The organism is Agromyces salentinus (assembly GCF_009749395.1).
In the GTDB taxonomy this organism is placed as follows: domain Bacteria; phylum Actinomycetota; class Actinomycetes; order Actinomycetales; family Microbacteriaceae; genus Agromyces; species Agromyces salentinus.
The window spans coordinates 171,260-284,412 of the sequence record NZ_WBIR01000006.1; the positions used below are offsets into that span (position 1 = coordinate 171,260).

Genomic DNA, 113,153 nt, shown 5'->3' on the forward strand with positions numbered 1-113,153 from the left:
GGCCTACTACGAGGCCGCGCGCATGCGGGCCGGCGATTCCGAGGCCGAGGCGCAGGACGGCAAGCGGGCCTCGCTCGCACGCTTCTTCCCCGACGGTCGCCACCTCGTCGAGGGCCAGCACCTGTTCGCGATCCTCGCCGACGGCGAGGACGTCGGGTGGCTGTGGCTCGGCCCCTGGAAGGAGGGCGGCGACCAGTGGTGGGTGTGGGACATCCACATCCGGGCACCGCATCGCAGGCACGGGTACGCCCGCGCGGCGATGGAGTACGCGGCCGCCTTCGCGAAGGAGCACGGCGCCCCGATGCTCGGCCTGAACGTCTTCGCGTACAACGTGCCCGCGATCGAGCTCTACGAGAGCCTCGGCTTCGAGGCGGCCTCGCTGCACATGGTCAAGTCGCTCTAGCCCGCACGGAGGGCGTTCGCGGGGCGCTGGAAGGGGCGCGCACGCTTCTCACGCGCGGTGGCAGATCGTGTCGCGTTCCGCCGCCTCGACGCAGGATTCACGCGTCGGTTCTCAATCAATCGCAGGCGGATGCCTCGTAGCCTTGACGTGCGCGACGATTCCCGTCGCGCCTCAGTGCCGATCGGCACGCGTCCAGGGGAACGGAGGTTCACATGTCGAGCACCACTGCCGACGCCATCATCGGCGAACCCGAGGTCCTCGAAGACGTGGTCACCACCGCCGACCTCGCGCTCGCCGACGGCGTCGAGACGGATGCCGCGTGGCTCGCGCTCAAGGCCTCGGCGACCGAGCTGCAGGGGCTCCAGGCGAAGGACGGGTCCGTGCCCGAGGCATCCGACCACGGCCGGGCCGGTGAACTCGTCGACGCGATCGTCGCGTCGATCGACGCGCTCGCGCCGCGGTTCCCGCACGAGGGCGACTACCTCGCGGCATCCGTCGTCGACTTCCGCCGCTGGCAGGCCGAGGGGTTCGGCATCCCCGACTTCCTCGACTCGCTCGTGGCGTTCCAGCCGCAGCGGCATCGCATCGACGGCATCCGGCACCTCGTGGTCTTCCCGATGGTCACGCAGAACGGCTCCCCCGACCGGCACGTCGAGGCGCTCGTCGTCGAGACCATCTGGCCCGAGTTCATCGCCGCCCTCGAGGCCGGCGACTACTCGAACAAGCTGTTCGTGTCACTGCGTCTCGTCGACTTCACGCCCGGCTACGACACGAACTCGGCGGTGCTGTTCCCCGAGACGGTCGCGATGCGCGAGATCCCGCCGTTCACGTGGGGCGCGATCTTCCAGGACCGCGAGGCGGCCCGCTACCGCAGGGTCGTGCGCGCGGCATCCGAGATCACGAAGCTCGAGCTGCCCGCCGATGCGGCCGCACTGCTCGAGGACCAGGAGCTCGCCGAGCGCACGTTCGTGATGTGGGACATCATCCACGACCGCACGCACATGCGCGGCGACCTGCCGTTCGACCCTTTCATGATCAAGCAGCGCATGCCGTTCTTCCTCTACTCGCTCGAGGAGCTGCGGTGCGACCTGACCGCATTCCGCGAGTCGGTGAAGATCGAGCGACGCCTTCGCGCGCGCGTCGACGCCGGCGAGGCGCTGACCGCGGTCGAGGCGCAGCTCCTCGAGCACGGCAAGCTCGTGCAGTACGCGGTGATCTTCGATCGCATCTTCCGATTCGCGATCACGGGGTCGCGCGTGCGCAACTACGACGGGCTCGGCGGCCAGCTGCTGTTCGCGTGGCTGCACCGCAAGCACGTGCTCGAGTGGACGGATGTCTCGCTGAGCTTCGACTGGGACGCCGTGCCCGACGCCGTGGTGGAGCTCGGCGACGCGATCGACGAGCTGTACTGGAAGTCGATCGATCGTCCGAAGACCGTGCACTGGCTCGCCGCCTACGAACTCGTGACGAGTGTCGTGACGCCGAACCCGGCGTCGGTGTGGGCCGAGGGCCTGCCGCGCGAGGTGCTCGCCGGCCCGCCCAAGGGGTACACCGACCTCGTGATGGACGACGAGTTCCCGCTCTCGATGTTCTACGAGGCGCTCGACAAGAAGATGAAGCCCGTGATCGAGTCGACGGTCGGCATCACGGCGGCCGACGCCGCCTGACCGACACCGCAGGATCAGGACGACGTACGCTGCTCAGGACTGGATCGCGGATTCCAGCCTGAGCAGCGTGCGTTCGCCTGAGGAACGGCGAACACGGCGAACGCCGCGGGCAGAGGGACGACCCAGGAGTCCCTCGTCCGCCGACGGAACACCCGAGGAGCCGACATGACCGACCAGCCCACCGGCGCGAACGGCGCCACCGAGGGCGTCGCCGACGCCGCCCGCGACACCGACGCCGCCCGCGACAGCCGCGACTCCCTCGGCACCGGCATCGCCGGGCGCACCGTCGTCATCGCGGGCGCGACGAGCGCCTCGGGGCGGGCCGTGGCCACGGCACTGCTCGAGGCCGGCGCCCGGGTCGTCGCCGTCGGCAGCGACCAGGGTCGCCTCGACGCACTCGAGGCCGACCTGCCCGGCATCGCCTGCGAACTCGCCGACCTCACCGACGGCGACGAGGTGCTCGAGCTCGCGATGCGCGTGCACGCCCGCGACGGCGACGTCGACGGCGTGATCCACCTCGTCGGCGGCTGGCGCGGCGGCGGCGGCATCGCCGGACAGACCGAGGAGGACTACCGGGTGCTCGAGCGCTCCTTCACCGCGCTCCGTTACGTCAGCCGGGTCTTCTGGGACGACCTGCTCTCCTCCCCCTCCGGTCGCATCGCGATCGTGTCGTCGACGACCGTCGAACGCCCGACGACCGGCGGCGCCAACTACACCGCGGTCAAGGCCGCATCCGAGTCGTGGATGCGCTCGCTCGCCCAAGGCTTCGCGAAGGCCGAGGCCCCGGCCGCGGCGGTCACCTTCCGCGTGCAGTCCCTCGCGGGTCTCGAGGAGGCGCTCGCGGAATCCGTCGTCGGGCTCTGGCGAGCGGATGCCGCGAGCACGGCCGAGCTCAACGGAACGGTCGTCACCCTCTCGGAGTGACGAGCGAGCCGACCGTACGCGCCCTCAGCCCGGGACGACCGGCGAGGTCGTCATCGTCGAGGTCCGCCCGTCGCAGACCGTGATCGCGTACGGCGCGTCGATGCCGCCCCCGGCACCGTCGGACGTGATGCGCGCCCGCAGGCCTGCGGCGTCGATGGGAGCGCAGTCGTAGGCTCCCGCCTGGGTGGCGCGGACGTGCGAGGTGGCGATGCCGCCGCTCGCCGCGAGCACGACCAGGGATGAGCTGCTCGTGTCCGCGTACGCGGGCCACCCGACCTCGGCACCGTCGGCGTCGATGGCGATGAGTCCGGGCCAGCCGTCGATGGTGCAGTCTCGGTCGGAGACGTTGGTGAAGACGAGCTGGAACCCGAACGACCCGGCGCCCGACTCGTCGGGGAGGGACTCCACCGCGAGTCGCAGCTGGTCGTCGAGGCATCTCGTCGCCACCGCGACGTCGTCGCCGAACTGCTCCTCGTCGCGCGCCGCGACCTTCGCCCCGGCATCGCCCTCGGCGTCCCCGCCGGCCGGGTCCGTCGTGGCGGTTGCGGTGGGGGTTGCGGTGGCGGTCGGCGGTGGGGTCGGGGTCGGCGAGGGCGCGATCGTCGCCCCGACGCCGGAGCTCACCGAACCGGAGCTCACCGCGCCGGCACATCCCGTCAACGCCACGGTGCCGGCCAGCAGCAGGCCGATCGTGGCGGCCGTCGTCTTCGCCGTCATCGAGACCTCCTCGTCGTGTGCCGCCCGTTCGGCGGGCGCCGCCCGACCCCCTAGGCTATCGTCGCCGAGGGCCGCGGGAACAGGGGTATCCCTGATCTGGAGTCAGTCGAAGGTGCGGTAGCCGCTCGCGCCCAATCCCGTCGCCCAGCAGCCGCCGCTGTCGTTCGGCGCGCCACCGCCCGACTGCGCGTCCGCCGAGCCGAACGCCGCGAGGCTCCACGTGGCGCGGGCTGCATCGTCGAGCCCCGGCGGCATCGCGGCGGAGCCCTCCGCACTGTCGTAGGCCGGGTTCCAGTACTCCCAGTAGCGGTACTCGAGGCCCTGTTCGTTCATGCAGGAGCGCACCGCTGCCTGGAAGGCCAGCCAGCTCTCGCGCTCCGTCGGGACCTCCGGGCCGGGCGGCGGTGGGAGTTCGGCGCTCAGCGGGGCACCGGCCGCGGCAGCGTCGTCTGCGGCGCGCTGCGCCTCGGCGCGACATCCGTCGTCGATCTCGCCTTCGCCCCGGAGCGCGGCGGACCAGGCGGCGGCATCCTCGGGCGATTGACCGGGCGGCTGCGGGCTGCCGCCCAGCCACCACTGCCAGTCGAGGTACTCGAAGCCGGCCGCGGCCATGCACGAGCGCACGATCGCCTCGCGGCCGAGCCACGCGGACTTCTCGGCGTCCGTGACGTAGGCGGGGTCGCCCTCCGTCGTGTAGGGGTTGTACTCGGGCGACAGCGGGTCGGCGGGATCGACCGGCGCCGGTGCCGGTGCGTCCGGGGTGGGCGTCGGGGTCGCCGTGGCGTCCGGCGGGGCATCGACCGCATCGTCGGGGGCGGGCTCGGGCGTCGATGGGGCGTCGGGGGCGGGCGCTCGCCCGGGGTCGGGGGCGCTGCCGTCGCCCGGCTGGTGGCCTTCGCCTGCGGCGAGGCGCTCGGGATCGGTGGCATCCGTGCCGATGGCGGCCTCGGTGGTCTCGTAGGTGCCGATGATCTTCGCGATCATGGCCGCGGGTGCGGCATCGTCGCCGCCCGCCGCGTGCACCCCGACGGCCGCGCCGAGCGAGCAGAGCGCCAGGACGCCGACCGCGCCGAGGCTCATCGCCAGCTTTCCGGGGCCGCGGGCGGATGCGCGTTCATCGGCGTGATGCGAGGCGCCGGTCCGGCGGATGGACGGCCTCGACGAGGTCGAACGGGACGAGGGGGAGGAGCCGTTCGGCGGTCGGGCGCGGGTCGATCCACGGCGCAGTGACATCAACCGAGCCTACCAAGACCCCCCGTTCGGGGCACAATGGCACCCAGAGGATACTCAGGGCCGGCCCGACCGCCACGCGCCGGAGCGTGCACGCCACCGAACGCCCGGCCGAGCGCTACGCTCACGGCATGGTGCGCACCCTCCTGAACCTGGCGATCTTCCTCGCGACGGCAGCGATCGCGCTGCTCGTCACCTCCCTCCTCGTACCCGGGTTCCACGTGCACCCGGGCGGGTTCCTCGTGGCGATCATCGTGTTCGCGATCGTGCAGGCCTTCGTCGAGTGGCTCGTGCGCAGCATCTTCCACCGCGCGGCACCGACCGTCGCGGGCATCGCGGGCCTCATCTCGACCTTCCTCGCACTGTGGGTCGCGTCGCTCTTCGGCGGCGTGAGCTTCGACGGCGTCGGCGGCTGGATCCTCGCCACGGTCATCGTGTGGGTCATCACCGCGATCCTCGGCTGGGTGGCCGGCCGGTTCATCACGCCCCGGTTCGACCGGCAGGGCTCCGCGAGGCGGTAGGCCGCGGCGCGGCGGACCGCTCGGCGGCCGGACGCCTACTCGATCCGCGGGTCGTCGGTCGGGGCGACGTCGGGCGCGGCATCCGCCGTCGTCGCGACATCCGCCGCCTCTCCGCTGCGGCGACTCAGCCACACGAACGGCACGGCGAACGCCTGCAGGACGCCGCTCAGGGCGAGCGAGAACGGGTAGCCCCAGACGTCCGCCGACCGGCCGAGCACCGGCTGGATCACGGCGGCACCCGAACTGCCGATGAGCGAGTCGAACGAGAGCACCGTCGCGCGCTGGCTGGACGGGATCATGTCGTTGATGTACGCCTGGCGCACGGGCCCGGCCGCGGCATCGATGAGCGCCCACAGCACCAGCAGGAGGAGGGCCACCCAGAAGCTGCGGTTCACGCCGAGCACGACGAGGATGCCGGCACTCACCGCGATCGAGAGGGTGATCGACGTGGTGCGCCGGCGGAACCGGCTGCGCAGCCATGGCGCGACGAGCCCGCCGATGATCTGCGACCCGGCGACGATGCCCGCAGCCAGTCCGGCGATCGAGTACGCGCCCTCGTCGCCCCAGAGCTCGAGCAGGTAGGGCTGCAGCGCGTAGAACACGTAGAACCCGACGCCCGCCGTGAACATCGACGAGAGCATGAGGTAGCGCACGCCCGGGCGGCCCAGGCCGTACTTCAGGGAGGCCACGAAGACCTGCTTCGTCGCGGCGATCGGGTTCGAGCGACCTGCGGGGGTGAATCCGAGGTCGCGCATCAGCACCGCCGCGAGCACGAACATCAGCACGAGCACGCCCGCGCGCATCAGGAACGGGACGCCGAGATCGGTCGCCTGCGCGACGACGCCACCGAGCGTGGAGCCGCCGAGCATCGCGATGCCCGCGACGGACACGCCCCGGCCGAAGACCCGCTCGAGGCTGCCGGTGTACCCCGTGGCCGTAAGGGCGTCGACCAGCCAGGCCTCGACCGCCCCGGAGAAGAACGTGAAGCCGAGCCCGAGCAGCACCGAGACCAGCGCCCAGGCCCAGAACGGGGATTCCCACACCCAGAGCAGGTAGTAGAGCACCGTCGTGACGGCGAGCGTGACGGTGCCGAGCAGGTACGACACGCGGCGCCCCAACGTGTCGGCGACGACCCCCGTCGGCACCTCGAACACGACCATGCCGATCGAGAAGAACGAGTTGGCCGCGAACGCCTCGAGGTTGGTCAGCCCCGCGTCGAGCAGGAACAGCGTGTTGATGCCCCAGATGAAGGATGCCGCGAGCGTGTTGCCGACGAGCAGCGTGAAGTAGACCGCCTGCACACGCCCCGGCGTGGAGGTCGGCGTCGCCTCTGGCGGCGTCTCGGCCGTCGAGCTCACGACCGTGCCGCGTTCGCACTCACCCGCCCATCATGCGCCCGCGGCGCGATCCGCGCCACTGTCGACGCCCGCGGCGCACATCCCGCCGACGTGGCCCATCCCCCGGCGCTGGGACCACGAGTTCGCCCACGTGCGCGATCTCACCGCCGCGCCCCTCGACCGATCCGCGCCGCCCGGGGCAGAATCAGCAGATGACCGAGTCGACCAGCGCAGCGCACGACGAGCCGGCATCCGCCCGGAAGGCACGATCGGGCACCGACGGCGGTGCCGCAGGGACGGAGAACCCGACGAGTGCGGCGGCCACGGCGGAACGACGCGACGTCATCAAGAAGCGCGTGGTCGACGCGGTCGCCGTGTTCCTGCTCTCCACGGTCGCCGTGCTCACGGCCTGGTGCGGCTTCCAGGCGTCGAAGTGGGGCGGCGAGATGTCGATCGCCTTCAGCCAGGCATCGAGCGCCCGGGTGCAGGCCACCGACTTCTCCAGCCAGGCGCGGGACGCCAGGGCCAGCGACCAGTCGATCTGGGTGCAGTGGGTGCTCGCCACCGCACAGGACGACACGCAGCTCGCGACGTACATCGAGGAGCGCTTCTCCCCCGAGTTCCGGGTCGCGTTCGACGCATGGGAGGCCGGCGGCCGTGAGGCGCAGGGCCCGTTCGTCCTCGACGCGTACGTGCCGCCGGGCACGCAGGAGGCGGCCGAGTCCAACGAGCGCGCCGATGAACGCTTCGCCACGGCGCTCCAGAACAACCAGCGCGGCGACAACTACTCGATCCTGACCGTCCTGTTCGCGCTCGTGCTGTTCCTGACGGCCATGTCGCAACGCGAACTCCAGCCCTGGGTCGTGCGCACGCTCCTCGGACTCGCGATCGTGGTCGCCGTCGCCGGCCTCGTCATCCTGCTGACCTACCCCGTGAGGATCTGACCGTGCCCGACATCACCGCCGATGACGGCACCCGCCTGCACTACGTCGACTCGGGCGATCCGTCGGCCAGGCCCGTGGTGCTCGTGGCGGGATTCAAGGCGGCGGCCACCAGCTGGCGCTACCAGGTCAAGCCCCTGATGCGCGCCGGATACCGCGTCATCGCGTTCGATCGCCGGGGTCACGGCCTGTCTGAGGTGGGCCCCGACGACCCCGCCGCCCACACGATGGAACGGCATGGCGCCGACATCGGCGAGCTCGTCGAGCAGCTCGGGCTCGAGCAGGCGACGATCGTCGGGCAGTCGATGGGCGGCAACGCCATCTGGGCGCATCTCACCTCCGGCGCCCGGGCAGGCGAGGGTCGGCCGGCGGGCCGGCCGGCGGGCGGTGCAGGGGCCATCCGCGATGTCGTGATCGTCGACCAGACGCCGAAGATGCTGAACTCCGACGACTGGCCCTTCGGGTTCTACGACTACGACGCGTCGAACGTCGACACGACCTTCGCCACCGGCATTCCCGACCCCGGCCGCTTCCCCGCGAAGTCGAAGGGGCTCGTGCGCATCGCGCGGGTCCTGAGCGCGATGGAGCTCCCCAAGGGAGGCAAGCCCACCTTCAGCCCGGCCCAGCTCGCCCTCCTGAACGACCACGCGAAGCGCGACTGGCGGCCGGCGATCGCCGCAGCCGAGGTCCCGGCGTTCTTCATCGCCGGCGCCGAGAGCGAGTTCTGGCCTTCGGCGCATGCCGCGGCATCCGCTGACCTCAACCCGCTCGCGAGCTCGACCGTGATCGAGCGCGACGGCCACGCGACGAACATCGAGCAGCCGGCGCGCTTCAACGAGGAGCTGCTGGCGTTCCTCGCGCGCTGACGGCGAACGCGCCCGGCGATCGGCTCAGGCCGGGAACGCCTTGCCGGGGTTCAGCGTGCCCGCGGGGTCGAGCGCCTGCTTGATCGACGCGTGCAGCGCGACCACGCGCTCCCCGAGCTCGGCCCGCGCGCCCGGGAGCTTCAACAGGCCCACCCCGTGCTCGCCCGTGACCGTCCCGCCGAGCCGGCGGCACTCGTCGACGATGCGGTCGAACGCGAGCTTCGCCCTGGCCTTGGCGGCGTCGTCACCTTCCGGCGCGATGATGAGCGGGTGCAGGTTGCCGTCGCCCGCGTGGGCTATGTTCGCGATCACGACGTCGTGCTCGCGGGCCACGACCTGGATGCGCGTGAGCATCTCGGGCACCGCCCCGCGCGGCACGCAGATGTCCTCGGTCAGCACGGGCCCGAGGCGCTCGAGCGCCGGATACGCCAGCCGGCGCGCGAGGAAGAGGCGGTCGACCTCCTCGGCATCCGCAGCCCGCTCGACGGCGAGCGCCCCCGCATCGACCATGAGCCCGGCGACGGATGCCGCGTGGCGCTCTCCGAGCGCACCCACCTCGTCGACCTTCGCGGGCAGCATCGTGTCCACGCCGTGCGGCAGGCCGAGGGCCTGCCACGCGTCAACTGCCTCGATGCAGGTGCGGTCGATGATCTCGAGCGCCGCGGGGACGATGCCCGAGGCGCTGATCGCGGCCACGGCGTCGCCGGCGGCGCGCAAGGACCCGAACGCCCCCACGATCGCCCGCTCCTCGCGCCCGGCGAGCGGCAGCAGCTTCACCGTGACCCGCGTGATGATGCCGAGCGTGCCCTCCGAGCCGACGAGGAGCGCGGTGAGGTCGTACCCCGTGACGCCCTTGGCGGTTCGACGGCCGAGGTCGACGACCTCGCCGTCGGCGAGCACGACCCGGAGTCCGAGCACGTAGTCGCGGGTCACGCCGTACTTCACGCAGCAGATGCCGCCCGCGTTCGTCGCCGCGTTGCCGCCGATCGTCGAGATCCGGTAGCTGGCCGGGTCCGGCGGGTACCAGAGACCGTGCTCGGCGACCGCCAGGCGCAGGGTGTCGTTGATGACGCCGGCCTCGGCCACCGCGAACCGCTCGGCCGCATCGATCTCGACGATGCGCGTCATGCGCTCGAGCGAGAGCACGATGCTGCGCGCGACCGCGTTCGCCCCGCCCGAGAGACCGGTGCCGGCTCCGCGGGCGACGACATGGACCCCGGATGCCGCGGCGAGCCGAACGACGGCCACCACGTCGCCCTCGTCCTCGGCGAGCACGACGGCCATCGGCGTCTCGAACGGCGCCCACTCGGCGTCGTCGTGCGCGTAGGCGGCGAGCGCCGCGGCATCCGTCAGCACCTGGTCGGGGCGGAGCGCCGCCCGCAGCCCGGCGACGACCCGCCGATGGACCGTCTCCTGCTCGTCGACGCTCGGATCCTCGGTCGGCACGGGGTGACTCATGCGAGCGAGCCTAACCCCGGCCGGGGCGGCGGGCCGGCGGGGGGGCCGGGCGCACGGTGCTCCGGCCGTGCGCCGGCCGTGCTGAACTCCGCCGCACGACGGATCCGCCCGGCGCTGCCGCTCGCTAGCGTTGGGGGATGAGCGCCACCACCGCACCACCCGTCGTCGACGGCGTCGAGTGGGTCCGTCCGCGCCCAGGACGCCGCGCGTACCGCGACGATCTCGTGCTCGCGGCCGTCCTCGCGGCCGCGACCGCCGGGAGCGTGGTGCTCTACCGCATCGCCGGCATCGGCGACGAGGCGCCGTGGTGGGGCTCGGCGCTCTGGGTGCTCGGCATGACGGGGCCGCTCGCCGTGCGACGCCGCTGGCCCGAGATCGTGGCGGTCGCGGCATCCGCTGCCTTCATCATCGGCGCGACGACCGAGACCATGGAGATCCTCTTCTCGAACATCGCGCTCTTCATCTCGATCTACACGGTCGGCGCCTGGGGCCGCAGTCGCCGCCGCGCCAACCTCGTGCGCACGGTCATCGTGGTCGGGATGTTCGCCTGGCTGTTCTGGGGCCTCATCACGTACTCCGCGATGCAGGACTACCTGCCCGACCTCGGCCGCGAGGGCCTGCTCTCGCCGTACGTCGCGTACGGCCTCATCAACGTGCTGACGAACCTGCTCTACTTCGGCGGCGCCTGGTTCTTCGGCGACACCGCCTATCGCTCGGCTCGGGCGCGGGCCGAGCTCGAGCAGCGCACCGCCGAGCTCGCGGCCGAGCGCGAGCGCACGCGGGTGCAGGCCGTCGCCCTCGAACGGCTGCGCATCGCGCGCGAGCTGCACGACGTGGTCGCGCACCACGTGTCGGTCATCGGCGTGCAGGCGGGTGCCGCTCGCCGGGTCCTGGCGAAGGATCCGGATGCCGCGGCCGACGCGCTCTCGTCCATCGAGTCGAGTGCACGCGATGCCGTCGACGAACTGCACGGCCTGCTCGGCACGCTCCGCGGGGACGCCGACACCGGCTCGATCGACCTCGCCACCGGACGGACCGTCGGCGACGGCCCGGCGACCTCGAGCACGTCGACCCGCTGCATCGAGCGACTCGACGAGCTCGTGGCCGACAGCGCGGACGGCGGGCTCCCGGTGAGCCTCGCGATCATCGGCGAGCCCCGGCCGGTGTCGGCCGTCGTGGATCTCGGCGCTTATCGCATCGTGCAGGAGGCGCTGACGAACGTGCGGAAGCACGCCGGCTCCTCGGCCACGGCCGAGGTGCGGGTGCGCTGGGAGGAGGACGCGGTCGAGGTCGAGGTGACGAACACCGGGACGGCGACGAGGTCGGCGATGGGGTCGGCTGCCGGGGCTGCTGCTGCGACGTCGGTGTCCGCGGCAGGGTCCATGGCGGGGTCGGTGTCGGGCTCGACGATGGCCTCGACGATGGGCTCGGCGACCGGCTCGATCGCCGGCGCGGCGGCCCCTGTATCGACCGGCGGCGCCCACGTGCGCGAGGGACTGGGCCAGCTCGGCATGCGCGAACGGGTCGGCGCGGCCGGCGGCACGCTCGAGGTCGGCCCCCGCGCGCGCGGCGGCTACCTCGTGCGCGCCAGGTTCCCGCTGCGGCGCGAGACGGCCCGCTCGTGAGCATCCGCGTGCTCGTGGTCGACGACCAGGGCCTCGTCCGCGCGGGCTTCCGCACGATCCTCGATTCCGAGGACGGCATCGAGGTCGTCGGCGAGGCGGCCGACGGCCTCGCCGCGCTCGCCCAGGTCGCCGCGCTCGCACCCGACGTCGTCTGCATGGACGTGCAGATGCCCGGCATGGACGGCCTCGAGGCGACGCGGCGCATCACCGCGGACCCCTCCTCCACGACGGCCGTGCTCGTGCTCACCACGTTCAACCGCGAGGACTACCTCTTCGAGGCGCTCGAGGCCGGCGCGAGCGGGTTCCTCTTGAAGAACTCCAGCCCCGAGCAGCTGATCGAGGCCGTGCAGGTCGTCGCCCGCGGCGATGCGCTGCTCTCCCCCGACGTGACCCGGCGGGTCATCGAGGCGGTCGCCAGACGGGGGACGCCGAGGGCGCAGGCGGGTTCGCCCGGGTTCCCGGCGTCCCCGGGGCTGCCGAATCCGATCGAGGCCAGCGCCGGAACAGGCGCCGGCGGCGCGGCGCCCACCGGAACAGGCGCCAGCGGCGCGGCGGGCGGGGCGATGCCTGCTTCCGGTCCGCCCGAACTCGCCACCCTCACCGACCGGGAGCGTGAGGTGCTGGAGTTCCTGGCCGAGGGCATCTCGAACGCCGAGATCGCGCAGCGGATGTGGGTCGGCGAGGCGACCGTGAAGACCCACGTGTCGAAGGTGCTCATGAAGCTCGGCCTCCGCGACCGCGTGCACGCCGTGGTCTACGCGTACGAGCACGGGGTCGTCCGGCCCGCGCGATAGTCAGCCGAGCCAACGCACGCCGAGGCCCCCGCCGGTCGGCGACGAGGCTGCCGGATTCGGAGTATTGGCCGACACGCCGCGGAAACAGCGCCAGCGGTCGGCGCGTCGCCCGAATCTCCGAATCGGGCAGCATCGTCCGGACCGGAGGGGGACCGAGCGGCCAGACGGGATCGCTGGCGAATACGTCGAACGCAGGCCCTTGACGTCGTCGAACAGGCGTCGTAGTTTAAGCAAACAATTAATTAAGGAGTTGCTTACATGCAGAACGGGCCCGACGAGCTCAGCCTCGTGTTCCAGGCGCTCGCCGATCCGACGCGGCGCGAGATCCTCTCGCGACTCCGCGGCGGGCCGACGACCGTCGGGGAACTGGCCGAGCCCTTCGCGATGAGCCGCCCCGCGATCTCCCAGCACCTCAAGGTGCTGGAGCGCGCCGGACTCATCGAACGCACCGCGACGGCCCAGTGGCGCACCTGCACCCTCCGCACCGAGCCGCTCGACGAGGCATCCGCCTGGGTCGAGCGTCACCGCGGCGAGTGGAACGCGCGCTTCGACCTGCTCGACGAGCGCCTCCGTGAACTGAAGGGACAGACGGATGCCTGAGCAGACCGCCTCCGCAACGAAGCACTTCACCATCACGCGCGTCTTCGACGCACCCCGGGAGCTCGTCTGGCGGGCTTGGACCGATCCCGACGAGGCCGCGGCCTGGTGGCACCCGCGCGGCATCATCACGCCCCGCGAGAGCGTCGACCTCGACGTCCGCCCCGGCGGCCGGTACCGGTACACGATGATCGCGCCCGACGGAACCGAGTACCCGACGGCCGGCGTCTTCCGGGAGGTCGCCCCGCCCGAGCGACTCGTGATGACGTGGGGCTCACCCGGCGACGCCGATGATGCGGCGCCCGTGCTCACGATCGAGCTCGCCGAGCACGGCGAGGGCCGAGACCAGACGCACATGACCTTCCACGTCCTGGGCATCGAGGGGGCACCGGGCGACGAGAACGTCTACGACGGCTGGGACTCCGCGTTCGACGTCCTCGTCGAGCATCTCGCGGATTCGCGGGCGAACTGATGGGTCGCCTCATCGCGGAGCAGGTCGTCACCGCCGACGGATACGCCGCCGACCCGGCCGGCGGCATCGACTTCTTCGAGTCGCTCATCCAACCGGGAGAGGACGGCGACGTCGGCCTCAACGATGCGGAGCAGCTCGCGTACGTCGCACAGGTCGATGCGATCCTGTTCGGCGCCACGACCTACCGCATGTTCGCCGACTACTGGCCGAAGGTCGACCCGGAGGTCGAGCACATCGCCGAGCTCATCAACCGCGTGCCGAAGTTCGTGGTCTCGAACACGCTCGCGAGCGCGCCCTGGGGCGACGGCGAGATCGAGATCCTGCGCGGCGACGGCGTCGCCGCCGCCGCGCAACTGAAGCAGCGCTTCGCCACCATCATCGTCTGGGGGAGCCTGACGCTGACCGATGCGCTGTTCCGCTCCGGGCTGGTCGATGAGCTGCATCTGCGCGTCGTGCCGGTGCTGCTCGGATCGGGACGCTCATTCAGCCCGGCCGAGGTGGGCGAGGGTGCGGGCGCGGGTGGGCTCGAGCTCGATCACGTCGAAACCAAGCCGGGAGGCGTGCTCAGCGTTCGTTACCTCGTGCGCTGATGCCCGCCTGGGACTCGGTGTCAGGGCCGGCACCCGCATCGGCATCCGCATCGGCATCGGCATCGGCATCGGCATCCGCACCGGCGCCTGCATCGGTTCCGGCACCGGCATCGGCAGCCGCAGCCGCATCGGTCTCGGTCACCGCGTCGGGGTTCCCCTCGGCCCCGCGGTACTCCTCGGAGAGCCGTCGGTAGGAGCGGGTCGTGAAGGCGACGAGGGCGAGCGCGACCATGAGCAGGCCCGACACGAGGAACACGAGCGCGATGCCGCGCGCCTCGCCCTCGCCGAGCAGCCAGCCCCAGGCCTGCTGACCGGCGTCGGAGTTCATGTACGGGATGATCATGAACTCCGCGATGGGCGCGATGAGGAACGCCGTGATCGGGGCGGCCGCAGACTCCACCGCGGCGGCGAAGCCGAAGACGCGACCCTGGCGCCGGAAGGTGACGACCTTCTGGATGACGGTCTGCTCGGCCGCCTCGACCGCGGGGATGAGCGCCATGTACGCCCAGATGCCGAGGCCGTAGAGCCACCACCACTCGCGAATGGTGAAGAGCGCGCCGAGCACCCCCATCGCGACGACGACGAGCAGCATCGTGCGGATCGGGTTCGTGCCGAGGCCGAATTTCGCGATGACCAACCCGCCGATGACGAACCCCGTCGCCGTGACGCCGAGCACGATACCCCACAGCTCGACCGGGAAGAGCGTCAGGCCGTACGGGTCCATGAGCGCCATGTAGACGCCGCCGATGAGGTTGTTGAACGTCGAGAAGATGATGAGGGCGAAGAGGCCGGGCGCCGAGCGGATGGCCGCGACGCTGCCCCTGATGTCGATCGTGGACGCCCGCTCGCCCTCGGCAGGCACCGGGCGCTCCTCGGGCACCTTCAGGAAGAACAGGTGCACCAGCGCGACGAGCGTCAGCCCGATCGCGATGACGAGGGTCCAGCCCATGCCGAGCAACCCGATCGCGAGCCCGCTGAACACGCTCGTGACGATGAACGCGAGGCCCTGGACGGTCCCGACGAGGCCGTTGGCGTTGGCGTGCCGTTCGACCGGCACGAGCAGCGTGACCGTGGTGGACAGGGCGATGTTGCGCATGTGCTCGATGACCGAGCCGAAGAGGATGATGCCCGAGAAGGCCCAGAACCACGGGCCGCCGAGGTCGACGAGGGCGGATTCGGGTTGCAGCAGGTACAGCACGCCGGCGATCGCGAAGGCCACGAGCGTGACCATGCTCGAGAAGATCATGACCTGGAGCTTGCGATGCCGGTCGACGATCGAGCCGAACAGCATCGCGAAGAAGGCGATGAGCAGCATGTAGGCACCGCCGATGATGCCCGTCGCCAGCACCGACCGCGTCTCGAGGTAGACCCAGAACGTGAGGGCGAACCAGAGGAAGCTCGTCGTCACGTTGGCGACGGCGGTGTTGGCGAGCACCTGCATGAACGTGCGCATGCCGCCTGGCGGCGGCACCACACCCACCTCGGCGCTCGCCGTCGCCTGCGCCTCGACCTGCTCCCGATCGCTCACCCTGCGAGGGTAACGAGCGCCTCCGACATCCGGAACCCCTCCGCCGCGAGGCGGAGTCCGCGGTCGGCGAACGGCCCCACGACCCTCCGCACGGGGGATGCCGCGTGCACGCGGCATCCGTAGCGTGAGGGCATGCTCGAACTCTCCGATGTCACCAAACGCTATGGCGAGCGCCTGGCCCTCGACCACGTCAGCTTCACCGTCGGCGACGGTCGCCTCACGGGCTTCGTCGGCGGCAACGGCGCCGGCAAGACCACGACCATGCGCATCGTCCTCGGCGTGCTCTCCTCCGACGGGGGCACGGTCGCCATCGACGGCGCCCCCCTCACCTCCGTCGACCGGCGCCGCTTCGGCTACATGCCGGAGGAGCGCGGGCTCTACCCGAAGATGAAGGTGCTCGAGCAGACCGTCTACCTCGCCCGCCTGCACGGCTGGTCTGCCGAGGCGGCCAGGCGCAACGCGCTCGACCTGCTCGAGCGGCTCGGACTCGGCGAGCGGCTCGACGACACGATCGAGTCGCTCTCGCTCGGCAACCAGCAGCGCGCGCAGATCGCCGCCGCGCTCGTGCACCGGCCCGAGCTGCTCGTGCTCGACGAGCCGTTCTCCGGCCTGGACCCCATGGCGGTGGAGACGGTGCAGGCCGTGCTCGCGGATGCCGCGGCATCCGGGACGCCCGTGCTCTTCTCCTCGCACCAGCTCGACATCGTCGAGCGCCTCTGCGACGACCTCGTCATCATCGCGGGCGGGCGCATCGTCGCGTCGGGAACGCGCGACAGCCTGCGCGCCCAGCACGCCACCGACCGGTGGGAGCTGCTCGCGAACGGCGACGCCGGCTGGCTGCGGCAGCAGCCCGGCATCCGCGTCGTCGAGTTCGACGGCGGCTGGGCCGTGTTCGAGGCCGAGTCGGATGCCGCGCGCGAGGCGGTCCTCGCCGAGGCCGTCGCCCGCGGCGGCCTCACCAGCTTCGCTCGCGAGCGCACCTCGCTCGCCCAGATCTTCAAAGAGGTCGTGCGATGAGCACGCAGGACACCGGAACCCGCACCCCGAGCGGGGCCGCGGCGCGGCCGGGCACGCCCAGGTTCATCGACAGCGTGAGCCTCATCGCCGGCCGTGAGGTCTCGATGCGCCTGCGCAGCAAGGCGTTCCTCATCTCGACGGGCATCCTCATGCTCGCGGTGCTCGCCTCCGTCGTGCTCGGCTCGCTCTTCGGCGGCCAGTCGGAGGCCGCGAAGGTCGCCGTGGTCGGCGGCGCGGCATCCGTCGTCGACGGCAACGACGCACTCGAGGCGGTTCCGGTCGACGACCAGGCCGCGGGCGAGCAGCTGCTGCGCGACGGCGAGGTCGACGCGATCATCGTGCCCGCGGCATCCGACCCGCTCGGCGTCGTCGTCGTGGGGCTCGACGAGACGCCGTCCAACGTGATGCAGGCACTCGCGGTCTACCCGACCGTGGAGCTGCTGGAGCCGGCCGCGGTGGACCCCGGCCTGGCGTACCTCGTCGCCTTCGGCTTCGGCATCGTGTTCTTCATGTCGGCGATCACGTTCGGGTCGACGATCTCGCAGTCGGTCGTCGAGGAGAAGCAGACCCGCGTGGTCGAGATCCTCCTCTCCACGGTCTCGGCCCGCGCGCTGCTGACCGGCAAGGTGGTCGGCAACAGCGTGCTCGCCTTCGGGCAGATCCTGGCGATCGCGGTCCTCGCCCTCCTCGGGCTCATGCTCACGGGCCAGCGGGTGCTGCTCGGCGGCGTCGGCCCGTCGGTGATCTGGTTCGTGGTGTTCTTCGCGGTCGGGTTCGTGATGCTCGCGGCGCTGTTCGCGGCATCCTCCGCGCTCGTGTCGCGGGCCGAGGACGTCGGCTCGGTGACCACGCCCGTCACGATGCTCGTGATGATCCCGTACATCCTCATCATCTTCTTCAACGACAACCCGACCGTGCTGGCGATCATGAGCTACGTGCCGTTCTCGTCCCCGGTCGGCATGCCGATGCGGGTCTTCCTCGGCACGGCCGAGTGGTGGGAGCCGATCCTCTCGCTGCTGATCTTGGTCGCGACGACCGCGGCCGCCGTCCTCGTCGGCGAGCGCATGTACCGCAACTCGCTCCTGAAGACGGGCCCGCGCGTGAAGCTCGGCGACGCGCTGCGCGGCTGAGACGCGACGAGCAGGGCGGATGCCCCGGGGCCGGCGCCCCGGGGCATCCCTGCGTCCGCCGGCCTTGTGCGGACAACTCGGGCATTTGGCCGCCCCGAGTTCACCGGGCGCCCATCCGGAGCGAACCCGGCCGGCACGGTGCGGCCGTGAGACTGGCTGGGTCCGTGCGACCGCGCGGACGAACGCCAAGCTCTGGAGCCCATCCATGCCCTCGACGAAACGCGGCGTCCTCGCCGCCTCCACCGTCGCGCTGAGCGCCCTGCTCGTCTCCGCGCCCGTCACCGCGAATGCGGCGGCGCCCGCGGCATCCGCCGTGCCCGCGGCATCCGCCGCGCAAGCGGCATCCGTCACCGACGACCGCGCCGCGAAGACGCTCGTGATCGGCATCGACGGCGCCTCGTTCGACTTCCTCGCGCCGGCCGACATGCCGAACCTCGATGCGCTCCGCGCCGCGGGGGTCACCTCGGCGAGCAACCTGTACGGCTCGCCGATGGCCGGCACGGTCTCGGGCCCGGGATGGTCCACGATCGCGACCGGCGTCTGGCCCGACAAGCATCGGGTGACCGACAACTCCTTCAGCAGCCCGGCGTATGCCGAGTACCCCGACTACCTCAGCCGCATCGAGGCGGCCAGCCCCGAACGCGACACGTACGTCGTCGGCACCTGGTCGCCCATCCCCCAGACGATCTTCGGTGCCGGCGTCGACCTGCGCGTCGCCGGCGGCAACGACGAGGGAACCACCGCGCGAGCGGTCGAGGCCATCTCGACCGGCGACCCCGACGACGTCTTCGTGCACCTCGACGAGGTCGACGGGGCCGGTCACTCGGTCGGGACGAACGGCGCCGCCTACGGCCAGGCGCTCGCCCGAGCCGACCAGCAGGTCGGGCGCATCCTGGCCGCCGTGGAGTCCAGGGCCACGCGCGCCCAGGAGGACTGGCTCGTCGTCGTCACCGCCGACCACGGCCACACGCCGACCGGCGGCCACGGCGGCAGCACGCCCGCCGAGCGGAAGACGTTCGTGATCGCCTCGGGAGCGGGCATCCCCGCCGGATCCGTGCGGCACGACGTGAAGCTCGTCGACATCGCGCCCACCGTGATCGCCGCAGCCGGCGTGACGATCGACCCGGCCTGGGACCTCGACGGCAGCCCGGTCGGCGACCTGCGGCCCGACGACTTCGACGCGCTACGGCCGTTGCTCCAGACGCGCGTCGACGAGACCCGGCCGGCCGCCGACGTCCTCGGCTGGACCCGTACGACCCCCGAGGGCTGGAGCATCGACAACTCGCGGATGCCCACCGGCGGCGTGACGGAGTGGCAGGGATGGTCGTTCGCGACCGACGAGTTCTGGACCAACGTCGAGCTCGGCCAGCGCCGCGAGACGAGCGTCCGCAACCGTGACGTCTTCGCCGTCGCCGACTCCGACGAGTGGGACGACAAGGCGCACGCCGCCGGCCAGTTCGACTCGACGCTCGTGAGCCCCGAGTACCCGCTGACGGGCGCCGCCACGGCCACCCTCGTCTACGCGACGAACTACTTCATCGACGGCCCGCAGACGGCCGAGGTCTCGGTGAGCTTCGACGGCGCCGCCGCGGTGCCGGTGAAGGCCTACACGGCCAACGCGAACCGGAACGAACGACTCGTGCTGGACGTGCCGGCGGGCGCGACGACCGCGCAGTTCCGCTTCCGCTACACCGGCCAGAACAGCGCGTTCTGGACCATCGACCGCGTCGCGCTCGAGCAGGCCGACGCCCCCGCGCCGACCCTCGACGTCGCGGTCGTCGCCGGCACGCGCGTGCTCGGCGGCAAGGTGACCGTCACCGTGAAGGCGACGAACGAGTCGGCCGTGCCCGTGACGCTCGCGTTCAGCACGGCCTACGGCACGAAGACGTTCACGGATGTCGCGCCGGGCAGGAACGCCGTGCACTCGTTCGTCACTCGTGCCGCGAGCGTGCCGGCCGGCACGGTCGCCGTGCAGGCGACCGGCGTCGTCGAGGGCACGGCCGTGACCCGGTCCTTCGAGGCCGTCTACGCGGCGGCATCCGCCCGCTGACGATCGCGTCGGCGCAGAGCCGAGCGGATGCCCCGGGGCCGGCGCCCCGGGGCATCCGTGCGCGTCGCGTGTGCGAACCGGCGGCGGTCGCGGCATCCGTGCGTCCGCCGCTCGCCGGCGCCGGTTCGGTGCGCCCCCGTCATGATGCGATCAGGCGCCGGGTGGCAGGATGGTTCGGTGACCCACGAGCCCTCCCCCCTCCACGACACCACCATCCGTGGTTTCGCCTCCGACAACTACTCCGGCGTGCACCCCGAGGTGCTCGCCGCGATCGCCGCGGCCAACGGCGGACACCAGGTCGCCTACGGTGAGGACGCCTACACCGATCGCCTGCAGCAGGTCTTCGCGCAGCACTTCGGCGAGGGCGTCGAGGCGTTCCCGGTCTTCAACGGCACCGGCGCGAACGTCACCGCCCTCCAGTCGATGCTGCCGCGCTGGGGTGCCGTCATCTCGGCGAAGACCGCGCACATCAACTCCGACGAGGGCGGTGCGCCCGAGCGCGTCGGCGGCATGAAGCTGCTCACCGTCGTCGCACCCGACGGCAAGCTCACCCCCGAGCTCATCGACGAGGAGGCGTGGGGCTGGGGCGACGAGCATCGCGCGCAGCCGCTCGTCGTGTCCATCACGCAGACGAGCGAGCTCGGCACGCTGTACACGCCCGACGAGGTGCGCGCGATCGCCGACCACGCGCACGACCACGGCATGCTGCTGCACATGGACGGCGCGCGCCTCGCCAACGCCGCCGCATCGCTCGACCTGCCGCTTCGGGCGTTCACGCGCGACGCCGGCGTCGACGTGCTGAGCTTCGGCGGCACCAAGAACGGCGCGATCGGCGCCGAGGCGATCGTCGTGCTGAACCCCTCGGCATCCGACGGCCTGAAGTACCTCCGCAAGCTGAACATGCAGCTGTCCTCGAAGATGCGCTTCGTCTCGGCCCAGCTCCTCGCCCTCCTCGACGGCGACCTCTGGCTCCGGAGCGCGTCGCACGCGAACGCCATGGCCACGCGCCTCCGCGAGTCGCTCGACGCCGGCATCGCCGCGGGCGAGCTGCCCGGCCTCGGCTTCAGCCAGCCCACGCAGTCCAACGGCGTCTTCGCCGTACTGCCCGCCGGCGTCGCCGACCGCCTCCGCGAGCGCGGCTTCAAGTTCTACGACTGGGATGCCGCGAAGGGCGAGGTGCGCTGGATGTGCTCGTTCGACACGAGCGAGGCCGACATCGACGCCTTCGTCGCCGGTATCCGCGAGGAACTCGCCCGGGACTGAGCTGCGCCCGAACGCGCCGCGCCGTCGGACGTCGGGCGCTCAGGCCTCAGGCCTCAGGCCTCAGGCCTCAGGCCGCCTACTCGGGCGCGAGCACCTCGGTGTCGCGGTTGAGCGAGCGCTTCTCGAAGTAGTCTCGCGAGGCCGGGAACAGGGCCCAGACGAACATCAGCACGACGCCGAGCACGAGCGAGCCCACGCCGATGAGGAACGCGCTGCCGACGCCCGCGAGCTGCGAGTACCCGTAGTCGGGGTTCGCCATGTCGATCGCCGACTGCACGAACGCCCAGGCCATGAAGATGCCGCCGAGGAGCGGGAAGACGAAGCGGTAGAACGCGTTGCGCCAGTTGTCGAAGAGGGTGCGGCGGAAGTACCAGATGCACGCGAAGCTCGCGATGCCGTAGAAGAACGCGATCGCGAGGCCGATCGAGAGCACCGAGTCGGCGAGCACGCTCGTCGAGACGAAGTTCATGCCCGCGTAGTAGGCGATCGCGACGACGCCGATGAGCAGGGTCGAGAAGGTCGGCGTCTTCGAGACGGCGTGCACGTTGGCGAAGCGGGCCGGCAGCGCCTTGTAGACGCCCATGGCGAACGTGCCGCGGGCGGTCGGCAGGATCGTCGTCTGCGACGAGGAGAGCGCCGAGATCGCGACGGCGATCACGAGGAACCATCCGAGCGGCCCCATCGCCATGCCGGCCAGGCCGGAGAAGACGTCGTCGGCATGCGCCTCGTTCGCGAGTCCCGTGCCGGTGTCGCCGAGGCCCGCGTACATCATCGCCACGACGGTCACGCCGACGTAGGTGACGAGCAGGATGAGCGTGCTGAGGGTCGCCGCACGTCCGGGCGTACGGCGCGGGTCCTTCGTCTCCTCGGTCAGGGCCAGGCACGTGTCCCAGCCCCAATAGATGAAGAGCGCGAGCAGGATGGCCTGCACCATGCCGGTGCCGTCGGCGAGGAACGGGTTGAACCAGTCGAGCGAGACGGCGGTCGGGTCGGGGGCGTTGCCGCTGAAGTAGCCGATGAGGCATCCGACGACGAAGGCGGCCATGGCGAGGTACTGGATCGCGAGCAGCACCTGCTGCATGCGCTCGCCGATCTCGACGCCGCGCAGCGACACCCAGGTCATTGCGGCGATGATGAGGCATCCGAACACGGTGACGATGGCCCGATTTTCGGCGAGCGAGCCGTCGCCGATCAGGCTCAGCAGGTAGATCGAGGCGATCTCCGCGAGGTTCGCCATGACGAGGACACCGGCGACCGCGATGCTCCAGCCCGCCATCCATCCGGTGCGGGGCCCGAAGGCCTTCGCCGCCCAGGTGAAGACGGTGCCGCAGTCGGGCACGTCGTTGTTGAGCTCGCGGTAGGCGAAGGCCGTGAACAGCATCGGGACGAACGCGAGGATGAACGCGACCGGGGCCTGCGCACCGACCGCGATGATCACGTAGCCGAGGGTCGCGGCCAGGGAGAACAGCGGCGCGGTCGAGGCGACGCCGATGACCGTCGAACCCCACAGGGTGAGCTTCCCGATGGCGAGGCCCTTGGTCGGCGTCGGGTCGGTCACGGGCGCGCCGGTGGTCGGAGTGGTCATGGGTTCCTTCTCGCCGTCGAGTGCTGGGCATCGCCCGTCGACGGGCCGACGGTGGCGATGCATCCACCGTACGGCGCAGCATCGCCGGCCGGTCGCGGCGACGACCATCCGATCCGTACGGAATCGCCGTCATGAGGAGACACTCTGGGAATGCCACACAGGCCCATGCGTTGTAATGGAACGGGACGACGGCGCCCCGGCCCTCATCCGCTCCATCCGAAAGCTGTCGCACCATGACGCTCGTCACCGATCTCACCTCCCGCAAGGCCGACACCACCGCCCGGCTCATCGACCCCCTGGTCGATCGCTGGAGCCCCCGCGCGTTCGACCCGAACGCCGTCGTCGACGAGGAGGCCCTGCGCACCGTCCTCGAGGCGGCCCGTTGGGCCCCGTCGGCCAACAACTCGCAGCCGTGGCGCTTCATCGTCGCGCGCCGCGGCACGGCCGCCTTCACGACCGCGCACGACGCGATGGCCGGCTTCAACCAGGTCTGGGCGGACTCCGCCGCCGCGCTCGTCATCAACATCGCCGAGATCGCGGATGCCGCGGGCGCGCCTCGTCCGTGGGCGCGCTACGACCTCGGCCAGGCCGTCGCCCACCTCACGGTGCAGGCGCAGCACGAGGGCCTGCACACCCACCAGATGGGCGGCTTCGACGCCGCGAGGCTCCACGACGCGTTCGGCCTCGCCGACAACCTCGAGATCGTCTCGATCACGACGATCGGCGTGCTCGGCGACGTCGACGCGCTGCCCGACGTGCTCCGCGAGCGCGAGGTCGCACCCCGCGAGCGCAAGTCGCTCGACGAGCTCGTGCTGGTGCCCGCCGGCGAGTGACCCTCGGGTCCGCCGGCGCGCGACCCTCCGACTGAACGCGAGCGGATGCCGCGGCCTCGGCCTGCGGCATCCGCTCGCGTTCGTCGTGGCGCCGGCTACGGCCGCAGCATGACCTTCACGGCGCGGCGCTCGTCCATGGCGGCGTAGGCCTCGGCCGCCTCGGCGAGCGGCAGCGTCAGGTCGAAGACCCGGCCGGGCTCGATCGCCCCCGAGAGCACGTCGGGCAGCAGCTCCTCGATGTAGCCGCGCACGGGAGCGACGCCGCCGTTGACGCCGACGTTGCGGTTGAAGAGCGGGCGCACGGGGAGCTCGGGCCCGCCGTTCGGCACGCCGACGTAGCCCACCATGCCGCCGGGGCGCGTCGAGCGGATGGCCTGGTCCATCGACTCCTTCGTGCCGACGCACTCGAGCACGCGGTCGGCGCCGATGCCGCCCGTGAGCTGCTTCACGGCGAGCACGCCCTCGTCGCCGCGGTCGGCGACGATGTGGGTCGCACCGAATGCGCGGGCGAGCTCCTGCCGGTCGCGGTGCCGCGACATCGCGATGATCGTCGTGGCCCCGAGCCGCTTCGCCGCGATGACCGCGCAGAGGCCGACCGCGCCGTCGCCCACGACGACGACCGACTCGCCCGCTTGCACGCCGGCCGACACGGCCGCGTGGTGTCCGGTGCCCATGACGTCGCTCAGCGTGAGCAGACCGGGCACCATCTCGTCGGTGACCTCCTGGCGCACCGGCACGAGCGTGCCGTCGGCGAGCGGCACGCGCACGCGCTCGCCCTGCCCGGCATCCGCGAATCCGCCGAGGCGGTCGTCGCTGCCCCACCAACCGCCGTTCAGGCACGAGGTGCTGACGCCGTTGCGGCAGTTCACGCACGTGTTGTCGCACACGTAGAACGGGGCGATCACGAAGTCGCCGACCTCGATGAGCGACACGTCGTCGCCGACGGCCTCGACGACGCCGACGAACTCGTGGCCGATGCGGTGCGGCTCCTCGGTGGGGGTCACCCCGCGGTACGGCCAGAGGTCGGAGCCGCAGACGCAGGCCGCGACCACGCGGACGATGGCGTCGCCTCCGGTCGACAGCTCGGGGTCGGGCACGGTCTCGACACGGATGTCGCGGGCAGCGTGGATCACGGTGGCAAGCATGTGCACGAGCCTACGCCGGGCCCTCCGCCGAGCGAAGGCCCGGTTCGGCAGGACCGCGCGGCCGGGTTCGGCGGCACCACGCGGCCGGGTTCGGGGACGCGCAGCCCCGCCAGCGCCTCAGCGCCGCAGGACCGGTTGCGCCTTGCCGAGCGCCGGCACCATGATGCGGATCGCCCAGCCGAACAGGATGAAGATCACGCCGACGCCCGCGGCGAACAGCGCGACGCCGAACGACACGACCGACGTGAACAGCGACGCGCGCAGGAACGACGCGTCCATGACGGTCGCGCGCACCGGGTCGTCCATGTCGAGCTCGGCGTACGTCTTGCCGTCGGCCATCTCGAGCGCATGCGTGTTGATGACGCTCGCCTGGACGAAGGCGTCGATCGGACCGTCGACCTGCTCTCCGGCCAGGATCGGCGCATCGTCGGAGATGGTGATGTTCTCGGCGCGCAACTGCGACGAGACCGCCATCCACGCGATGACCGCGACGATCATGAGCAGCGCGCCGCCGACGATGCCCGCGAGCCCGATGAGGCGCAGCCCTCGATCCTGTCCGCGGGTCAGCACGACCGCCCCAGGCTCGACCAGTGAATCCGACATGACGTCCCCCTCGCCCTCGTACCCCGAGCGTAGCGACCGGTGGCGCCGGGGCACCATGCTTTCCCGCAAGACCGATTCGGCTGCGCCCTCACACGTGCGGCACGAACTCCTGCCACGCGAGCCGCTTCTCGCGGCGCGGGTCCACCTCGACCCGGTCCTCGGCGTCGAAGATCAGCGTGCGCCGCATCCGCTCGTCATACCCCGGCCAGCTCTCAAGAGGGGCGCCGGATGCCGCGAGCGCGACCCAGTGCGCCTGCATCCGCCGCCCGACGGAGCGGAACATGCGCCGCCCGCCGAGCATGGTGAGCGCCGTGCCGACCGGCGTGCCGAACTTCTCGAAGAGGGCGAACAGCTCGAGCCCGTGCGTCGCGTCGAGGCCGAGGAGCCTGGCCGTGCGCGGCGCCGCGTCGAAGCGGTACGACCACGTGGGCGCGTACCGGGAGTGCCGCTCGGCCGCCTTGACGCTCGGGTACCAGAACGTGAAGTCGCCGCCGAAGTCGGCCGCGGGCCGCCGCTCGGGCAGGCCGGGGTACTGCCGCTTGATCGCCTTGCGCGACTTCTTGCGCGTGTTGGCGAAGATCGCCCTGATGCGCGGCTTCGTCGTCGGCAGGATGTCGATGCGCCCCTCGAACAGCGACCCCTCGCGGTCGTTCGTGCCGACGATGAGCGGCACGCGGTGCGCCGTGCCGTCGCGGAAGGCATCGAGGGGGCGCCACGGCAGGAACTCGCCGTCGATCACCGGCGCGAGGCTGATCGTGCCCGGGTTCTCGTCGGGCGTGCGCACGGTCAGCTCGGTCGTCGCCCTGGCGAGCACGGCCGGGTCCGCGGCGCGCAGCATCGCGGCGGCATCCTCGGGGCTCTCGCTCTCGAGGTCGTCGTCGTCGACCAGGCGGCTGAGGATCGAGACGTACTCGCCCGCCCAGGTCGCGGCGACCTCGGGCAGGTAGACGGCGTTCGCGGGCGAGCTCTGCGCGATCGCCCGCGCGAACAGCCCCTCGGCGCTCGGGACGGCCATCAGCGTGGTCACCGAGTTGGCGCCGGCCGATTCCCCGAAGAGCGTGACCCGATCGGGGTCGCCGCCGAACGCCGCGATGTTGCGCCGCACCCACTCGAGTGCGGCGACCTGGTCGCGGAGCGCGACATTCACGTCGAACGGATGCCCCGGCCCGGCGTACGCCCGGAAGTCGAGCCACCCGAGCGCCCCGAGGCGGTAGTTCAGGCTCACGTAGAGCACGCCGTGCCGTCGCACGAGGCGCTCGCCCTGCCGCGGGAACTCGCGCGAGGAGCCGACGCTGTAGGCCCCGCCGTGGATGAAGACCATGACGGGAAGCCCTCCGGGTGCCGGGGAGTGGCCGGGCGCGGCATCCGCTCGATCGGGGGCGACGACATTGACGCTCAGGCAGTCCTCGCTGCGGGGCAGGTGCGATGCGGCGCCGATGAACTGGCCGTGGCGGTTCTGCGGCGCGACGGGTCCGAAGCGCCCGGCGTCGCGGACCTCGCTCCAGCCGGCGACCGGCCTGGGCGCGAGGAACCGGAGCGGTCCGGTGGGCGCCGCCGCGTACGGGATGCCCCGCCAGGCCCGGATGCCGCGCTCGCGCACGCCGCGGACGGGGCCGGCGTCGGTCTCGACGACCAGCCCGTCGGCGCGGACCCCACCCCCCACGAGCATGCGGGGAGCCTACCCGGCGAGGGTGAACGCCCGGTGCCCACTCGAGCGCCGCGGATGTCGGCGGCATGCGGAAGGATGCTCTGGTGAGTGGAATGCGAGACTTCTGGCGCGCCCTGCCGACCGAGGGCCGGTGGCTGCTGTCGACGGTCGCCATCCAGACGCTCGGCCGCGGCCTGACGCTGCCCTTCACGATCATCTACCTGCACGAGGTGCGCGGGTTCGACCTGGCGCTGTCCGGCACGCTCATGGGTCTCATCGCGGTCGTCGGGCTCATCGTCACGGGGCCCGGCGGCAGCCTCATCGACCGCTTCGGAGCGCGGCAGGTGCTGATCGTCGGTCTCGTGTGCATGATCCTCGGCTGCACGCTGCTCGCGTTCGCGACGCATCCTGCGGTCGCCGCAGCCGGGCTCATCCTCATGGGCGTCAACTTCGGCGTCTCCTGGCCCGGCTTCAACGCGCTCATCGCGAGCGTGGTCACGGGCGACCTGCGCCAGCAGTACTTCGGCATCAACTTCGCCCTGCTGAACCTCGGCATCGGCGTGGGCGGCATCATCGGCGGCTTCTACGTCGACGTCGCGGAGCCGCAGACCTTCACGGTGATCTTCCTCGTCGACGCGGCGAGCAGCCTGATCCCGATGGCACTGCTCCTCGGGCCGCTCCGCCGCGTGCGCACGCAGTCGGAGCCGTCGGCCGCCGATGCGGAACACGGCGGCTACCGCCAGATCCTCCGTCGCCCGGCCGTCATCTGGGTGAGCCTGCTCACGTTCGTCGCGATGTTCGTCGGCTACGGCCAGATGGAAGCCGGCTTCCCGGCGTTCGCGCGGCAGATCTCCGAGGTCTCCACGCGCACGGTCGGCTTCGCCTTCGCGGCGAACACGCTCGTGATCGTGCTGTTCCAGTTCGCGGTCCTCAAGTGGATCGCGGGGCGGCGTCGCACCCGCGTGATGTGGGTGATGACGCTCATCTGGGCGGTGTCGTGGCTGCTGCTCGGCGCCACCGGGCTCGTGCCCGACACCCTCGCGGCCGCGATCGGCGTGATCGCGTTCATGGGCGTCTTCGCCTTCGGCGAGACCCTGCTGCAGCCCACGGTTCCGGCCGTCTACAACGACCTCGCCTCCGACCACACGCGCGGCCGCTACAACGCGATCAACTCGGCCGCATTCCAGGGCGGTGCGATCGCCGGCCCGATCGCGGCCGGCATCCTGCTCGACAACGACCTGCCTGCCGTGTTCATCGGCCTCATGGTCGTCTGCTGCCTCGGCATCGGCGTCATGGCGCTCGCACTCGAGCGCCGCATCACGCCGGCGGTGAACGGCGTCGTCGAGGCGCAACCCGCCGTCGACTGACGCTGGCGGCGCGAGCGCGGCGCCCTGCGCGAGCAACGGAACGCCCGCCCCGCGAACCGCGGGGCGGGCGTTCCCGTGCTCAGTCCGCGCGCTGCATGGTCAGTCCGTCGCGGTCGGGATCGAGGCCGACCACCACGGCGTCGCCGTCGCGGATGTCGCCAGCGAGCAGCGCCCGCGCGAGGCGGTCGTCGATCTCGCGCTGCATGAGCCGGCGCAGCGGCCGGGCACCGTACAGCGGGTCGTAGCCCCGCTCGGCGAGCCAGGCCCGGGCGTCGGGCGTGACGCCGAGCTCGAGCCGGCGCTCGTGGAGCCGGGCCGAGAGCCGATCCACGTAGAGGTTCACGATCTCGGCCAGCTCGCTCTCGGACAGCGCCGAGAACACGACGAGGTCGTCGAGCCGGTTCACGAACTCGGGCTTGAACGACTGCCGCACGGTCTGCATGACCGCCTGCTCCTTGTCCTCCCACGAGAGCGTCGGGTCGATGAGGTACTGCGACCCGAGGTTCGAGGTGAGGATCAGGATGGTGTTGCGGAAGTCGACCGTGCGGCCCTGGCCGTCGGTCAGGCGCCCGTCGTCGAGCACCTGCAGCAGCACGTCGAAGACCTCGGGGTGCGCCTTCTCGACCTCGTCGAACAGCACGACCGAGTACGGACGGCGCCGCACGGCCTCGGTGAGCTGGCCGCCCTGGTCGTAGCCGACGTAGCCCGGAGGGGCGCCGACGAGCCGTGAGACCGAGAATTTCTCGCCGTACTCCGACATGTCGATGCGCACCATGGCGCGCTCGTCGTCGAAGAGGAACTCGGCGAGCGCGCGCGCGAGCTCGGTCTTGCCGACGCCGGTGGGGCCGAGGAACAGGAACGAGCCCGTCGGCCGGTTGGGGTCGCTGATGCCGGCGCGCGAGCGGCGCACGGCGTCGGCGACGGAGGCGACGGCTCGCTTCTGGCCGATGAGGCGCTTGCCGAGCTCCGCCTCGAGGTGGAGCAGCTTCTCGGTCTCGCCCTGCAGCAGGCGCCCGACCGGGATGCCGGTCCACGCGGCGATCACGGCGGCGATGTCCTCGTCGGTGACCTGCTCGTTCACCATGCGCGGCTCATCGGCGGCGTTGCCGGCGGCATCCGCCCGCTCCGCCTCGACGAGGTCGCGCTGCAGTCGCGCGATGGTCTCGTACTCGAGCCGCGACGCGGTGGCGTAGTCGGCCTCGCGCATCGCGCGGTCGCGCGCCGTGATGGCCTCGTCGAGCTGCTTCTTGAGGTCGCCGACGCGGTTCAGCGACATCCGCTCGCGCGACCAGCGTTCCTCGAGCACGACGAGTTCGCGCTCCTTGTCGACGAGGGTCTCGCGCAGCTTCGCGAGCCGCTCCTTCGACGCGTCGTCCTTCTCGCGCTTGAGCGCGAGCTCCTCGAGCTTCATGCGGTCGACCTCGCGCTTGAGCTGGTCGATCTCGACGGGGCTGGAGTCGATCTCCATCTTGAGGCGCGACATGGCCTCGTCGATGAGGTCGATCGCCTTGTCGGGCAGCTGGCGCGACGTGATGTACCGGTTCGAGAGGGATGCCGCGGCGACGAGCGCGGCGTCGGTGATCGTGACGCCGTGATGGGCCTCGTACCGGCCCTTGAGTCCGCGGAGGATCGCGACGGTGTCCTCGACGGAGGGCTCGCCGACGTAGACCTGCTGGAAGCGCCGCTCGAGCGCGGCGTCCTTCTCGATGTACTCGCGGTACTCGTCGAGCGTCGTCGCGCCGATCAGGCGCAGTTCGCCGCGCGCGAGCATGGGCTTCAGCATGTTGGATGCGGCGACGGAGCCCTCGCCACCGCCGGCGCCCATGAGCAGGTGGAGCTCGTCGACGAAGGTGATGATCTCCCCCTCGGCGTCGTTGACCTCCTTGAGGACGGCCTTCAGGCGCTCCTCGAACTGTCCCCGGTACATGGCGCCGGCGACGAGCGCGGAGATGTCGAGCGAGATGAGCTGCTTGTTCTTCAGCGACTCGGCGACGTCACCGGCGACGATGCGCTGCGCGAGCCCCTCCACGACCGCGGTCTTTCCGACGCCGGGCTCGCCGATGAGCACGGGGTTGTTCTTGGTGCGTCGCGTGAGCACCTGGCTGACGCGACGGATCTCGGCGTCCCGGCCGATGACGGGGTCGAGCTTGCCCGCCTTCGCGATCTCGGTGAGGTTGACGCCGTACTGTTCGAGTGCCGACTTCTGCTCGTCCTGCGAGCTCGGCGCGCCCTGCATGTTGGCCACAGGCTCTCCCTTCGTTCAAGTTGAGTGTACTTGACTCAACTTTGCGAATGGCGGCGGTATTCCCCGGACCCTCCGATCGGCCGACCCCCGATTCACGCTAGCCCCGTGCCGTCCCGACCGCCAGTGATCCGGGGCCGGGCGGATGCGGCATCGAGCCGATACCGCATCCGCATCCGCTCGGGAAGCACACGGGGGAACTTCGGGTGGATTCCATGCCTGCTCATACGTTTCTGCGTGAGGATCGAAGCACGACCACGACGCTCCCGGGGGACACCATGCAGAAGCGCACGAAGATCATCACCGCCTCGATCGTGGGCGCCGTCCTCGTGCTCGGCGCCACGGCCGCGATCGCCGGGCCGATCATCTACCGCGACGTCATCGTCGGCGAAGCGGATGCCGCGCCGAGCGTCACCGCGGTCCCGAGCCCGAGCACGCCCGCGACCGCGGAGGCGGGCGCCGGCTCCGACGTGGCATCCGACCTCAGCGGAGCGTGGGCCGTCGCCGACGGATCGTACGCGGGTTACCGCGTCGACGAGGTGCTGAACGGCACCGACGTGACGGTCGTCGGCCGCACCGACGAGGTCACCGGCACCCTGTCGGTCGACGGACTGACCCTCGACGCGGCCGAGATCACGGTCGACGTGGCCTCGATCGCGACCGACAACGGCAGTCGAGACGACTACTTCCGCGACTCCGCGATGCGCGTCGACGAGAACCCGACGGCGACGTTCGTGCTCACCGAGGCCGTCGTGAGCGGCGAGGAGCCGGCGGTCGGCGAGGTGCAGACCATCCAGGCGACGGGCGACCTGACGCTCGCCGGAGTCACGCGCAGCGTCACGGTCGAACTCGAGGCCGTGCTGAACGGCGAGACCGGCCAGGTGGCCGGGAGCATCCCGATCACGTTCGCCGACTTCGGCGTCGAGGCCCCGAACCTCGGCTTCGTCTCGGTCGAGCCCGAGGGGTTCGTCGAGTTCTCGCTCGAGCTCGAGCGCGCATAGCGACCGGGGTGCGACGGGGCGCGACGCGGGCGCAGGAATAGCCCCGGTCCGCGAGCGGTTCCACCTCACGTGCAACGCTTCGGAACGCTCTCCTTCGGACACTACGGCCCACTCGGCCGCGGACGGGAGCTCTCGGCCGGTGACTCGATGCTCCAGGCGATCGACCTCGCCCAGGGGATGGACGACCTCGGGGTCAACGGGGCGTACTTCCGCGTGCACCACTTCGCGAAGCAGCAGGCGTCGCCGATGCCGCTGCTCGCCGCGATCGCGGCCCGCACGACGGGCATCGAGGTGGGCACCGGCGTCGTCGACATGCGCTACGAGAACCCGCTGCACCTCGCAGAGGAGGCGGCGGCCGTCGACCTGATCTCGGGCGGGCGGCTGGCGCTCGGGGTGAGCCGCGGTTCACCCGAGACCGTCGTCCGGGGCTACGAGGCCTTCGGCTACACCGGTTCGCAGGATCCACGCGGTGCCGACATCGCGCGCGACCACTTCGAGCGGTTCCTGTCGGCCGTCGAGGGCGAGGGCATCGCCGAACCGGATGCCTCGTCGCCGTTCGGCGGCGGCGCAGCGGGCCTGCAGCGCATCGAGCCGCACTCGCCCGGCCTGCGATCGCGGATCTGGTGGGGTGCCGGCAACAGCGACTCGGCGGAATGGGCCGGGCGTCGCGGCGTGAACCTCATGTCGTCGACGCTGCTCACCGAGGACCGCGGCATGCCGTTCGACGAGCTCCAGGCGCAGCAGATCGAGACGTTCCGCACGGCGTGGCGCGAGGCCGGTCACTCGGGCGAGCCCCGGGTCTCCGTGAGCCGCTCGATCTTCCCGATCACGACGGCCGAGGACGAGCTGTACTTCGGCGACCGCCAGGACGGCGACGGCGTCGGGTTCATCGACGGCATGCGCTCGACCTTCGGCAAGACCTACGCGGACACGCCCGACCGGCTCGTCGAGCAACTGCAGCGCGATGCCGCCATCCGCTCCGCGGACACCCTGATGCTGACGATCCCGAGCCAGCTCGGCGTCGAGTTCAACCTGCGGCTCGTGCGGGCCTTCGCCGAGCACGTCGCACCGAGCCTCGGCTGGGTGCCCACGCGCTGACGCACCGACGTCCCGCCCGGGTTACCGTTGACGGAGTCGACGAACACGAGGAGACACGGATGCCACTCGAAGGCGAATACGCACCGAGCACCGCCGACTGGGCTCGCAAGCAGGCCGAGGCGTACGAGGCGAGCGACGGCGCGGCGGCGAACACGCTGCGCGGCCGCCCGGTGATCGTGCTGACGACCGTGGGCGCCAAGTCCGGCAAGCTCCGCAAGACGGCGCTCATGCGGGTCGAGCACGACGGGGAGTACGCCGTCGTCGCCTCGCTCGGCGGCGCCCCGAAGCATCCGGTCTGGTACTGGAACCTGCTCGCCCACCCGAACGTCGAGCTGCAGGACGGCGCCGAGAAGCACGACTACGTCGCCCGCGAGCTCGAGGGCGAGGAGCGCGAGGCCTGGTGGGCGCGCGCGGTCGAGGCCTGGCCCGACTACGCGAACTACCAGGAGAAGACCGATCGGGTGATCCCGGTGTTCCTGCTCACGCGCGTCGTGCTCTGACCGGCGGCGTCGCCCGATCAGCCTCGTCCGCAGCGCGCGGCCTCACAGTCCGCGCATCGTGAACGCGCGGGCCAGCACCGCCCGCAACGGCGGCACGTCGAGTACCCGCACGCCCGCATTGCGGACGCGGAGTCGGATGCCGGAGGCGGGCGCACCCACCGCCATGTTGAACGCCGCGCGGCGCACGGCCCGCCGCGCAGCGGCACGACGAACCCGGTCGTAGACCTCGAACGCCTCGAACGGGGCGCCGACGGCGAGCGCCGCAGCCAGCTCGTGATCGAGGTGCAGGGCGTCGAGCCAGCCGAGGTTCATGCCCTGCCCGCCGATCGGGCTGATCTCGTGGGCGGCATCGCCGACGAGCGCGAGGCGCCCGACGGCCATCCGCTCGGCGAGGTGCTGCCTCGCCTCGAACGCGCTCGGCTCCCAGGCCGCATCGACGTCGAACTCGGCTCCGGTGCGCGAGCGGATGAGGGCCGCGAGCGTCTCGGCGGTGAGCTTCGCCGGCGGGCGGCGCACCCGCACGACCCACCGGCGCAGGCCACCGGGAAGCGGGAACGACTCGACCACGCCGGCCGGCTCGAAGTGCAGCAGCGCCGAGGAGGGCTCGCCCGTGTCATCGCGCGTGTCGCCCATGACGTAGTGCGCCCGGCCCCGCCTTGGCCGCCAGCCGATCTCGAGCCTCGTGCGGATGCCGCTGCGGACGCCGTCGGCTGCGATCGCGTACCTCGCGGTGAGCGGGGCGCCGCGCCCCTCGTCGATGCCGACCTCGTCGCCGCCCTCGTCGGCCAGGTCGACCTCGACGTCCACGCCCCGATCCTGGACGGCCTGCACGCGGATGCCGCGGCGCACGCTTCCCGGGCGCAACCCCTCGAGTCGGCGCTCGAGGATCTCCTCGACCTCGAGCTGCGGCAGGGAGAGCACGGTGCCTGCGCGCGAGAACGACATGGTGCCGAGGGTGCGACCCTCGCAGGTCGCCCGCCCATCGTGGATCGGCACGGCCCGGGCCTGGACCTCCGCGTCGACGCCCGCACGGGCGAGCGCACGCAGCCCAGGCGGGTGGATGCCGATCGCGCGCGAGCGTCCCGTGCGCGCCGCGCGCCGTTCGAGCACCACGACGTCGATGCCGCGCTGCGCGAGCAGGCACCCGAGCAGGAGTCCGACGGCTCCGGCGCCGACGATGACCACGTCGTGCCGTGGTTCCGCACGCGATCCTGGCTCAGCCATCGCCGCCCCAGACGACCTCGAGCCGCGAGGGGATGCCGCGACGAACACGCCATCCCGCCGGCAGCATCGACGCGAGCTCCGCGGCCGTGTGGCTGCGCCGGATCGATGTGAGCCCGTCGGCGCGGATGTACGACCCGGCGAGCAGGTTCGGGGTGAAGGGCAGGGTGCCGAGGGCGAACCCGAGGTACCCGAGCCGACTGCGCTCGATGTCGCCGTGCACGGCGACGCCACCGCCTCGCGCGAGCCGCTCGGAGTCGGCGAGCAGGGCCCCGAGCTGCCGCCCGTCGAGGTGGTGCAGCACGTGGTTGGAGACGACAGCCGTGAACCGCTCGCCGGCGTCGGCGAGTTCCGAGCTCATCGCCCGCCGCAGCACGAGGCCGGGCACGGGCGGCTGCCGCGACGCCCAGTCGAAGGCCCGCGGGTCGGGGTCGATGGCGACCACCTCGAGTCGCAGTCCGTCGGCGCGCGCCCAGCGCAGCAGCGCCCGGGGCACGTCGGCGCCGCCGGCGCCGACATCCAGCACGCGTCGGGTCGCCGTGGCGGAGAGCCGGGGCCTGATCCAGCGCCGGTAGACCGCCCGCTGGTTGGAGACGACCGCGTTCACCCGCCCGAACTGCGCGTACGTGCGGTCGAGCATGGCCGGGTCGCATCGCGGGTCGTCCATGAGCTCGACGAGGGTGTCGTCGCGATGCCGCAGCGACCTCACCTCCGCCACCTCCGCCGTCTCAGGCGCGGACCGTCATGAGCGCCGACTCGACGGTCAGGCCCGGACCGAAGGCCATGGCCGCGACCCGGTCACCGTCGGCGGCATCCGAGTCGAGGATGTTGCGCAGCACGAACAGCACCGTCGCGCTCGACATGTTGCCGTAGTCGCGGAGCGTCTCGCGCGCCGGCACGAGCTGCGCCTCGGTGAGCGCGAGCCGGGCCTCGACCTTGTCGAGGATGCTCCGCCCGCCGGGGTGGATCGCCCAGTGCTCGATGGCCTCGCTCGACGTGTCCTCGGCGAGCGCCTTCGTCAATGCCTCGTCGCCGTCGAAGAGCGGCTCGAGCGCGCCGGTGATGTGCTCGCCGATGATCGCGGGGACGGCGTTCGAGAGCACCATCTCGAACCCGTGGTCGCCGATCTTCCACGCCATGTCGCTCTCGCCGACGGGCGTGATGCGCGTCGCGAACCGGTCGAGGTCGAAGGCCCGCTCGCCCGGCTCGAGTTCGCGTGCGGTGACGATGCCCGCGCCCGCCCCGTCGGAGAAGAGCGACGACGCCACGATCGTGTCCGGGTCGTTCGAGGAGCGCAGGTGCAGCGTGCAGAGCTCGACGCTCACGACGAGCACGACCGCCGCGGCATCCGCGAGGCAGAGCTGGCGCGCCATCCGCAGTGCGGGGATCGACGCGTAGCAGCCCATGAAGCCCAGGTGGTAGCGCTCGACGCCGGGGTTCAGCCCCAGGTCGCGGGCGACCATGAAGTCGGGTCCGGGCGCATAGAACCCGGTGCACGAGACGGTGATGACGTGCGTGACATCGGATGCCTCGACGCCCGGCGTCGCCTCGATCGCCGCCCGCCCGGCCTCGACGTAGAGCCGCGTGGCGTCCTGCGCATAGATCTCGTTGCGGGCCTTGGTGCCCGGCAGGAGCAGCTCACCGCTCGCCTGGTCGAAGAACACCGCGGGCTCCTCGCGCGGTTCGAGCGTGAGCTCTTCGAGCACCGTGTGCCGGCGCTCGATGCCCGACACGTTGAACGAGGTCGTGACGATGCGCTGGGCGAGCCGGTTCAAGCCGGGTTGCGCCGCGAACACGTCGCGTACCGATTCCTGCACGAGCACCGTGGACGGAACCACGGTCGAGACACCCCTCAACGTCACGGCCATGCCTCACCCTAGACGCGCGAGCGGATGCAGCGACAGGGCTTGCGCCATCCGCTCGGCGGACTCACACCTTCGGGGGACGCACGGAACGCCGGCCGCCCGCGGGCGACCGGCGTTCGCGGTGGAGCCGAGTCAGCTGAGGAGCTTGGCCTTCGCGGCCGCGAACTCCTCGTCGCTGAGGATGCCCTGCTCCTTGAGCGCGCCGAGCTTCTGCAGTTCGGCGACGATGTCGACGCCGGCGGCCGGTGCGGCGGGAGCCGGCGGCGGCGGGGTCTGCTGGAGGTACTGCTGCTGCGCGTAGGCCTGCTGCTGCGCGGCCTGCTGGGCCGCAGCGTCGATCTGCGCCTGCTGCTGTTGCTGCTGGTAGGCCTGCGCGTCGGCCTGCTGGTCGTACCTGGCCTGCTGGCGACGCTGCACGCCGCCGCTCACGGCCGTGGCCGTGCCCGCGACGACCGCGGTGCGCGCTGCCATCCCGATCAGGCCGGGACGCCCCATCCGTCTTCCCATCATGATTCCGCTCCTTCGACCTCGGCGAGGATCTCGTTCACGACCGGCGCGGGAATGCGCTCGACCTGCAGCAGCTCGGCGCCCGATTCCGCGAAGCGCGACGCGAGCTTCTTCGCCCAGACCAGCTCGATCGCGATGAGCGCCGCGGAGCTGCCGACGGGGATGCGCTCGGCGAGCTCATCGACGTCCTCGTCGCCCACCAGGCCGGCCTCGAGGACCTCGACGTCGAACTCGATCTGGCCACCGAAGTCCTCGAACTCGATGATGGTCACCTCGTCCTCGCTGCGCGAGACCAGCAGGAAGTCCAGCAGCCGGATCTCGCCGCTCTCCACGAGATCCGCGATCGCCTCGAGCGTCCGGCCGTCGGGCCGGTCGCCTTCGAACCCGATCAGGTACAGATCGACCGGTCCGTACTCGAAATCCGCCATCGGTTCCCCCCTCAGTCAGTGTTTCTGCAGACTATCCCTGCCCGCCGGGCGGCGCCACAGGTTCGGGCGGTGAATCCCCCGAGAGACGTCGAAGCGTCGCCATGCGTTCATCCGGCTCGAGGAACAGCGCCCGCACGAGCAGCGTGAGGGGGATCGAGAGGATCGCCCCGATCGGTCCGATCACGAGGGTCCAGAAGACCACCGAGACGAACGAGAGGGTGAGGCTCAGCGACACGGCGTCGCTGACGAACTTGGGCTGCACGAGCACCTGGAGCGTCACGTTGACCACGCAGTACGCGAGCACCACCACGAGCGCGAGCGGCCAGCCGCCCACCACGAGGGCGAGCACCGCGGGCGGGATGAGTCCGATGACGAAGCCGATGTTCGGGATGAAGTTGGTGACGAACGCGAGGATCGCCCAGACCAGGGGGATCGGGATGCCGAGACCCCAGAGGATGAGCCCGTCGATCACCGCGACGACGAGGCCGAAGCTGGCGTTCACCACGTAGTACCGGCGCACGCCCGAGAAGTAGCGCCCACCGATCTCGTCGCCCGCCGCGGATCCGAACACGGGGTGCGCCCTGGCGAAGCGCGCGGCATCCGCCGCCATGAAGATGACGTACGCGAGCACGAAGAAGAAGGACGTCGCGAGCCCGAGCACCGCGCTCGCGATGTCTCCCGCGATCGCCACGAGCTGCTCAGGATCGAGCACGCCGGCGACGCTCGCCGTGGCATCCGTCGTCACGCCGGTCGACTCCGCCCAGGCGATGAGGTTCGCCGCCGTCTGCTCGAGTTCGTCGGCGTAGTCGGGCACCATCGAGACGAACTGGGCGGATGCCACGACGAGGAGCACCGCGAGCCCGGCGAGGATCGCCCAGGCCAGCGCCACGACGGCCGACGTCGCGAGCCACTTGGGCCATCCGCGCCGTTCGAGCGGGAACCGCACCGGGTGGGCGATGGTGACGACGACCGCGGCGACCGCGATCGGGCCGAGCACGTCGCGTGCCAGCCAGACTCCCCCGAGCGCGATGACGGCGGCGGCGATGGCGATCAGCCGGCGGGTGCCGATCGACAGTCCTGCCCCGTTCACGATCTGCGACATGCGATGCCTCCCCGGGAGTCACCCTAGCGAGCGCGATGCCCGGAACGGCGCGGCCCCACGCCTCGGAATGTTGGACGATTGGCGCGCGCGACCACTAGATTCGGCTGAAGGCGCTCGATTTGGGGGGCGCGAAACTCGAGAACGGAAAAACACGGACATGGACTTCTGGTCAAACTTCTGGGACATCATCTGGTGGTTCCTCTGGATCTTCGTCTTCATCGCCTACCTGATGATCCTCTTCTCGATCGTCGGCGACCTGTTCCGCGACCAGAAGCTGAACGGGTGGTGGAAGGCCGTCTGGATCATCTTCCTGATCTTCGTGCCCTTCCTGACCGCACTGGTCTACCTGATCGCCCGTGGACGCGGCATGGCCGAGCGCTCGCAGCGCGAGGCCCAGCAGGTGCAGGCCGCGACGGATGACTACATCCGCCAGACGGCCGGCAGCGCGCCGAGCGCCGCCGACGAGATCGCCAAGGCCAAGGGCCTGCTCGACTCGGGTGCCATCTCGCAGGCCGAGTACGAGCACCTCAAGGCGCACGCGCTGAAGCACACCGCGTAGTCGCTGCGCGAAGCACGAGAGGGCCGGATGCCACGCATCCGGCCCTCTCGTCGTCTCCGGGGTCAGGCGGTCGGCGCCTCGGGGGCACCCGAGGCACCCGCGGTGCGCAGGAACACGATGATCCAGCTGAAGATCAGGACGGCCGCCACGAGTTCGACCGCCGTCAGGTTGTAGTACCCGGTCGCGAAGAAGACGGCGACCACCACGATGGCGACGACGTAGACGTAGCCGAGCACGACGAAGACGCGGGGCACCGTGCGGATGAACCAGGGCAGTCCGATCACGATCACCGCGAAGCAGATGGTCATGCCCGTCGCGACCGTGTTGTGCACGAGGAAGAACTCGTCGACGGGGAAGATGCCGACGCACGCCAGGAAGATGCCGATCAGGATCAGGCCCACGCGCACGATGGACCGACCCCGGCGGTCGGGCGGCGTGGATGCGGGCAGGGTCGCGGTCGCGTACCTGGCGACGATCGTGACGATCGCACCGGCGATGATCAGGGTGAGGTTGAAGGCTCGCGCCGAGATGTCGTTGGTCATGCCGAGGGCCGAGAGGTTCTCCTTCCACCAGTGCGGGTCGCTGGCCGAGAGCATGCTCGCGAACGCGCCGACCACGAGGAACACGGCGAGCACGAGCGAGAGCAGCATCGGCGTCATCCGGGCCGACGAGAGGAAGCTGATGTAGGCGCTGAGGGCCACGGCGACGCCGCCCAGCACGGCCGCGGGGACGGCGAAGACGACCGCATCGCGGAAGCTCAGCTCGAGCACGGCGGAGATCGCGGTCCAGCCGAGCAGCGCGATGACGCCGTGGGCGATCGAGAGGGCCGCCAGGTCGAACCAGTGCAGGCGAGCGCCGGGAACCGACAGCCCCTGCCCGATCTCGCGGCGGAGCTCGGGGTTCGGCGTGCGCTCGGCGAGATACCGACCGAGCAGGAACGCGACGAGCGCGGCGACCCCGCCGCCGAGCGCGGCGAACTCGCCGACCGACCCCATGCCGGAGATCGGCAGGTCGGCACCCCAGAACACGATCAACCCGATCAGGCCGCCGACCACGAAGAAGACGCCTCCGACGAGGAGCGCCGCGGACTCGAGCGATGAGACGTTCGCCGCCGGGCTGCGCACGACCCGTCCGATCGACGCCGTCGGTCCTGCTGTCGCCGTGGTTCGTGTCACGTCTGCTCCCCGAGCTCGGGCCACGGCGGCAGGGCCGGACGCGGCGATTCGGGATCAGCATGGCACCGTGGGCGCCGCCGGCCCCAGAGGCGCGTCGGACGGCCGGCGACGGCCGGCATCGAACGACGTCGGCGGCCCTCCCTAGACTCGACGACGTGAGCGGCACGGTCGGCAGCGCGTACTCCCGCAGGGCGGCGGAGTACACCGATCTCTTCGGGTCGGTGAGCGCCGCGCATCCCTCCGACCGGCAGCTCGTCACGACCTGGGCGGGCGGCATCGACGGATCGGTGATCGATGCCGGCTGCGGTCCGGGCCACTGGACGCAGTTCCTCGCCGACCTCGGGCTCAGCGCGCGCGGCGTGGACCTGGTGCCCGAGTTCATCGAGCGCGCCCGCGCCGAGTACCCGGGCATACCGTTCGAGGTGGGCGACCTCGAAGAGCTCGGGTGCGAGCCGGGCGCCGCCGGCGGCATCCTCTCCTGGTACTCGCTCATCCACCATGAGCCCGGCTCGATCCGCGGCCCGCTGGCGGAGTTCCATCGCGCGCTCCGTCCGGGCGGCACGCTGCTCGTCGGGTTCTTCGAGGGTCCCGTGGTCGAGCGGTTCGACCACGCGGTCATCCCGGCCCAGCGCTGGCCCGTGGCCGGTCTCAGCGCGGAACTCGTCGCCGCCGGCTTCGAGGTCATCGAATCGCACGTCAGGAAGACCGTCGGCGAGCGCCCGCAGGCGGCGATCATCGCCCGGCGGGCGGACGCCGCGTAGCCGGAGGTCGTCGGCGACTGGCCGACCACTCGGTCGACGTCGGCTCGCGGCATCCGCTGGTCGACACAGGTGGGAAGGTTTCCGGACGCACCTGCGTTGTCGCCTGCATGGGTTGGAATGAAGACGTCATCGAAACGTTCCGCAGCAGCAAGGGCACCGAGAACTACTGGGGCCCGAAGCTCGTCATCTTGCACTCGATCGGTGCGAAGTCGGGCGCGACGCACCTGAATCCGGTCGTCGGCTTCCGCAACGACGACGGATGGCGCGTCGTGGCGTCGAAGGGCGGCACCCCGGAGAACCCGGCCTGGTACCACAACCTGCGGGCGAACCCCTCGTTCGAGCTCGAGGCGCTCGTCGACGGCGAGGTCGTGACGGTACCGGTGACGGCCACCGAGATCGGGCCGGAGGAGTGGCACGAGGCGTACGACGCGATCGTGGCCGAGGAGCCGCAGTTCGGGGAGTACCTCCAGAAGACCGATCGCCGGATCCCGGTCCTCCAGCTCACTCCTCGCGAAGGCTGAGCCGCCGACCGCTGCCCGGCAGCACTTCGACCCTCAGGAACTGATCGGGTCGAGCACCTCGAGCATCGAGCCCTGGACGAACCCGGCCCACTCGTACGCCGCGCGGAGGTAGTCGTCGCGCGTCTCGTCGGCGTCGGCCTCGCCCTCCTCGACGACGCCCACGCGCTCGGCGAGGATCAGCCGGAGGTCGGTGAGGAAGGTCAGCCAGCCCCAGGCCTCCGCCTCGTCGAGCTCGATCTGGACGACGCCGCCCTCCACGTCGTCGACGGAGGTCGCATCGCGCACCCGCTGCGCCGCCTGCCGCTTGCCGTCGACGAGGCTGTCGCGCGTGTACCGCTCGAACTCCTGCGACGCAGCGTGGTCGTCGGGGTAGGCGCTCGGGAGCAGGCGCCCGAGCGCGGGATCGTCGACCTCCCCGAGCAACAGCACCGAATCGACCTGGTCGGCGAGCTCCGAGAGCAGCATCGCCTCCTCGGACTCGAGCACGAGCCGAACGCCCTCGCCGCCGCTGCGGCCCGCGACGATCACGTCGTCGCCTTCGAGACCGTCGCCTGCAGGCCGTATGCGTGCATGGCCTCGACGTGGCGTTCCATCGCCTCCCGGTTGCCGCTCGCGACGACCGCCCGGCCCTCGGTGTGCACGCAGAGCATGAGTCGCTCGGCCTCGGCCCTCGGGAACCCGAAGTAACTGCGGAACACGTAGCTCACGTACGTCATGAGATTGACCGGGTCGTCCCAGACGACGGTCTGCCACGGCACGTCGGCGGCGACACGGGTGGTCGTGTCGAGGTCGAGCTCTTCGAGCGTGGAGGTGGTCACCCTTCAAGACTGACACGGCCGCCGACCGGACGGAACCCCGGGGGGACCGGCCCGGTCGGCGGACACGTCGTCGAGTGTCAGGGTGCGGCTCGATACGCCGCCGACAGCTCCTGCGTGACCACCCCTGCGCCGGCGTCGCCGGTCACCCTGACCGACACGGAACCGGCGGGGATGGCGCCCGCGCGCGTCGTGAACGTGTGCACCGCATCGCCGCCGGGCGACACCGACGGAAACGACTTCGTGCCGAAGGCCGACGTGAGCGCGACCGCGACGGGGGTGCTCTCCCGGTTGGTCACGCGGACGGCGACGTGGGCCCGGCCGCCGAGCATCCTCGACTCGGCCACCGCGTCGACCGCGAGGGCCCGGGCCGTGACCCGCCGTCCGTGCACCGTGATCTCGGCGGCACCGCCGAACTGGAGCCCGTTCTGCGCGTTGACGCCGACCAGCCTGAGGTAGCGCGCCTTCGCGGCGGCGAAGTCCACCCGCGTGGCCGCGGTGCCGACCGTGAACGAACCGGCTGCGACGGGATCACCCCAGGCGGCTCCGTCCTGCGAGAGGAACACCTGGTAGTCCTTGATCCGGCCGTTCGTGCCGGACTGACGCGGCAGGTACGTGAGGCCGTCGACGGAGTGCTCCCCGCCGAGGTCGAGCGCGACCCAGTGGGGGTAGCTCGCCGCGTTCGTCGACCAGCGGGTGTGCCAGAAGCTGGCGGCGCTGCCGTCGATGGCCTTCGCGGCCGTCTCTGCCGGCGCCTCCTCGCTGCTGACCCCGGCGATCGAGAGGCGCGTCTGGGGCAGGGTTCCCTCCGGCAGGAGGGCGAGCGTGGTCTCGAAGTCGACCTCGCCCGGCCCCTGCGCCGACGAGAACGCGCCGGTCGCGGTGAAGGCGTACGCCTCGAGCGCCGCGCCCGCGGCGGGGGTCACGGACCACTTCGTGGTCACGCGCTCGCCGGCGAGCACCCGCTCGAAGGCGTCGTCGGTGGCCGCCGTCGCAGCCCATCCCTCGGGCACGGCGAGCGACATGGAGACGGCCGTCATGTCGCCGGTCGAGTTGTTCGTGAACGAGGTCGTGACGACCCCGACCTCCCCCGACACGAGTTCGGCGCCCGGCTCGAACGCGACCCAGGCATCCTGCGGGGCGAGCCGGTCGGTATCGGTCTCCACCTCGAAGATCCGGCGGCCGTCACGGTTGATCCAGGTGGCCTTCAGGGTGGCCGGCTGCACCGTGGTGTCGGCCTCGAGCCGCAGGAACACGTGCGGTTCGACCGCGCTGTGCACGAGCGACGGATGCGGCACGTTCAGGCTCGGGATGACGGAACTGTGCATCGGGCTGACGATGAACTGCCAGAGGTCGTAGCCGACGCGCCTGCCGTAGTTCAGCGCGCGCGACACGTGGATGTCGCCACCGACCAGGAAGACGCCGGAGATGCGGTTGCGGGCGACGAAGTCGAGGATCGCGTCGCGCTCGTACGAGTACGTGCCCCAGTCGTCGCTCTCGCCGTTCTGCTTGTCGTCCCAGATCATGCCGGTCGCGAGCGCCTTGAACGGCGCGGTGCTGGCGAGCAGCTTCTCCTGGAGCCACTCCCACTGCACTCCGCCGATGGCGGTCTGCTGCGCCGGGTCGGCCCAGCTCGGCCCGGTGCGGCTGAACCAGCGCGGGTCCAGGAGGAACACCTCGATCGGCCCTCGGCGGAATGAGGTGTAGATCCCCTCGCCCGCCTCGGTGCGCTCGGTCAGCTGCACCCCCTCCGCGCTGTGGCCGAAGGTCGCGTTCGCGCGGTAGTCGACGAGGGCGGTGCGGTTGTTGCGCTTGCCGGGCAGGTCGCCGTGCACGTCGTTGCCGCCGAAGTCGTGGTCGTCCCACGTCGCCCAGATCGGCATCGTGCTGGTCACGGCCGTCAGCTGCGGCTGCTCGAGGAACGCGCGCTGCTTGGTCCGCGCGACGACGAGGTTCGTGCTATCGATGTAGGGGGTGTCGCCGAGCATGACGAACCCGTCGCAGCCCTCGGAGCGGATGCGGTCCCAGATGTGGTTCGCCTCCGTCCAGACGCAGGACCCCATGCCCATCACGAGCTTCGTCGGCTCCTCGTGGGGCACCGAGGTCGAGAAGGAACCGCCGATGGCGAGGCCGGCGATCGGCGCACCGGCGGGGGCGATCGAGTACGTGTAGGCCGTTCCGGCGGTCAGTCCGGCGAGCTCGAAGAGCACGGTGGAGTCGTTGGCCGGCGACAGCTCCGCCTGCACGGTCTGCGCGGTTCCCCCATCGCTCGAGTAGGTCAGGTTCCACGTCGTGCGGTCATGGAGGTCGCTGCCCGGGCGGATGAGGATGCGAGCGTGCTCCGTGCCCGTGTCGCCCACCAGCGGCCCGGCGATCGCCTGCAGCGTCGGCGGCACCGCGGGTGCGGTGCCCGAGCGCACGCGCTGCACGTAGGCGGCGAGCGCGGTGAAGAACATCTCGCTGTCGGCGATGGCCGCGGCCGGCTGCACCGCCGCTCCGGCCGCGTTGTAGCACTTGTCGATCGTGAGGCTCGTGATGACGAAGCGACCGGCGCCGTGCGCGGCCTCGAGCATGGCGGGCGGCCGTCCGGCCGCCTGGCAGGCCAGGAGCACGCGCATCTGCCGCCAATCCAGCAGGGACTCCCAGCTCACCCTGATCTGCGTGGAGCGGCCCGTGAAGACCTTGCCGTCGACCACGCGCAGGTGGGAGACGAGCGGGTGATCGGTCGCGACCGGGAAGATCGTGTCGTAGTCGGAGTCGTTGCGGCTCGCCATGAGCGGCGAGGGCAGGTAGTTGACCGTCGGGTCGAATTGGTCGGACTGGGCCATGTCCAGCAGCACGCCGCCCGCCGCGACGAACGCCTGGATGGAGGCCGCCTGCGCGGCGATGTACTGCGTGTAGGCGGGCGCGTTGTTGGTGAAGCTGCCGAAGGCGATGAGGTCGACGCCCTGGTCGGTGGCCGGCTTCGCCGGGTCGAGCGGCACGACCGTGCAACCGGCCTTCGTCAGCAGCGGCACGAGGCCGGTCGCCGACGTCCACGGGTCGCGGAACTCGAGCACGGCCACGCGCACCGGGTTCTCCGCGGCCGCGGCGGGCCCGCCCTGGGCGACGAGCGCCGCCGCCGCACCCACGGCCGCCCCGCCGAGGAACCCCCGGCGACTCGTCAGCGGTCCACCGCCGCGTCTGCTGCTTCGGTCATCGGATGTCGCGTGCACAGGGTCTCCTCAGCCTCGTCATCGACGCGCGCGAACACCGCAGTCGCGTCGCAGACGATCCGACCGGCGGGGCGTGACGCGGAGCCGAAGATCCGGTGAACACCCCGGGTCGCGAGGCGGGCGATCCCGGCGAGTTGTTCGAAGAGGTGGGCGCGGGCGGATCCGACGCCCCACTTCAGCGAGAGCGGCGCGACGCCGTGACCGTGAACTTCGGGTCGCGGGCGACCTGCCGCGTCGGACCGACGATCCGCTCGAGCGCGGACCGGTAGCGCAGGTGCGAGTTCCAGACGCACCACAGCTCGCCGCCCGGGGCGAGCACGCGCGCGGCATCGGCGAACAGGTGCTCGGCGATGCCGGTGTGCAGCGCGGCATCCGAGTGGAACGGCGGGTTCAGCACGACGAGCGGCTCGCTCGCGTCGGCGAGCAGCTCGAGCCCGTCGGCCTGGGTGACCCGCACGCGATCGCCGACGCCGTTGCGCTCCGCGGTCACGCGGGCGGATGCCGCGGCCGCCGCCGAGCGGTCGGTCGCCGTCACCACGAGCCCCGGCCGCGCTCGCGCCAGCCAGGAGGCGATGACACCCGTGCCGCACGCGAGGTCGACGGCGGTCGCGGCATCCGCCATCGCATCGTCGAGATGCGCGAGCAGTAGGCGCGTGCCGATGTCCACCGAGGTCGCCGCGAACACGCCGCCGTGGGCGGCCACGTCGAGGTCGAGGGCGGCATCATGCTGGACGCGCGGCCACGCCGGGGCCACGAGCTCGCGCGCCGGGCGGGGCAGGGTCGCCGTGAGCACCCGGGACTTCTGGCGGGCGTGCGACACGTCGACCCGCTCGAACCACGCACCGAGCACCTCGTTCATGCTCGTCGACATGTGCTTCTGGCGCCCGCCGGCGAAGACCGCGACTCCGGATGCCGTGTGGCCGGCGATGAGCGCCGCGAGCTCGTCGAGCCGGTCGAGGGAGCGCGGCAGCCGCAGCAGCACGACGCTCGCGCCGTCGAGGAGCTCGGGCGACAGCGGCATCGACCGGGGCGCGCGCTCGGCCGCGAATCCGAGGCGCGCGGCGTTGCGTGCGAGCGCCCGCTCGCCCGTCACGAGGTCCTGGTGCACGCGCACGCCCGTCGCGCCGAGCGCCGTGGCGCCGAGGGCGAGTGCGCCGTACGAGTCGTCGAGCACGACCACCGTGTCGGGGGTTGCGGCCGCGATCGCCGCGGAGGCCTCGTCGAGGATGAGCCGGTCGGCGGCATCGGACGCCTCGAGTCCGCGGCCCTCGACGTCGGGCTCGCGGCGCAGCCGCTCGAAGTCCAAGGTCACCCGGCAAGGCTACGCGGGCGGACGGCGCCGCACCGCTTCCTGAGTGCGGATCGCAGGCTCGTTTGCTACTCTCGGGCCCGCATGGGGAACGCACAGACCACCGGGGAACGAACGGCGGCTCGGCACAACGCCGAGCCGCGAGTCGTGCGCCCGCGCCGCGGCATCCGGCCTCTCGCCCTGCTCGCGACCCTCGCCGTGGGCGGCCTGCTCGCGACGATGGCGCTCGTGCCGGCCGCACCCGCCCCGTCGGTGTTCGCCGCGGGCGCCGACACCGTCCGGCCCGCCGTCGCGGGCCAGACCGTCGAGGTCGCCGAGGGCGTCGCGGCGCCCCAGGTCTCGCAGGAGTCCTACACCGCGGCGACCGGAGCGCAGACCCTCGTCGCCGGCGGTACGAACCTCGACTGGGCCAAGCTCGTGCTCGTCGAGGGCGACTGGCCCGTCACGGAGGAGAACGTCACCTTCATGATGCGGTGGATGCGTCAGGAGAACGGCGCCGACAACTGGTGGAACCGCAACAACCCGCTCAACAACGGGCAGGGCTCTGGCGGCGGTTCCGGCCTCGGCAGCTACGTCACGCTCGTCGAGGCGGCCTACTACGCGGCCGAGAATCTCAAGTCGGGGCGCTACCCCGCGGTCGACGCGGCGCTCGTCGACGGCACCTCCGCGGATGCCACGGCGCAGGCCATCTGGGCGTCGCCGTGGGCCTCGAGCCACTACGGGTACGGCACGCACTGGAGCTCGCGCCCCTACGACGTCATCGAGGCCCCGGCCTCCGCCTGGGGCCGCTGAGCCGATCACGCGACCCGACGGCCACCACTGCGCCGATCAGCGCCGGTGTCAGCCTCGGTCGAGCGGGCGCCAGACGACCATCGCCGTCTCGCGGCGCACGCGAGTACCCGACCGGAGCGTGACGACCTCGCCCTCGGCGCCGGCGGCGAAGACACGGCGGCCCGGGCGGTTCAGCATCTCGTCGGCGAGCATCGCCTCGAGTTCGCGCACGCGGGCCTTCAGCGTCGCGACCTCGTCCTCGAGCCCGAGCACGCGGCGGATGCCCTCGAGGCTCACGCCCTCGCTCGAGAGCTGCGCGATCTCGCGGAGCTGCACGACGTCGCGCATCGAGTAGCGCCGGGACTTGCCCGCGGTGCGCGTCGGCGAGACGAGCCCGAGGCGGTCGTACTGCCGCAGGGTCTGCGGGTGCATGCCGGCCAGCTCCGCCGCCACCGAGATGACGAACAGCGGGCTGGTCTCGTCCATGCTCACCCCCGGGCCCTCGCGATGAGGTCGTCACGGGGGTTCTCGTCGGGCAGCTCCGCCGCGAACTCGCGCAGCTTGTGCTCGGCCTCCTTCGACAGGTGCGCCGGTACGGCGACCTGCACGACGGCGAGGAGGTCGCCCGTGGCCTTCTTCGTCTCGACGCCGCGCCCCTTGACGCGGAGGACCCGGCCGCTGGGCGTGCCGGGCGCCACGCGGAGCTTGACGGGGTCGCCGCCGAGCGTGGGCACCTGGATGGTCGCGCCGAGCGCGGCCTCCACGAACGTGACGGGCACGTTCACGCGGAGGTTCAGCCCGTCGCGCTCGAACACCGGGTGCTTGCGCACCGTCACCGTGAGCACGAGGTCGCCCGGGGCGCCGCCGTCGGGTGAGGGCTGGCCCTTGCCCGCGACCTTGATCTTCTGCCCGTCGGCGACGCCGGCCGGGATGCGCACCGTGATGTTGCGGCCCTCGCCGGTCTGCAGGGTGAGCTGGTCGCCCTTGGTGGCCGTGATGAAGTCGAGCGTGGTGGTCGCGGTGACGTCGCGCCCCTTGGTGGGGCCGCCGGCTCCGCGGTATCCGCCGGTCGGCTGGCCGAACCGGCCGTTGCCGAACAGTCCGCCGAGCAGGTCGTCGTAGTTGCCGCCCTGCTGGTACGTGTACTGCTGGCGGCCGCCGCCGCCCTGGCCGAACATGCCGCCGAAGACGTCCTCGAAGCCGCCGTTGGCTCCGCCGCCGCCTGGCGCGGTGAAGCGCGCGCCGGAGCCCATGGCCCGGACGGCGTCGTACTCCTTGCGCTGCTCGGGGTCGGAGAGCACCGAGTTCGCCTCGCTGATCTCCTTGAACTTCGCCTCGGCCGCGGCATCCCCGGGGTTCGAATCGGGGTGGTACTTGCGCGCGAGCTTGCGATACGTCTTCTTGAGCTCGGCGTCGCTCACGTCCTTCGAGACGCCGAGCACCTTGTAGAAGTCCTTGTCGAACCAGTCCTGGCTGGCCATCGACACCTCGTCTCTCGGAAGTCTGGTGGAAAGGGTACGCCGGTCGGGAAGCGCGAAGGGCGTATCGAGACCGAGATGTGGTCTCGATACGCTCCTTCGTCGCTACTCGACCGCCGTGGCGGTGCGACTGGCTACGCGGGCGTCTTCACGACGACCTTGGCCACGCGGAGCAGCGTGCCTCCGAGCGTGTAGCCCGTCTCGACGACGTCGGCGACCGTGTCGGCCTCGACGTCGGGCGAGGGCTGTTGGAAGATCGCCTCGTGCTTCTGCGGGTCGAACGCCTCGCCGACCTCGCCGAACTTGGCCAGTCCGAGCCGTTCGACCGAGGCGCGGAGCTTGGCCGCGATCGTCGCGAAGGCCGACTCGCCCTCGAGGTCGCCGTGCTTCTCGGCCCGGTCGAGGTCGTCCAGCACGGGCAGCAGCACGGCCACCGTCGCGCCGATCGCGCGTTCCCGCTCGACCTCGCGGTTGGCCTCGGTGCGCCGACGGTAGTTGGCGTACTCGGCGGTGACCCGCTTGAGGTCGGCCAGGTGCTCGTCGGTCGGATCCTCGACCTCGGCGTTCGCGGCGTTCAGGATGTCCTCGACCGTGAGCTCGCGCTCGTCGGCCTCGACCTCGGCCTGCAACTCCTCGGGGGTGACGGACGCCTCGGCGCCCGCCACCTCCTCGGTGGCCTCGGGGTCGGGAACCTCGGGGTTCTCCTTCTCGTCTGCCATGCTCGGGCCTACTTCTTCTCGTCTTCGTCGTCGATGACCTCGGCGTCGACCACGTCCTCGTCGGACCCGGCCTGCTCGCCCGTGGCCGTCGCGTCCTCGCCTGCTGCGGCATCCGGTGCCTGCGCCTGCGCGTAGATGGCCTCGCCGAGCTTGCCCTGCGACTGCGACAGCTTCTCGAAGGCCGACTTCACGGCCTCGTCGTCGTCGCCCGCGAGGGCCGACTTCAGCGCGTCGACGTCGCCCTGGACCTCGGACTTGACGTCCGCGGGGAGCTTGTCCTCGTTCTCCTTGATGAGCTTGTCGGTCGAGTAGGCGAGCTGCTCGGCCGAGTTGCGCGTCTCGGCGAACTCACGGCGCTTCTTGTCTTCGGCGGCGTGCTCCTCGGCCTCGCGCACCATGCGCTCGATGTCGTCCTTCGGGAGGCTCGAGCCGCCCGAGATCGTCATCGACTGCTCCTTGCCGGTGCCCTTGTCCTTCGCGGACACGTGCACGATGCCGTTGGCGTCGATGTCGAAGGTGACCTCGACCTGCGGCACGCCGCGGGGCGCCGGGGCGATGCCGGTCAGCTCGAAGGTGCCGAGCGGCTTGTTGTCGCGCGTGAACTCGCGCTCGCCCTGGAACACCTGGATCGCGACCGACGGCTGGTTGTCGTCGGCGGTCGTGAAGGTCTCGCTGCGCTTGGTCGGGATGGCCGTGTTGCGCTCGATGAGCTTGGTCATGATGCCGCCCTTGGTCTCGATGCCGAGGCTCAGGGGGGTGACGTCGATGAGCAGGACGTCCTTGCGCTCGCCCTTCAGCACGCCGGCCTGGAGCGCGGCGCCGACGGCGACGACCTCATCGGGGTTGACGCCCTTGTTGGCCTCCTTGCCGGTCTCCTTCTTGACCAGCTCGGCAACGGCGGGCATGCGGGTCGAGCCACCGACGAGCACGACGTGCGCGATGTCGGAGAGCTTGATGCCGGCCTCGCGGATGACGTCCTCGAAGGGCTTCTTCGTGCGGTCGAGCAGGTCGCTCGTCATGTTCTCGAACTGCGCCCGGGTGAGGGTCTCGTCGAGGTTGGCGGGGCCGTTCTCGGTGAGCGAGAGGTACGGGAGCTGGATGCTCGTCGACATCGAGGAGCTGAGCTCCTTCTTCGCCTGCTCGGCGGCCTCCTTGAGGCGCTGCTTGGCGATCTTGTCGTTCGAGACGTCGACGCCGGTCGACTCCTTGAAGCGCTTGATGAGGTGGTCGACGATGCGCTGGTCCCAGTCGTCGCCGCCGAGGCGGTTGTCACCGGCCGTCGAGCGCACCTGGATGGTCGAGAAGTCGTCGTCCTTGCCCACTTCGAGCAGCGAGACGTCGAACGTGCCGCCACCGAGGTCGAAGACGAGGATGAGCTCGTCCTCCTTGCCCTTGTCGAGGCCGTACGCGAGCGCGGCGGCGGTGGGCTCGTTGATGATGCGGAGCACGTTGAGGCCCGCGATCTCGCCGGCCTCCTTGGTGGCCTGGCGCTCGGCGTCGTTGAAGTACGCGGGAACGGTGATGACGGCGTCGGTCACCGTGTCGCCGAGGTACTGCTCGGCGTCGCGCTTGAGCTTCTGGAGGATGCGCGCCGAGATCTCCTGCGGCGTGTAGCGCTTGCCGTCGATCTCGTCGGTCTTCCAGTCGGTGCCGACGTGGCGCTTGACCGACGCGATGGTGCGGTCGACGTTGGTGACGGCCTGGCGCTTCGCGGTCTCGCCGACGAGCACCTCGCCGTCCTTCGTGAATGCGACCACCGACGGGGTGGTGCGAAGGCCCTCGGCGTTCGCGATGACGGTGGGCTCGCCACCCTCGAGAACGGCGACGACCGAGTTGGTGGTTCCGAGGTCGATTCCTACTGCACGTGACATGTTGTCTCTCCTTCTGCCGGGGCCTCGCGAGCGGATGTCGCGGAATGCCCCCTGCGGTCGGCCCGGCCTTGCTGGCCCGCAACCGAAGTCGTCCTGATCGGAACTTGAGTCCCGATGACTCAAGCCTTCCAGCGCCGTCCCGACGTGTCAAGTCGAGTGCCGGAAAGTTGAGTACACATGACTCAACTCACAGCGGGCACGCAGTATTCCGCCGTCGGGCATCCGCATCCTGCAGCGGCGGGGCCCTGCATCGGCGCATCCGTGCGGCCGCGGCCACCGTGCTATCGGCCGAAACATGCGCGTCCTAGAGTTTCGCCGAAACGGGAAAACGGAACGGCGAGAAGGAGCACACGTGCGCGCAAGACGGATGAAGCTGGTCGGCGGCCTGGCGGTCGCGGTGGCCGTGGTCGGAGGGCTCGGTGCGACCGGCGCGGCCGCAGCACCCGGCGGCGGGGAGGGGCCGCGCTACACGGCCGGCGCCCCGGGCGCGGGCGACGCCTACTTCCCCTACGCGGGCAACGGCGGGTACGACGTCCAGCACTACGACCTCGACCTCACGTACGCCCCGCCCGCCCCCGAGCCGGCACCCCTCGAGGGCCGACTCGACGGCATCGCGACGATCGACCTCGTCGCCACGCAGGACCTCAACCGGTTCAACCTCGACCTGCGCGGCATGGACGTCCGGTCGCTGACCGTGAACGGCAAGGCGGCGACGGCGATCGCGCCGCCCGCGATCGGGGCGACGGTCGACGGCGCGGCGTACTGGCACGTCCAGGACGACGACCGCCGCGTCTGGGAACTCACCGTCCAGCCGCGCCCGAAGCTGAAGGCCGGGCAGCACGCCCAGGTCGTCGTCGAGTACGGCGGGACGACCACCGTGCCGCTCGACATCGAGGAGGCGGAGTACGGATGGGTCACCACCCGCGACGGCGCCATCGTCGCGAGCGAGCCCGACGGATCGATGACCTGGTACCCCGTCAGCGACCACCAGACCGACAAGGCGAGCTACGGCTTCGAGATCACCGTGCCCGAGGGCAAGGTCGTCGTGGCCAACGGCGTGCAGTCCAAGCCCGAGGAGACCTCCGGCGGGTGGACCACCTGGTTCTGGGACGCGCCCGACCAGCAGGCGAGCTACCTCACCACCGCCTCGGTCGGCGACTTCGACCTCCGCGAGACGACGTACTCCTCGAGCGGAGTGCCGATCATCGACGCGGTCGACACGAAGCTGAGCCCGGCCCGGCTCGCGACGACGAACGCGAGCCTCGCCCGGCAGGCCGACATGATCGACTTCTTCGAGAGCCGCTTCGGCGCCTACCCGTTCAACTCGTTCGGCTCGATCGTCGACAACGACTCGGTGGGATACGCCCTCGAGACCCAGACCCGCCCGGTCTACTCGAGCCAGGCGAGCCAGGGCACGGTCGCGCATGAGCTCGCGCACCAGTGGTTCGGCAACGCCGTGAGCCCCGAGCGCTGGCAGGACATCTGGCTCAACGAGGGCTGGGCGACCTACGCGACCTGGCTCTGGACGGAGCAGAACGGCGGGACCACGGCGCAGCAGGCGTACAACGCCTGGTACGCGCCGGCGCGCACCACCGCCTACTGGTCGCTGCAGATCGGCGATCCCGGGCCGCTCGGCCTGTTCGCGAGCCAGGTCTACAACCGCGGCGCCGCGACGCTCCACGCGCTCCGGGTCGAGGTCGGCGACGAGGCGTTCTTCGCCGCCACGCAGCTCTGGCTCGAGCGCTACGACGACTCGGCCGGCACGGCCGAGGACTTCCAGGCGGTCTTCGAGGAGGTGTCGGGCGAGGACCTCGACGGGTTCTTCCAGACCTGGCTGTACGGCCAGGCCAAGCCGCCGGCCACCTGGACGCTGCCGTAACCGCAGCCCTCGGGCGATCGGCCCCGCGAGCCATCCGGCGCGCGGGGCCGATCCTGCGCACACGCACCGGTGACGACGCACTACCCTGCCGGTGTGGACGCACCCGACCAGGACGAGCAGTTCGTCGCCGCGGAGCTCGCTCGGTACGACCGTGAGCTGCGACAGTACCGACGGCTGCGAAGCCGCATCCAAGCCGACTTCGTACGGCGACTCGAAGGCGCCGGATTCCGCTACTTCCACGTGTCGGCGCGCGTGAAGTCCCGCGAATCGTTCGAGCGCAAGGTGCGCCGCGCCCCCGACCGCGAGGTCGGCGACATCCTGGGCGTCCGGGTGGTCGCGCACTTCGAGGGCGACCTGCCCGCCATGGAGCGGGTCGTGCGCGAGGCGCTCATCGTCGACGACGACTCCTGGGTCGACAAGTCCGAGCTCCTGCCGATCGACGCGTTCGGCTACCGGTCGGTGCAGTTCGTGGGGCGCATCCCCGAGACCGCCGACCCGGCGGGCGCCAGTGCGGAACCGACAGGTGGACCCGAGGCATCCGGCGCGCCGCAGGTCGAGGTGCAGCTGCGAACCGCGCTGTCCGACACGTGGTCCGAGCTCGAGCACGACTTCCGCTACAAGTCGGCCCGACAGTTGCCCCGCGAGGTCGACCGGCTCTTCGCCCTCTCGGCGGCCCTCCTCGAACAGGCCGACGAGAACCTCGATCGCATCCGCCGGCAGGTCGACGACGCGCGTACCGCCGGACCCGCCACCCGCGGCGACGGCGGAGGGGAGCGCGGCTACATCGGCCGCTTCATCCAGTACGACGGGGACTCGCGAAGCCTCGACCAGATCGTCACGGCCGCACTCGACGTGCCGTTCGGCGTCGTGACCGGCTCGGGCCGCGAACTGCGCAGCGTCGTCCGCGCCGCCGGCTGGCACCGGTACGACGCGCTCGTCGACGGATTCGCCGAGTTCTCGGAGCTCGGGCGTCGCCTCGCGATCGCCTGCGCGAGCACGACGCACGACCTCCTGCTCTCCGATGCGGAGCCCACGCGCCCCGCCCGCGCGTTCCGGGGCATCGGCACCTACTGGACGGCGCTCGCCGCGGCGCTGATCGGCGGCGAACCGATCCGCGAGAGCCGCGTGCCCGATGGTCGCCTCTCCGAGTTCCGGGTCGTCGCGACCTACCTCTACGAGCATCCGGATGTCTCGGCGCTCGGCGTGCGCCGCCGCTACGGTGCGATCGCGGCACCGGTCGGCACGCTCGACGACGCGGCCTTCCCCCGGATCACGCTGGACTGACGGCGCTCGGGGAGGTGTCCAGGAGAACGCGGGATCCAACCCCCACGGATCAGGCGACGTCGGATGTCGCTCGCTCGGCGCCCTGACCGTTCACGTCGTTGCGCGGCCGTCAGAACGCGGCGCCCGCGAGCGACCCGACGACCGTGTCCGCTGGGTACCAGACGAGGCAGGTGACGCCGCGGTCCCCCTCCGCCCATGTCTCGGCGGTCGGGAAGACGGCGTACACGTCGAGCGCCGAGTCCTCGAAAGGCGATCCCGACGAAGTCGGCGAATCGGGCACGGCACCCCTCGGTCGCCAGGGACTCGATGTCAGGGCCCGGATACGACGAGCCGTCGAGCGCGTAGGCGGCGTACGCCTCGTCATCGTGGGCCTCCTCGCACGGGACGATCGAGTCGGGTCCGCTCCGCGCCTCCTTGCGGACGTCGAGGCACTGGCCGACCTCCGGATGGAACGGCGCGGGCGGCCCGGTCGGACGGGGTGCCGTCGTCGGCGCGGGGCTGGTGTCTCCTGACGGCGTCGCGACCGGCGAGGGCGAGGGCGTCGGCAACGAGGCTGCTGATCCGGATGCCGCGGACGGCACGGGATCCGTGCCCGAGCACGCGCTCGCGCCGAGCACGAACGCGAGCCCGATCATCGACGCGATGGCGCTGCGCGCCCTGCGGCGAGATTGCGTGGAGCCAGTGGTCACGTTGCGGGACTCCGATCGAAGGCGTCGCGGGTGCCGGTACCGCGGGTACCGACCCGATCCACACTATGCCGGTCGCTCTGGACAGGCACCGCGATCTGGGCGTATCGTGTCGCGAGCCGCAGTCGCGGCATCCGCCCACCGAGTTGAAGGGAGCGCATCATGACCGACGCCTTCGTCGCGCGTTTCGCAGACCCCCTTCCTTGCGAGGCCTCCAGCCTGTAGCCGTCACCCGGCCGGGCGCACCGGTGGCCTCCCTCTCACTCGGAGAACACCGTGACCTTCCTCTCGTCTCTCGACGACACCTCCCCCGCGCGTCTCGACGCGGCATCCGATTCGAACCACCTCGCCTTCCAGACCGCGGAACCGGGCGAGGGCCAACGCTGGTCGACCTGGCCGGCGACCACTCCAAGCGAGCGGGGCCCCGAACCCCGACCCGACTGGCTCGTCACCTCCGCAGCGGCGATCGACACCGAGCTCGGCGTCGTGAAGACGGGCAAGGAGGGCGACGTGTTCCTCATCGAGCGCGCGATCCCGGATGTCCCGACCGACGTCGCCGGCAACGCGGTCGTGCTCGCCGCCAAGCGCTACCGCGGGAGCGAGCACTCCGACTTCCACCGCTCGACGATCTACACCGAGGGTCGTGGACTGCGCCGCACGCGCGACGTGCGCGCCGTCGCGAAGGGCACCTCGTTCGGGCGCGCGGTCGCGCGCGTGCAGTGGGCGAACGCCGAGTTCGATGCCCTGTGCCGCCTCACGGAGCTCGGCGCGGCCGTGCCGTACCCCGTACAGGTCGGGGAGACCGAGGTGCTCATGGAGTTCATCGGCGACGGACGGGTCGCCGCACCGCGGCTCGCCCAGGCGCGGGCGTCGCAGCCGGAGCTCCGCGACCTCTTCGGGCAGGTCGTCGAGTTCATGCACGTGCTCGCCGCCAACGGGCTCGCGCACGGGGACCTCTCGCCCTACAACCTGCTCGTGCACCACGGCCGGGTCGTCGCCATCGACCTGCCGCAGGTCGTCGACCTCGTCTCGAACCCGCAGGGCCTCGACCTGCTGCATCGCGACTGCGTCAACGTGTGCGACTGGTTCACGAGGCAGCGGCTCGAGTGCGACGCCGAGCAGCTCTTCGGGGAGCTCGTGGCCGTGATCTGGTGACTGGCGCGTCGGCGCTGCGACTCGCGCGCAACCGGCGGCCGGGCGCGCCGGCGCATCAGGGACAACCCCGATGCGCCGGCTCCGAGGCGACCCCTAGAATCTCGGCCATGACTCGTGGCCGCCACCGTTCGCTCCTCATCGCAGTGCTGCTCGCGGGAGGTGCGACGCTCGCCGGATGCAGCGCCGCGGCGCCCGGCGACGGTGAGCCCTCGACGGCCTCGACCTCCCCTTCCTCGTCCGCCTCGGCCACCGCCACGGCCACGCCCGCGGCGAGCGAGGAGCCGACGACCGAGCCGGCTGCCGCGACCTGCGAGACGGTGCTCACCGAGGAGGCGTACGCCTCGTTGGCCGCCGACGGGCTCGACCCGGTCGAACTCGGCGAATCGACCTTCTACCCGATCGCCGATGACCTGGTCGCGGCCGGCGCCCTCGCCTGCAAGTGGGGCAAGCCGTCGTCGGACATCACCATGACCGTGGTCCAGCTCTCGGGGATCGACGTCGCCGCATCCGAATGGCCGGCCGCGCTCGCGGCGGAGGGGTACGTGGAGACCGGCGACCCGGTTCCGGGCGCCTACACCGGCCCGCCGGAACCCGGCACGGGCATGCCCTCCGCGGTGATCGTGACGCCCGACCGGCTCACGTTCATCAGCGCTCCGTCGCACGCGACGGACATCGCGCCGGCGTCCTGATCGCTCAGCGCCGAACGATCCGGCGCACCCTCGGCAGGGCGAGCAGCATCGCCGCGGCCGCGAGGAGCCCCGCGCCGAGCCAACCGGCGGATGCCGGGTCGACACCGGTCGCGGGCAGGCACGGCTCGGTCGCCTGAGCCGGGCACGGCACCGCATCCCCGGCCGGCTGCGTCGTCGGCGTCGGCGTCGGCGTCGGGCCGGGTGACGGATCTGGCGTGGGCGTCGGGTCCGGAGTCGGTGTCGGATCAGGGGTCGGCGTCGGCGTCGGCGGGGCGACCACAGCCAATGCCGCGACCGCACTGGCGACGGGGTCGAAGAGGTCGCTGTCGACCACCGCGCGGAAGAGGGCACCGTCATCGGCGAGCGCCGCGGTGACCGAGACCGTTTCGCCGGTCTCGCCGGCCAGGTCGGTCCACGTCGTGCCGCCGTCGTCACTGCGCTGCCACTGCAGGCGCTGCCAGTAGTCGGTCACCGTCACGGTGAACGTCGCCGTCTCGCCGGGCTCGACCGTTTGGTCGGGCGCGGCCTGCGCCGTCGGCTTGGTGAAGACGAGGAGTTCGTCGCTGCCACCGCTGGTCGCGTAGACCCGCTGCGCGTCGCCGGACGGCTCCCCCCAGACCCGCACCGACTCGACGTTGTCGCCGATGGCCGTGGTCGCGAGCACGCCCGTGTCGTAGTCGTAGCTGACGATGCCTCCCGTGAGGCAGGCGATGTAGGCCCGGCTGCCCGACGGGTTCACGTCGAGGAGGCGGGGCCCGCAGGTGAGGCTCGCGGTCACCAGCGTCGTCGGATCGTCGGGGTCGTAGCCGCTTACCGAGACCGGGGTGCCGGAGTTCGTGCTGATCACGCGCTGCTGCGCGGGGTTGTACTCGACGCCCCACGGGACGTCGCCGGTCTGCACGTAGGTGCCGAGCGACAGCGTGCCGTCGCCCGCGACGTCGACCTGCTGGACCCCACCCGGTGAGGTGGGCCTCGTGAAGAAGACCCGATCGCCGTCACCCTCGCCGACGCCACGGGCACCGCCGGGCACGTCGATGGTCCGCGGTGCGGCCGTCGGATCGACGGTCGAGAACTGGTACTGCGGGTTGAAGAGCGTCGCCGCGTAGACGTACTCGCCGCCCGGATCAGCGGCGAGCGCGACGAATCCACCACCGCCGGTGATCACGGCCGGCGCGGGGTCGGACCCCGCGACGACCTCGGCGTACGGATAGACCCGGACTTCACCCGGCTGGTAGAACGACACCCAGATCTGCGAGCCGTCGGGCGTGATGACCACGGATGTCGGGTTGACGTCGGTCGCCGGACCGAAGTCGATCGAGGCGACCTCCGAGAGCGTCGCGACGTCGAAGACCTGCAGGCTCGCATTGCCCCCGTCGCCTCGATTGATGACCACGGCGTTCACGCCGTCGGGACTCAGTGCGACGTCGATCGGGTAGCGGCCGGTCGCGACGGCCGCATAGGTCTCGGCCGGATCGGCGATCGCGGGGCCGGGCGGCGACCAGCAGCGCGAGTGCCGCGACGCTCGCCGCGACCAGCGCGGATGCGAACCGTGACCGTCGCCGACTGAGTGCCGCCATCATCCCCCCTCGGACTGCTGACATCCCAGCGTGTCACACCCGCGCCGCCAGCGGTACCGGGAGCGTCGAAAGAGTAGTGTTCCTGCAGATCACCGACGATCGACCGCGCGGCAGCGCGGCACCGGCGGGCGGCGGCTGCTCGCGGCATCCGTCACCGGCCGTTCACCCGAGCGAATGAGACTGCTGGCATGACCGACCCGACCGACGCGCCCCGCAACTTCCCGCCGTCGCACCTGACGCCGCCCGACGGAGCCGCGGCCACGATCGGCGTGCCGACCGAGCAGGTCGAGGCCGTGACCGAGGCTGGCGCGCGCAAGGGCCGCATCCTCGCCTGGGGCCTGTGGGACTGGGGTTCCGCCGCCTTCAATGCGGTCGTCACCACGTTCGTCTTCACGGTCTACCTCACGAGCGAGTCGTTCGGGCCGACCGGCACCGTCGAGGCGCAGCTCGGCTGGGCGCTCGCCATCGCGGGCCTGTTCATCGCGGTGCTCGCGCCGATCACGGGCCAGCGCTCGGACACGAGCGGGCGCCGCAAGTTCTGGCTGGCCGTGAACACGTACATCGTCGTCGCGATCACCCTCGCGATGTTCTTCGTGCTGCCGGAGCCCGAGCACCTGCTGCTGGGGCTCTTCCTCGTCGCCGCGGGCAACGTCTTCTTCGAGTTCGCCGGCGTGAACTACAACGCCATGCTCGTGCAGGTCTCCACCCCGCGGTCGATCGGCAAGGTCTCGGGCTTCGGATGGGGCATGGGCTACATCGGCGGCATCGTGCTGCTGCTGGTCGTGTACTTCGGCTTCATCCAGCCCGAGGTCGGCCTGTTCGGGGTCACCTCCGAGAATGGGCTCGACATTCGCGTGACCGTGCTCGTCTCGGCACTGTGGTTCGGGCTGTTCGCGCTCCCCGTGCTGTTCGCGGTGCCCGAGTACCGCAGCCCCGCCGCCGTCGACCGCGGCAAGGTCGGGTTCTTCGCCTCGTACGCCCGGCTCGGTCGCGACATCAAGCGGCTCTGGAGAGAACAGCGCAACACGGTCTGGTTCCTGCTCTCGAGCGCGGTGTTCCGCGACGGCCTGGCCGGCGTCTTCACGTTCGGCGGCGTGCTCGCGGCATCCGTCTTCGGATTCTCGCCCGGCGAGGTCATCATCTTCGCCATCGCCGCGAACGTCGTCGCCGGCATCTCGACCATCGCGGTCGGCACGCTGGACGACCGGCTCGGCGCCAAGCCCGTGATCATGACCGCGCTCATCGGGCTCATCATCAGCGGCATGCTCGTCTTCCTCCTGCACGACGGCGGGCAGATCGTGTTCTGGACGGCGGGCCTCGCGCTCTGCCTGTTCGTGGGCCCGGCGCAGTCGGCGAGTCGCACGTTCCTCGCGCGGCTCATCCCGGCGGGTCGCGAGGGCGAGGTGTTCGGCCTCTACGCGACGACCGGGCGCGCGGTGAGCTTCCTCGCCCCCACGGCGTTCGCGCTGTTCGTGACGATCGGCGGGGCGCCGTACTTCGGCATCCTCGGGATCGTGCTCGTGCTCGCCGTCGGCTTCGTCCTCATGTTGTTCGTGAAGGCGCCCCGGGCCTGAGCCGATCGGCGGTCAGGTCTGGGACAGCTCCGCGGGGACGGGCAGCGGCTCCTCGCCGACGGCGCGCACGGCGGCCGGATCGTGGCGCAGGCACGCGACCGAGCGACGCGGATCGTCGCCGGGCACGTTCGGGTAGACGAGTTCGGGGTTGACCTTCGAGCAGGCGTCGAACGCGAACTCGCACCGGTCGCGGAAGGGGCATCCGCCGCCCAGCTTCGAGAGGTCGGGCGGAGAGCCCGGGATGCCGATGAGCTCGCGGCGCGGCCCGCGCAGCGGGGGGAACGAGTGCAGGAGCGCGGAGGAGTACGGATGCCGCGGCCGGTGGTAGACGTCGAGCGCGGCGGCATCCTCGACGATCTCGCCCGCATACATGATCGCGATGCGGTCGGCGATCTCGATGAGCAGCGACACGTCGTGCGTGATGAAGATGACCGAGAAGCCGAGGCGATCACGGAGCTCGGCGATCTGCTCGACGATCTGGCGCTGCATGACGACGTCGAGCGCGGTGGTGGGCTCATCCATGATGAGCACCTGCGGGTCGAGGGCGAGCGCCATCGCGATCATCACGCGCTGGCGCATGCCCCCCGAGAGCTCGTGGGGGTACGAGCGCAGCCGGTCGGGTGCGATGCCGACGAGGTCGAGCATCTCGGCGGCGCGCTCGAGCGCCTCCTTCTGCGTCGTCTTCGGCTCGTGCGCGCGGATGCCGTCGGCGATCTGCCGGCCGATGCGGTACACCGGGTTCAGCGAGTTCATGGCGCCCTGGAACACGATCGCCATGTCCTGCCAGCGCGAGGCGCGCAACTGTGTCTCGTTCAGGCGCAGCAGGTCGGTCTTCACGCCCGATCGGTCGGTGAACAGCACCTCCCCGCCCGTGATGAGTCCGGGCGGTGGCAGCAGGCGCGTTGCCGCGTAGGCGAGCGTCGACTTGCCGCATCCGGACTCGCCCGCGAGTCCGAGGACCTCGCCCCGGCCGAGCGTGAGCGAGACCTGACGCAGCACGTGCACCGGGTCGTCGTCGTAGCCGTAGTCGACCGAGAGGTTCCTGATCTCGAGCACCGGGTCCGCCGAGGGCGTGAGCCGCTGGAGATGGCCGGGCGAGGCGAGCGACGTGGCGCCCGCACCGTCGAGGGGGTCGGTGAGGGTCATGCGCGGTCCTCCTTGGCTTCGCGCACCACGGGGGTGAAGCCGATACGGGGGCGGATGCCGCGCTTGCGCAGTGACCTGGCGTTCTGTGCGGTCGAACGCAAGCGCGGGTTGACGAACTCGTCGATGCCGAAGTTGATGAGCGTGAGGGACATGCCGAGCAGGGCGATGCAGAGGCCCGCCGGGACGAACCACCACCAGGCCCCGCGCTGCAGGGCGAGCTGGGACTGCGCCTGGTAGAGCACCGTGCCCCAGTTCCACTCGCCCGTGTCGCCGATGCCGATGAACGACAGCGTGATGAGGGAGAGGACGGCGAAGGCGACCGTGCCCACGAACCCTGACGCGATGATCGCGGTCAGGTTCGGCAGGATCTCCGCCGTGATGATGCGCCAGGTGCTCTCGCCGTTGGAGCGGGCGGCCTCGACGAAGTCGCGGCGCCGCAACGACAGCGTCTGCGCGCGCAGCACGCGCGCTCCCCAGGCCCAGCCCGTGATGGCGATGACCACGGCCACCGTGACACCGCCGACCGACGGCAGCTGGCCGGCGATGATGATGATCAGCGGCAACTGCGGGATCACGAGGAACACGTTGGCGAGCACCGAGAGGCTCTCGTCGCCGAGACCGCCGACGTACCCCGCCGTGACGCCGATCACGACGCCGATGGCGGTCGCGAGGATGCCGGCGACGAAGCCGACGACGATGACGCCGCGGGTGCCGACGAGGATCTGCGAGAAGACGTCCTGCCCGAGGTGGGTCGTGCCAAACCAGTGCTCCCACGAGGGCGGCTGCAGCACGTCCTCGCTGCGCGCGCTCGGGTCGTACGGCGCGATCCACGGGCCGATGATCGCGATGAGGAAGAAGAAGGCGAGGATCACCAGTCCGGCGACGGCCTTGGAGTTGCGGAGGAAGAGCAGCTTGGGCCGCTTGCCGCGTCGCCGTCCCGGCGCCGCGGAGACCGCGCCGGTCATGGGCGCCTGCGACGGCTTGGCGAGCTCCTCGCCCTCCTCGACGATGTTGATGTCGATCGTCATCTCAACCCTCCTGACGGGTGCGCGGATCGAGCACCCCGTAGACGAAGTCGGCCACGATGTTGGCGAACAGTACCGCCACCGTGATCACGAGGAAGATGCCCTGCATGAGCGGGTAGTCCTTCGCGGCGACCGCCGTGAAGAGGTAGTACCCGATGCCCTGGTACGAGAACACGATCTCCATGATGAGCGTGCCGCCGACGATGAAGCCGAGCGAGAGCGCGAAGCTCGACACCTGCGGCAGGATCGCGTTTCGGGCGGCGTAGCCGAACAGCACGGTGCGCTCCGAGACGCCCTTGGCTTGCGCCACGGTCACGTAGTCCTCGGAGGAGACGGTGACCATCATGTTGCGCATGCCGAGGATCCAGCCCGAGATCGAGGAGATCACGATCGTGAGGGCCGGCAGCGTGCCGTAGTAGATGACCGAGCCGATGAACTCCCAGGAGAACGTCGGCACGAGCGAGCGGTCGTAGCTGCCGCTCGCGGGGAACCAGCCGAGCGTGACCGAGAAGATCGTGATCGCGATGAGCGCGAGCCAGAAGTACGGCACGGCGGAGAAGAACGTCGAGATCGGCAGCAGCGAGTCCGCCCAGGTGCCGCGGCGCCAGCCGATGCCCGAGCCGATGACCGTTCCGATCGTGAAGCTGATGATCGTCGCGATGCCCACCAGGCCGATCGTCCACGGGATCGCGCCGGCGATGACGTCGGCGACCGGCGTCGGGAAGTAGGCGAAGGAGGTGCCGAGGTCGCCGCGCAGGATCAGGCCCCAGTAGTCGAGGTACTGCTGCCAGAGCGTGGTCTCCTTCTCGAGGCCGAACAGCGTGCGGAGCGCCGCCTCGGCGTCGGTGGAGATCCGGCCCTGGTTCTTCGCGATGAGCGCGCGCACCGGGTCGCCCGGCATGATGCGCGGGATGAAGAAGTTGATCGTCACGGCCGCCCAGAACGTGATCACGTAGAAGCCGAGTCGGCGAAGGAAGAACCTCATGCCAGGGCCTCCGTGATGTCGCTGAGCAGGGGCTTGTCGGCCCGGTCGGAATAGCCCCAGCAGGCTGCTTCGCGACCTTCGCCGACCGACAGGAGCGGCGGGACCTCGGTGCGGCAGAGCTCGGTCGCGAACGGGCAACGCGGGTTGAAGCGGCATCCGCTCGGGGGCTTCACGAGGCTCGGCGCCTCGCCGCGTGCGCCGCGGGCGCGGGCCTCGAGGTCGTCGGGGTCGGGCGCCGACCGCACGAGCAGCTGGGTATACGGATGCTTCGGGTCCTGCGTGACCGACTCGGAGTCGCCGGACTCGACGATGCGGCCCGCATACATGACCATCGTGCGGTCGGCGAAGTAGCGCGCCGAGGCGATGTCGTGCGTGATGTAGAGGATCGCGATGTGCAGGCGATCGCGCAGGTCCTGCAACAGGTTCAGGATGCCGAGGCGGATGGAGACGTCGAGCATCGAGATCGGCTCGTCGGCGAGGAGCACTTCGGGGTCGGCCGCGAGGGCGCGCGCAATGGCGACGCGCTGGCGCTGGCCGCCCGACAGTTCGTGGGGATACTTGTCGATGTAGCGCTCGGCCGGCTTCAACTGCACGCGCTCGAGCAGTTCGACGAGGGCCCCCTCCAGCTCGATGCCGCGGAGGCGCCCGCGATGGATGCGGATGCTGCGGGTGAGCATGTAGCGCACCGTCTTCACCGGGTTCAGCGACCCGAACGGGTCCTGGAAGATCATCTGCACGCGGCCGACGTAGCGGCGGAAGGCGCGTCGGCCTTTGGCCGTGGCATCCTCGCCGTGCAGGAGGAGACGTCCGCCCGTGGTGGGCATGAGCTGCGCGAGCAGGCGGGCGATCGTGGACTTGCCCGAGCCGGACTCGCCGACCAGGGCGAGCACGCGGCCGCGCCGGAGTTCGAAGTCCACGCCATCGACGGCGTGCACGACGTCCCGCGAGCCGACGCCGCGGAGCTTGAAGTGCTTCTGCAGGCCGATCGCCTGGAGTACGACTGCGCCGTCGGTTGGGGTGGACGCGTCGGGTGCGTCAGGGGCGGATGCAGCTGCTGATGCGTCGGTTGGGACCGATGGATTCGGCGCCTCGGAGGAGGAGGAGGAGGACATTCGGGGTCACCTCTTGGTCGGAGCTCTACGTTGAGTGTGGGTGCGGCGGATGCACGTGGCATCCGCCGCACCTCATCGTCACATCCTGCGGGATGTTCCGGATGAACCGGGCCGGACCCCGGGCGGGGTCACTCGCTCGGGGTGAGCTTGGACAGGATGAGCGCGGCCTGCGGACCCGTCGGCTGCGGGTTCGCGTAGGGGTCCTCGCTCGTCGGGAACCCGGTGTAGTTCTGCGTGGAGTACTGCGCCACGGCGGGACGCGACCAGATCACGATGCCCGGGACGTCCTCGACGTAGTGCTTCTGCACGACGTCGAGTGCGGCCTGGCGGTCGCTGTCCTCGGTCGCCGACTTGTACGTCGCGAGCGCCTCGGTGACCTCGTCGTTGTTGTAGCGGCCGAAGTTCCAGTTGGCGGTCTCGCCGAGCGGCACGTAGGAGGCGCCGTCCATGATGTTCGAGTACAGGTTCCACGGCGTCGATCCGGCGTCGGTCCAGTGCAGCGACGCCTGGAAGTTGCCGAACGGGATGGTGTCGTTGAACCAGGTGTCCTGCACGATCGCGTCGACCGTGGCCTCGGCGCCGAGTGAGGCGGCGCCCTCGGCGATGATGCCGAGCGCATCGAGGTAGTCGGTCCAGCCGCTCGGGTTGGTCAGAGCGAAGGAGACCGGCTCCCCGTCGGGGTCGACGAGCTTGTCGCCGTCGTAGGTGTAGCCCGCGTCCGTCAGCACCTTCTTGGCGCCGTCGACGTCGACCTCGAGCTCCTGGCCCTCGTACTCCGCCGAGATGAAGGCGTCGCCCGACGGCTGCGGCAGGCCGGTGACGCTCGTGATCTCGGGCCAGACGCCGTAGCCGGCGGTGGCGGTGATGTCGGCGTGGTCGATGACCATGTTGAGCGCCTGACGGAACGCGACGTTGTCGAACGGCTTCGTCTCGTTGTTCAGGTACAGCACGTCGACGCCGAACCCGCCGCCGGCGACCTGGTTGAAGTGCTCGGGGTTCTTCGCGATGTACGTGGACTCGTAGTCGGGGATGAAGGTCCAGCCCCACTGCGCCTCACCCGTGGTGAGCGCGGTCGTCAGCCCGGCGTTGTCGTTGTAGGCGTCGTAGCGGAGCTCGCCAACCTTCGACTTGCCGCCCCAGTAGGTCTCGTTCGGGGTGAGCGTGACGGCCTGCGGGCTGAACGTCTTGAGCGTGAACGGGCCGGTCCCGACCATCTCGTCGTCGCTGAACGTGACGGCGTCCTCGCCCTCCCAGATGTGCTTGGGGACGATGAGGAGCCTGTAGAGCTTGACCTCGTTGACGTACTGGCCAGTCGTGAAGTTCACGACGACCTTGCCGTCCTCGACGGTGATGTCGCCGTACTGGTCGGGGAAGTCGATGTTCAGCTCGGGATTGTCCTTGCGGAGCTGGATCGAGAAGGCGATGTCTTCGGCCGTGAAGTCCTCGCCGTCGGACCACTTCACGCCCTCGCGGGGCGTGATGGTGGCCTGCGTGTACTCGGGGTTCCACTCGACCGACTCGGCGAGCCACGGCGTGGGGGCCTCGGTCGGGTCGATCTCGTTGTTCTGCATGAGCGACTCGTAGACGACGAAAGCGTACCCGAGCGACAGCGATGCCGATCCGGTGGCGAGTGGGTTCTGGTTCGGCTGCTGCGGACCGTTCGGCATGCCGACGGTGAGCACCTTCGTGCTCGTTCCACCGCCGTCTCCGCCGGTGTCTGCGCTGCACCCCGTGAAAGCCAGGCCTGCGGCGACCAGAATGGCCCCCGTGGCGAGGATGCTCTTTCGCATTTTCATGCCTCCTTGCATTGGATGTGTGGGTTCGTGCGTTGGTGGTGCGTTTGTGGTGCTCAGCCCCCGACCGCGTGGGCGGCCTCGAGGCGGAGATCTCTGGAGGACCGGCCGGCCTGCACGCGGTACATGCCGGCGGGAAGGGTCCAGGCCGCGGCATCCGTCGACCAGGTCTCGAAGGACCTGCGGGCGAGCGGGATGTCGATGGTCGAGGTGGCGCCGACGGTGACGTCGGCGACGGCGAATCCGGCGAGCCAGCGCACCGGGCGTTCGACGTCGTCGGTGGAGAGGTACACCTGCACGACCTCGCGGCCGTCGCGCGCGCCGGCGTTCTCGATGGTCACGCGGGCGATGACGAGGGCGTCGGGTGCCTCGTCGGATGCCGCGGCGACGAGTTCGATCCCGCGGTAGGCCCATTCGGTGTACCCGAGTCCGTACCCGAACTCGCGGGCGGGCACGAGACCGCGGCGATCCCAGCCGCGGTGGCCGACGTCGCGGCCCTCGGTGTAGTCGATGAGGCCGTCGACGGGGGTGCCGTTCGGCACCGGGACGTCCTCTTCGCGAGCGGGGAGGGTCCAGGGCAGGCGCCCGCTCGGTTCGATCGCGCCCGTGAGCACGGCGGCGAGCGAGGCTCCGGCCTCCTGGCCGGGCAGCCACCACCAGAGCACGGCGGCAACCTCGTCGAGCCACGGGAGGATGACGGGGGCGCCGGCGTTGACGACGACGACCGTGCGCGGGTTAACGGCGGCGACGCGACGCACGAGCTCGTTCTGCCGACCGGGCAGGGCCAGGGTCGGGCGGTCCCACCCCTCGGACTCGGTCTCGGGGTTCGTTCCGACGATCACGACCGCGAGGTCGGACCCGGCCGCGGCTGCGACCGCGAGCTCGATCTCCTCTTCGATGCTGAGGCCGGGCTCGAGGTAGCGGAAGTGCACGCGGACGAAGTGCCCGTAGGACTCGCCGTCGACGACCTGCGCGTCGATCTCGATGCGCACGGTGCGTGGCTCATCGGTCTCGATCCAGGTCTCGATGCGCTCGGGGTTGGCGTAACTGGAGTCGAGGATGACCTCGGCGCCGACCACGGCGTCGGACGTGCTGCGCTCGACGCCGTCGACCACGACACGGTGCGCGCCGACCGGCCCGAGGTCGATGAGGTGGCGGCCGGCCGTCTTCAGGTGCAGGTCGGTCGTGATGCGAACGGATGCCACGACGTCGCCGTCGATCGGGAACCAGAGCGATTCGCCGTCGAGGGCGATGTGCGAGCCGATCACGGCGCCGTCGCCGTCGAGGTGCTCGACGAGGACGCCCGGCCCGCCGGCCGGCGTCGAGAGCACCTCGGCCGGCGCGAGCGGGGCTCCGACCTTGGTGGAGCCGCCGCGGTGCAGGTCGACGGTCGCGCCGGGGAACGCGGCGCGGAGCGCTTCGAGCGGTTCGCTCACGTGCGGCGGCGTGACGAACGCGCTGCCCCCGCCCTGCGTGAACGGCTCGACGGCGTTGTGTCCGATGAGGGTGATGCGGCCGCCCAGCTCTTCGCTGACGGGGAGGAGGTCGGCGTCGTTTCGGAGCACGACGGTCGAGCGGGCGGCCGCATCGGTCAGGAGGGCGACGATCTCGTCGCCGGCGGGGTCGGCGGTGGCGCCGGTGGGGTCGAACGGGAGGGTGTCGCCGGCGATGCCGCTGAGGGCGCCGACGCGGCCGGCGAGGCGCACGATACGGGCGACCTTGTCGTCGATGACCTGCTCGGGCACGAGTCCAGACTCGACGGCGGCGAGGAGGCCCTCGGCCCAAGGGCCGCCGGGGCCGGGCATGACGAGGTCGAGGCCGGCGAGGGCGGGCTCGACGGCGGTCTTGGTGGCCAGCCAGTCGCTGATCACGATGCCGTCGAACTGCCACTCGCCCTTGAGGATGCCGGACAGCAATGGCTCGTGCGCCGTGGAGGTCGCGTCGACGCCGTCGCGGGTGAGGCCGTTGTAGGCGGCCATGATCGTCCAGACGCCGGCGTCGACGACAGCTTCGAACGGCGCGAGGTAGACCTCGCGCAGCGTCTGCTCGTCGATGCGGGAGAGGTAGTTGGTGCGATCGGTCTCGGTCTCGTTGCCGACGAAGTGCTTCACGCACGCGGCGATGCCCTGCGCCTGGATGGCGTCGACGAACGACACCGCGAGGCGGGCGGTGAGCAGCGGGTCCTCGGAGAGGCACTCGAAGTGCCGCCCGCCGACCGGGCTGCGCTGCAGGTTCACGACCGGCGCCAGGATGACGTCGACCCCCTTGCGCCGGGCCTCGGCAGCCATGAGCGTGCCGAGTCGCTCCTGCAGGTCGACGTCCCACGTGGCGGCGGTCGCCGAGGGGGCGGGGAGCTGCGCCGACGGGAGGCCGTCCTCGCCGGTGCCGCGGACGCCGATGGGACCGTCGGAGACGGTCATGGTGCGCATGCCGATCTCGGCGATCTCGCGCAGGGTCCACGTGGCGGCGCCGGTGAGCAGCGCGACCTTCTCGTCGAGCGGCAGGGATGCGGCGAGCGCGATGGCCTCGGCGGTGACATCCGCTGCGGGGGCCGTCGTCGCGGTGGCGGTGGTTCCGGCCGTTGCGTCGAGCGCCGAGGTCGTGCCGACGGTGTCGGCTGCGGGCTTCTCGTTCGAGTCGAGTGCACCGCGGGCGGTCGAGATTGTGGTCACGCCGGAACTCCATCCATATGCTCGTCGTTGAGTGACGTTGGATATCGTGACACACTTACTGACTAGTAAGTAAGTTAAAGACATCACGGTTCGATAACGGGCCCAGGTCGACCCGAGAACGCTCGGCGAACCGGTGTTGGACTCGACATGCGAGTCGGTACGCGGCATCCTGCACTGAGCGGATGCCCCGGGTCGGCGTCGCCCAAGGAAGGAACATCGTGGTGGATACGACGCAGGCGACGAAGCCGGCGGCCGAGCGGGTGCAACGCCCGCAGGCCCGCACGACGGAGCGTCGCGAGGCGGTGCTGAAGGCCGCCATGAACGTCTTCGGCGCGCGCGGCTACAACAAGGGCGCGCTCGTCGAGGTCGCCGAGCAGGCCGGCATGACGCACGCGGGCGTGCTGCACCACTTCGGGTCCAAGGAGGGCCTGCTCGTCGCGATGCTGAAGTACCGGGACGGTGAGGAGGTCGCGGGCATCCCCGAGCGGGCACAGGTCGAGGGCCCGGCATTCCTGCAGCACCTGATCGACACGGTCGAGGAGAACACGCACCGTCGAGGCGTAGTGCAGGCGTACTCCGTGCTCTCCGGCGAATCGGTGACCGACGGCCACCCCGCGCACGACTACTTCCAGGGCCGCACCGAGGGCCTCCGGTCGAAGATCGCCGGGGTCCTCGGCGAGGTCTCCGGCAACACCGACGAGCAGGAGCTGCGCGACTCCGCCTCCGGCCTCATCGCGATCATGGACGGCCTGCAGGTGCAGTGGCTTCTCGACCCGGGTGCCATCGACATGCCGCGACTGGTCGCGCGCACGGTCGACGAGATCGTCGAACGGCTGCGCTCGGCCGCCTGAGCGCCGCGACCCGACCCCGTCGAGCGGATGCCGCGAGCCGGCGTCTCATCGATGGAACACGAGATGTGCGAGCATGGCCGCATGCCCGAACGCCCTCCCGCACTCGTCGCCATCTCGCACGGGACGAGCTCGGCGGAGGGTCGTTCCGCGGTCCGCGGGCTCAGCGACGCGGTGGGTGCCGCGCTCGAGCAGCGCGCCTCGAGCAGGGCCGGCTCCGCGGCATCCGTTCCCGAGACCGCGCCGCCTTCGCTGCGACTCGGGCACGTCGACGTCGAGCAGCCCGACGTGCCGGCCTCGCTCGCGTCGCTCGACGACGGCGAGCCCGCGGTCGTCGTGCCGCTGCTGCTCTCGGCGGGGTACCACGTGCACGTCGACCTGACCGAGGCGGTCGAGGCCGAGACGGCTCGACCGGTCGTGCTCGGGGGCGCCCTCGGGCCCGACGACCGGCTCGTCACCGTGCTCCTGCGCCGCCTCCGGGAGGCGGGCCTCCGCGACGACGACCGGATCGTGCTCGCCGTCGCCGGGTCGAGCGACCGCCGCGCGGTCGACGACTGCCACGACATGACCGCACGCCTGGCCGCGGCATCCGGCCGTGAGGTGGGGGTGGGCTTCCTCTCCGCCGCCGAGCCCGCCCTGCCCGCCGCGGTCGCCGCCGCACGGGCCGCGGCGGCGGGCGCGACGTCCGACGGCGACGGCGACGGCGCCGCACCGCGCGTGATCATCGCCAACTACCTGCTCGCGCCCGGGTACTTCGACGACCTCGCGCGGGCCGCCGGCGCCGACGTCACGGCCGAGCCCCTCCTGGTGCCGGATGCCCCGGCTCCCGCCGAACTCGTCGACATCGTGCTCGACCGCTACGACGCGGCATCCGCCGTCCGCGACTGACGGGGCATTCGCTACCGCGCCCCCTCGCGGGCTGCACGAGCACTCGGAGCGCCGCGGCACAAGCCCCCGGGGCCATCTGTGACGCAATGCGACACGGCGTGACCGGACGTGACGCGCTCGCCTGTCGCGCTCCGGTCGGCTCGCCTAGCTTCGAACGCACGGCAGATTCGCGCACCCTGCGCCGCCGACGGAAGGAGGAGCCGGTGACGACCCCGACGACGACCGACACGACCGCACCGGTCGCGGCCACGGAGCGCCCCGCCCGCCGCGTCGCCGGCCCGCGCCCCTCGACCCGTCCGAACGGCCAGTGGAAGGTCGACGGCACCGCCCCGCTCAACGGCAACGAGGAGTGGAAGCAGGTCGACAACGGCCTGAGCGTGCGCGGCCGCATCGAGGACGTGTACTCCAAGGGCGGCTTCGCCTCAATCGACCCGACCGACCTGCACGGGCGCTTCCGCGTCTGGGGCCTCTACACGCAGCGCAAGCCGGGCATCGACGGCGGCCGCACCGCGACCCTCGAGCCGCATGAGCTCGAGGACGAGTACTTCATGCTGCGGGTGCGCATCGACGGCGGCCAGCTCACGACCGAGCAGCTTCGCGTGATCGCCGACATCTCGATCGACTTCGGGCGCGACACGGCCGACCTCACCGACCGCCAGAACGTGCAGCTGCACTGGATCCGCGTCGAGGACGTGCCCGAGATCTGGCGGCGCCTCGAGGCCGTCGGCCTCGGCACGACCGAGGCCTGCGGCGACGTGCCGCGCGTCGTGCTCGGCTCCCCGGTCGCGGGCATCGCCGCCGACGAGCTCATCGACCCGACCGCGCAGATCGACGAGATCACGAGTCGGTTCATCGGCGACGAGACGCTCGCGAACCTGCCGCGCAAGTTCAAGACCGCGATCACCGGGCACCCCAGCCAAGACGTCGTGCACGAGATCAACGACGTCGCCTTCGTCGCGGTCGAGCACCCCGAGCTCGGCATCGGCTACGACCTCTGGGTCGGCGGCGGCCTCTCGACCGCCCCGCGGCTCGCCGAGCGGCTCGGCGTCTTCGTCGCACCCGAGCGCGTGGCCGACGCCTGGCACGGGGTCGCGCAGATCTTCCGCGACTATGGCTACCGGCGGCTCCGCAACAAGGCGCGCCTCAAGTTCCTGCTCGCCGACTGGGGCACCGAGAAGTTCCGCCAGGTGCTCGAGACCGAGTACCTCGAAGCCCCGCTGCCCGACGGCCCGCCGGCACCCCAGCCGCTCGCCCACGGCGACCACGTCGGCGTGCACCGCCAGAAGGACGGCCGCTTCTACGTGGGCGTCACGCCGATCGTCGGCCGCGTCTCGGGCCCGACCCTCGCCCGGCTCGCCGAGCTCATCGAGGCGCACGGGTCCTCGCGCCTCCGCACGACGCCGCACCAGAAGCTCGTCATCCTCGACATCCCCGAAGATCGGGTCGAGTCGCTCATCACGGACCTCGACGAGCTCGGCCTCTCGGCCCGCCCGAGCCTCATCCGCCGCGGCACCATCGCGTGCACGGGCATCGAGTTCTGCAAGCTCGCGATCGTCGAGACCAAGGCGTTCGCCACGGCCGCCGTGCTCGACCTCGAGCGCACGCTCGACGGGTTCGACCTGCCGCACCCGATCAGCCTGCACGTCAACGGCTGCCCGAACTCGTGCGCGCGCATCCAGACGGCCGACATCGGCCTCAAGGGCCAGCTCGTCATGAACGACGCCGGCGAGCAGGTCCCGGGCTACCAGGTGCACCTCGGCGGCGGCCTGGCGAGCGCCGACCGCGACGAGGCCGGCCTCGGCCGCACCGTGCGCGGACTCAAGGTCGAGGCCGACGGCATCGCCGAGTACGTCGAGCGGGTCGTCAAGCGGTTCCTCGACGACCGCGATGCCGTGAGCGACGAGACCTTCGCCGAATGGGCGCACCGCGCCGACGAGGAGGTGCTCCGATGAGCGTCTCCCTCGCCCCGCGCGCGACCGCCCTGCGCAGCCACGACGAGCTGCGCGCCCTGGCCGAGGCGGGCGACGCCGAACTCCGCAGCCTGGCGGCCGACGAGGCATCCGCCTACGAGGTCATCGCCTGGGTCGCCCGCAACTTCTCAGCGGATGCCGCGGCCGTCGCCTGCTCGATGGCCGACGCCGTGCTCCCGCACGTCGTCGCGCAGTCGCTGCCCGGCGTCGACGTGCTCTTCCTCGACACCGGCTACCACTTCGCCAAGACCTACGAGACGCGCGACCGGGTCGCGTCCGCGCTCGACGTGCGCGTGGTCGACGTGCTGCCCGAGCTCACCGTCGCCCAGCAGAACGCGAAGTACGGGCTCGACCTGTTCGCGCGCGACGCCGCCGAGTGCTGCGCGATGCGCAAGGTCGCGCCCCTGCACGAGGCGCTCACGGGCTACGAGCTCTGGTTCACGGGCGTGCGCCGCGACGAGGCGCCCACCCGCACGAACACGCCGCTCGTCACGTTCGACGAGCGCAACCGCCTCGTCAAGGTCAACCCGCTCGCGGCGTGGAGCTTCGACGACCTCATCGACTACTCGAGCGCCTTCGGCGTGCCCGTGAACGACCTGCTGACCCAGGGCTACCCGTCGATCGGGTGCGAGCCCTGCACCCGCAAGGTCGCCGAGGGCGAAGACCCCAGGGCCGGCCGCTGGGCGGGCCTCGACAAGACGGAATGCGGGTTGCACGTATGAGCGCCACCGAAACCCTCACGGTCGAGACGGGCATCGACACGCTCGACGCCCTCGAGGCCGAGGCCATCCACATCATCCGCGAGGTCGTCGCCGAGTTCGAGCGCCCCGTGCTGCTCTTCTCGGGCGGCAAGGACTCCGTGCTCGTGCTGCACCTGGCGACGAAGGCGTTCTGGCCGGGGCGGGTGCCCTTCCCCGTGCTGCACGTGGACACCGGGCACAACTTCCCCGAGGTCATCGAGTTCCGAGACCGCACGGTCGAACGGCTCGGACTCCGCCTCGAGGTGGCATCCGTGCAGGACTACCTCGACGACGGCCGCCTGCAGGAGCGCGCCGACGGCACCCGCAACCCGCTGCAGACCCAGCCGCTGCTCGACGCGATCACCGCGGGGAGGCATGACGCCGTGTTCGGCGGCGCCCGCCGCGACGAGGACAAGGCGCGCGCCAAGGAGCGCATCCTGAGCCTGCGCGACGAGTTCGGCCAGTGGGACCCCCGCAACCAGCGCCCCGAGCTCTGGGACCTCTACAACGGCCGCCACACGGTGGGCCAGCACGTGCGCGCGTTCCCGATCTCGAACTGGACCGAGCTCGACGTGTGGAGCTACATCGAGCGCGAGGGCATCGAGCTGCCGCCGCTCTACTACGCGCACGAGCGCGAGGTCTACCGCCGCGACGGCATGTGGCGCGCGATCTCCGACGTGTCGCCCGCCAAGCCCGGCGAGGCGATCGAGGTGCGCACGGTGCGCTACCGCACGGTCGGCGACATGAGCTGCACGGGCGCGGTCGAGTCAGACGCGGCATCCGTCGCCGACGTGGTGCGCGAGGTCGCGACCTCGACGCTGACCGAGCGCGGCGCGACCCGGGCCGACGACCGCATCTCCGAGGCGGCCATGGAGGATCGCAAGAAGGACGGGTACTTCTGATGGGCGCACTGCTCCGCTTCGCCACGGCCGGCTCGGTCGACGACGGCAAGTCGACGCTCGTCGGCCGCCTGCTGCACGACTCGAAGGCGATCCTCGCCGACCAGCTCGAGGCCGTGACCCGCACCTCGGCCGAGCGCGGCTTCGGCGGCGAGCCGGGCGCGATCGACTTCGCGCTGCTCACCGACGGCCTGCGCGCCGAGCGCGAGCAGGGCATCACGATCGACGTCGCGTACCGCTACTTCTCGACGGGGCGGCGCTCGTTCATCCTCGCCGACTGCCCCGGCCACGTGCAGTACACGCGCAACATGGTCACGGGCGCGACCACGGCCGACGCGGTCGTGGTGCTCGTCGACGCGCGCAACGGGGTGCTCGAGCAGACGCGCCGCCACCTCGCGGTCGTCGCGCTGCTCCGGGTGCCGCACGTGATCATCGCCGTCAACAAGATCGACCTGCTCGGCTACTCGCAGCAGGCCTACGACACGGTGGCAGCGGATGTCGCCGCGCTCGCGCGCGAACTCGGCCTCGCCGACACCCACGTCATCCCGGTGTCGGCGCTCGCCGGCGACAACATCGTCGACCGCTCGGCGAACACGCCCTGGTACGACGGCCCGAGCCTGCTCGAACTGCTCGAGACGCTGCCCTCGCTCGACGAGCTCGAGTCCGAGCTCGAGGCGCTGCGGTTCCCGGTGCAGCTGGTCATCCGCCCGCAGGGCGCCCTCGCGCACGACGTCGACGACGCCGAGTCGTTCCGCGACTACCGGGCGTTCGCCGGGCGCATCTCCTCCGGCACGGTGCGGGTCGGCGACCGGGTCCAGGTCTTCCCGGGCGGCGCGACGACGACCGTGACGGGCATCGACGCGGGATCGGACTCGGTCGACGAGGCATCCGCCCCCCGCTCGGTGTCGCTGCGGCTCGCGGACCAGCTCGATGCCGCCCGTGGTGCCGTCATCGTGGCCGAGGGCGCACTGCCCGAGCCCCGACGCGAGCTCGACGCCGCCGTCTTCTGGCTCGGCGCGCAGCCGCTCAGGCCCGGCGCCCGCGTGCTCGTCAAGTCGGGCACGAGCACCGTGCAGGCCCTCGTCTCCGACATCGTCGGCCGTCGCGACCTCGACACGCTGGCACTCGAACCCGCCGCCGCCCTCGAGGTCAACGACATCGGCCAGGTGCGCGTGCGCCTCGCCACCGAGCTGCCGATCGAGGAGTACGCGACCCACCGACGGGCGGGCGCGTTCCTCGTGATCGACCCGCAGTCGGGCTACACCCTGGCCGCCGGCATCGTGACCGCGCCCGTCGAGGCGTCCGCCGAGGAGCGCGCCGCGACCGCGGCCGCCGCCGGCTGGGTGTCCGTATGACCGCGGCGAACCGCTCGCGCGCCGTCGTCGGCCTCGTGGGCGGGCTCGTGCTCGCGACCGCGATCGTGGTCGCGGCCGTCGTCGCGGGGGGCCTCGCGTGAGCGCGAACCTCACGGCGCACGTCGCCGCCGATGCCACGCGCCCCTCGACGGGACACGTGACCCTCGTCGGCGCCGGGCCGGGTGATGCCGGACTGCTCACGATCAAGGGGCTGCGCGCGCTCGAGGCCGCCGACGTCATCGTCGCCGACCGGCTGGGCGCCCGCTCCGTGCTCGACGGACTCGCGGCCGAGGGCGTCCACCTCGCGGCTGAGATCGTCGACGTCGGCAAGCTGCCCGGCCACCACGCCGTGCCGCAGGACGCCATCAACGCACTGCTCGTGACGCTGGCCCGCGACGGCAAGCGCGTCGTGCGGCTCAAGGGCGGCGACCCGTTCATCTTCGGCCGCGGCGGCGAGGAGGTCGCCTCCTGCCAGGAGGCGGGCGTGGCCGTCGAGGTCGTGCCCGGCATCACGAGCGCGATCTCCGTGCCGGCCATCGCCGGCATCCCCCTCACGCACCGCGGCCTCGCGACCACGTTCACCGTCGTCACGGGGCACGACCAGATCCAAGCCCTCGGCGGTGGCCGCGACCACACGGTCGTGCTGCTCATGGGCGTCGGCACGCTCGCGAACTCCGCGATCACGCTCTCCCGCGGCGAGCGCGGCGGCACCTGCCCGGTCGCGATCATCGAAGACGGCTACGGCTCAGGTCAGCGTGTCACAGTGGGTACGCTCGACACGATCGCACTGCAGGCGGCACGCCGCGGCATCCGCTCGCCTGCGGTGGTCGTCGTCGGCGACGTGGTGACCCTGAGCCCCTACGCTCCCGAAGCCATCACGACCGCGACAGGTGCGCCAGCCGCGATTCCCTCACCCGAGGCACTGCCCGCCTCAGCAGACCGAAAGACCACGCAGCCATGACCCTCTCCCTCCGCGTCGCGATCATCGGCGCCGGCCCGGCCGGCATCTACGCCGGCAACATCCTGAACCGCCAGGTCACCGAGGCCGGCGGCGAGGTCTCGATCGACCTGTACGAGACGCTTCCGGCGCCCTACGGCCTGATCCGGTACGGCGTTGCGCCCGACCACCCCCGCATCAAGGGCATCGTCAACTCGCTGCACGAGATGCTCGACGCGGGCACCATCCGGTTCATCGGCAACGTCGAGGTCGGCCGCGACGTGACCGTCGCCGAGCTGCGCGAGCGCTACGACGCCGTCATCTTCGCCACCGGCGCCCTGAAGGACGCCCCGCTGGACATCCCCGGCATCGACCTGCCCGGCTCCTACGGCGCGGCCGACTTCGTCGCCTGGTACGACGGCCACCCCGACGTGCCGCGCACCTGGCCGCTCGAGGCGCAGACGATCGCGGTCATCGGCAACGGCAACGTCGCCCTCGACGTCGCCCGCGTGCTCGCGAAGCACCCCAAGGACCTGCTGTCGACGGATGTCCCGGCCAACGTCGTCGAGGGCCTCGAGGCCTCGCCCGTGACCGACGTGCACGTCTTCGGCCGTCGCGGCCCCGGCCACGTGAAGTTCACGCCGATCGAGCTGCGCGAGCTCGGCGAGGTCCCCGACGTCGACGTCATCGTCAACGACGCCGACTTCGAGCGCGCGGCGAACGACCCGCACGCCGAGCAGCTGTTCGCGTCGAACAACCAGGTCAAGGTCATGACCCGCACGCTCAACGGATGGCGCAAGCCCGCCGACCACGAGTACACGGCCTCGCGTCGCCTCCACCTGCACTTCCTGCACGCGCCGGTCGAGGTGCTCGGCACCGACGCCGTCGAGGCCGTGCGCTTCGAGCTCACCCGGCCGGTCGGCGACGGCTCGGTCGCGGGCACCGGTGAGTTCGTCGACGTGCCCGTGCAGGCCGTCTACCGTGCGGTCGGCTACGCGAGCTCGCCCGTCGCCGACGTGCCGTTCGACGAGCAGCGCGCCGTGATCCCCAACGCCGGCGGGCGCGTCACCGACGCCTCGGGCGAGCACCTGCCCGGCGTCTACGCGACCGGCTGGATCAAGCGCGGCCCCGTCGGCCTCATCGGCCACACCAAGGGCGACGCGCTCGAGACCATCACGAACCTCGTGGAAGACGCGACGTCGGGCTCGCTGCCCGCGCTGCTCGTCGACCCCGCCGACGGTGAAGAGGTCTTCGAGCTGCTCGAGTCGCGCGGCGTGCACTACACGACGTGGAGCGGATGGCTCGCGCTCGACGCGCACGAGCGCTCGCTCGGCGAGGCGTTCGAACCGCACGAGGTCTACGGCGAGATCGTGCGCGAGCGCGTCAAGGTCGTGCCCCGCGACGAGCAGGTCGGCATCTCGCGCGACGGGTCGCTGGTCGTCTCGTGACCTACGTCATCGCGCTGCCCTGCGTCGACGTCAAGGACCGTGCCTGCATCGACGAGTGCCCGGTCGACTGCATCTACGAGGGTGAGCGCTCGCTCTACATCCACCCCGACGAATGCGTCGACTGCGGCGCCTGCGAACCCGTCTGCCCCGTCGAGGCCATCTACTACGAGGACGACCTCCCCGACGAATGGGCCGACTACTACAAGGCCAACGTCGAGTTCTTCGACGACCTCGGCTCGCCCGGCGGCGCCGCCAAGGTCGGCGTCATCGCCAAGGACCACCCCGTCATAGCCGTGCTGCCCCCACAGGCGCACTGAGTCCTCGTCGCGGCGGCCCCCACAGGCGCACTGAGCGGGTCGGCGCGGCGGCGGCAGGGGCACTGAGCGGGTCGGCGCGGCGGGGAGCGGCATCTGCCCACCGCGGGTGAGCCGCGGCATCCGCTCGTCGGGCGTGAGCCGCGGCATCCGCCCGTCGTCCGGTCGCGCCCGCCTCTCGTTTCCCGTCCCCGTCCGCCTCTCGCCCCACTGATCCGGCCCGAGAACAGGCAGACTCGCCGACCGACGCGCGAGGACAGGCAGCCATGCGGCGCGCCACCGCAGACTTCCTGTTCTCGGGGACGAATGCGACCCGACGTCGGGCGGCGGCCGAGGCGGCGAACGTCAGGCGGCGGACGCAGCGCCCATCAGGCCGTGCACGATCGCCAGCCCCCGCGACAGGTCCGCGATCGTCGGCCCGCCGAGGCTGAGACGCACGCCGCCGGCCCGCTGCGACGGGTCGGCCAGCATCGAGTCGGGATCGGCGACCAGCACACCCGCGCCCTGCGCCGCGGCCGCGAGCCGGCGGGCGCGCTCGGGCGGCATCGGCAGGAACACGTGGTAGCCCGTCCTTGGGGCGAGGAACAGCGCCTGCCCGAACTGCTCCCGGGCCATCGTCGTGCGCCGCGCGCCCTCGTCCCTGATCGAGGTGCGCACCGTGGAGGCGATGCCCGCGCTCACGAGCTCGTCGAGCAGCACGCAGATCAGCGGGGAGACGGGCAGGCCCAATGACCGCACCGCCTCGGCGACGCGTGGGCGGAAGGCGCACGGCGGCTTGATCATGCCGAGCCGGATCGCCGGGCTCAGCGCCTTCGATGCGCTGCTGACGAGGAACGTGCGCTCGGGGGCGAGCGAGACCAGCGCCGGAGCGACCCGCTCCTCGGAGAGCGCGTAGACATCGTCCTCGATGATGAACGCGTCGTGCCGGCGGGCGACCTTCACGAGTTCGCGCCGCCGCGCGGCGCACATCCTCGCACCGGTGGGGTTGTGCAGGGTCGGCGTCACGTAGACGACGGGACGGATGCCGCCGCCGCGCGTGCGCGCGTCGCGGGCGAGCATGCGGTCGAGCAGGTCCGGGCGCAGCCCCTGCCGGTCGATCGGGACGCCGTGCACCGGGTGCCCGGCGAGGCGTGCGTAGCTCAACGCGCCGTGGAAGGTGACCTCCTCGGTGTAGACGGGCACGGGGCGACCCGGCTGCCCCACCGCCATGAGCACGGCGGCGATGCCCTGCTGGGCGCCGTGTGCGAGCACGAGCTCCTCGGCCGGCAGTTCCAGCCCGGTGGACGCCAGCCAGGCGGCGGCCGTGCGGCGGTACTCGAGTCGGCCCCCGGGCGGACCGCACGCGGAGAGCACCTCGGCGTCGACGCGACCGGCGCTCGAGGCCAATGCCTCGGCGATCACGCGGTCGGACAACATGCGCGGCGGCATGTTCATGGCGAGGTCGACGCTGCCGGACGCCGGCTCGGAGCGGTAGCTGACGAACATGCCGCGCCCGTGGGTGCCGCGCACGAGGCCGCGCAGCGCGAGCTCCGCGTACGCCTTCGACACGGTTCCCAACGCGACGCCGAGCTGCTCGGCCAGTGCCCGGTGCGCGGGCAGGCGCTCACCCTCGGCGACGACCCCGTCGAGGATGTCCTCGGCGAGCGCGGAGACGAGCCGCTCGGAGGCCGGCGCAGCGGCATCCGAGAGCCGTGGGGTCCAGCCCGACGAGACGCGCATCGTTCCTCCAAGGGCGTCCGAAGTGTCGTGTGACACTTTGGTCGAATTGTCGCGAGTGTACCAACGTGGACGAACGCGCGGCAGGGCGGCATCCGCTCCTCCAGGCCGTGCCGTCGAAGGAGGACATATGCCGGTGGACGCAGCGGCAGCACTCGGGATCGCCGTCGTGGCGCTCGCGATGGTGCTCACGCCGGGGCCGAACATGATCTACCTCGTCTCCCGGAGCCTGTCGCAGGGTTCGGTCGCCGGGCTCGTCTCGCTCGTCGGGACCGCCCTCGGCTTCCTCGTCTACATGACGATGGCCAACCTCGGACTCGCGGCCGTCTTCGTCGTCGTGCCATGGCTGTACACCGCGCTCAAGGTCGCCGGGGCGATCTACCTGCTGTACCTCGCGTATCGAGCGGTCGCGAGCGGCGGCACCGGCCTGTTCGAGGTGCGCGACCTCGCGAGCGACTCCAAGGCGCGCCTGTTCTCGATGGGGCTCGTCACGAACCTCCTGAATCCGAAGGCGGCGATCATGTACGTCGCGCTCATCCCGCAGTTCATCGATCCGGCCCGCGGCGACGTCGTCGCGCAGGGCTTCATCCTCGGCGGCGTCCAGATCGCGGTCAGCCTCTGCGTCAACGCGCTGATCATCCTCGGCGCCGGGGCGGTCGCCGCCTTCCTGCGTCGACGACCGCGCTGGCTCGTGTGGCAGCGCCGCGCGACCGCCGCGCTCCTGGCGGGCGTCGGCGTCGCCCTGCTCATCGAGGCGCCTGCGCCCGCCACCGCCGCGCCATGAGCGCACACCCCATCCCGACGGAAGGATCACCGAGATGACGACCTGCGACTCCCCCGCCCCCACCGCGGCCGCCGCGCCGCTCCGTGCCGTGCAGGCCTGCGCCGCACAGGCCTGCGCCGAGCTGGTCGCGCGACTTCCGACTCCGGACGCACGAACCCGCACCGGCCACCTCGCCTCCGCGTGGGCCGTTGCGGTCGCCTGGACTCGAGGGCTGCGGATGCCCCAAGCCGAGCTGATGCCGCGAGCCGGCGTTCCACGCGCCGCCCGCCCCGATCCGGTCGACGCCCGCGAGGCGGTCTCGCACTACCTCTCGATGCACTGGGTCAACCGCTGACGCCGCTCGAACCCCCGTCGAGCGGCTCAGCCATGCGAGGCAGCCGGACCCGCCGCCGCCGCGCGCGCGGCATCCGGGCTCGAGCGATCGAGAGTCACTCCACCTGCAGGAACCTCTCCGGGAGGCAGCGGACCCGGCTGGGGATGAGCCGGGCGAGCAGTCCGATCGCACCCACGGCGAGCGCGAGGGCCGCGCCGAGGGCCACAGCCGGAGGCATGAGGACGGCCCGTTCCGAGAGCATGGCCACGGCCGTGCCCGACACGACGAGGATGCCTGCCTGGCGGATCTGCACCACGCCGTGCGAGGCGTTGTCGACCCGGCGCTCACGCGGCGCACGCCGATCCCAAGTCGACGCGGCGAGGGAGCACACGAGCAGCCCCACCGCCATTCCAGCGGCGATCGGCGCCACGGCGGTGGGCCCGGCCTCGACGCCGACCTTCGGTACGAACACCGCACAGGCACCGGCGAAGACCAGCACCTCGAAGGCGACGGCGGCGGCGGACCAGGCGGCGGGGTCGTCACGACCGGCATCCTGGCGCCCGCGAGCCACGTGGGCCCAGGCGTCCGCGCGGCAACGACGCTCGACGTAGGCGATCGTCGAGACGCCGAGCACCGGTCCCACCACGGGGGTGACGAGGTTGTCGCTCACGACCCACAGCAGCATTATTGCGGCGAGGGAGACCGCCGGAGACGTCAGGGCGCGGAGCGCGGCTGCCCACCGGTACACCGGCCGCGCGGCCCGCAGGTCGAGCGGATGCTGGAGAGTCGGATCGCCCGCCCCGGCTGCCGGGCTCACCGTGCCTCCGACGTGAACGCGTCGCGCACCTTCGAGGCGCCGCGGGCGATCTCGTAGATCTTCTGCCGGGAGATGCCGAGCTCGGACGCGACCTCCACGGCGCTGCGCTCCTCGAGGAGCTCGTCGACGGCCAGCGATCGCACGGATGCCGCGCGGCTCGTGAGGTACGACGCGTACGCCGCCACCTCGCTCGCGAGCAGCGCCGCCGCCGCCGCGCCACCATGCGCGACCGCCCAGTCGGCACGGCCCGAGGTCGCGTCGGCGAAGATCCGGTCACCGCCGTCGTCGAGCGCCGCGACGACCGAGTCGGCAGTGACGTCATGGTCGATGAAGCGCTGGCGGACGACCGCGATGACCTCGGGGTCGCCTCGGTGGGCGAGCACCTCGCCCCAGGCCGCCGTGCCCCCCGGCCGCTGCGAGAGGACCCCGAGCCGTCCGATTCCAGTCACGGTCCGCATCTCCCCCTCCCGGAGTCTCCATCCGGATGTGCACGAGCCGCCTCGACCACTTGACGAGGGCGGCAACGGTTTGGCAGGGTGTCACCCCAGGGTTTACAACTGAGGAGGACCTGTGCACGAGCAACCCGGCAGCGAACCGTGGGCACCGCGCCCGATCGAGCCCGCTTCGACCTCGAAGCCCTCCGGTCCCACTGTAACCCGCAGGACCGACCGGCTGACAGCCACTGGACACCGACCGACTGCAGCGGTTGGAGCGGCACGATGACCGACGCGCGCCGTTCCGCACGCGACCGTGCCCGCTGGGGCCTGATCGGGGTTCCGTCGAGCGCGGCCGCGCACTGGCCCGGCGTCGATCAGGCGCCTCGGGCGCTCCGGGCGAGTGGCCTCGTCGAGCAGCTGCGGACCCGGTCCATCGAGGTCGAGGATCTCGGCGACCTGCCGACGTCGACCTGGCGAGCCGACCGGCGCGACGGCGGCGTCAACAACGTGGCCGCGGTCGTGGCTGGCTTGGCCGAGGCCCGTCAACGCATCGTCCGGGCCCTCCGATCCGGGTACCGACCCCTTGTCGTCGGCGGGGAATGCACGTTGACCCTCGCGATGGTGAGCGCATTCCTCGACGACGACCGTGATGTCGGCGTCGTCTACGTCGATGGCGGCCAGGACCTCGTGGTGCCGGCCGAGCATCCGGAGGAGCCCATCGCCGACGCCATGGGCGTGGCGCACCTGCTCGATCTCCCCGGCGTCGACGATTCGCTCGCCTCCGTGGGCCCCCGCCGTCCCCTGCTCGACTCATCGAGGATCGTGTTCTTCGGGTACGCGGACCGGGAGGAGGACGTGCACGGCCGCGTGCACAGCACCCGGATCCCGGCGTCGGCGATCAACGCCGAGCCCGAGGCATCCGCGATGCAGGCGCTCTCCGCGCTCGCGAGCCCCGAGATCGTGATCCACCTCGACGTGGACGTGCTCGACTTCCTCGAGACCCCCGCGGCGGACATCGCGATCTACGACCGCGGCCTCCGGCGCGAGTCCCTCGCGAGGGCGCTCCGCGTGCTCGCAGGCGATCCACGGTGCCGCGGCCTGCTGCTCGTGGAGTACAACCCCGATCACGACCCGTCCCGCACTGCGGCCGCGACCTTGGTCGACCTCCTGGCTGGCGGTCTTCCCGACGGGACGGATGACCCGATCGATGACACCACCATGCACGGCGGAAGGGACGACGATGGATGACTTCGGCGACTGGGCCGGGGACCCCGGGGTGCTCCGATTCGAGCGGATGCTGCCGGCTCCGCCGGACGAGGTCTGGCGGCGAATCGTGCGACCTGAAGCGCACACGCGGTGGTTCCCCTGCCGGATCGACGGCGACCTCGAGACCGCCGGCTCCGAGCTGGCGTTCGTCTTCGCCGACGAGGCCGTTCCCCTCACCCACGGTCGCGTGCGGTCGGTGTCGCCCGGCTCCTCGCTCAGATTCGACTGGGGCGACGAGGCACTCGGCTTCGAACTCGCCGCGGCCGCGGAAGGTCGGACGCACCTGGTGTTCACGAACGTCCTCGCTCCAGGAGACCACCGGTCCGCGGCGAGGACCGCGGCGAGCTGGCACGAGTGCCTCGACGGGTTCGCCGGGTTCCTCGTCGACGGCGAGTCGCGCATGGACGCCGCAGGCGGAGACCGGCCGCCGCGCGCCGATTGGTTCGCACACTACGACGAGTACGTGCGACGTGGCGTTCCGCACGGCGTCCCCCTGCCGGGGCGCTCCCACACCGAACCGGGCTCGGGATGACCGTGATCCGACGCGGGCGGGGCGCGCTGGTGCTCGCACTGGGCTCGGCGTCCCTCGCCGGCGGCCTGTTCCTACCGCTGTCGCTCGTCTACTTCACCGTGCTCACCGACATCGACCTCGCGCCCCTCGGCGGCCTCGTGGCGCTCGCCGGGCTCGTCACCCTGCCGCTCCCGGTGCTCGCCGGATGGCTGGTCGATCGGATCGGGCCCCGCCCCGTGGTGGTCGCCGCTATGCTCCTGCAGGCGCTCGGGTACCTGCTCTGCGTGTTCGTGCGGGAGCCGGTCGGCGTGTTCGCGGCGAGCGCCGCTCTGGCCTGCGGCAGCCGGCTGTTCTGGTCCTCGGTCTTCGCGCTGGTCGTCGAGGCCGCTGCAGCAGAGGGGGACCCCGGGCCCGAGGAGTGGTTCGCGCGCGTCAACGTCATCCGCACGGTGGGCATCATCGCCGGCGGACTCATCGCAGGCCTCGTGATCTCCACCGACCGGCCCGGCCTGCTCGTCGGGCTGGCGACGGCAGCGGCCGTGGCCTGCGCGGCCGCGGGACTGATCCTGCGGGTCGGGCACGCGCGGTCCGCCGGGCGGCCAGCCGGCTGGATACCCGTCGCCTCCACGGGATCCCGACCCGGGTACCGGGCGGTCCTCTCCGACGCGCGGTTCCTCGGGTTCCTCGCCCTCAACTCCGTCTTCGCGCTCTCCACCCTGTTCGCCGGGCTGAGCTTCCCGACCCTGGTGCGCTCGGGACTCGGCGCCCCGGGCTGGCTCACCTCGTCGCTCCTCGTGGGCAATGCCGTCCTCGTCGCGGCGCTCGGAGCGTGGGGAGGTCGTCTCGCGACGAGGAACGAGCCGTTCTCGGTGCTGCGTGCCGCCGCCGCGCTGTGGGCGGCGGCCTACCTTGCGGTCGCCCTCGGCGCCGCGGGCGGGCTCGTGCTCGCGATCCTCGCGCTCGTCACGGCCGTCGTGCTGCTCAGCGGCGCGGAGATCCTGCACGCGCCGGCGTCGACGGCCCTCGTGTCGGCGATGGCGGATCCACGCGTGCGCGGACGCTACCTCGCCGTCTTCCAGTACTCGTTCGTCGCAGCCGAGCTCATCGCGCCGGTCCTCTTCGCCGCCCTGTTCGTCGTCAGCGAGCCGTTGCCGTTCCTCATCGTCGCCGGCGCGAACGTCGTCGCGCTGGCGGGACTGCTCGCCCTCCGGGCGGGGCGCGGTCACGGCAACCGTCCATCGACGTCGAAACGGGAGGAGACCGGCCGCCCGCTCCTCCGGTGAGCCCGACGCGGACGCGAAACCGGATGCCGCCTATCGACCGTTGACCGGAGGCGCCGGTGCAGGATCGACTGAGAGCCGACGAGCGAGGAGGAGTGACGTGCAGCGGAACGGCGCAGAGCCGGCCCCGGGCCGGATGGACGCGGACGCCCCGATCGCGGCGATCGTGGAGTTCGTCCGACAACGCTCCTCGGGCGGCCCCCTGCCGAGCGACGCTCGCGTCTGCGTGCACTTCCATCCCGATGCGCCGTACCTCCACGGCGACGTCCTCGATGCCCTGCTCGCCTCGGGCACCTATCGCTCGCAGTACGAGACCGGCACCAGCAACGGCGGTCTCATGACCGAGGCGGGCAGGTCACGCCCGGTCTGGGAGCGGCGCATGTTCGGCGACGCGATCACCGGCGTCGACGCGGAGCGGCGCCCCAAGTACGGTGCGCTCTCGCTGCGGGACGACCCGTACGGCGCCGCCCCGAGGTTCGGCGCCTGCTTCCTCAGGCTCGAGCGGGCGACCCTCGCCCGCACCACGTTCGCCGTCGTCGACAGCGTCTTCGAACCCGACCGGTTCGGCACGGCCGACCGCTTCGAGGCGATCGGGCGGGCGCCCTCGCGGCCGACCGCGGACCCGCTCGACCACTACGTCGAGGCGCATGTGCACGGCGTCCTCCGGGTGGCCGATGCCGAGGCGCTCGTGCTGGATCCCAGTTATCGCGCGACGGACGTGGAGCAGCGCGCGGCGGCGCTCGGCGTGCCGATCGAGTGGCATCCGGGGTACGAGCTCCGGCCCGACCGGCTCGCCCTACTCCCGGCGGAGGCGGTGGACTACCGCGGCCCTCGAGCGCTCGAGCTCGCCCGCGAGATCGCCGCCACCGGGCGACTCACCCCCGCGACCCTGGGGCCGGTCCGACGGGACGCTCGCCTCGACGCCCAGGAGGTGAAGCGGGTCTGGCATCTCCTGGCCAGGTACGGCCGACGGAGCGGCGGCGGCACGGCAGCCCCGTCGTGACCCGACGGCTCAGCGCTTCTGGTCGGCCGGCCCCGAGAGGCGCTGCGCGATGTAGATCGGGATGATCGACACGAGCACGAGCACCACGGCGATCACGGAGACGATCGGCGCCTGGTTCGGCCGGAACATGTTGTTCAGGATGAAGATCGGCAGCGTCGTCACCCCCGATCCGGCCGTGAACGTGGTCACGATGATCTCGTCGAACGAGAGCGCGAACGCGAGCAGGCCGCCGGCGAGCAGCGCCGAGCGCAGCTGCGGGAAGGTCACGAGCCTGAAGGTCGTCCAGACGCCCGCGCCGAGGTCGGCCGAGGCCTCCTCGAGGTTCGTGCCCTGCCGCCGCAGGCGTGCGATGACGTTGTTGAAGACCGTCACGATGCAGAAGGTCGCGTGCGCGATGACGACGGTCCAGATCGAGAGCGGCACGCCCATGATCGTGCGGAAGAAGTTGTTCAGCGCGATGCCGGTGATGATGCCGGGCAGCGCGATCGGCAGGATCACGAGCAGGCTGATCGCCTCGCGACCGAAGAAGTCGAAGCGCTGGAGGGCGAACGAGATGAGCGTGCCGAGCACGAGCGCGATGGCGGTGGAGATCACGGCGACCTGCACGCTCGTGAGCACCGCGTCGAGCGCACCCGCGCTCTGGAACGCCTTGCCCCACCACTCGAGCGTGAACCCGGGCGGCGGCCACGTGAGCGCCGTCGACGTCGAGAACGAGTTCACGAGGACGACGAGCAGCGGCACGTAGACCACCCCGAGGATGATCGCGGTGATGACGCCGAGCGTCACGCGTGCGGGGCGGGAGAGTCGCATCCGTCTGCCTCAGAGGTTGTCGAGCGCGCCGGTGCGGCGCACGAGGAACAGGTAGCCGAAGATGATCACGATCGGGATGAGCGCGATCGCCGAGGCGAGCGGGAGGTTGTTCGCGGCGCCCACGTTCGTGTAGACGAGGTTGCCGAGCATCTGGTTCGTGCCGCCGACGATGTTGACCGTGATGTAGTCGCCGAGGGAGAGCGCGAAGCTGAAGATCGTGCCGGCGATGATCGCGGGCAGGATGAGCGGGAAGACCACGAGCCGGAGCGTGGGCCAGGTCTTGCCGCCGAGGTCTCCGGATGCCTCGAGCAGCGAGTCGGGCACGCGCTCGAGCCCGGCGTAGATCGGCAGGATCACGTAGGGGAGCCAGAGGTAGGACAGCGTGATGATCGTCGCGGGCAGCCCGTAACCGGGGGTGTGCCCGCCGAAGGGCGCGAGGAGCCACTCGAGGATGCCGTCCTGCGAGAGCACCGATCGCCAGGCGTACGCCTTCACGAGGTACGACGCCCAGAGCGGGGTGAGCACGAGGATCACGAGCACGCGCTGCATCCGCGGCGATGCGACCTTCGCCATGTAGAACGCGATCGGCAGTGCCAGCACCACGTCGATGAGGGTCACGGCGAGCGCGACGCCGAGCGTGCGGAGGGTCACCGTCTGGTACAGCGAGCCGGTGACGACCTCGATGATGTTGTCGAGCGTGAACTCGGTCGTGATGACGCCCGTGAAGCTGTCGACCGACCAGAACGCCGTGACGAGCAGCAGCGCGAGCGCGACGATGTAGACCACGACGAGCCAGAACAGCGGCGCCGCGAGCAGCAGCGCCAGCCGCGTGCGCGGGTGCGTGGTGAGGAAGGCGGAGCCCGCCCGCATCGCAGTGCGACGCGGGCGGGACTCCACGAGGGCCTGGCTCATCAGCCCTTGATCTCCTGCCACGCGGAGGTCCATGCGGCGTAGTCGGTGCACGTGACATCCGTGCGGCCGTCGAGGCACTCCTCGATGGGGGTCGACCAGTACCAGATCTGCGACGCGTAGTCCTCGTCGCCGGCGTGGTACGCCTCGCAGTCCTCGCGGTACTCGCACGCGGCATCCGAGGACGGCGCCTCGCCGAAGTACGACGTCGCGGCGGCGTTCGCCTCGGGGCTGGCGATGTAGTCGAGCCACGCGTACGCGCAGTTCGGGTTCTTCGCCTTCGACGAGATCATCCACGTGTCCGACCATCCGGTCGTGCCCTCCTCGGGCAGCACGACGGCGGTCTTCGCGGCCTCGCCCTCGAGCACGTTCTGGATGACCTGCCAGCTGGTGCCGACGACGGTGTCACCGGTCGTGAACGCCTGCACCTCCTTCAGGTAGTCGGACCAGTACTCGCCGATGCTCTCGCGCTGCGTCTTCAGCAGGTCGACCGCGGCCGCGAGCTGCTCCTCGTCGAGGGAGTACGGGTTCTCGATGCCGAGGTCGGGCTCGTGGGCCATCAGGTACACCGCGGCATCCGCGATGTAGATGGGCGAGTCGTACGCGGTCACCTTGCCGGCGTGCTCGGAGGCCTTGTCGAACACGACGTCCCACGAGGTGGGCGCCGTCGGGAACTCGTCCGTGTTGTACATGAGCAGGTTGGCGCCGTAGCCGTGCGGCACGCCGTAGGGAACCCCGTCGACGGAGTTCCACGCCTGGTCCTTGAGGAAGGGGTAGATGCCCTCGTAGTTCGGGATCAGGTCGGTGTTGACCGGGGCCACGTCACCCGCGGCGACGAGCCTGAGCGACGCGTCGCCCGAGGCGGACACGACGTCGTAGTCGCCCGTCTTCATGAGGTTCAGCGCCTCGTCGGAGGTGCCGAAGGTCTTGGTCGTGACCTTGCAACCGGTCTCCTCGACGAAGGGCGTGACCCAGTCGACGCTCGGGTCGTTCGTGCCGTCCTCGACGTAGCCCGGCCAGGCCAGGAGCGAGACCTGGCCCTCCATCTCGCCGAGCTCGGCCATGGGCTCGTCCGAGGCGCCGGAGGCGCCCGAACCGCTGGAGGTGCCGCAGGCCGTGAGCAATGCGACCGAGGCGATCGCGAGCCCGACGACCGCGCCGCGGCGTGCCGTGTGCGGAGTGCGCTTCATGGTTCTCTCCTTGTTCTGTGTGACTGCGGTGGGACTGGTGCGGGTCGGGTGCAGGTCTTGGGGCGAGGTGCCGGGTGGTTGCGGCGATTCCGGCGGGTGCGGGCCGGCTCCCGGCTCAGGCGACGGATGCCGCGGCATCCGCCTCCTCGCCGGCGACGGCGGGCGGCGCAGGCGCGAGCGCGACCACGTCGGCCTCGTGCCAGCTGACGAACACCCGGTCGCCGCGATCGCCGGCGCGCAGCCGCCGCCGGTCGTTCTGGGCCAGCGCGGTGACGCGCAGGCCGGCGTCGAGGTCGACGACGATGCGGATGCCGCTGCCGAGGTAGATGACCTCGACGACGGTGCCCGGGGCGCTCGCCACGCCGTCTCCGACTTCGCGCTCGGCGGAGACCGCGAGCTTCTCGGGGCGCACGGAGTGCTCACCGCCGCGGCCCAGGAGGGCCTGCGACCTGGCATCGTCGAAGAGGTTGGAGGTGCCGACGAAGCCGGCCACGAAGCGGGAGCCGGGCTGCTCGTAGAGGTCGGCCGGCGTGCCGAGCTGCTGGATGCGGCCGTCGTTGAACACCGCGATGCGGTCGGAGAGCGTGAGGGCCTCCTCCTGGTCGTGCGTGACGAAGATGAAGGTGATGCCGAGGTCGCGCTGGATCTGCTTGAGTTCGACCTGCATCTGCTCGCGGAGCTTCAGGTCGAGGGCGCCGAGGGGCTCGTCGAGCAGCAGCACCTTGGGCTGCACGACGGTCGCGCGCGCGAGGGCGACGCGCTGGCGCTGTCCGCCGGAGAGCTGCGATGGCTTGCGATCGCCCATCTGCTCGAGGCGCACGGAGGCGAGCGCCGCGCGGGCGCGCTGGGTGCGCTCGCGCCGGCCGATGCCGCGGACGCGCAGGCCGTAGGCGACGTTCTCGAGCACGCTCATGTGCGGGAAGAGCGCGTAGTCCTGGAACACGGTGTTGACGTCGCGGTCGAAGGGCGCCCGCCTGGTCACGTCCTCGCCGAAGAGCTCGATGGTGCCGGCGGTCGGCTGCTCGAACCCGGCGATGAGGCGCAGCACGGTCGTCTTGCCGGAGCCGGACGGGCCGAGCATCGAGAAGAACTCCCCGGCCGCGATCTCGAGGTCGACGTGGTCGACGGCGGTGACGGCGCCGAACTCCTTCGTGAGTCCGGTCAGCCGGATCGCGGGCTGGCTGTCGGTCATGCTGGGCTCCTTCGCGAGGCGTGTTCTAAATCATATGGATCCATATGTCTGCGTCCAGAGGCCCGTGTTACGGTCGTGTCACAGTTTCCGAACCCGATCCCGGGAGGGCGGATGCCGCACGCAGCCGGCCGCACCGACGCGACCAGGGCCGTGGTCTTCGCGCCGCTCGAGGGCGCCGGCCGCGCCGAACTCGTCGAGCAGCGCATCACCGACGCCATCGTCGCGGGCGTGCTCCGCGACGGCGAGCGCCTGCCCAGCGAGTCCGACCTCGCCCGCAGCCTGGGCGTCGCCGTCGTGACCGCGCGCGAGGCGCTCGTCGCCCTGCGCGAGAACGGGCTCGTGCACACCCGGCGGGGTCGCGACGGCGGCAGCTTCGTGACCTTCGACCCGGATGCCACGACCCGGCTCGTCGAGTCCCGGCTGCGCTCGCTCAGCCGGGTCGAGCTGCGCGACCTCTCGCTGCACTACGCCGCGATCGCCGGCATGGCGGCGGAGGTGGCGGCCGACCGCGCGAGCGACGACGACCTCGCGAGCCTCGCCGACATCGATGCGCGCGCCGACCTCGCGACGGCCGGCGGCGCCCGCCGCGCCGTGGGCCGATTCCACCTCGAAGTGGCCGCCATCAGCCAGTCTCCGCGGCTCGTCCACGAGGAGCTGCGACTGCAGGCCGAGGCCGGACCCTTGCTTTGGATGTGCCTGCGGGAGGAAGATGCTCGTGACCGCAGCCGCATCGTGCGGCTCGACGTGATCCAGGCGATCCGCGACGTGCAACCCGAACGTGCACGACGTGCGACCTCGGAGCACATCGCCGGCGCGGTGCAGTGGCTGATCGATGAGAAGTCCCGCATCGACCTCGGTGCGCACCCCGCCGGCGGCCCGGCATCCGTCGCGGACCCAGCGGAAGGACCCCCCGCGTGAGCACCACCATCGATCTGGCGGCCGAGCACATCGCGAAGCAGATCGCCTCGACCATCGAGCCCGTCCTGGCCATGGTCGACGGATGGCGCGGGGTGCTCGAGACCGAGCTCTCGGGCCCGTACGCCGGCGCCCTCACGGGCTCGCCCGAAGCCGACGCCGAGACGCTCGACCCCGTGATCAAGGCCCTCGTCGGCGGCGAGCTCGAGCGCGACGGCGCGCTCATCACGGGCGCCGGCTTCGTGGCGGCGCCCGGATACCTCCCCGATGCGCAGTGGCACCTGGCCTGGTGGCTGAGCAGCGCGAACACGTTCGGCTCGACCGGTTCGGCGGCGCTCCGCCGCCTCGACGCCGTGAGCGACCCCGATTCGGACCAGTTCCGCGACTACACGACGCTCGAATGGTGGCGCGTGCCCGCACGCACCGGCCGGCGCCACCTCACCGGCCCGTACGTCGACTACCTCTGCACCGACGACTACACGGTCACCATCACGACGCCCGTGGTGGCCGACGGCGCGATGATCGGCGTGGTCGGCGCCGATGCGTACGTCGCCCGCCTCGAGCGCGAGCTGCTGCCCGTGCTGCGCGAGTGGGGCGGCAACGGCACGCTCGTGAACGCGTCCGGCCGCATCGTGGCCTCGACCGACTCGCGCCGCGCGACGGGTGCGCTCCTGCGGATCGACGGCCTCGCCGCCGCCCTCGCTCCCCTGCACGAGGAGCACTCCGCGCAGCCGGCCTGGCTCGACGGCGGCGAGCTCGTGGTTCCCTGCGGCGACACCACGCTCGCGCTCGTCGCGGAGGCGCCCGCGGCGGTCGAGTAGGCGCACCGGCGACCGGCGGTCGAGTAGGCGCGCCAGCGCCGTATCGAGACCCCACAGTTCCCTCCGCCGACGCTCCCCGGCGGGTCAGCGCAGCGCGGCCCCCGGCACGAGGAGGAGTTCCGCGATCTCCGGATCGCCGCCGTACGCGATGAGCCGGCCCCGGTAGGCCGTGCGCGCGCGGCCGTAGTGCACGGCGCTCTCCTTCTCGCGGATGACCGCCATCAGGTTCATCCACTCGAACGTGCCCTGCAGTTCGAACGCGAGCTGGTCGGGGTCCTCGAGCCCGGGCAATTCGCCCTGGACCACGGCGAAGCGAGCGGATGCCGCGAGGTAGCCGAGCCAGCTCTCGAGCTGGTCGGCGAGCGCGTCGCGCACCGCGCCGGGCTTGGAATGGAAGTCGGCGGCACTGGCCGAGAAGAAGCACCCGCCGGGGAAGACCCGGTCCTCGGAGTACGCGACGACGCGGTCGAGCAGGGCCGCGAGGCGACGGATGCCCCGGGGCTGCACGCGCGCCGGCTCGACGACGGTCGCCGTGAAGCGCTCGGCGGCGGCGGCCACGGTCGCGAGCTGCAACTGCTCCTTGGAGCCGAAGAGCGTGGCGATGCCGCTCTTGCTCACGTCGGCCTCGGTCGCGAGTCGCCCGATCGAGAGCCCGTCCAAGCCCTCCATCGAGGCGAGGTCGGCGGCGTGGGCGAGCACGAGGCGGCGCGAGGCGTCTCCCCTCGCGCGACGGCCATCGGTCAAGCTCATGCTTGCAGTTTACGCACGAACGTTCGTACACTCTACGTACGAACGTTCGTAGAGTTTTCTGGAGGCACGGCATGGCACGGTCATCCATCACATCGGCGGCAGGCACGGCGACCCTCGGCGCGGTCGCCGGCGGCATCCGCGTGCTGGCGAAGGCGTCGCCCGAGTTCGGCGCACGCGCGGCGCTGCCGCTGTTCATGCGAGTCGGCCCCCGCGTGCCGGTCGCCACCGGCGACCTGGGCACGCACCGCGCCGCACGCCGGGGGACCGTCCGCATCCCCGGCATCCGCCGCACGGGCGTCGACGTCGTCACCTACGAATGGGGCACCGGCGGCGACGTCATCGTGCTCGCGCACGGCTGGCAGTCGCGCGCGAGCATCTTCTCGACGCTGGTCCGGGAACTGCGCAGCGCGGGGTTCCGCGTCGTCGCGTTCGACGCCCCCGCGAACGGGGAATCCGCGGGACGCGGCACCTACCTGGTCGACCACCTCGACATCCTCGCCGCGCTGCAGCAACGGCACGGCCGCTTCCACGCCGTCGTCGGCCACTCGTTCGGCGGCCTCGCCGCGCTCCTGGCCCCGGGCGAGGGCATCGATGCGCGCCGCATCGGCGCGATCGCCGGCGCGGGCACGCCGAACGTGTTCGTCGAGGGCTTCGGCGACCTCGCCGGGCTCGACGCACCGACGCGCGCGGCCTTGGCCCGCCGGTTCGCCGCGCGCCTCTTCGCCGACCTCGAGGATCCGTTCGAGCGGTACTCGGCACTCGCGCATCCGCTGCCCGAGGGGGTCCCGCTGCTGCTCGTGCACGATCGCGGCGACCGGCGCGTGCCGTTCACCGAGGCCCCGAGGATCGTCGCCGCCAACCCGGGCCCCACCCGGCTCGTCGCCACCGAGGGGCTCGGCCACAACCGCATCCTGCGCGCGGACGTCACGCTCGACGCCGTGCTCGAGTTCGTCACCGCGCCGGATGCCGCGCTCCAGCGCTCGATCGACGCGGAGGCCGTGCTCGCGGTATCCGCCCCGCCGGCCGAGTAGGAGCGCCCCGGTCTCGATACGCTCCGCTACTCGACCGCCGGCTCCTCGACTACCGGCTCGGGAGGAGTGCGCACGATCGGGAGGATGAATCCCCCGGAACCGTCCTCCGAACGCGGCGATCCCCTCCCGACGGTCTCGATACGCTCCGCTACTCGACCACCGGAGCACTGAAGCCCCACGGCTGCGCGCCCGCGTAGGTCGTCGCCTTGGCGCCCGCGGCGACGGCGGCCTGCAGAGCGTCCTCGCGAGCCGCGCCACGCGCGAGCGCCGCGACGAGTGCCCCGGCGAAGGCGTCGCCCGCCCCGGTGGTGTCGACGACGTCGACGGGGTCGGGCGCGGCATCCGCCACTCCCCACCGGGCGCCGGCGGCACCGAGCGTCACGCACGCGTCGGCGGGCTCGCCGAGTGCGGTCCATTCGTGCTCGTTCACGACGACGACATCGGCCAGCTCGAGCAGGGCGGATGCCGCCGCAGACACCGGCGACGGATTGAGGACGGTGACGGCACCGACCTCCCGCGCCCGGCGCAGGACGGCCTCGGCCACCTCGGGCGCGAGCTCGAGCTGCGTGACGACGAGGGCCGCATCGTCGGGGATCGACCGGGCCGCGGCATCCGGATCGATCGCTCCGTTCGACCCCACGACGACGATGATGCTGTTCTCACCCGCGGCGTCGACGGTGATGAACGCCTGCCCCGTCGGGTGCGTGGCGTCGACCGTCACGGCCGAGGTGTCGACGCCCCTGGAGGCGAGTTCCGCGACGTATCGCCGCCCGTGCTCGTCGTCGCCGACCCGGCCGACGAGGAGCACCTCCGCGCCCCCGGCCGCTGCGGCGAGCGCGAGGTTCGCGCCCTTGCCGCCAGGCAGGAGGTCAAGGTTGCGAGCCAGCACGGTCTCGCCGGGTTTCGGGTGCGACTCGACGCGCAGGATCGCATCGACGTTGATCGAGCCCACCACCACGACGCGCGCACCCATGCCGGCGAGCCTAGCGGGGGGTCTCGATACGCTTCACTACTCGACCACCGCGCGGGGTCTCGATACGCTTCACTACTCGACCGCCGAGGGGGTGCGCTCCTCGACCGCCGAAGGTGCTCGATCGTCGACCGCCGCTGCAACCGGGCGGTCGGCCGCGTCACGGGGCCGCAGGTCGTGCTTGGCCGGCCCCTCGAGCCGGTATCCGTCATGCGTGAAGCGCGAGGCGTGCGCCGGGCAGTCCCAGGTGCGCTCGGCGTCGTTCCACGAGAGCACGGCGCCCATGTGCGGGCACACCCCCGACACTCGGCAGGTGACCCCGTCGACGGTCGACTCGGCCGTCGGCGGTGCGATCGCGCCGATCCGCCCCACGCGGCCCTCGCCCTCAGCGGGGGCCTGCTCGGGAAGCCGACGCGCGAGGGCGCGACCCCAGCCCACGGCGTACTGCTTCGCGACCGCCGCGTTCATGCCGATGCCGACGCCGAGGGCCACGGGCGTCGTGAACCGGTGCCGCAGCGTCCGCGCCCAGTCGGGCAGTTCACCGAGCAGGTCGGCGGCGAGCGTGAGCCCGCACTGCACGGCATTCGTCATGCCCCACTTGTCGTACCCCGTCGCGATGAACACGCGGCCGCGGCCACGCGGCATCCACCCGACGAAGGGCACGCCGTGCGGCGTCTCGTAGTCCTGGGCGCTCCATCGGTGCGTCATGACGACGCCCGGCCAGTTGGCGCGGGTCCAGGCATCGAGCGCCTCGACGCGGGATCGCGGGGACGGATGCCGCCCCACCTCGTGACCGTAGCCGCCGACGAGGAGCAGCTCCGGCGCGTCGGCCCACACGTCGGGATCCGGTGCGGTGCGGATGGAGCGGGTCGGCTCGTCGACGCTGAGGTACATCGCCTGCGGCAGCGGGGCATCCGCTCGGTAGGCGGCGGCGTAGGAGCGCATGCCGCGAAGCTTCGCGAACGAGAGACTGCGGTCGAGGATCGGCGTGCCGGTCGCGACGACCAGGCGCTCGCACGTGAACTCGCCGTCGGTGGTGCGCACGCGCACCGGCGCGCCGAGGCTCGCGCCGATCATGCGGACGCCCTCGCGGATGACGCCGCCGAGCGACCGCAACTCCGCGGCGAGCGCGGCGAGCACGTCGATCGGGTCGAACTGGGCCTGGTTCGCGAGGCGCACCGAGGCGTGGACGCGGAACGGCAGGTCGTCGGCGACGTCGGTCATGACGTGCAGGCCCGCCTCGCGGGCGACCTCCGCCTCGCGTTCGATCGTCGCGCGGCCGTCCGGCGTCGCGGCGAAGCTCACGGCGTCACGACGCTGCACCGGGATGCCGTGCCCGGCCGCGTAGTCGAGCATCCAGGCCTGCCCGGCGAGGTTCGCGTCGACGTACGCCTGGAGCACCTGCTGCGAGGTCCGGCGCCGGACGCGCTGCAGGTGCGAGCCCTGCAGCACGCTGAGCTTCGCGGTCGTGTTGCCGGTGGTGACGGCGCCGACCTCGCGCGCTTCGAGCACGCCGACCCGCCGGCCGGCACGGGCGAGCAGCACGGCGGTGACAAGGCCGGTGAGGCCGGCGCCGACCACCACCTCGTCGAAGTCGCGACGCGACGTGGTCGGGTCGGTCTCGATCGGAACCGGGTTGGCGAGCCAGAGCGAGGTCATGGCAGGAACCTACGTCGGGCGGAATCCCCAGACAATGGGGTGGCGCGGATGCCGCGACGCGCGTATAGGGGCGGTGGGTTAGTCGGGCCCGTTCCGGGCGTCAACCCCCGTGCGGGCCGGCCCTGGCCCGCCTACCGTGCCGACATGGTGAAGATCGGATACAAGCTCGCCGCCGAGGGCTTCGGCCCGGCGGAACTCGTTCGACAGGCGCAGCGCGCCGAGGCCGCCGGTTTCGACTTCGTCGAGATCAGCGATCACTTCCATCCCTGGCTCGACGTGCAGGGGCATTCGCCGTTCGCCTGGTCGGTGCTCGGCGCGATCGCGCAGGGGACCGAGCGCATCGGCCTCGCGACCGGCGTGACCTGCCCGTTCGTGCGCTACCACCCGGCGATCATCGCGCAGGCGGCCGCCACGGTCGCGCTGCTCAGCGACGGTCGGTTCACGCTCGGGATCGGCGCCGGCGAGCGCCTCAACGAGCACGTCGTCGGCCGCGGCTATCCCGCGGTCGCCCAACGGCACGAGATGCTCCGCGAGTCGCTGGAGATCATCCGCCTGCTCTGGGAGGGCGGTTACCAGAGCTACGAGGGCCAGTACCTCGACCTCGAGGACGCCCGGATCTTCGACCTTCCCGAGACCCCGCCGGCCATCGCGGTCGCGGCGAGCGGACCGGCGTCCGCGTCCGTCGCCGCCGAACTCGGCGACGGTCTCTTCGCGGTGGAGCCCGACGCCGACCTGGTCTCGGAGTACCGGCGCCTCGGCGGTGATGGACCGCGCTTCGGCGAGGCCGGGCTCGCGTGGGCACCGACCGAAGAGGCCGCGATCGAGGCGGCCTGGACCACGGCCAGGTGGAGCCTCACCGGCTGGAAGGTCATGAGCGAGCTCCCGAACCCGGTGAACTTCGAGGCGGCCAGCGAGTACATCCGCCGCGAGGACGTCGCCGAGAAGCTCAGCGTCGGCCCCGACCTGGACGCGCACGTCGAGACCGTCCGGCCGTTCGTCGAGGCCGGCTTCGACCACGTGGCGCTGATGAACCTCGGCCCGGATCCCGACGGGTTCTTCGACGTGTTCGAGTCCGAGCTCGGCCCGCGGCTGCGCGAGCTCGGGCCCGCGGCATCCGCGAACTGAGCGCGTCGACCGACGCCCTCGACCACGAATCGACCTGAGGAGGAACCCATGGACCCGTTGCGCGTCCTCGCCTTCAACTGCACGCTGAAGCCGTCGCCCGCCGAGTCGAGCACGGAACTGCTCGCCAGGCAGGTGCTCGACCTGTTCGAGGCCGACGGTGCCGAGACCGAGCTCATCCGCATCGTCGACCACGACGTGAAGCCCGGCGTCGAGGCCGACATGGGGGCGGGCGACGCCTGGCCCGGCATCCGGCAGAAGCTGCTCGACGCCGACATCCTGCTCTTCGCGACCCCGACGTGGGTGGGCCACCTCTCGAGTGTCGCGCAGCGCGTCATCGAGCGGCTCGACGCCGAGATCTCCGAGGCGGATGACGCGGGCCGTCCGATCCTCGCCGGCAAGGTCGCCGCCGTGGCGGTCACCGGCAACGAGGACGGCGCGCACGCCATCATCGCCGACGTGCTGCAGGCCCTCGTGGACGTCGGCTTCTCGGTCGCGTCGCAGGCGTCGACGTACTGGAACGGCGAGGCCATGGGCAAGACCGACTACAAGGACCTCTCCGAGACGCCCGAGGCCGTCGTCACGACGAACGCCACGGTGGCGCGGCACAGCGCGCACCTCGCGCGCGTGCTGAAGATCTCGGCGTATCCGCCGCCGCAGTCCTGAGGCCGGTCGACCCGGCGAGCGAGGCGGTCAGCGACCGAGCGACCCCGCGTCGGTCGCGCCGACATCCGTGCGGTGGAAGTCGTGGAACGACCGCGATGCGGTCGGCCCGCGCTGGCCCTGGTACCGGGAGCTGTACTCGGCGGAGCCGTACGGCCGCTCGCTCGGCGACGAGAGGCGGAAGAAGCACATCTGCCCGATCTTCATGCCCGGCCAGAGCTTGATCGGCAGCGTCGCGACATTGCTCAGTTCGAGCGTGACGTGGCCGGTGAACCCCGGGTCGATGAAGCCGGCCGTCGAGTGCGTGAGCAGGCCCAGCCGACCCAGCGAGCTCTTGCCCTCGAGCCGTGCGGCCACGTCGTCGGGCAGCGTCACGGCCTCATAGGTCGAGGCCAGGACGAACTCGCCCGGGTGCAGGATGAACGGCTCGTCGGGCTTCACCTCGATGAGGTGCGTCAGCTCGGGCTGGTCCTCGGCCGGGTCGATGAAGGGGTACTTGTGGTTGTCGAAGAGACGGAAGTACCGGTCGAGGCGCACGTCGATCGACGAGGGCTGGATCATGCCCGGTTCGTAGGGCTCCAGCCCGATGCGTCGGCGGTCGAGTTCGGCCCGGATGTCGCGATCGGAGAGCAGCACCGTGCCAGCGTAGCAACGAGGTCGGCCGAAACCACGGCTCGGGTGGCGAAGCGTCCGGCGACCATTGCTACGATGGTGACCGCTGCATCCATCGGATGCCGCATGCGGATGTAGTTCAATGGTAGAACTTCAGCTTCCCAAGCTGATAGCGCGGGTTCGATTCCCGTCATCCGCTCTCCCAGACGGCATGGGCCACGGCCCGCCGATCCTCCACCGGACTACAGTTGCCCGGTGAGCACACGAGCGCAACGGCCGCCCCACGGTCGCGTGAGCCGTATCCGGGCCTTCCGCCTGCACCCCGCTCAGACCGTCGTGGTCGGCTTCGCGGCCGCGATCCTGCTCGGCACGCTGCTGCTCATGCTGCCGTTCTCGAAGGCCGGCCCCGGCGGGGCCACGTTCGTCGAGGCGCTCTTCACCGCGACCTCCGCCGTCTGCGTGACCGGCCTGACCGTGGTCGACACCCCGACGTACTGGACGTCGTTCGGGCAGGTGGTGATCATGCTGCTCATCCAGCTCGGCGGACTCGGCATCATGATCTTCGCGTCGCTCATCGGGCTGGTCCTGGCCCGGAAGCTGTCGGTGCGCTCCCGCCTCAACACGGCCGCCGAGGCGAAGGCGACCGGGTTCGCCGACGTCCGCGGCCTCGTCCGCGGCATCGTCAAGATCAGCCTCGTCATCGAGGGCGCGGTCTTCGTGCTCCTCGGCATCCGGTTCGTGCTCGGCTACGGGTACGGCCTCGGCGAAGCGGCCTGGCATGCGGCGTTCCTCGCGGTGTCCTCGTTCAACAACGCGGGATTCGCCCTGTACACCGACAACCTCATGGGCTTCGTCGCCGACCCGTTCATCTGCCTGCCGATCTCGGCGGCGATCATCCTCGGCGGCCTCGGATTCCCCGTGATCATGCAGCTGCGCAAGGAGTTCACCCGTCCGCTGCATTGGACGATGAACACCAAGCTCGTCTTGTGGGGCACCGTCGTCCTCCTCCTCGCCGGCACGGCCTTCCTCACCGCGATCGAATGGGACAACCCGGACACGCTCGGCGCACTCGACCCGGGCTCCCGCCTCCTCGCCGGCTTCTTCCAGTCGGTGCAGACCCGCACGGCCGGATTCAACTCCCTCGACATCGGCGCCATGCACGACGCGAGCTGGCTCGGCATGGACGTGCTGATGTTCATCGGCGGCGGGCCCGCGGGCACGGCAGGCGGCATCAAGGTCACGACGTTCGCGGTGCTCTTCTTCATCATGCTCACCGAATTGCGCGGCGAGGGGTCGGTGAACATCTTCGGCAAGCGGCTCAGCCGAGCGGTGCACCGTCAGGCCATCACGGTCGTGCTCATCGCCGTGGCCGCGGTCGTCGCGGGCACCGTGGTCCTGCTCCTGCTCACCGGCCTCGACCTCGACCGGGTCCTCTTCGAGGTGGTCTCCGCATTCGGGACCGTCGGGCTCTCGACCGGCATCACCGCCGACCTCCCCGACGCGGCGAAGGTCGTCCTCGTCCTGCTGATGTTCCTCGGGCGGCTGGGTCCGCTCACCCTGGGCAGCGCCATCGCACTCCGCGAGCGCCGCGTCCTCTACGAGTTCCCCAAGGAAAGGCCCGCCATTGGCTAGGTTCCCCATCTTCGGCGGCGACACCTCGCGCCGCATCGCCGAGGCCGACTCCGTCGCCGTCATCGGCCTCGGCCGGTTCGGCAGCGCACTCGCACTCGAGCTCATGGCCGGCGGCACCGAGGTGCTCGGCATCGACCTCGAGGAGGACCTCGTCCAGGCCCTCAACGGCCAGCTGACGCAGGTCGTGCGCACGGACTCGACCAAGGAGGAGGCGCTCCGCCAGCTCGCCATCGACGAGTTCGACCGGGTCGTGGTCGCCATCGGCGGCGACGTCTCGGCGTCGATCCTGACCTGCTCGGTCCTGCTGAGCATGGAGATCCCCGTCATCTGGGCGAAGGCCGTCGACGACCGACACGGCCTGATCCTCGAGCAGCTCGGGGTCCACCACGTCATCTATCCCGAGAAGGACATGGGCCGGCGGGTCGCGCACCTCGTCCGCGGCGCCGCACTCGACTACATCGAGGTCGCACCCGGGTACGCGCTCGTGAAGACCGCGGCGCCGTCGATCCTGCACGGCAAGCGACTCGGCGACACCGGCATCCGCGCGAGCTACGGCATCACGATCGCCGCGTACCAGCACGATGCCGAACCCTGGCGCAACGCCGACAACACCACCGTCCTCGAGGCGGGCGACACCATCCTCGTGGTCGGGCCCTCCCGAAGCGCCGAGACGTTCGCGCAACTGCGCTGACATCCGACCGCCCGGACATGGCTTCCGCACGCCTTGCGACATACCCCTAGGGGGTATATGGTGGCGGCATGAGCGAGCGGCACGAGCACACCACGCACCCCACGCATGCCCACGACGAGCACACCCACCCCGATGAGGCGGGCCACGACCTGCACGGCCAGCACGACGCGCCCATGGGGCACGAAGACCACGCGGGCCATGAGGGTCATGGCGGCCACGAGGGCCATGGCGGCCACGCGGGCCACGGCGATCACGTCGGCCAGTTCCGTCGCCTGTTCTGGATCATGCTCGCGCTCGCGGTCCCCGTCATCGGCTTCAGCGGCATGTTCGCCTCGATCCTCGGCTACCCGCTGCCGGATGCCGCGTGGGTCGCGTGGATCTCACCCGTGCTGGGCACCGTCATGTACGTCTGGGGCGGCCGACCGTTCCTCACGGGCGCCGTCTCCGAGCTGAAGGCGCGCAAGCCGGGCATGATGCTGCTCATCGCGCTGGCCATCACGGTCGCGTTCCTCGCGTCGTGGGGAGCGAGCCTCGGCATCCTCCACCACGAACTCGACTTCTGGTGGGAGCTCGCGCTCCTCATCGTCATCATGCTCCTCGGCCACTGGATCGAGATGCGCTCGCTCGCGCAGACCTCCTCGGCACTCGAGTCGCTCGCGGCGCTCCTGCCCGACGAGGCCGAACGCCTCGACCCGCGCACCGGCGACGTCGTGACGGTGGCCCCCTCCGAGCTCGTCGTCGGCGACCTCGTCATCGTGCGCCCCGGCGGCCGCGTCCCCGCCGACGGTGTCGTCACCGAGGGCACGGCCGACGTCGACGAGTCGATGATCACGGGCGAGTCCCACGCGGTCGCCCGCGGCCCCGGCGATCCGGTCGTGGCCGGCACGGTCGCCACGGACACGGCGATCCGGGTGCGCATCTCCGCGGTGGGCGAGGACACCGCCCTGGCCGGCATCCGCCGCCTCGTCGCCGAGGCGCAGAACTCGACCTCGCGGGCCCAGCGCCTGGCCGACACCGCGGCCGGATGGCTCTTCTGGTTCGCGCTCGGCGCGGCCGTGCTCACGGCCGTCGCCTGGACGCTCCTCGGGCAGCCCGACGACGCGGTCATCCGCACCATCACGGTGCTCGTGATCGCGTGCCCCCACGCGCTCGGCCTCGCCATCCCGCTCGTCGTCGCGATCGCGACCGAGCGGGCGGCGAAGGGCGGCGTGCTCGTCAAGGACCGCCTCGCGCTCGAGAGCATGCGCACCGTCTCCGCCGTGCTCTTCGACAAGACCGGGACGCTCACGAGGGGCGAGCCCGTGGTCACGCACGTCGCCCCGGTCGCGCCGCACTCCGAGCAGGAGGTGCTCGCCCTCGCCGCGGCGGCGGAGTCCGACAGCGAGCACCCGCTCGCCAGGGCGATCGTGCAGGCGGCCGATGGGCAGGGTCTCGCCGTGCCGCGTGCCGGGGAGTTCCGCGCGTCGCCCGCCGAGGGCGTGTCGGCCGTGGTCGACGGCCGCACGGTCTCGGTCGGCGGCCCGGCGATGCTCGAGCGGCACGGGCGGCAGGCGCTCGACGCGACGTCCGCGTGGCGCGAGGAGGGCGCCATCATCCTGCACGTGCTCGCCGACGGCGAGGTGGTGGGTGCGCTCGCCCTCGCCGACGAGATCCGCCCCGAGTCGCGGGAAGCCGTCGACGCGCTGAGGGTGCTCGGCGTGCAGGTCGTCATGATCACGGGCGATGCGGAGGCGGTCGCGCAGTCGGTCGCGGCCGAGCTCGGCATCGACCGCGTGTTCGCGGGCGTGCGCCCCGAGCACAAGGCGGCCAAGGTGGCCGAACTCCAGGCCGAGGGCCATCGGGTGGCGATGGTCGGCGACGGCGTCAACGACGCCCCCGCGCTCGCGCAAGCCGACGTCGGCATCGCCATCGGCGCCGGAACGGATGTCGCGATCGCGTCGGCCGGCGTCATCCTGGCCAGCGACGACCCGCGCTCGGTGCTCTCGGTCATCGAGCTGTCGCGGGCCAGCTACCGCAAGATGAAGCAGAACCTGTGGTGGGCCGCGGGTTACAACCTCGTCTCCGTGCCGCTGGCGGCCGGCGTGCTCGCGCCGATCGGCTTCGTCATGCCCATGGCCGTCGGCGCGATCCTGATGTCGCTGTCTACCATCGTCGTCGCAGTCAACGCGCAGTTCCTGCGCCGGCTCGACCTCTCGCCGGAGGTCAGCGCCCGCGCGGTGCTTCGTCGCGAGCCCGAGGGGATGTCGCCGGCTTCCGCCGCCGCCGCCTGAACCGTCCGGCGTCCTGCGCCGGGATCGACCCCGTCACGACGGCGTCGACGTTCATCGACCCGTCGACCGGACCCACGACGGCGATGGGCGTGGTCGGCGTCGCCGTCCTCGGTTCGACGCGCATGCGCCCGAGGCGGCGGTGCTCGCGCACGTACGCCGGGATGAGCAGGGCTGCCGCCCCGAACCACGCGAGCGGGTTGCTCCAGACCACGCCGACGAACCCGAAGGCGGCGCCCAGCACGATCGCGGCGCCCACGCGCATGACCAACTCGATCACGCCGGTCACGGTCGGCACGATCGTGTGGCCGAGTCCCTGCAGGGTGCCGCGCAGCACGAACAGCACGCCGAGGGCCGAGTACGTGAACCCGTTGACGGCGAGCATGAGCCCGGCGTCGGCCACCACAGAGTCGGAGCCGTCGCCGACGAAGAGCCGCACGAGCTGCTCGCCGAAGAGGATGAGCGGCACGCCGATCACGACGGCCGCGCCGATCGACATCCACGTGGCCTGCACCGCGCCGCGGCGCACGCGGTCGGGTCGGTGGCCGCCGATGTTCTGCGCCGCGAACATCGACGCCGCGAGGCCGAGCGAGGCGAGCAGCGCGACCGCCAGCGAGTCGATGCGCGAGGCCGTCGTGTACGCCGCGACCGCGTCGGCCCCGAGGGCGTTGAGCGCCACCTGCACGGTGAGCGTGCCGATCGCGATGATCGACGCCTGGAACCCCATCGGCAGGCCGACCCGCAGGTGCTCGCGGAGGTCGGCACGCGACATCCGCCAGTCGTCGCGTCGCAGGTGCAGCGCGGGCACGCGCCTGCGCACGAAGTCGAGGCACAGGGCGACCGAGACCGCCTGGGAGACGACGGTCGCGATCGCGGCGCCGGCGACGCCCCAGCCCAGGGGACCGACCATGAGCACGACGAGGCCGACGTTCAGCACGCACGAGACGGTGAGGAACACGAGCGGGGTGCGCGAGTCGCCGATGGAGCGGATGATGGCCGACAGGTAGTTGAAGAACATCACGGCGGATGCCCCGAGGAAGCTGATCTGCGTGAAGACGGTCGCCTCGGCGAGCAGTTCGTCGGGCGTCTGGAGCAGGCGCAGCGCGGGCTCGGCGATGAACGGCGCGCCGACGGTGAGCAGGATGCTCATCGCCCCGGTGAGCAGCGTGCCGGTCGCGACCGATCGCCGGACCCCCTCGTGTTCGCGGGCGCCGAACGCCTGCGCGGTCGGGATCGCGAAGCCGGAGGTGACGCCCCACGCGAAGCCCAGCAGGAGGAAGAGCAGCGGGCCGGTCGCGCCGACGGCGGCGAGCGAGTCGATGCCCAGGTGCCGGCCGACGACGATCGCATCGGCCACCTGGTAGAGCTGCTGCACGACGTTGCCGATGAGCAGCGGCATCGCGAAGACGAGGATGACGCGCCAGGGCGCGCCGGTGGTGAGGCTGGTGGCCATTGGGCTCTCCGACGGATCGCACGATGAGGGACGGATGCCGCGAACGGCAAACGCGTGCCATCCTATCGAATCGATTCGACCCAGCGCATCATGCGCCCCGCCGATCGGCCGGTCCGTCCGGACCGGCCGACCCAGCGGATCAGGCGATCCCGCGGAACCGCCGCAGCCGCAGGCTGTTGCCCACGACGAACACCGACGAGAACGCCATGGCCGCGCCCGCGACGAGCGGGTTCAGCATGCCGAGCATCGCCACCGGGATCGCGGCCACGTTGTAGGCGAAGGCCCAGAACAGGTTGCCCTTGATCGTGGCCAGCGTGCCCCGCGAGAGGCGGATCGCGTCGACGACGGCCACCAGGTCGCTGCGCACGAGCGTCAGGTCGCTCGCCTCGATCGCGACATCCGTGCCGGTGCCCATCGCGATGCCGAGGTCGGCCGTGGCGAGCGCCACGGCGTCGTTGACGCCGTCGCCGACCATCGCGACGATGCGGCCCTCGGCCTGCAGGGCCCGCACGACGTCGGCCTTCTCGGAGGGCAGCACCCCGGCCCGCACCAGGTCGATGCCGACCTCGGCGGCCACGGCCCTCGCCACGCGCTCGTTGTCGCCCGTGACCAGCATGGGCGTCAGACCGAGCGCGCGCATCTGCGCCACGGCGGCCGCGCTGTTCGGCTTCACGGTGTCGGTCACGCTCAGGATGCCGCGCGCACGGCCGTCCCAGGCCACGGCGACCACCGTGCCGCCCGACGCCTCGAGCTCGGCCTGGCGCTCGGCCAGTTCCGTGGGCAGCTCGACCGCCCACTGCTCGGCGAGCCACCCAGGGCGACCCACGAGGACCAGACGCCCCTCGACGACGGCCTGCACGCCGAGCCCCTGCGTCGAGGCGAAGTCCTCGAGCGCGGGCAGCGTCGCGGCAGCCCCGGTCCCCACACCGGCCAACGCCTGGGCCTCGGCGGCGGCGGCGGCGGCCGTGACGGCAGCGGCGATCGGATGCTCCGACCCCGCCTCGGCGGCCCCGGCGAAGCGGAGCACCTCGGCCCCGGCCTCGCCATCGGCGGGAACGACGGCGGCGAGCGACATCCGCCCGCTCGTGACCGTGCCGGTCTTGTCGAGCACGATCGTGTCGACGCGACGGGTGGACTCCAGGATCTGCGGCCCCTTGATGAGGATCCCGAGCTGCACGCCGCGCGCGGTGCCGACGAGCAGCGCCATCGGCGTCGCGAGGCCGAGGGCGCAGGGGCACGCCACGATGAGCGTGGCGACGGCCGCCGTGAACGCGACCTCGGGCCCGGCGCCGGCAAGCAGCCAGCCGACCAGCGCCGCGAGCGAGAGCCCGATGACGATCGGCACGAAGATCGACGAGACACGGTCGGCGAGGCGCTGCACCTCGGCTTTGCCGGTCTGCGCCTGCTCGACGAGCCGTGCCATCGCCGCCAGCTCGGTGTCGGCGCCGACCCGCGTGGCGCGAACCACGAGGCGACCGCCGACATTGATGGTGGCTCCGACGACGGATGCCCCGGGCCCGACCTCCAGGGGCACGGACTCGCCCGTGAGCATGCTCGCGTCGATCGCCGAGCCGCCCTCGACCACGATGCCGTCGGTGGCGACCTTCTCGCCGGGTCGCACGACGAAGCGGTCGTCGACGGCGAGGTCGGCCACCGGCATCCGCACCTCGACGCCGTCGCGAAGGACGGATGCCTCGCTCGCGCCCATCTCGAGGAGCGCCGTGATGGCGGCCGTCGAGCTGCGCTTGGCCCGCGACTCGGCGTACCGCCCCGCGAGCACGAACACGGTCACGGCCGAGGCGACCTCGAGGTAGATCTCGTCGGCTCCCCCGCCCGGCGCCGTGAACAGCGCGAACTCCATGGTCATGCCCGGCATGCCGGCCTGCCCGAGGAACAGTGCGTAGAGCGACCAGCCGAGCGCGGCGAGCACGCCGACGCTGATGAGCGTGTCCATGGTCGCGGCGCCGTGCCGGAGGTTGATCCAGGCGGCCCGGTGGAACGGCCAGCCGCCCCAGACCGCGACCGGTGCGGCGAGCACGAGCGCGAGCCACTGCCAGTTCGTGAACTGGAGGGCCGGGATCATCGACATCGCGACGACCGGCACCGTGAGCACGGTCGAGACGATCAGGCGCTGCCGAAGGGATGCCGCCTCGCCGCGCTCGCTTCCACTGTCGGCGCCATGCGGCTCGGCGCCCCGCGTCTCGTCACCCGCGGGCGCGGGCCGAGGCGGGGGCGGCGGCAGCTCGGCGGTGTAGCCGGTGGCCTCGACGGTCGCGATCGCCTCCTCGACGGTGACGCCGTCGGGCAGGCGCACGCTGGCCTTCTCCGTCGCGTAGTTGACCGTGGCCTCGACGCCCGGCATGCGGTTCAGCTTCTTCTCGATACGGGCCGCGCAGGAGGCGCAGGTCATGCCGCCGACGAGGAGGTCGACCTGCTGCGCGCTCATGACGCGGATGCGGCGAGTTCGTAGCCGGCCTCGTCGACGGCCCCGGCGAGCGTCTCCTCGTCGAGCGCGGATGCGCTGCGGACCGTGACCGTGGAGACCCCGCCCGCGACCAGCTCGACCCGCACGTCGGCGACCCCGGCCAGCCCGGAGAGCTCCTCGGTGACGCTCGCGACGCAGTGCGAGCAGGTCATGCCCGCGACGCCGAAGGTCGTGACGACCGCGTCGTCAGGCGTGGCATCCGCCGGTCGTCCGGGTGCACTGGCGGGCCGAGGCGAGCCGGGGCCGTCATGGCGTTCGCCCGGTCGTCCGATCGAGAGCGTGCTGTTGCAGCATCCGCCGGTCGTGTCATTCGTGTCGCACATCGTGTGATCCTCTCCGTCACTAATACCCCTACCGGGTACCCGTGTGAGCACAACGATAGCGCACGTCGGCGATATTCCCCAGCCGGGGTCACGGTCACCGCCTGCGGCCCCTCGCCCGCGGCGGATGGACGGCGTGCAGCAGCGGCGACGAACCGCGGCGGTTCCTCGGCGGGAGACCCGGCCTGCGCCGAGGGCGAGCGTGCGGGCGCCTACTTCGCGGCGGCCGGCGCCGGGAGGGTGGTCTCCACGGCGACGTCGGCGCATGGCGCGGATTCCTGCATCTTCGCCGTGGCCTGCTCGAGCGACCAGGGCAGCTCGATGATGGGGGCGTCGCGGCCCTCCGCGGGCGCAGCCTTCGACCCGATCGAGGCGAGCGCGAACGCGACCTCGCGGACGAATCCGGGAGGAGGGGACGAGTTGTTCAGGGCGACCACGACCGTCAGCCCGCTCTCGGGGTCGGTGAAGGCGGCCGTCAGGGCGCCGGCGGTCTCGCCGGCATCGCCGCGCATGGGTCCGTAACTCTGGCCGCCGATGCCGGCCTCGACCCAGCTCGGGGCGTCGCCGCCGACCGGGTGCGTCTTCCACTGCTTCGCCGCCATGCTCTCAGAGAGCAGCGACCCCGTCGCGAACGCCTCGCTGAAGCGGCGGAGGTCGCCGAGGGTCGTGGTCGCGCCCGCGGCCGACCCACCGATCGAGCTCGACTGCCTGGAGTCGTCGTACCTGATCTTGCAGTCGAGCTTGCCATCGGGGTTCACGGCCGCCGAGTAGGCCCCGAGCACGCCGGAGCCGACCGAGGTCGGGGCCGGGATCGCCGTCGACTCCATGCCGAGCGGGCCGAGCACCTCGCCCCGGGCGAGGTCGTTCCACGACTGGCCCGTCACGCGCTTTGCGCCCATTCCGGCCAGGAGCACGCCCGTTCGGGACGGCCGCACCTGCTCGCCGGCCTCACCCGTGCGGGGAAGCGCCATCGCCGCGGCGACGAGCTCGTTCTCGGACCACGGACGCTCGGGGTTGGACACGAAGACGTTCTCGAGGTGCGGGTAGTAGTCGGCGATGCCCGACGTGTGCCGGCAGAGCTCCTCGTAGGTCACGCCCTCGAGGCCCGGAATCCAGTCGACGTCCTCGGCGATGTCATCGCCCAGGTCGAGCCGGCCGGCGTCGGCGAGCTTCAGCACGGCGGTGCACGTCACCTCGGACGTGATCGTGCCCATGCGGAAGGGCGTGTCGGTCGTGACCTTGTCGGCGCCCTCATCGAACGAGACCGTCCCGGATGCCGCGGTCCACGAGCCGGCCCACGGTGCCCACACCCCCGCGACCCCGCCGCTCGCACCGCTCAGGGCGATCGCCTGCTCGAGGACGCCGGTGAGCGCGGCGCCGGTGTCCTCCGGCAGCCGGCCGTCGACCGAGTCGAACTGCGCGGCGGCCTCGTCGGGACCGAAGGAGCAGCCCTGCAGGCCGAGTCCGAGCGCGAGCACGACGGACGCCGCGGCGACAGATCCCCATCTGCGCCGGGTAAGCCCCCTGCGATCACCCACTCGCACCCCTAGCTGTGTCGACGCGATTCTAACCCGACGCTCCTGGGGAAAACGTCAGGCGCTGCCGATCTCGCGTTCGGCGCCCGACATGAAGCGTTCGACCGCCGGATCGACGATGATGTCGCTCGGCCGCAGGGGTCGACTGAGGTACAGCCCGTCGAGCGAGGTGAGCCGGCTGAGCGCCACGTACGTCTGCCCGGGGCTGAACACCCGAGGGCCGAGGTCGACGATGGCCGAGTCGTAGCTCGCCCCCTGGGACTTGTGGATGGTCACCGCCCACGCGAGGCGCAACGGGAACTGGGTGAACTCCGCCACGATCTGGCGCTCGAGCTTCTTGCGCGTCGGGTCCCAGGAGTACTTGTACTTCTCCCAGGTGGCCGGTTCGACGTCGTGGACCTCGCCGTCGACGTCGACGCGGACGTCGCGATCGAGTTCGACCACGGTGCCGATCGTGCCGTTGACCCAACGCTGCCCGTCGGGGCCGATCGCGGTGTCGTTGCGGAGGAACATGACCTGGGCGCCGACCTTGAGCTCGAGCCGCTCGTCGGCCGGGTAGGCCCGCCCGCCGAAGTCACCGGCGACCTCGGCCTCGTTCGCCTTGGAGTGGCCCGGGAGGCGATGCAGCTGCGTGGCGTTGATGCGGTTGACGGTGCCGTTCGTGGTCGCGAGCGTGATGGCGCCGTGCTCGGGCACTGGGCGCCGGGCGCCGACCGCGTTCAGCACTCCGGCGATCTCGGCCGTCACGCGCCCGTGGCGCACGGCGTTCAGCATGAACTTGAACTCGTCGTCGTGCTGGCGGTGCACCTCGTCGAGCTCGAAGATGCGCAGGCCCGTCTCGCGCCAGACCTTCGCGTCGAAGAACCACATCGAGTCGTACGTGTCGGCGAAGTACGCCCGCTCGTCGCCGTCGCCCGGCACCGGAGCCAGCTGGTACGGATCCCCGAACAGCACGACCTGCACGCCGCCGAAGGGCTCGTGCCTGCGCTGCCTCGCCTGGCGGAGCGCCCGGTCCATCGCGTCCATCAGGTCGGCGTTCACCATGGAGATCTCGTCGATGACGAGCGTGTCCATGGCGTTCAGGATCTTGCGCACCGCGTCGTTCTGCTCGATCTCGTGGTCGGCGATGACCCCGATCGGCAACCGGAACAGCGAGTGGATCGTCTGCCCGCCGACGTTCAGCGCCGCCACGCCCGTGGGCGCGCAGATCACGATCTGCTTCTGCGTGTTCCAGTTGAGGTGGTTGAGCAGCGTCGACTTGCCGGTACCGGCTCGGCCGGTGACGAACACGTGGTCGCGCGTTCCCTCGATCGCCTCGAAGACCGCGGACTGCTCGCGGGTGAGGGTCAGGGGGGCCACGGGTACTCCGGTCTCGCGCGCCGCCGGTCGGCGCGATCCAACTGTAGCCGCGCGGGCGCGCGACGCCGCCGCCGGGCCCCCGGGGTGTGGGGCATCCGCTTCCGTCCTCGGCTGTGGACGAGCGGTGGCGACCTCGAGCGAGCGGATGCCGCGCCGCGGGCGCCGGCGGCCGCTCGACGCCGCGGGCGCGTACGTTCTGCTCATGGCATCCGCCCCCGTTTAGACTGTCGAGGTGACTGGGGCCGGGGTTCGCAGCGGCCGGCTCTCCGTGCTGGCGATCGCCGGGTGGGCCGGACTCGCCCTGCTGCTCGGCAGCGCATTCCTGGCCGCCCTCGGCGGGCTCAACCAGACGACGTACGGTGCCGCGAACTTCGTGCAGCGCTACCTCGAGGCGGTGGCCGAGGACGACATGGCGACGGCCACGACGACCCCCGGCGTCGCCCTCGACGCCGACGACATCGCCGCCATGGGCCTGCCCGCCGACGTCTCCAGCGCGATGCTGCGATCGGGGGTGATCGAAGCCGGCCCCGAAGACGTGCAGATCGTGCAGGACGCCGCCAACGAGGACGGCACCCACTCGGTGTCGGTGAGCTACCGGCTCGGCACGTCCATCCTGGAGTCGACGTTCGACGTTCGCCCCATCGAGCCGCTCTACGGCCTCCTCAACCGGTGGGAGTTCGTCACCAGCCCGATCACGGTCGTCGACGTGACCGCGGAGCACAACCCCGTGTTCACCGTCGGGACCCTCACGCTCGACACCCGCGCCACGAAGACCGGCGACGAGCTCGCCGCGTTCACCCAGACCGCTCCCTACCTCGCGATCGCACCCGCCGTCTACGAGTTCGGGTACGCCGACACCCTGCTCGAGGCCATCCCGGTGACGGTGGAGCTCGAGCCGGCCAAGACGGCTCCGGTGACCGTCGACGCCCAGCCGACGGCGGACTTCGTCAAGCGCGTCCAGGCCCAGGTCGACACGTACCTCGACGAGTGCGCCACGCAGCCCGTGCTGCAGCCCGCCAACTGCCCCTTCGGCATCGAGATCGACGACCGCGTCATCGGCGATCCGGCATGGTCGATCGTGGGCTACCCGCCCGTCACGCTCGCGGCGGGCGAGAGCGCGTTCGAGATGCCGCCGACCGACGGCGTCGCGCACATCTCCGTCGAGGTGCAGTCCCTCTTCGACGGTGAGATCTCGCAGCTCGAGGAGGACCGGCCGTTCAAGGTGGCCCTCACGACGACGATCAGGCCCGACGGCAGCATCGCGATCCAGCTGCAGCAGACCGGCTGAAGACCGGATCGGCAGCGGCTCCGGCCGCGCTCAGGGCTCCGGCCTCGCTCAGCCGCAGGTCCGCGCTCAGCCGCAGGCCCGCGCTCAGCCGCGGTCGGTCGTGCTCAGCCGCGCCGGTCGTGCTCCGCGATGGCGGCGAGCCGCGCGTTGTACGCCTCGAGCTCGGCGTCGCCGGTGCGGTCGGCGTGCCGGTCGTGGCGCTTGGACTCCTTCTGGTCGCTGCGACGCCACTGCATGGCCACGGTGATCGCGAGCGCCACGGTCGGGATCTCGCCGATCGACCACGCGATGCCGCCCCCGGTCTGCTGGTCGATGAGGGCGTCGGTGCCCCAGCCCATCGCGCCGTACCAGTCGGCGAGGAGCAGGCCGGTGCTCGACATGATCGCGAGGCCGAAGAACGCGTGCATGGCCATCGTGCCGAGCAGCAGCACGAGGCGGAACGGGTACGGGAGCCGGTAGGGCACCGGGTCGATGCCGATGAGCGACTGCACGAAGAGGTACCCCGTGATGAGGAAGTGGACGATCATCCACTCGTGGCCGAGGTGGTCGACCATCGTCCAGCGGAAGAGAGGGGTGAAGTAGAAGACCCAGAGCGATCCCGCGAACAGCGCGGCCGCGACCAGCGGGTTCGCGATGAAACCCGCGAACTTCGAGTGCACGGCGAGCAGGATCCACTCGCGTCCGCCTCGCGAACCGTCCTTCCGGGCACGGATGGCGCGCGCCGCGAGCGTGACCGGAGCCCCGGGCACGAGCAGGACGGGCACCGCCATCGTCAGCACCATGTGCGCCGCCATGTGCGCCGAGAACAGGTACTGCTCGTACGCGTTCACGCCGCCGTTGGTGACGTATGCGAGCAGGAGCATGCCGGCGACCCAGAGCACCGTGCGGTACACGGGCCAGGCGTCGC

General features: G+C 71.5%; 104 protein-coding genes and 1 tRNA gene (2 of these 105 running past the window's edge). 54 read left to right on the top strand and 51 right to left on the bottom strand.

The genetic code is table 11. The features are described from left to right. The 3 genes from GQQ95_RS19320 to GQQ95_RS07960 all read left to right on the top strand — a co-directional run. Window positions 1-403: the 3' portion of a GNAT family N-acetyltransferase gene (locus tag GQQ95_RS19320; protein WP_170297010.1), read on the top strand. Its footprint begins 62 nt before the window's first position; 403 of the gene's 465 nt are visible here — the last part of the coding sequence; its start codon lies off the left edge, out of view; the stop codon is at window positions 401-403. Window positions 404-615: 212 nt separating this feature from the next. Beyond that, window positions 616-2,070: a DUF6421 family protein gene (locus GQQ95_RS07955; RefSeq protein WP_157427128.1), complete on the top strand. Its 1,455-nt coding sequence runs from the start codon at window positions 616-618 to the stop codon at window positions 2,068-2,070. Window positions 2,071-2,235: 165 nt separating this feature from the next. Beyond that, a complete protein-coding gene (locus GQQ95_RS07960) occupies window positions 2,236-2,994 on the top strand; it encodes an SDR family NAD(P)-dependent oxidoreductase (protein ID WP_157427129.1) in 759 nt (252 codons plus the stop codon). A gap of 24 nt (window positions 2,995-3,018) precedes the next feature. Here the strand turns inward: GQQ95_RS07960 and GQQ95_RS07965 are convergent, their stop codons facing one another. Together GQQ95_RS07965 and GQQ95_RS19445 are read right to left on the bottom strand one after the other, a co-directional pair. After that, entirely contained in the window at window positions 3,019-3,711 is a 693-nt protein-coding gene (locus GQQ95_RS07965; RefSeq protein WP_157427130.1) for a DUF4232 domain-containing protein, read from the bottom strand. Between the two features lie 102 nt (window positions 3,712-3,813). Further along, on the bottom strand, window positions 3,814-4,791 hold the full coding sequence (locus GQQ95_RS19445; RefSeq protein WP_212275346.1) for a hypothetical protein: 978 nt from the start codon (window positions 4,789-4,791) through the stop codon (window positions 3,814-3,816). A 281-nt stretch (window positions 4,792-5,072) separates the two neighbouring features. Here GQQ95_RS19445 and GQQ95_RS19325 point away from each other — a divergent pair, with 281 nt between their 5' ends. After that, window positions 5,073-5,462, top strand: coding sequence for a phage holin family protein (locus tag GQQ95_RS19325; RefSeq protein WP_170297011.1), 390 nt, complete (start codon window positions 5,073-5,075; stop codon window positions 5,460-5,462). Window positions 5,463-5,497: 35 nt separating this feature from the next. Here the strand turns inward: GQQ95_RS19325 and GQQ95_RS07980 are convergent, their stop codons facing one another. Beyond that, window positions 5,498-6,820, bottom strand: a complete 1,323-nt coding sequence (locus tag GQQ95_RS07980) for an MFS transporter (protein ID WP_246205276.1) — start codon at window positions 6,818-6,820, stop codon at window positions 5,498-5,500. Between the two features lie 191 nt (window positions 6,821-7,011). Here GQQ95_RS07980 and GQQ95_RS07985 point away from each other — a divergent pair, with 191 nt between their 5' ends. Then, window positions 7,012-7,743, top strand: coding sequence for a hypothetical protein (locus tag GQQ95_RS07985; protein WP_246205278.1), 732 nt, complete (start codon window positions 7,012-7,014; stop codon window positions 7,741-7,743). 2 nt (window positions 7,744-7,745) lie between these two features. After that, complete coding sequence (locus tag GQQ95_RS07990; protein ID WP_157427132.1) at window positions 7,746-8,606, top strand: alpha/beta fold hydrolase; 861 nt, start codon at window positions 7,746-7,748, stop codon at window positions 8,604-8,606. Window positions 8,607-8,630: 24 nt separating this feature from the next. Here the strand turns inward: GQQ95_RS07990 and GQQ95_RS07995 are convergent, their stop codons facing one another. After that, the gene (locus GQQ95_RS07995; protein ID WP_157427133.1) at window positions 8,631-10,064 is read right to left on the bottom strand and encodes an FAD-binding oxidoreductase; all 1,434 of its coding nucleotides are present in this window, start codon (window positions 10,062-10,064) and stop codon (window positions 8,631-8,633) included. A 137-nt stretch (window positions 10,065-10,201) separates the two neighbouring features. On the opposite strand from GQQ95_RS07995, the gene GQQ95_RS08000 reads away from it, so the two are divergent. From GQQ95_RS08000 to GQQ95_RS08020, 5 genes are all read left to right on the top strand, one after another. Beyond that, a complete protein-coding gene (locus GQQ95_RS08000; RefSeq protein WP_157427134.1) occupies window positions 10,202-11,689 on the top strand; it encodes a sensor histidine kinase in 1,488 nt (495 codons plus the stop codon). Further along, the gene (locus GQQ95_RS08005) at window positions 11,686-12,483 is read left to right on the top strand and encodes a response regulator (protein WP_157427135.1); all 798 of its coding nucleotides are present in this window, start codon (window positions 11,686-11,688) and stop codon (window positions 12,481-12,483) included. Before GQQ95_RS08000 ends, GQQ95_RS08005 begins: the two co-directional genes overlap by 4 nt. 258 nt (window positions 12,484-12,741) lie before the next feature. Beyond that, a complete protein-coding gene (locus GQQ95_RS08010; RefSeq protein WP_157427136.1) occupies window positions 12,742-13,083 on the top strand; it encodes an ArsR/SmtB family transcription factor in 342 nt (113 codons plus the stop codon). After that, complete coding sequence (locus GQQ95_RS08015) at window positions 13,076-13,552, top strand: SRPBCC family protein (RefSeq protein WP_157427137.1); 477 nt, start codon at window positions 13,076-13,078, stop codon at window positions 13,550-13,552. The genes GQQ95_RS08010 and GQQ95_RS08015 overlap by 8 nt, the downstream gene beginning before the upstream one ends. Further along, window positions 13,552-14,142, top strand: a complete 591-nt coding sequence (locus tag GQQ95_RS08020) for a dihydrofolate reductase family protein (RefSeq protein WP_157427138.1) — start codon at window positions 13,552-13,554, stop codon at window positions 14,140-14,142. The genes GQQ95_RS08015 and GQQ95_RS08020 overlap by 1 nt, the downstream gene beginning before the upstream one ends. On the opposite strand, the gene GQQ95_RS08025 is transcribed toward GQQ95_RS08020, so the two are convergent. Continuing rightward, on the bottom strand, window positions 14,117-15,595 hold the full coding sequence (locus tag GQQ95_RS08025) for an MFS transporter (RefSeq protein ID WP_157427254.1): 1,479 nt from the start codon (window positions 15,593-15,595) through the stop codon (window positions 14,117-14,119). The genes GQQ95_RS08020 and GQQ95_RS08025 overlap by 26 nt on opposite strands. Window positions 15,596-15,666: 71 nt before the next feature. After that, a complete protein-coding gene (locus tag GQQ95_RS08030; RefSeq protein WP_157427139.1) occupies window positions 15,667-15,804 on the bottom strand; it encodes a hypothetical protein in 138 nt (45 codons plus the stop codon). Here GQQ95_RS08030 and GQQ95_RS08035 point away from each other — a divergent pair. The 4 genes from GQQ95_RS08035 to GQQ95_RS08050 all read left to right on the top strand — a co-directional run bounded on the left by GQQ95_RS08035 (window position 15,803) and on the right by GQQ95_RS08050 (window position 21,130). Next, a complete protein-coding gene (locus tag GQQ95_RS08035; RefSeq protein WP_157427140.1) occupies window positions 15,803-16,687 on the top strand; it encodes an ABC transporter ATP-binding protein in 885 nt (294 codons plus the stop codon). The genes GQQ95_RS08030 and GQQ95_RS08035 overlap by 2 nt on opposite strands. Continuing rightward, the gene (locus GQQ95_RS08040; protein ID WP_157427141.1) at window positions 16,684-17,817 is read left to right on the top strand and encodes an ABC transporter permease; all 1,134 of its coding nucleotides are present in this window, start codon (window positions 16,684-16,686) and stop codon (window positions 17,815-17,817) included. Before GQQ95_RS08035 ends, GQQ95_RS08040 begins: the two co-directional genes overlap by 4 nt. Window positions 17,818-18,022: 205 nt before the next feature. After that, window positions 18,023-19,867, top strand: a complete 1,845-nt coding sequence (locus GQQ95_RS08045) for an alkaline phosphatase family protein (protein WP_212275348.1) — start codon at window positions 18,023-18,025, stop codon at window positions 19,865-19,867. 177 nt (window positions 19,868-20,044) lie between these two features. Continuing rightward, entirely contained in the window at window positions 20,045-21,130 is a 1,086-nt protein-coding gene (locus GQQ95_RS08050; protein ID WP_246205280.1) for a threonine aldolase family protein, read from the top strand. A 76-nt stretch (window positions 21,131-21,206) separates the two neighbouring features. Here the strand turns inward: GQQ95_RS08050 and GQQ95_RS08055 are convergent, their stop codons facing one another. After that, window positions 21,207-22,715, bottom strand: a complete 1,509-nt coding sequence (locus GQQ95_RS08055; protein WP_157427142.1) for an APC family permease — start codon at window positions 22,713-22,715, stop codon at window positions 21,207-21,209. Between the two features lie 233 nt (window positions 22,716-22,948). Between GQQ95_RS08055 and GQQ95_RS08060 the strand changes: the two genes are divergently transcribed. Beyond that, window positions 22,949-23,548: a nitroreductase family protein gene (locus GQQ95_RS08060; protein WP_157427143.1), complete on the top strand. Its 600-nt coding sequence runs from the start codon at window positions 22,949-22,951 to the stop codon at window positions 23,546-23,548. Between the two features lie 95 nt (window positions 23,549-23,643). Here the strand turns inward: GQQ95_RS08060 and GQQ95_RS08065 are convergent, their stop codons facing one another. From GQQ95_RS08065 to GQQ95_RS08075, 3 genes are all read right to left on the bottom strand, one after another. After that, on the bottom strand, window positions 23,644-24,693 hold the full coding sequence (locus GQQ95_RS08065) for a zinc-dependent alcohol dehydrogenase family protein (protein WP_157427144.1): 1,050 nt from the start codon (window positions 24,691-24,693) through the stop codon (window positions 23,644-23,646). A gap of 117 nt (window positions 24,694-24,810) precedes the next feature. Then, on the bottom strand, window positions 24,811-25,296 hold the full coding sequence (locus tag GQQ95_RS08070; protein WP_157427145.1) for an aromatic ring-opening dioxygenase LigA: 486 nt from the start codon (window positions 25,294-25,296) through the stop codon (window positions 24,811-24,813). Between the two features lie 88 nt (window positions 25,297-25,384). Continuing rightward, window positions 25,385-26,965: a carboxylesterase/lipase family protein gene (locus GQQ95_RS08075; protein WP_157427146.1), complete on the bottom strand. Its 1,581-nt coding sequence runs from the start codon at window positions 26,963-26,965 to the stop codon at window positions 25,385-25,387. 92 nt (window positions 26,966-27,057) lie between these two features. On the opposite strand from GQQ95_RS08075, the gene GQQ95_RS08080 reads away from it, so the two are divergent. Next, window positions 27,058-28,311, top strand: a complete 1,254-nt coding sequence (locus tag GQQ95_RS08080) for an MFS transporter (protein WP_246205313.1) — start codon at window positions 27,058-27,060, stop codon at window positions 28,309-28,311. 79 nt (window positions 28,312-28,390) lie between these two features. On the opposite strand, the gene GQQ95_RS08085 is transcribed toward GQQ95_RS08080, so the two are convergent. Then, window positions 28,391-30,556, bottom strand: a complete 2,166-nt coding sequence (locus GQQ95_RS08085) for an ATP-dependent Clp protease ATP-binding subunit (RefSeq protein WP_170297012.1) — start codon at window positions 30,554-30,556, stop codon at window positions 28,391-28,393. A gap of 275 nt (window positions 30,557-30,831) precedes the next feature. Here GQQ95_RS08085 and GQQ95_RS08090 point away from each other — a divergent pair, with 275 nt between their 5' ends. The 3 genes from GQQ95_RS08090 (at window position 30,832) to GQQ95_RS08100 (ending at window position 33,152) form a co-directional block, all read left to right on the top strand. Beyond that, on the top strand, window positions 30,832-31,554 hold the full coding sequence (locus tag GQQ95_RS08090; protein WP_157427148.1) for a YceI family protein: 723 nt from the start codon (window positions 30,832-30,834) through the stop codon (window positions 31,552-31,554). A 69-nt stretch (window positions 31,555-31,623) separates the two neighbouring features. Beyond that, on the top strand, window positions 31,624-32,652 hold the full coding sequence (locus tag GQQ95_RS08095; protein ID WP_157427149.1) for an LLM class flavin-dependent oxidoreductase: 1,029 nt from the start codon (window positions 31,624-31,626) through the stop codon (window positions 32,650-32,652). A gap of 59 nt (window positions 32,653-32,711) precedes the next feature. Continuing rightward, window positions 32,712-33,152 carry a nitroreductase family deazaflavin-dependent oxidoreductase gene (locus GQQ95_RS08100; protein ID WP_157427150.1) on the top strand — a complete coding sequence of 147 codons (441 nt, stop codon included), beginning with the start codon at window positions 32,712-32,714 and terminating at the stop codon, window positions 33,150-33,152. 42 nt (window positions 33,153-33,194) lie between these two features. Here GQQ95_RS08100 and GQQ95_RS08105 read toward each other — a convergent pair whose 3' ends face one another. The 6 genes from GQQ95_RS08105 to GQQ95_RS08130 form a co-directional block, all read right to left on the bottom strand. Beyond that, a complete protein-coding gene (locus GQQ95_RS08105) occupies window positions 33,195-34,376 on the bottom strand; it encodes an FAD-dependent oxidoreductase (protein ID WP_157427151.1) in 1,182 nt (393 codons plus the stop codon). Beyond that, window positions 34,369-35,091, bottom strand: coding sequence for a methyltransferase domain-containing protein (locus GQQ95_RS08110; RefSeq protein WP_246205281.1), 723 nt, complete (start codon window positions 35,089-35,091; stop codon window positions 34,369-34,371). The genes GQQ95_RS08105 and GQQ95_RS08110 overlap by 8 nt, the downstream gene beginning before the upstream one ends. Window positions 35,092-35,101: 10 nt before the next feature. Beyond that, the gene (locus GQQ95_RS08115; RefSeq protein WP_157427152.1) at window positions 35,102-36,241 is read right to left on the bottom strand and encodes a type III polyketide synthase; all 1,140 of its coding nucleotides are present in this window, start codon (window positions 36,239-36,241) and stop codon (window positions 35,102-35,104) included. A 129-nt stretch (window positions 36,242-36,370) separates the two neighbouring features. Continuing rightward, a complete protein-coding gene (locus tag GQQ95_RS08120; protein ID WP_246205283.1) occupies window positions 36,371-36,748 on the bottom strand; it encodes an SHOCT domain-containing protein in 378 nt (125 codons plus the stop codon). Further along, window positions 36,745-37,173 (bottom strand): DUF6325 family protein, encoded by a 429-nt coding sequence (locus tag GQQ95_RS08125; RefSeq protein WP_157427153.1) that lies wholly within the window; start codon window positions 37,171-37,173, stop codon window positions 36,745-36,747. Before GQQ95_RS08125 ends, GQQ95_RS08120 begins: the two co-directional genes overlap by 4 nt. Window positions 37,174-37,204: 31 nt before the next feature. After that, window positions 37,205-38,275 (bottom strand): AI-2E family transporter, encoded by a 1,071-nt coding sequence (locus GQQ95_RS08130; RefSeq protein WP_157427154.1) that lies wholly within the window; start codon window positions 38,273-38,275, stop codon window positions 37,205-37,207. 157 nt (window positions 38,276-38,432) lie between these two features. Here GQQ95_RS08130 and GQQ95_RS08135 point away from each other — a divergent pair, with 157 nt between their 5' ends. After that, the gene (locus GQQ95_RS08135) at window positions 38,433-38,834 is read left to right on the top strand and encodes an SHOCT domain-containing protein (protein WP_157427155.1); all 402 of its coding nucleotides are present in this window, start codon (window positions 38,433-38,435) and stop codon (window positions 38,832-38,834) included. Window positions 38,835-38,896: 62 nt separating this feature from the next. Here the strand turns inward: GQQ95_RS08135 and GQQ95_RS08140 are convergent, their stop codons facing one another. Then, window positions 38,897-40,009, bottom strand: a complete 1,113-nt coding sequence (locus GQQ95_RS08140) for a DUF998 domain-containing protein (protein WP_157427156.1) — start codon at window positions 40,007-40,009, stop codon at window positions 38,897-38,899. A 155-nt stretch (window positions 40,010-40,164) separates the two neighbouring features. Between GQQ95_RS08140 and GQQ95_RS08145 the strand changes: the two genes are divergently transcribed. Together GQQ95_RS08145 and GQQ95_RS08150 are read left to right on the top strand one after the other, a co-directional pair. Further along, a complete protein-coding gene (locus GQQ95_RS08145; RefSeq protein ID WP_246205285.1) occupies window positions 40,165-40,770 on the top strand; it encodes a class I SAM-dependent methyltransferase in 606 nt (201 codons plus the stop codon). 107 nt (window positions 40,771-40,877) lie between these two features. After that, window positions 40,878-41,291 (top strand): nitroreductase/quinone reductase family protein, encoded by a 414-nt coding sequence (locus GQQ95_RS08150; protein WP_157427158.1) that lies wholly within the window; start codon window positions 40,878-40,880, stop codon window positions 41,289-41,291. A 33-nt stretch (window positions 41,292-41,324) separates the two neighbouring features. Here the strand turns inward: GQQ95_RS08150 and GQQ95_RS08155 are convergent, their stop codons facing one another. From GQQ95_RS08155 to GQQ95_RS08170, 4 genes are all read right to left on the bottom strand, one after another. Continuing rightward, window positions 41,325-41,819 carry a DUF2017 family protein gene (locus GQQ95_RS08155; protein ID WP_157427159.1) on the bottom strand — a complete coding sequence of 165 codons (495 nt, stop codon included), beginning with the start codon at window positions 41,817-41,819 and terminating at the stop codon, window positions 41,325-41,327. After that, complete coding sequence (gene clpS / locus GQQ95_RS08160) at window positions 41,816-42,109, bottom strand: ATP-dependent Clp protease adapter ClpS (RefSeq protein ID WP_157427160.1); 294 nt, start codon at window positions 42,107-42,109, stop codon at window positions 41,816-41,818. Before clpS ends, GQQ95_RS08155 begins: the two co-directional genes overlap by 4 nt. A 77-nt stretch (window positions 42,110-42,186) precedes the next feature. Beyond that, on the bottom strand, window positions 42,187-45,321 hold the full coding sequence (locus tag GQQ95_RS08165) for a discoidin domain-containing protein (protein WP_157427161.1): 3,135 nt from the start codon (window positions 45,319-45,321) through the stop codon (window positions 42,187-42,189). A 175-nt stretch (window positions 45,322-45,496) separates the two neighbouring features. Continuing rightward, entirely contained in the window at window positions 45,497-46,633 is a 1,137-nt protein-coding gene (locus GQQ95_RS08170; RefSeq protein WP_157427162.1) for a class I SAM-dependent methyltransferase, read from the bottom strand. Window positions 46,634-46,714: 81 nt separating this feature from the next. Here GQQ95_RS08170 and GQQ95_RS08175 point away from each other — a divergent pair, with 81 nt between their 5' ends. After that, complete coding sequence (locus GQQ95_RS08175; RefSeq protein WP_246205287.1) at window positions 46,715-47,422, top strand: hypothetical protein; 708 nt, start codon at window positions 46,715-46,717, stop codon at window positions 47,420-47,422. Window positions 47,423-47,470: 48 nt separating this feature from the next. Here GQQ95_RS08175 and GQQ95_RS08180 read toward each other — a convergent pair whose 3' ends face one another. The 4 genes from GQQ95_RS08180 to dnaK form a co-directional block, all read right to left on the bottom strand. Next, window positions 47,471-47,887 carry a heat shock protein transcriptional repressor HspR gene (locus tag GQQ95_RS08180; RefSeq protein ID WP_157427163.1) on the bottom strand — a complete coding sequence of 139 codons (417 nt, stop codon included), beginning with the start codon at window positions 47,885-47,887 and terminating at the stop codon, window positions 47,471-47,473. 2 nt (window positions 47,888-47,889) lie between these two features. Then, window positions 47,890-48,882 carry a DnaJ C-terminal domain-containing protein gene (locus tag GQQ95_RS08185; RefSeq protein ID WP_157427164.1) on the bottom strand — a complete coding sequence of 331 codons (993 nt, stop codon included), beginning with the start codon at window positions 48,880-48,882 and terminating at the stop codon, window positions 47,890-47,892. A 131-nt stretch (window positions 48,883-49,013) separates the two neighbouring features. Continuing rightward, on the bottom strand, window positions 49,014-49,598 hold the full coding sequence (locus tag GQQ95_RS08190) for a nucleotide exchange factor GrpE (protein ID WP_157427165.1): 585 nt from the start codon (window positions 49,596-49,598) through the stop codon (window positions 49,014-49,016). An 8-nt stretch (window positions 49,599-49,606) separates the two neighbouring features. Next, window positions 49,607-51,469: a molecular chaperone DnaK gene (gene dnaK, locus GQQ95_RS08195; protein ID WP_157427166.1), complete on the bottom strand. Its 1,863-nt coding sequence runs from the start codon at window positions 51,467-51,469 to the stop codon at window positions 49,607-49,609. Window positions 51,470-51,821: 352 nt separating this feature from the next. Here dnaK and GQQ95_RS08200 point away from each other — a divergent pair, with 352 nt between their 5' ends. Further along, a complete protein-coding gene (locus GQQ95_RS08200) occupies window positions 51,822-53,348 on the top strand; it encodes a M1 family metallopeptidase (RefSeq protein ID WP_246205289.1) in 1,527 nt (508 codons plus the stop codon). Window positions 53,349-53,441: 93 nt separating this feature from the next. Further along, the gene (locus tag GQQ95_RS08205) at window positions 53,442-54,632 is read left to right on the top strand and encodes a GTP pyrophosphokinase (protein ID WP_170297013.1); all 1,191 of its coding nucleotides are present in this window, start codon (window positions 53,442-53,444) and stop codon (window positions 54,630-54,632) included. A gap of 109 nt (window positions 54,633-54,741) precedes the next feature. Here GQQ95_RS08205 and GQQ95_RS08210 read toward each other — a convergent pair whose 3' ends face one another. Then, on the bottom strand, window positions 54,742-54,912 hold the full coding sequence (locus GQQ95_RS08210; RefSeq protein ID WP_157427168.1) for a hypothetical protein: 171 nt from the start codon (window positions 54,910-54,912) through the stop codon (window positions 54,742-54,744). Window positions 54,913-55,594: 682 nt separating this feature from the next. On the opposite strand from GQQ95_RS08210, the gene GQQ95_RS08215 reads away from it, so the two are divergent. After that, the gene (locus tag GQQ95_RS08215; RefSeq protein WP_157427169.1) at window positions 55,595-56,473 is read left to right on the top strand and encodes a serine protein kinase RIO; all 879 of its coding nucleotides are present in this window, start codon (window positions 55,595-55,597) and stop codon (window positions 56,471-56,473) included. 107 nt (window positions 56,474-56,580) lie between these two features. Then, entirely contained in the window at window positions 56,581-57,162 is a 582-nt protein-coding gene (locus GQQ95_RS08220; RefSeq protein ID WP_157427170.1) for a hypothetical protein, read from the top strand. Between the two features lie 4 nt (window positions 57,163-57,166). Here GQQ95_RS08220 and GQQ95_RS19450 read toward each other — a convergent pair whose 3' ends face one another. Continuing rightward, window positions 57,167-58,555 carry a YncE family protein gene (locus GQQ95_RS19450; RefSeq protein WP_212275350.1) on the bottom strand — a complete coding sequence of 463 codons (1,389 nt, stop codon included), beginning with the start codon at window positions 58,553-58,555 and terminating at the stop codon, window positions 57,167-57,169. 372 nt (window positions 58,556-58,927) lie between these two features. Between GQQ95_RS19450 and GQQ95_RS08230 the strand changes: the two genes are divergently transcribed. Beyond that, entirely contained in the window at window positions 58,928-60,313 is a 1,386-nt protein-coding gene (locus tag GQQ95_RS08230) for an MFS transporter (RefSeq protein WP_157427171.1), read from the top strand. 12 nt (window positions 60,314-60,325) lie between these two features. Here the strand turns inward: GQQ95_RS08230 and GQQ95_RS08235 are convergent, their stop codons facing one another. The 6 genes from GQQ95_RS08235 to GQQ95_RS08260 form a co-directional block, all read right to left on the bottom strand. Beyond that, complete coding sequence (locus tag GQQ95_RS08235; protein ID WP_157427172.1) at window positions 60,326-61,459, bottom strand: ABC transporter ATP-binding protein; 1,134 nt, start codon at window positions 61,457-61,459, stop codon at window positions 60,326-60,328. Next, complete coding sequence (locus GQQ95_RS08240; protein WP_157427173.1) at window positions 61,456-62,487, bottom strand: ABC transporter permease; 1,032 nt, start codon at window positions 62,485-62,487, stop codon at window positions 61,456-61,458. Before GQQ95_RS08240 ends, GQQ95_RS08235 begins: the two co-directional genes overlap by 4 nt. A 1-nt stretch (window position 62,488) precedes the next feature. After that, entirely contained in the window at window positions 62,489-63,469 is a 981-nt protein-coding gene (locus tag GQQ95_RS08245; RefSeq protein ID WP_157427174.1) for an ABC transporter permease, read from the bottom strand. Further along, entirely contained in the window at window positions 63,466-64,581 is a 1,116-nt protein-coding gene (locus tag GQQ95_RS08250) for an ABC transporter ATP-binding protein (RefSeq protein ID WP_157427175.1), read from the bottom strand. Before GQQ95_RS08250 ends, GQQ95_RS08245 begins: the two co-directional genes overlap by 4 nt. Window positions 64,582-64,709: 128 nt before the next feature. After that, window positions 64,710-66,371 carry an ABC transporter substrate-binding protein gene (locus tag GQQ95_RS08255; protein WP_246205291.1) on the bottom strand — a complete coding sequence of 554 codons (1,662 nt, stop codon included), beginning with the start codon at window positions 66,369-66,371 and terminating at the stop codon, window positions 64,710-64,712. 59 nt (window positions 66,372-66,430) lie between these two features. After that, a complete protein-coding gene (locus GQQ95_RS08260; RefSeq protein WP_246205294.1) occupies window positions 66,431-69,046 on the bottom strand; it encodes a beta-glucosidase in 2,616 nt (871 codons plus the stop codon). A gap of 221 nt (window positions 69,047-69,267) precedes the next feature. Here GQQ95_RS08260 and GQQ95_RS08265 point away from each other — a divergent pair, with 221 nt between their 5' ends. The 9 genes from GQQ95_RS08265 to fdxA all read left to right on the top strand — a co-directional run bounded on the left by GQQ95_RS08265 (window position 69,268) and on the right by fdxA (window position 78,448). Continuing rightward, window positions 69,268-69,897: a TetR/AcrR family transcriptional regulator gene (locus GQQ95_RS08265; RefSeq protein WP_170297014.1), complete on the top strand. Its 630-nt coding sequence runs from the start codon at window positions 69,268-69,270 to the stop codon at window positions 69,895-69,897. 81 nt (window positions 69,898-69,978) lie between these two features. Continuing rightward, window positions 69,979-70,782: a sirohydrochlorin chelatase gene (locus GQQ95_RS08270; protein WP_157427179.1), complete on the top strand. Its 804-nt coding sequence runs from the start codon at window positions 69,979-69,981 to the stop codon at window positions 70,780-70,782. 203 nt (window positions 70,783-70,985) lie between these two features. Beyond that, a complete protein-coding gene (locus GQQ95_RS08275; protein WP_170297015.1) occupies window positions 70,986-72,734 on the top strand; it encodes a nitrite/sulfite reductase in 1,749 nt (582 codons plus the stop codon). Continuing rightward, window positions 72,731-73,474: a phosphoadenylyl-sulfate reductase gene (locus tag GQQ95_RS08280; RefSeq protein WP_157427181.1), complete on the top strand. Its 744-nt coding sequence runs from the start codon at window positions 72,731-72,733 to the stop codon at window positions 73,472-73,474. Before GQQ95_RS08275 ends, GQQ95_RS08280 begins: the two co-directional genes overlap by 4 nt. Continuing rightward, window positions 73,471-74,394 (top strand): sulfate adenylyltransferase subunit CysD, encoded by a 924-nt coding sequence (gene cysD / locus GQQ95_RS08285; protein ID WP_157427182.1) that lies wholly within the window; start codon window positions 73,471-73,473, stop codon window positions 74,392-74,394. Before GQQ95_RS08280 ends, cysD begins: the two co-directional genes overlap by 4 nt. After that, window positions 74,394-75,746, top strand: coding sequence for a sulfate adenylyltransferase subunit 1 (locus GQQ95_RS08290; RefSeq protein WP_157427183.1), 1,353 nt, complete (start codon window positions 74,394-74,396; stop codon window positions 75,744-75,746). The genes cysD and GQQ95_RS08290 overlap by 1 nt, the downstream gene beginning before the upstream one ends. Window positions 75,747-75,843: 97 nt before the next feature. Then, window positions 75,844-76,707, top strand: a complete 864-nt coding sequence (cobA, locus tag GQQ95_RS08295; protein WP_157427184.1) for a uroporphyrinogen-III C-methyltransferase — start codon at window positions 75,844-75,846, stop codon at window positions 76,705-76,707. Continuing rightward, window positions 76,704-78,131, top strand: a complete 1,428-nt coding sequence (locus GQQ95_RS08300) for an FAD-dependent oxidoreductase (RefSeq protein WP_157427185.1) — start codon at window positions 76,704-76,706, stop codon at window positions 78,129-78,131. The genes cobA and GQQ95_RS08300 overlap by 4 nt, the downstream gene beginning before the upstream one ends. Next, window positions 78,128-78,448, top strand: a complete 321-nt coding sequence (gene fdxA, locus GQQ95_RS08305; protein WP_116081304.1) for a ferredoxin — start codon at window positions 78,128-78,130, stop codon at window positions 78,446-78,448. The genes GQQ95_RS08300 and fdxA overlap by 4 nt, the downstream gene beginning before the upstream one ends. A gap of 342 nt (window positions 78,449-78,790) precedes the next feature. On the opposite strand, the gene GQQ95_RS08310 is transcribed toward fdxA, so the two are convergent. Further along, window positions 78,791-80,164, bottom strand: a complete 1,374-nt coding sequence (locus tag GQQ95_RS08310) for an aminotransferase-like domain-containing protein (protein ID WP_170297016.1) — start codon at window positions 80,162-80,164, stop codon at window positions 78,791-78,793. A gap of 127 nt (window positions 80,165-80,291) precedes the next feature. On the opposite strand from GQQ95_RS08310, the gene GQQ95_RS08315 reads away from it, so the two are divergent. Beyond that, window positions 80,292-80,945, top strand: a complete 654-nt coding sequence (locus tag GQQ95_RS08315) for a LysE family translocator (protein ID WP_157427187.1) — start codon at window positions 80,292-80,294, stop codon at window positions 80,943-80,945. A gap of 34 nt (window positions 80,946-80,979) precedes the next feature. After that, window positions 80,980-81,279 (top strand): hypothetical protein, encoded by a 300-nt coding sequence (locus tag GQQ95_RS08320; protein WP_157427188.1) that lies wholly within the window; start codon window positions 80,980-80,982, stop codon window positions 81,277-81,279. A gap of 94 nt (window positions 81,280-81,373) precedes the next feature. Here GQQ95_RS08320 and GQQ95_RS08325 read toward each other — a convergent pair whose 3' ends face one another. Beyond that, window positions 81,374-82,075 (bottom strand): hypothetical protein, encoded by a 702-nt coding sequence (locus tag GQQ95_RS08325; protein WP_157427189.1) that lies wholly within the window; start codon window positions 82,073-82,075, stop codon window positions 81,374-81,376. Next, a complete protein-coding gene (locus tag GQQ95_RS08330) occupies window positions 82,072-82,524 on the bottom strand; it encodes a hypothetical protein (RefSeq protein ID WP_157427190.1) in 453 nt (150 codons plus the stop codon). The genes GQQ95_RS08325 and GQQ95_RS08330 overlap by 4 nt, the downstream gene beginning before the upstream one ends. Window positions 82,525-82,794: 270 nt before the next feature. Here GQQ95_RS08330 and GQQ95_RS08335 point away from each other — a divergent pair, with 270 nt between their 5' ends. The 4 genes from GQQ95_RS08335 to GQQ95_RS08350 all read left to right on the top strand — a co-directional run bounded on the left by GQQ95_RS08335 (window position 82,795) and on the right by GQQ95_RS08350 (window position 86,572). Then, window positions 82,795-83,760, top strand: coding sequence for an arginase family protein (locus GQQ95_RS08335; protein ID WP_157427191.1), 966 nt, complete (start codon window positions 82,795-82,797; stop codon window positions 83,758-83,760). After that, on the top strand, window positions 83,753-84,310 hold the full coding sequence (locus GQQ95_RS08340) for an SRPBCC domain-containing protein (RefSeq protein WP_170297017.1): 558 nt from the start codon (window positions 83,753-83,755) through the stop codon (window positions 84,308-84,310). The genes GQQ95_RS08335 and GQQ95_RS08340 overlap by 8 nt, the downstream gene beginning before the upstream one ends. Continuing rightward, entirely contained in the window at window positions 84,307-85,572 is a 1,266-nt protein-coding gene (locus tag GQQ95_RS08345; RefSeq protein ID WP_343032765.1) for an MFS transporter, read from the top strand. Before GQQ95_RS08340 ends, GQQ95_RS08345 begins: the two co-directional genes overlap by 4 nt. 97 nt (window positions 85,573-85,669) lie before the next feature. After that, entirely contained in the window at window positions 85,670-86,572 is a 903-nt protein-coding gene (locus tag GQQ95_RS08350; protein WP_246205299.1) for a DUF3626 domain-containing protein, read from the top strand. Window positions 86,573-86,581: 9 nt separating this feature from the next. Here the strand turns inward: GQQ95_RS08350 and GQQ95_RS08355 are convergent, their stop codons facing one another. The 4 genes from GQQ95_RS08355 to GQQ95_RS08370 form a co-directional block, all read right to left on the bottom strand. Continuing rightward, complete coding sequence (locus GQQ95_RS08355) at window positions 86,582-87,382, bottom strand: ABC transporter permease (protein WP_157427194.1); 801 nt, start codon at window positions 87,380-87,382, stop codon at window positions 86,582-86,584. Between the two features lie 9 nt (window positions 87,383-87,391). Then, window positions 87,392-88,294 (bottom strand): ABC transporter permease, encoded by a 903-nt coding sequence (locus GQQ95_RS08360; RefSeq protein WP_246205301.1) that lies wholly within the window; start codon window positions 88,292-88,294, stop codon window positions 87,392-87,394. Further along, window positions 88,294-89,481, bottom strand: a complete 1,188-nt coding sequence (locus GQQ95_RS08365; RefSeq protein WP_157427195.1) for an ABC transporter substrate-binding protein — start codon at window positions 89,479-89,481, stop codon at window positions 88,294-88,296. Before GQQ95_RS08365 ends, GQQ95_RS08360 begins: the two co-directional genes overlap by 1 nt. 115 nt (window positions 89,482-89,596) lie before the next feature. Then, on the bottom strand, window positions 89,597-90,673 hold the full coding sequence (locus GQQ95_RS08370; RefSeq protein WP_157427196.1) for an ABC transporter ATP-binding protein: 1,077 nt from the start codon (window positions 90,671-90,673) through the stop codon (window positions 89,597-89,599). 111 nt (window positions 90,674-90,784) lie between these two features. Here GQQ95_RS08370 and GQQ95_RS08375 point away from each other — a divergent pair, with 111 nt between their 5' ends. Then, on the top strand, window positions 90,785-91,591 hold the full coding sequence (locus GQQ95_RS08375; RefSeq protein ID WP_157427197.1) for a FadR/GntR family transcriptional regulator: 807 nt from the start codon (window positions 90,785-90,787) through the stop codon (window positions 91,589-91,591). Further along, a complete protein-coding gene (locus tag GQQ95_RS08380) occupies window positions 91,588-92,409 on the top strand; it encodes a PDC sensor domain-containing protein (RefSeq protein ID WP_157427198.1) in 822 nt (273 codons plus the stop codon). Before GQQ95_RS08375 ends, GQQ95_RS08380 begins: the two co-directional genes overlap by 4 nt. Window positions 92,410-92,493: 84 nt before the next feature. On the opposite strand, the gene GQQ95_RS08385 is transcribed toward GQQ95_RS08380, so the two are convergent. Next, window positions 92,494-93,159: a TetR/AcrR family transcriptional regulator gene (locus GQQ95_RS08385; protein ID WP_157427199.1), complete on the bottom strand. Its 666-nt coding sequence runs from the start codon at window positions 93,157-93,159 to the stop codon at window positions 92,494-92,496. Between the two features lie 71 nt (window positions 93,160-93,230). Between GQQ95_RS08385 and GQQ95_RS08390 the strand changes: the two genes are divergently transcribed. Continuing rightward, entirely contained in the window at window positions 93,231-94,190 is a 960-nt protein-coding gene (locus GQQ95_RS08390; protein WP_157427200.1) for an alpha/beta hydrolase family protein, read from the top strand. A gap of 148 nt (window positions 94,191-94,338) precedes the next feature. Here the strand turns inward: GQQ95_RS08390 and GQQ95_RS08395 are convergent, their stop codons facing one another. Beyond that, a complete protein-coding gene (locus GQQ95_RS08395; protein ID WP_157427201.1) occupies window positions 94,339-95,163 on the bottom strand; it encodes a PfkB family carbohydrate kinase in 825 nt (274 codons plus the stop codon). A 72-nt stretch (window positions 95,164-95,235) separates the two neighbouring features. Next, window positions 95,236-96,819: an FAD-dependent oxidoreductase gene (locus GQQ95_RS08400; RefSeq protein WP_157427202.1), complete on the bottom strand. Its 1,584-nt coding sequence runs from the start codon at window positions 96,817-96,819 to the stop codon at window positions 95,236-95,238. A gap of 144 nt (window positions 96,820-96,963) precedes the next feature. Here GQQ95_RS08400 and GQQ95_RS08405 point away from each other — a divergent pair, with 144 nt between their 5' ends. Together GQQ95_RS08405 and GQQ95_RS08410 are read left to right on the top strand one after the other, a co-directional pair. Then, the gene (locus GQQ95_RS08405; protein WP_212275352.1) at window positions 96,964-97,944 is read left to right on the top strand and encodes a TIGR03557 family F420-dependent LLM class oxidoreductase; all 981 of its coding nucleotides are present in this window, start codon (window positions 96,964-96,966) and stop codon (window positions 97,942-97,944) included. Between the two features lie 48 nt (window positions 97,945-97,992). Next, on the top strand, window positions 97,993-98,607 hold the full coding sequence (locus tag GQQ95_RS08410) for a flavodoxin family protein (protein ID WP_157427203.1): 615 nt from the start codon (window positions 97,993-97,995) through the stop codon (window positions 98,605-98,607). A 27-nt stretch (window positions 98,608-98,634) separates the two neighbouring features. Here GQQ95_RS08410 and dcd read toward each other — a convergent pair whose 3' ends face one another. Beyond that, window positions 98,635-99,240 carry a dCTP deaminase gene (dcd, locus tag GQQ95_RS08415; RefSeq protein ID WP_157427204.1) on the bottom strand — a complete coding sequence of 202 codons (606 nt, stop codon included), beginning with the start codon at window positions 99,238-99,240 and terminating at the stop codon, window positions 98,635-98,637. A 104-nt stretch (window positions 99,241-99,344) separates the two neighbouring features. Between dcd and GQQ95_RS08420 the strand changes: the two genes are divergently transcribed. From GQQ95_RS08420 to GQQ95_RS08435, 4 genes are all read left to right on the top strand, one after another. Further along, window positions 99,345-99,415: transfer RNA gene (locus GQQ95_RS08420), tRNA-Gly, on the top strand. Window positions 99,416-99,471: 56 nt separating this feature from the next. Beyond that, window positions 99,472-100,848 carry a TrkH family potassium uptake protein gene (locus GQQ95_RS08425; RefSeq protein WP_425482563.1) on the top strand — a complete coding sequence of 459 codons (1,377 nt, stop codon included), beginning with the start codon at window positions 99,472-99,474 and terminating at the stop codon, window positions 100,846-100,848. Further along, on the top strand, window positions 100,841-101,539 hold the full coding sequence (locus GQQ95_RS08430) for a potassium channel family protein (RefSeq protein WP_212275354.1): 699 nt from the start codon (window positions 100,841-100,843) through the stop codon (window positions 101,537-101,539). Before GQQ95_RS08425 ends, GQQ95_RS08430 begins: the two co-directional genes overlap by 8 nt. 68 nt (window positions 101,540-101,607) lie before the next feature. Next, window positions 101,608-103,809: a heavy metal translocating P-type ATPase gene (locus tag GQQ95_RS08435; protein WP_157427205.1), complete on the top strand. Its 2,202-nt coding sequence runs from the start codon at window positions 101,608-101,610 to the stop codon at window positions 103,807-103,809. On the opposite strand, the gene GQQ95_RS08440 is transcribed toward GQQ95_RS08435, so the two are convergent. The 5 genes from GQQ95_RS08440 to GQQ95_RS08460 all read right to left on the bottom strand — a co-directional run bounded on the left by GQQ95_RS08440 (window position 103,742) and on the right by GQQ95_RS08460 (window position 110,958). Next, on the bottom strand, window positions 103,742-105,259 hold the full coding sequence (locus GQQ95_RS08440; protein WP_157427206.1) for an MATE family efflux transporter: 1,518 nt from the start codon (window positions 105,257-105,259) through the stop codon (window positions 103,742-103,744). The two genes, GQQ95_RS08435 and GQQ95_RS08440, sit on opposite strands and share 68 nt — an antisense overlap. 139 nt (window positions 105,260-105,398) lie before the next feature. Further along, window positions 105,399-107,705 (bottom strand): heavy metal translocating P-type ATPase, encoded by a 2,307-nt coding sequence (locus tag GQQ95_RS08445; protein WP_157427207.1) that lies wholly within the window; start codon window positions 107,703-107,705, stop codon window positions 105,399-105,401. After that, complete coding sequence (locus tag GQQ95_RS08450; RefSeq protein WP_157427208.1) at window positions 107,702-108,067, bottom strand: heavy-metal-associated domain-containing protein; 366 nt, start codon at window positions 108,065-108,067, stop codon at window positions 107,702-107,704. Before GQQ95_RS08450 ends, GQQ95_RS08445 begins: the two co-directional genes overlap by 4 nt. A 209-nt stretch (window positions 108,068-108,276) precedes the next feature. Beyond that, the gene (locus GQQ95_RS08455) at window positions 108,277-109,542 is read right to left on the bottom strand and encodes a serine hydrolase domain-containing protein (RefSeq protein ID WP_170297019.1); all 1,266 of its coding nucleotides are present in this window, start codon (window positions 109,540-109,542) and stop codon (window positions 108,277-108,279) included. A gap of 114 nt (window positions 109,543-109,656) precedes the next feature. After that, entirely contained in the window at window positions 109,657-110,958 is a 1,302-nt protein-coding gene (locus GQQ95_RS08460) for an ATP-dependent DNA helicase (protein WP_157427210.1), read from the bottom strand. Window positions 110,959-111,190: 232 nt separating this feature from the next. Between GQQ95_RS08460 and GQQ95_RS08465 the strand changes: the two genes are divergently transcribed. Continuing rightward, the gene (locus GQQ95_RS08465) at window positions 111,191-112,246 is read left to right on the top strand and encodes a hypothetical protein (RefSeq protein WP_157427211.1); all 1,056 of its coding nucleotides are present in this window, start codon (window positions 111,191-111,193) and stop codon (window positions 112,244-112,246) included. Between the two features lie 104 nt (window positions 112,247-112,350). Here GQQ95_RS08465 and GQQ95_RS08470 read toward each other — a convergent pair whose 3' ends face one another. Then, window positions 112,351-113,153, bottom strand: partial view of a bifunctional copper resistance protein CopD/cytochrome c oxidase assembly protein gene (locus GQQ95_RS08470; protein WP_212275357.1) — the final stretch only. The gene runs 1,168 nt beyond the window's last position; 803 of the gene's 1,971 nt are visible here — the last part of the coding sequence; its start codon lies beyond the right edge, outside the window; the stop codon is at window positions 112,351-112,353.

Bases quoted from the DNA above. Each gene is read 5' to 3' on its own strand.
- GQQ95_RS07955 (WP_157427128.1), top strand. From the start codon at position 616: ATGTCGAGCACCACTGCCGACGCCATCATCGGCGAACCCGAGGTCCTC.
- GQQ95_RS07960 (WP_157427129.1), top strand. From the start codon at position 2,236: ATGACCGACCAGCCCACCGGCGCGAACGGCGCCACCGAGGGCGTCGCC.
- GQQ95_RS07965 (WP_157427130.1), bottom strand. From the start codon at position 3,711: ATGACGGCGAAGACGACGGCCGCCACGATCGGCCTGCTGCTGGCCGGC.
- GQQ95_RS19445 (WP_212275346.1), bottom strand. From the start codon at position 4,791: ATGAGCCTCGGCGCGGTCGGCGTCCTGGCGCTCTGCTCGCTCGGCGCG.
- GQQ95_RS19325 (WP_170297011.1), top strand. From the start codon at position 5,073: ATGGTGCGCACCCTCCTGAACCTGGCGATCTTCCTCGCGACGGCAGCG.
- GQQ95_RS07985 (WP_246205278.1), top strand. From the start codon at position 7,012: ATGACCGAGTCGACCAGCGCAGCGCACGACGAGCCGGCATCCGCCCGG.
- GQQ95_RS07995 (WP_157427133.1), bottom strand. From the start codon at position 10,064: ATGAGTCACCCCGTGCCGACCGAGGATCCGAGCGTCGACGAGCAGGAG.
- GQQ95_RS08000 (WP_157427134.1), top strand. From the start codon at position 10,202: ATGAGCGCCACCACCGCACCACCCGTCGTCGACGGCGTCGAGTGGGTC.
- GQQ95_RS08010 (WP_157427136.1), top strand. From the start codon at position 12,742: ATGCAGAACGGGCCCGACGAGCTCAGCCTCGTGTTCCAGGCGCTCGCC.
- GQQ95_RS08015 (WP_157427137.1), top strand. From the start codon at position 13,076: ATGCCTGAGCAGACCGCCTCCGCAACGAAGCACTTCACCATCACGCGC.
- GQQ95_RS08020 (WP_157427138.1), top strand. From the start codon at position 13,552: ATGGGTCGCCTCATCGCGGAGCAGGTCGTCACCGCCGACGGATACGCC.
- GQQ95_RS08025 (WP_157427254.1), bottom strand. From the start codon at position 15,595: ATGCGCACGTTCATGCAGGTGCTCGCCAACACCGCCGTCGCCAACGTG.
- GQQ95_RS08035 (WP_157427140.1), top strand. From the start codon at position 15,803: ATGCTCGAACTCTCCGATGTCACCAAACGCTATGGCGAGCGCCTGGCC.
- GQQ95_RS08030 (WP_157427139.1), bottom strand. From the start codon at position 15,804: ATGCCCTCACGCTACGGATGCCGCGTGCACGCGGCATCCCCCGTGCGG.
- GQQ95_RS08040 (WP_157427141.1), top strand. From the start codon at position 16,684: ATGAGCACGCAGGACACCGGAACCCGCACCCCGAGCGGGGCCGCGGCG.
- GQQ95_RS08045 (WP_212275348.1), top strand. From the start codon at position 18,023: ATGCCCTCGACGAAACGCGGCGTCCTCGCCGCCTCCACCGTCGCGCTG.
- GQQ95_RS08055 (WP_157427142.1), bottom strand. From the start codon at position 22,715: ATGACCACTCCGACCACCGGCGCGCCCGTGACCGACCCGACGCCGACC.
- GQQ95_RS08060 (WP_157427143.1), top strand. From the start codon at position 22,949: ATGACGCTCGTCACCGATCTCACCTCCCGCAAGGCCGACACCACCGCC.
- GQQ95_RS08065 (WP_157427144.1), bottom strand. From the start codon at position 24,693: ATGCTTGCCACCGTGATCCACGCTGCCCGCGACATCCGTGTCGAGACC.
- GQQ95_RS08070 (WP_157427145.1), bottom strand. From the start codon at position 25,296: ATGTCGGATTCACTGGTCGAGCCTGGGGCGGTCGTGCTGACCCGCGGA.
- GQQ95_RS08075 (WP_157427146.1), bottom strand. From the start codon at position 26,965: ATGCTCGTGGGGGGTGGGGTCCGCGCCGACGGGCTGGTCGTCGAGACC.
- GQQ95_RS08080 (WP_246205313.1), top strand. From the start codon at position 27,058: ATGCGAGACTTCTGGCGCGCCCTGCCGACCGAGGGCCGGTGGCTGCTG.
- GQQ95_RS08090 (WP_157427148.1), top strand. From the start codon at position 30,832: ATGCAGAAGCGCACGAAGATCATCACCGCCTCGATCGTGGGCGCCGTC.
- GQQ95_RS08100 (WP_157427150.1), top strand. From the start codon at position 32,712: ATGCCACTCGAAGGCGAATACGCACCGAGCACCGCCGACTGGGCTCGC.
- GQQ95_RS08105 (WP_157427151.1), bottom strand. From the start codon at position 34,376: ATGGCTGAGCCAGGATCGCGTGCGGAACCACGGCACGACGTGGTCATC.
- GQQ95_RS08115 (WP_157427152.1), bottom strand. From the start codon at position 36,241: ATGGCCGTGACGTTGAGGGGTGTCTCGACCGTGGTTCCGTCCACGGTG.
- GQQ95_RS08120 (WP_246205283.1), bottom strand. From the start codon at position 36,748: ATGATGGGAAGACGGATGGGGCGTCCCGGCCTGATCGGGATGGCAGCG.
- GQQ95_RS08125 (WP_157427153.1), bottom strand. From the start codon at position 37,173: ATGGCGGATTTCGAGTACGGACCGGTCGATCTGTACCTGATCGGGTTC.
- GQQ95_RS08130 (WP_157427154.1), bottom strand. From the start codon at position 38,275: ATGTCGCAGATCGTGAACGGGGCAGGACTGTCGATCGGCACCCGCCGG.
- GQQ95_RS08135 (WP_157427155.1), top strand. From the start codon at position 38,433: ATGGACTTCTGGTCAAACTTCTGGGACATCATCTGGTGGTTCCTCTGG.
- GQQ95_RS08150 (WP_157427158.1), top strand. From the start codon at position 40,878: ATGGGTTGGAATGAAGACGTCATCGAAACGTTCCGCAGCAGCAAGGGC.
- GQQ95_RS08175 (WP_246205287.1), top strand. From the start codon at position 46,715: ATGGGGAACGCACAGACCACCGGGGAACGAACGGCGGCTCGGCACAAC.
- GQQ95_RS08180 (WP_157427163.1), bottom strand. From the start codon at position 47,887: ATGGACGAGACCAGCCCGCTGTTCGTCATCTCGGTGGCGGCGGAGCTG.
- GQQ95_RS08185 (WP_157427164.1), bottom strand. From the start codon at position 48,882: ATGGCCAGCCAGGACTGGTTCGACAAGGACTTCTACAAGGTGCTCGGC.
- GQQ95_RS08190 (WP_157427165.1), bottom strand. From the start codon at position 49,598: ATGGCAGACGAGAAGGAGAACCCCGAGGTTCCCGACCCCGAGGCCACC.
- dnaK (WP_157427166.1), bottom strand. From the start codon at position 51,469: ATGTCACGTGCAGTAGGAATCGACCTCGGAACCACCAACTCGGTCGTC.
- GQQ95_RS08220 (WP_157427170.1), top strand. From the start codon at position 56,581: ATGACTCGTGGCCGCCACCGTTCGCTCCTCATCGCAGTGCTGCTCGCG.
- GQQ95_RS08230 (WP_157427171.1), top strand. From the start codon at position 58,928: ATGACCGACCCGACCGACGCGCCCCGCAACTTCCCGCCGTCGCACCTG.
- GQQ95_RS08235 (WP_157427172.1), bottom strand. From the start codon at position 61,459: ATGACCCTCACCGACCCCCTCGACGGTGCGGGCGCCACGTCGCTCGCC.
- GQQ95_RS08240 (WP_157427173.1), bottom strand. From the start codon at position 62,487: ATGACGATCGACATCAACATCGTCGAGGAGGGCGAGGAGCTCGCCAAG.
- GQQ95_RS08245 (WP_157427174.1), bottom strand. From the start codon at position 63,469: ATGAGGTTCTTCCTTCGCCGACTCGGCTTCTACGTGATCACGTTCTGG.
- GQQ95_RS08250 (WP_157427175.1), bottom strand. From the start codon at position 64,581: ATGTCCTCCTCCTCCTCCTCCGAGGCGCCGAATCCATCGGTCCCAACC.
- GQQ95_RS08255 (WP_246205291.1), bottom strand. From the start codon at position 66,371: ATGCGAAAGAGCATCCTCGCCACGGGGGCCATTCTGGTCGCCGCAGGC.
- GQQ95_RS08270 (WP_157427179.1), top strand. From the start codon at position 69,979: ATGCCCGAACGCCCTCCCGCACTCGTCGCCATCTCGCACGGGACGAGC.
- GQQ95_RS08280 (WP_157427181.1), top strand. From the start codon at position 72,731: ATGAGCGTCTCCCTCGCCCCGCGCGCGACCGCCCTGCGCAGCCACGAC.
- cysD (WP_157427182.1), top strand. From the start codon at position 73,471: ATGAGCGCCACCGAAACCCTCACGGTCGAGACGGGCATCGACACGCTC.
- GQQ95_RS08290 (WP_157427183.1), top strand. From the start codon at position 74,394: ATGGGCGCACTGCTCCGCTTCGCCACGGCCGGCTCGGTCGACGACGGC.
- GQQ95_RS08300 (WP_157427185.1), top strand. From the start codon at position 76,704: ATGACCCTCTCCCTCCGCGTCGCGATCATCGGCGCCGGCCCGGCCGGC.
- GQQ95_RS08310 (WP_170297016.1), bottom strand. From the start codon at position 80,164: ATGCGCGTCTCGTCGGGCTGGACCCCACGGCTCTCGGATGCCGCTGCG.
- GQQ95_RS08315 (WP_157427187.1), top strand. From the start codon at position 80,292: ATGCCGGTGGACGCAGCGGCAGCACTCGGGATCGCCGTCGTGGCGCTC.
- GQQ95_RS08320 (WP_157427188.1), top strand. From the start codon at position 80,980: ATGACGACCTGCGACTCCCCCGCCCCCACCGCGGCCGCCGCGCCGCTC.
- GQQ95_RS08335 (WP_157427191.1), top strand. From the start codon at position 82,795: ATGACCGACGCGCGCCGTTCCGCACGCGACCGTGCCCGCTGGGGCCTG.
- GQQ95_RS08340 (WP_170297017.1), top strand. From the start codon at position 83,753: ATGGATGACTTCGGCGACTGGGCCGGGGACCCCGGGGTGCTCCGATTC.
- GQQ95_RS08345 (WP_343032765.1), top strand. From the start codon at position 84,307: ATGACCGTGATCCGACGCGGGCGGGGCGCGCTGGTGCTCGCACTGGGC.
- GQQ95_RS08355 (WP_157427194.1), bottom strand. From the start codon at position 87,382: ATGCGACTCTCCCGCCCCGCACGCGTGACGCTCGGCGTCATCACCGCG.
- GQQ95_RS08360 (WP_246205301.1), bottom strand. From the start codon at position 88,294: ATGAGCCAGGCCCTCGTGGAGTCCCGCCCGCGTCGCACTGCGATGCGG.
- GQQ95_RS08365 (WP_157427195.1), bottom strand. From the start codon at position 89,481: ATGAAGCGCACTCCGCACACGGCACGCCGCGGCGCGGTCGTCGGGCTC.
- GQQ95_RS08370 (WP_157427196.1), bottom strand. From the start codon at position 90,673: ATGACCGACAGCCAGCCCGCGATCCGGCTGACCGGACTCACGAAGGAG.
- GQQ95_RS08375 (WP_157427197.1), top strand. From the start codon at position 90,785: ATGCCGCACGCAGCCGGCCGCACCGACGCGACCAGGGCCGTGGTCTTC.
- GQQ95_RS08385 (WP_157427199.1), bottom strand. From the start codon at position 93,159: ATGAGCTTGACCGATGGCCGTCGCGCGAGGGGAGACGCCTCGCGCCGC.
- GQQ95_RS08390 (WP_157427200.1), top strand. From the start codon at position 93,231: ATGGCACGGTCATCCATCACATCGGCGGCAGGCACGGCGACCCTCGGC.
- GQQ95_RS08395 (WP_157427201.1), bottom strand. From the start codon at position 95,163: ATGGGTGCGCGCGTCGTGGTGGTGGGCTCGATCAACGTCGATGCGATC.
- GQQ95_RS08400 (WP_157427202.1), bottom strand. From the start codon at position 96,819: ATGACCTCGCTCTGGCTCGCCAACCCGGTTCCGATCGAGACCGACCCG.
- GQQ95_RS08405 (WP_212275352.1), top strand. From the start codon at position 96,964: ATGGTGAAGATCGGATACAAGCTCGCCGCCGAGGGCTTCGGCCCGGCG.
- GQQ95_RS08410 (WP_157427203.1), top strand. From the start codon at position 97,993: ATGGACCCGTTGCGCGTCCTCGCCTTCAACTGCACGCTGAAGCCGTCG.
- GQQ95_RS08435 (WP_157427205.1), top strand. From the start codon at position 101,608: ATGAGCGAGCGGCACGAGCACACCACGCACCCCACGCATGCCCACGAC.
- GQQ95_RS08440 (WP_157427206.1), bottom strand. From the start codon at position 105,259: ATGGCCACCAGCCTCACCACCGGCGCGCCCTGGCGCGTCATCCTCGTC.
- GQQ95_RS08445 (WP_157427207.1), bottom strand. From the start codon at position 107,705: ATGAGCGCGCAGCAGGTCGACCTCCTCGTCGGCGGCATGACCTGCGCC.
- GQQ95_RS08450 (WP_157427208.1), bottom strand. From the start codon at position 108,067: ATGTGCGACACGAATGACACGACCGGCGGATGCTGCAACAGCACGCTC.